Raw genomic sequence first — 115,343 nt, 5'->3', positions numbered from 1 at the left:
CCCGGCCCTGGCCTCCGTACCGCGCACCGCCACCCGCCACGCCGTGGCCGTCCCGGCGGGCGCCGACCCGTCGGGCAGCGGCCCGGCGGGCGCGGTCGAGGACGCGCTGGAGGAGCTGCGGCGGCTGGCCCGTACGGACGGGGTGCACTCGACGGCCCTCGGCATCGACCCGCGCGGCTGGGAGCTGCTGCACTTCACCCTCTGGGCAGACACCGCCCCGCCCGGCACCCCCGGCGACCGCTACCAAGTGCTCCACCTCTCCGCGCCCGACCTGGCCCGGCTCCCCCGCGGGCGCCAGTGGTGAGCGCGGCCGGACAGGCCCGAGAGGCACGACAGGCCATGGGAGAGACCACGGGGCAGACCGTCCCGCAGACCGCCGCGCCGACCGCCGTACGGAGCGCCGCGCAGACCGCCGTACGGACCGTGCTCGGCGATGTCCCCGGCGATGCGCTGGGCGTCTGCGACGCGCACGACCACCTGTTCTTCCGCAGCGCGCTGCTGCCCGGGCAGGAGCTGGCCGATGTGGCCGCGGCGGACGCGGAGCTGCGGGCCTTCCACGGGCTCGGCGGGCGGGCGGTGGTGCAGTGGACGCCCTACGGCCTCGGGCGGGCGGCCGGTGAGCTGGTCGGGCTCTCCCGGGCCACCGGCGTCCATCTGGTGGCCGCGACGGGGCTGCACCAGGCCCACCACTACGCGCCGGGCACCGTCGAAGCGGTGCTCGACGGGCTCGCCGAGCTCTTCGTCGACGAGCTGACGCGCGGCATCGGCGGCACGGGGCCGCGCGCCGGGCTGATCAAGGTCGCGGGCGGCTTCCACGGCCTCGACGCCCACGCCCGCCGCACCATGGCCGCGGCCGCCCAGGCCCACCATCGCACCGGCGCGCCCATCGCCGTGCACCTGGAGCTGGGGACGGCCGCCCTGGACGTCCTGGACCTGCTGTGCGACGAGCACGGGGTGGCGCCGCAGCGCGTGATCCTCGGCCACCTGAACCGCTCGCCCGACTCGGTCGTGCACCAACAGGCGGCCCGGGCCGGGGCGTTCCTCGCCTTCGACGGGCCCTCCCGCGCCAACCACGCCACGGACTGGCGGCTGCCCGACGCGCTGGTCGCGCTCGTCGACGCCGGGCACGCCGACCAGCTGCTGCTGGGCGGCGATACGACCACGGCCGCGGCCCGGTCGGTGAACGGCGGCCCGGGCATGCCGTATCTGCTCCGCCGGCTGCGCCCACGGCTCGAACTCGCCGTGGGTGCCGATGTGGTGCACCGGATCCTCACCGCCAACCCGGCCCGCGCCCTGGCCACGGTCTGGCGCGCGGACTGACGTACGGGCCGGCTGTACGGACCCGGCACTTGGACCGAGGGCGGGCCCGGGGTCGGCCGTATCGCACCGCCCCGGGTCACGCAGCGCCAAGCGCCTCCAGCGGGTCGTCGAGCACCGCCTGCCAGGCCAACTCCGCCGCGCCGACCAGGCTGTTGTGGTCCAGGGTGCACGGCAGGACGGGTACGCCCCCGCTGCGCCCCCACAGGCTGCGCTCGGCGACGACCGCCCGCAGCCGCTCCGGGTCGGCCTCCAGGAGCTCGCGGTGCAGCCCGCCGAGGATGATGCGGTCGGGGTTGAGGATGTTGACGAGCCCGGCGAGGCCGAGGCCGAGCCGGTCGATGAGCAGGTCGGCGGCAGCCCGCACGGACGGGTCGGCGTACTCCTCGCGGAGCAGGTCGCGCGCCTGCTGGAGAAGCGACACCTCGGGTCCCGGGTCGCGTCCGGCCGCGACGAGGAAGGCCAGCGGGTCGGCCTCGATGTCCAGACAGCCGCGGCTGCCGCAGTGGCAGGGCGGTCCCTCCGGGTTGACGGTCAGATGGCCGACCTCGAGGGCCAGGCCCGCGCTGCCGGTGTGCAGCCGCCCGTCGAGGACCAGCGCCCCGCCGACGCCGCGGTGGCCGGTGGCGACGCAGAGCAGGTGCTGGGCGCCGCCGCCCGCGCCGTGGCGGTGCTCGGCCAGGGCCGCGAGGTTGACGTCGTTGCCGGCGAGGCCGGCCAGGGGCGCCCCGGACGGGCCGCGGACGCCCGCCGCGGCGAGGCTCCGGGTGAACAGCTCGCGTACGGGCGCGCCCGCGGGCCAGGCGATATGCAGCGGGTTGAGGGCGGTGCCCTCCGGTTCTGCCACCGCGGAGGGGACCGCGAGCCCGGCGCCCACGCAGCGGCGGCCGCTCGCGCGAAGCAGCCGGGCCCCGGCCTCGACGACCGCGTCGATGACATGTGCCGGATCGGCGGGCACGGTCATACAGCCGGGGTCGGTGGCCACGATCCGGCCGCCGAGCCCGACCAGAGCCGCGCGGAAGCCGTCGGCGTGCACCTGGGCGGCGAGGGCCACCGGGCCGTGGGGGGCGATCGCGAGGCGGTGCGAGGGGCGGCCCTGCGCCCCGGCGGCCCCCAGCGGGCGGGAGTCGACCTGGATCAGGCCGAGCGCTTCGAGTTCGGCGGCGACGGCGCCCGCGGTCGCTCTGGTCACGCCGAGTTCGGTCGTGAGCACCGCCCGCGTGGGTGCTCGGCCGGTGTGTACGAGCTCCAGCGCCGGGCCGAGAGCGCTTCGGCCCCGCTCGAGCCTTGTCCGTGTCTGGGTCACGCCCCTATTCTCACTTTGTGCCGACACGAAACAAAACATGGACGGTCATTCCGGGGAGGCGGCGCCCCGCCGTGGCCGACCGTTCGCTCGCTCAACTGCGCACCGCCATCACCGCGTTCTTCGCCCTCGACGGATTCATATTCGCTGGTTGGGTGGTCCGGATTCCCGCGATCAAGGACCGGACCGGCGCGTCGGAAGGTGCCCTCGGGCTCGCCCTGCTCGGCGTTTCGGCGGGCGCGGTGGCCACCATGATGATCACCGGCCGGCTCTGCCGCCGCTTCGGCAGCCACGCCACGACGGTGGCCTTGGCCGTCCTGTTCTCGCTCAGCGTCGCGCTGCCGCCGCTGACCGGCTCCGCGCTCGCCCTCGGGCTGGTCCTGCTGGTCTTCGGGGCCGGGTTCGGCGGGCTCAACGTCGCCATGAACAGCGCGGCCGTCGATCTCATCGCCGCGCTGCGCCGCCCCGTCATGCCCAGCTTCCACGCCGCGTTCAGCCTGGGCGGGATGGCAGGGGCGGCCCTGGGTGGGCTGATAGCGGGGCGGCTGAGCCCCACCACCCACCTGTCGCTCCTCGCCGCGTGCGGGCTGCTGCTCGCGGCGGTCGCGGGCCGGGCTCTGATCCGCCTCCCGGTCCCCCTCCCCGTACCGGCGCCGCTTGAGGAAGGCGCGGGGGGCGCGACACCGGATGGGCGGGCGCCCGGAGCCGGTTCCCGGAGCGCGGCGCGCCGGCTGGTCGCCGTCTTCGGGCTGATCGCGCTGTGCACGGCGTACGGCGAGGGGGCGATGGCCGACTGGGCCGCGCTCCATCTGGACCAGGACCTGGACGCGTCCCCGGGGGTCGCCGCGGCGGGCTACTCGGTCTTCGCCCTGATGATGGCCGTCGGCAGGCTGAGCGGCACCGCGCTCCTCGAACGGCTCGGCCAGACCCGCACGCTGGTCGCGGGCGGCACCACGGCCGCGGCCGGCATGCTGCTCGGCGCGCTCGCTCCCACCGTCTGGCTCGCGCTCCTCGGCTTCGCCGTCACCGGTCTCGGCCTGGCCAATCTCTTCCCGGTCGCCATCGCGCGGGCGGGCGCCCTGACCGGGCCGAGCGGGGTCGCCGCGGCGTCCACCTTCGGCTACGGCGGGATGCTGCTCGGCCCGCCGGCCATCGGTTTCCTGGCCGACGGGCTCTCCCTGCCGACCGCCCTGACCACGGTCGCCCTGCTGGCGGCGGTGGCGGCAGCCGTGGCGTACGGTGCGCGCCGGGCAGGTCAGCCCGCCGACGAGCCGGCGTGAGCCCAAGTCCACTGCCCGGGCACGGGATGTCCGATCAAGACTGGCAGAATTCCGCCATGGATACTGCCGAGTTGATCGACGCTCTGGACCGGGATAGCCGGCTGCTGGCTGACGCCGCGCAGCAGGCCGGGCCGGACGCGCAGGTGCCCACGTGCCCCGATTGGCGGGTACGGGACCTGCTGGCACACGTCGGGATGGTGCACCGCTGGGTGACCCGCATCCTCACCGAGGGGCTGACCGAAAGGGTGCGGCCCCAGCCCGGCCAGGAGCCCGAGGACGCGGATCTGACGCCTTGGTTCCGCGACGGCCACGGCGCGCTGGTCAAGGCGCTGAACGAGGCCGACCCCGAGGGGCGGTACTTCACCATCCTGCCCACCTCGGACTCGCCGCTCGCGTTCTGGGCGCGGCGGCAGGCACACGAGACGGCGATCCACCGGGTCGACGCGGAGTCGGCGGCGGGCAAGGACCTCTCCCCCGTCACCCCGGCCTTCGCGGCCGACGGCCTCGGCGAGCTGCTGACCGGGTTCCACGCCACCGAGCGGAGCAAGGTGCGGACGGAGACGCCGCGCACCCTGCGGCTGCGGGCCACGGACGCCGAGGTCGTCTGGACGGTGCGGCTGACCGACGCCCCTCCGCGCGCCGAGGTCGGCGATGCCGGAGAGGCCGACTGCGAGCTGTCCGGTTCGGCCGAGGAGCTGTATCTGACGCTGTGGAACCGCCTGCCGATGACGCGGCTGCGGGCCACGGGCGACACATCGCTGGCCGAACTGTGGCGGGAGCGCTCGGGCTTCTGAGACGGGCGGGACGTACGCCGGGCTTTCCGGTGTACGCCCCGTCTCCTCTCCCACCGCCGTTCTTCGCCGTTGTTCGCCGTATCTTCGCCGCGCCGGCACCGGACGTACGCCGCAGACGTCTTGACCGCCGGCAAGACCCTAAGCTGAAGGGATGAGAGGCATGAACGCCATGAGCGGTCCGCGCACCCAGGCCGACCGTGACGCCGTCACCGTGGAGATCATGTTCGCGGTCGTCACCGGCGCCCTGCTGGCGGCCCTGCTGTTCTTCGTCTGCGCGAGCCCGGCCCTCTTCGGCGACCTGGGCCGAGCGGCGGAGAAGACCTGGCTGACCGGCGCCGCCATCATGGCCACCGTCGGGTTCGCCGCCCGGGTCCTCCAGGTTCTGTGGTGGCTGCCGCACAAGCGGCACCGCTGACGTTCTCCCCCGGTAGGCAAGAAGTCCTGAGGCAAGAGGTCCGTAGGCAAGAGGTCCTGGTATGACGCATTGGCGGTGCGCGGGGCTGCGCTGGGGGCGGTCGGGCCCCGCGCTGGCCTGGCATCACCCCGCCCACGGCGACCGCACCTCCCCGCTCTCACCCGGCCGCCCGCTGGGCTTCACCGTTGTGAGCGACGCACACGCGGCCGCCGGGCCGCAGACGGCGGCGATGGGCGCGCCTGCGCCGCGTGGGCGGAGAAGCGAACGAGAAGGCTCGTCGCCCGGCCGCTGGTGCGTCGGCGTGCGGAGGGGCGCCCGGCACACGCCGTGCCCGGCGGGCGACGAGGTGTCCGCGTCCGCCGTCTCCGCCCAGTGCCCGGACTGCGCCCGGCTGGACCGCTCGTACTCGGTGGCCGCCGACACCCGCACCGACGACCCGCGCCCGTACGACGTCTATCTCGCCTGGTTCGGCCCGGATCTGATCAAGGTCGGGATCACCGCGGCCGAACGCGAGGGGGCCCGGCTGCTCGAACAGGCCGCCCTCTCCTACACCTTGCTCGGGCGCGGCCCGCTGATGGCCGCCCGCCGGGCGGAGGCCGTGCTGGGCGCCGCGCTCGGGGTTCCTGACCGCTTCCCGTACGCCGCCAAGCGCGCCGCCCGCGAGGCCCCACCGCCCCAGCGGGAGCGCGCGGCAGCGCTCGCCGCGCTGCACGCGCGGGCGTGCGCCCTGGGCGGGCTCCCGGAATCCCTCGCCCGCTGTCCGTGTGCGCCCGTCCACCATGACGCCGTTTTCCACCTGGACCGTGTGCGACCGGTGCACGGCGTCATCCGGCTCGCCCCCGGCCGTACGGTGGCGGGCCAGGTGGAGGCCGTGGCCGGGCCGGATGTCCACCTGACCGACTCGGCGGACCGCGCCCTGCTGCTCGACACCCGGCAGCTGGCGGGCTGGCCGCTGGCCGCGGCCCGCGCGGACGCCGCCACCACGGCGGAGGTGGCCGCGCCGGTGCGGGAGGCGGCGAAGCCGGAGGGGCTGTTCTGACCGGGCGGCGCGGGGCGGTCCCGGTGGCCCGGGGGCGCCCCCGGCTACCGCTGGGAGGTGCCCCCGCCAGCCGTAGCTGGGGGAAAACCGAGCCGGAAATCAGTCAGCCGAGCCAGCCCGGGCGTACCAGGCCCGACTCGTAGGCGAGGACGACGAGTTGGGCGCGGTCGCGCGCGCCCAGCTTGATCATCGTGCGGCTGACATGGGTCTTGGCGGTGAGCGGGCTGACGACCAGCCGCCGGGCGATCTCCTCGTTCGAAAGACCGATGCCCACCAGCGCCATCACCTCCCGCTCGCGCTCGGTCAGCTCCGCGAGCACGGCGGCGGGCGCCGGCTCCTTCGACCGGGCGGCGAACTCGGCGATGAGCCGGCGCGTGACGCCGGGCGAGAGCAGCGCGTCGCCCGCGACGACCGCCCGTACGGCGCGCAGCAGCTCCTCGGGCTCGGTGTCCTTGACCAGAAAGCCGGAGGCGCCCGAGCGGATCGCCTCGAAGACGTACTCGTCGAGCTCGAAGGTGGTCAGCATGACCACCTTCACCTCGGCGAGCGCGGGGTCCTCGGTGATCCGGCGGGTGGCGGCGAGGCCGTCGAGCTGCGGCATGCGGATGTCCATCAGGACCACGTCCGGGCGCACCTCACGGACCTGCGCCACCGCCCGCTCGCCGTCGGCGGCCTCGCCGACCACCTCGATGTCGGGCTGGGCGTCCAGCAGGGCGCGGAACCCGGCGCGGACCAGCACCTGGTCGTCGGCGAGCACTACACGGATCAGGGAGCTCAAGGGGCCTCCATGGTGGTCGCTTCGCCCGACGGTTTCTCCGACGGCGTCTCGTGCCGCGGTGTCGGGGACACCGTAGCGGCGGTGAGCGGAAGGCGGGCCCGGACCCGGAAGCCGCCGTCCGGGCGCGGCCCGGCCACCACCGTGCCGCCGAGCGCGGCGGCCCGCTCACGCATGCCGACCAGGCCGTTGCCACTGCTGCCGACGCCACTCGTCGGGCCGACGGCGGTCGCCGGACCGTCGTCGTCGATCCGCAGCTCCAGCTCGGCCGGGGCGTAGCGCAGCAGGACCCGGGCGGTGCGGGAGCCGGAGTGGCGGACGATGTTGGTCAGGGCCTCCTGGACGATACGGAAGGCGGCGAGGTCGGTGCCGGGCGGCAGCGCGGTCCGTACTCCGTCCGCCTTGACGCTCACCGCGAGGCCCATACCACGAGCCTGTTCGGTCAGCTCGTCCAGCCGGTCCAGACCGGGGGCGGGCGAGCGGGGCGCGGCCCCGGGCGCCCTGAGCGTGTCCAGGACCTGGCGGACCTCGCCCAGCGCCTCCTTGCTGGCTGCCTTGATGGTGGTCAGGGCGGTGCGGGCCTGCTCGGGGTCCTGGTCGAGGAGGGCGAGGCCGACGCCCGCCTGGACGTTGATCACCGAGATGCTGTGGGCGAGGACGTCGTGCAGCTCGCGGGCGATACGCAGCCGCTCCTCATCCGCGCGGCGCCGCTCCGCCGCCTCCCGCTCGGCCCGCTCGCGGGCCCGTTGCTCCCGCCGTACGCGAGCGAGTTCGGAGGCGGCGACGACCGCCACCACCCAGGCCACGCCGACCGCCTCCGGCCCCCAGGCGGCGGGGCCATCACCCGCGGGCGGCAGCCATCGATAGAGCCAGTGGGCGATGAGCAGATGGGCGGCCCACAGCCCCCCGAGCGCGCTCCAGGCGGCCATCCGCCGCCCGGCGGCCACGGCGGCGAAGCAGGCGACGACGAGGCTGAGGAAGACGGGGCCGTAGGGATATCCGGCGCCGAGGTAGAGCGCGGTGACGGCCGAAGTGGCGAGGACGGCGAGCTGGGGGTGTCGATGGCGTACCAGGAGCAGCGCGGGCCCGGCCACCAGCAGCGCCCGGCCGACCAGGCCGAGGTCGGCCCGCTCGAGCTGGTTCTCCGCGGCGAACTGCGTTCCGACCAGCTGGAGGAACGCGACGACCAGCGACGAGCGCCACGGCAGACGGGCGGCGGGGCCCGCGCCCCACCAGGGGCCCGCGCCCCACCACGGAGGACCCCAGGGCCGGGCGGCTGCCCGGCCGGACCTGGGGTGCCATCCCCGGGAGAATTCACGCATACCCGCAACGCTAGACCGGCCCGGGCCGCGACGGCGTCGCCCCGGGGCGGTGGCCGGGCGTACTCCCGGTGGAGTACGTGACGTGGGTGCGCGACGGCCGAGGACACCGGGCCCGGAGGTCCGGCCACCGATCAGCCGGCCACCGATCGACGCCGCGCGACACGCCGGGCTACGGCAACCGGGCGACGCTCGACCAGGGGAAACCAAATCCGGGCCACCGCCCCTGGCCTGGCCATCCGCGTGTCCCGGTGTCCTGGGACACGCGCGCTGCGGGTGCACACGCCCCGAAATCCCCACACAGTGAAAAACGTGATGTACCGGCCCCTTCCGTGACGGTTGGGGCGGGTGACCTACGGAGCCGGGCTGAGGTGCTGCGCTATGCGTGTAACCGGACTTGGGCATGCTGGACTGTTCATCGAAACCGCCGCCGGAACGGTGCTCTGCGACCCCTGGGTCAACCCGGCCTTCTTCGGCTCGTGGTTCCCGTTCCCCGACAACACCGACCTGGACTGGGACCACTACGGACGGGCCGCGGACTACCTGTATGTATCGCATCTGCACCGCGACCACTTCGACGCGGAGAACCTGCGCCGCAATGTGCGCAAGGACCTCACCGTGTTGCTCCCCGCCTTCGCCACCGACGAGTTGGAGTTCGAGCTGCGTGCGCTCGGATTCAGCGAATTCCTGCGCACCGAAAGCGGTGTCCCGGTCGAGCGCGATGGCCTGCGCATCATGATCACCGCCCTGACCGGCCCCGGCGACGGCCCCATCGGCGACTCCGCGCTGTCACTGGACGACGGGGAGACGGTGCTGCTCAACCAGAACGACGCACATCCGCTGGACATCCCCTCGATCCGGGCGTTCGGCGAGGTCGACGCGCACTTCCTGCAGTTCTCCGGGGCGATTTGGTGGCCGATGGTCTATCAACTGCCGGACACCGCGAAGCGGGAGTTCGCCGCCCGTAAGCGCGAGGGGCAGTCCGAGCGGGCCCTGCGCTATATCGACGCCGTCGAGGCCAAGCACGTGTTCCCCAACGCCGGCCCGCCCTGCTTCCTCGACGAGGACCTGTTCCAGTTCAACGGCACCGGCCGTGAGGGGACAAGCATCTTCGTCGACCAGCGGGAGTTCCTGGCGGAGCTCGCCGAGGCGCGGCCGGACACCTCGGCACACCTGCTGCTGCCGGGCACCGTCGCCGAACCGCTGCACACCGCGTGCAAGCTCACCCACCGCTACACCGCCAAGGAGATCGACCACATCTTCGAGCACAAGGAGGCATACCTGCGTGACTTCGCCCGCAGACAGCAGCCCGCGCTCGCCGCCGAGCGCGCCTCGCGCGCCCCGGCGCTGCCGCCCGAACGCCTGCTGGCCGAACTCAAGCAGTGGTGGGAACCGCTGTTGGCGCGCGCGGACCGGATCTGTGACGGGGTCGGCGGCCCGGTGCGGCTGGATGTGGACGACACCCCGATCGTGATCGACTTCCCGGCCCGCCAGGTCCGCCGCTGGGACGGTGAGCGCTGCCGCTACACGCTCTCCACCACGGGCGACCTGGTCGCCACCAACATCGCCCGGCGCGAGGTCGACTGGTCGAACAGTCTGCTGCTGTCCCTGCGCTTCAGGGCCAGCCGGATCGGGCCGTACAACGAATTCCTGTACGTGTTCTTCAAGTGTCTGTCCAGCGAGCGCATCGAGTACGTGGAGAACTACTACGACTCCGGGCACGACGACGGCCAACACGTCGAACTGGGCGACTGGCGCGTCCAGCGGCGCTGCCCGCATCTGCGCGCCGACCTCGGCCGGTTCGGACAGCTCGACGGCGACGAGCTCACCTGCACCCTGCACGGCTGGCGTTACGACCTGTCCACCGGCCGCTGTCTGACCGCCGACGGCCACGACATCCGGGCCGAGCGGACAGCACCGGCCGGCAGCTGAGGGCCCGGCTTGTGACCGGGGCGTGATTGCGGGAACCGCACCAGCCCATTCCACGTCGTTAGCGGCAGAGCACCTTGCTGTACGGTGCATATTGGTCGCAAACGCAAGACTGGGCAGGTCACGCCCCGGGGCAGGGAGACAAGGGCTGATGGGGTGGGATCTGACCCCCGACTGGTTGGACGACGCGGTCGAGTCGGGCACTGAGGCCGTCGGGGACGGTGTGGAGTGGCTGGGCAACAAGACTGCGGAGGGTCTGGACAAGGTCGGCTGGGAGGGCGGGGCGGACTGGGTCCGTGACAAGTCCCGCTCGGCAGCGAACGCTCTGGGCGCCGATGTCGCCGAGATGCAGCTGGATGAGACCGAGGACCCGAAGAAGTTGATCTTCGGCAGTGCGGGGAAGCTGCGGTCCACGGCTACGCATCTGCGGGATTTCCAGAAGGCGTTCGACCAGGTCGGCAATGGCCTCAAGGGGCTGGACGCCTCCCACCTGAAGGGCAAGAGCGCGGACGCCTTCCGCGACAAGGTGTCCATCGAACCGAAGAAATGGTTCAAGGCCGCCGACGCCTGCGAGAAGGCCGCGGTGGCGCTGGAGGGCTTCGCGGGCACCGTGGAGTGGGCGCAGGGCCAGGCGCAAGAGGCCATCGACGCGTACAAGGCCGCCAAGAAGGCATCCGAGGAGGCGCGTTCGGCCTACAACGGGAAGGTCGAAACGTACAACGCGGCCGTGGACACGTACAACGCCGCTGTAAAGGACGGGAAGGAACCGGGGGCCAAGCCGAAGAAGCCGGGGGATTTCGCCGACCCGGGCCCCGCCAAGGCGCAGGCCGCGCAGGAGAAGCTGGACGAGGCGCGGCGGCAGCGCAACAAGGCGGAGGAGACGGCGGTCAAGGCGGTGGCGCAGGCGCGGGATGCCGCTCCGCCCAAGCCGTCGTATGCGGAGCAGGCGGCAAGTGGCCTGCAGGGCATGGCACTGGATCTGGACCACTTCGCCGGGGGTGTGGTGAAGGGGACGGCGGGACTGGTCAATTTCGCCCGTGGGCTCAATCCGCTGGACCCGTACAACATCACCCACCCCGCCGAGTACGTGACCAACCTGAACAGCACGGCGGCCGGGCTGGTGACGATGGCCAATGACCCGGTGGGGGCGGGCAAGAACATGCTCGACGCCTTCGCCAAGGATCCGTCGGAGGGGCTGGGCCGTCTGGTGCCCGAACTGGTCGGGACCAAGGGTCTTGGCGTGGCGCGGGCGGGCATGGGTGCGGCCCGGGAGGGCATGACCGCGGCGCGGTACGCCCGTGGTGGGGAGGATGCGGCGCGTGCGGCGCTGCGCAAGGAGGGGTCGCATCCGTTCGCGCGCAAGGACGCCGGGAAGACCTGCAATGGCACGGACCCGGTGGACCTGGCGACCGGGAAGATGTTCCTGCCCCAGACGGATGTGGCGCTCCCCGGCGAGCTGCCGCTGATCTTCCGCCGCCGGGCGGAATCCGGCTACGCGGCCGGGGGCTGGTTCGGTCCCTCGTGGTCGAGCACGGCCGACCAGCGGCTGGAGATCGACGCCGAGGGCGTGGTGTTCGTCAGCGAGGACGGGCTGCTGTTGTCCTATCCGCACCCGGCTCCCGGCCTGCCCACCCTTCCCGCGGCGGGTCCGCGGTGGCCGTTGGAGCGGGACGCGCACGGCGAGTACACCCTCACCGACTCTGCCACTGGCCGCGCCTGCCACTTCACCGGCCCGGAGGGCGGGGGCGACGGGGTTGCGCGGCTAGCGCAGGTCATGGACCGAAGCGGCCACATCATCACCTTCGACCACGACGGTGAGGGGGCGCCCACAGGTATCCGCCACAGCGCCGGTTATCACCTGAAGCTGACCACCGCCGGCGGCCGGATCACCGCCCTCCACCTGGCCGATGCCGCGCCCGACGGCTCGGACCAGGAGATCGTCCGCTACGGCTACACCAACGGCAACCTGACCGAGGTCATCAACTCCTCAGGGCTGCCGCTGCGGTTCGCGTACGACGACGAGCGCCGGGTCATCTCCTGGACCGACACCAACGACCGCCGCTACGACTACGTCTACGACAACCGCGACCGATGTATCGCGGAAGGCGGCGAGGCGGGCCATATATCGGTCCGTATCGACTACCACGACGCCGACCCCGCCACCGGCCACCGGGTCACGACCGTCACCACGCCCGACGGCCACACCAGCCGCTACGTCATCAACGACGCCTGCCAGGTCATCGCCCAGACCGACCCCCTGGGCCACACCACCCGCACCACCTACGACCGCCACCACCGCCCCCTCACCCACACCGACCCCCTCGGCCACACCACCACCCACACCTACGACGAAGCCGGACACCTCACCACCCTCACCCGCCCCGACGGCCTGGAAACACACACCAGCTACAACGCCCTGGGCCTCCCGGTGACCATCACCGGCCCGGACGGCACCACCTGGCACCAGACCTGGGACGAGGCGGGCCGCCGCACCAGCCTCACCGACCCCGCCGGCCACACCACCACCTACGCCTACGACGACCACGGCCACTTGATCGCCACCACTGACGCGCTAGGGCAAACCACGCGCGTGATGTGCGACCCGGCGGGCCTCCCGGTGGAGATCACCGAACCACTCGGCGCCACCACCCGCTACCAGCGGGACCCCTTCGGCCGCCCCACCACCATCACCGATCCACTCGGCCACACCACCCACCTGGAGTGGACCGTCGAAGGCAACCTCACCGCTCGCACCTACCCCGACGGCACAACCGAGTCATGGACCTACGACGGCGAGGGCAACTGCACCAGCCACACCGGCCCCACCGGCGCGACCACCACCTACGAGTACACCCAATTCGACCTGTTGGCCTCCCGCACCGACCCGGACGGGGTGCGCTACGAGTTCACCCATGACACCGCGCTACGCCTCACCCAGGTCACCAACCCCCAGGGCCTGACCTGGAGTTACGAGTACGACGTGGCGGGCCGCATGGTGTCCGAGACGGACTTCGACGGCCGCACCCTCAACTACACCCACGACGCGGTAGGACGCCTCACGGCCCGCACCAACCCCCTCGGCCAGACGGTGGCCTTCGAACGCGACGCGCTCGGCCGTACGATCCGTAAAACCACAGACGGCCAGACCACCACCTTCACCTACGACCCCGCCGGACGCCTGACCACCGCCACCGGGCCCGACACCGAGGTGACCTACCAGCGCGACCGCATGGGCCGCGTCAAATCCGAAATGGTGAACGGCCGGATCCTCACCCACACCTACGACGCCCTGGGCCGCCGCACCCGCCGCACCACCCCAACCGGCGCCACCACCACCTACACCTACGACGCGGCAGGCAACCGCACCACCCTCACCGCCTCCGGCCACACCCTCGCCTTCGACCACGACGCCACAGGCCGCGAAACCAAGCGCCACCTCGACGACACCCTCACCTTCACCCACACCTGGGACCCCCTCGGCCGACTCACCGAACAGACCCTCACCGGCCCGGCCGCGACCGACCCCGTCCACCACCGGGCTTACACCTACCGCGCCGACGGCCACCTCACCGCCATCGACGACCAGCACGCCGGGCTCCGCACCTTCGACCTCGACGCGGCGGGCCGCGTCACCACCGTCCACGCGAGGCGCTGGACCGAGAGCTATGCGTACGACGAGGCGGGCAACCAGACCCACGCCAGCTGGCCGGAGCGACACCCCGGCACCGACACCATCGGCACCCGCGCCTACACCGGCACCCGCATCACCCGCGCCGGAGACATCCGCTACGAACACGACAACGCGGGCCGCCTCACCCTCCGCCAGAAAACCCGCCTCTCCCGCAAGCCCGACACCTGGCGCTACACCTGGGACACCGAAGACCACCTGACCACCGTCACCACCCCCGACGGCACCCTCTGGCGCTACCTCTACGACCCCTTCGGCCGCCGCACCACCAAACAACGCCTCGCCGACGACGGCCACACCATCGCCGAGCAGACCGACTTCACCTGGGACGGGCCCGTCCTCGTCGAGCAGACCACCACGACGACCGGCCTTCCCCGGCCCGTCACCCTCACCTGGGAACACCAGGGCCTGCAACCGATCGCCCAGACCGAGCGCATCACCGACACCACCACCCAACGCGAGATCGACCAGCGCTTCTTCGCGATCGTCACCGACCTCGTCGGCACCCCCACCCACCTCATCGACGAAACCGGCGACATCGCCTGGAACACCCGGACCACCCTCTGGGGCACCACCACCTGGGCCGCCGAGAGCACCACCTACACACCCCTCCGCTTCCCCGGTCAGTACTACGACCCGGAAACCGGCCTCCACTACAACCACCACCGCTACTACGACCCCACCACCGCCCGCTACCTCACCCCCGACCCCCTCGGCCTCACCCCCGCCCCCAACCCCGCCACTTACGTCCACAACCCCACCACCTGGAGCGACCCCCACGGTCTGGCGCCCTGCAAGCCCTCCCTCAGGGATCGTCTGAGGTCCCTGTTCAGCAGAGACCCCGTGTCACCGCAACCGCCGGCTGCCCGACCGCCCCTGATGCTGGAGTCGCCCAACCCCGGCATCGGTGCGGTCAGCGACCTGTACGGACCGTTCCACCGGCTGGGGTCACCGACACAGACGGTCGAGGTGACGCAGCAGGTCGTCGAGTCGGGAGAGTTGTGGGGCCGCGCCTCACGCTGGGGAGGCGAGGAGATGGTGCAGGCCCACCGAGGCGCCATTCCGAACAGCGCGCCACCCGGAAGCTTCGAGTTCTACACCTCCGTCGAGCCCAAGCCGCTGAGAAACACACCGCCTGGCTATGTGGCGTGGGAGCTCGGCAGCGAATCGGGGGTGGGTAGAGTCCACCACGGTGGCGAGGACTTCGCCAGGATTCCCGTTTTCGTCACGGAGGTGCGGTAGCGTGCGGCGCATCGACGCGGAGGCATTCCAAGGGTCTCCTCAGGCGTATGTCGCCCAGCTCGATGTGACGACCGAGGGCCTGGAGTCCCGCTGGGGCCCTCATGAGCTGACTCGGGATGACCTGGGCGACTGGTTCACCTTCGCCTTCGCCCTCGACAGCGGCACGCTCGTGGCCCTGGTGCGGGAGGTCGAACACGCCCCGCACCCCGGCTACATCCTGACGGCCATCGGGGGTGAGGACCCGCGCGCCGTGCTGACGGAGTTCCTTGCCGAATCGGGGCTGAGCGCGGATCGCGTCACCCATCAAGGCTTCGGCTGAGGTCGCCTCAGGCCCCGAAGAACCCGCCAAAGGACCAAAGGGCCCGGCGTCGGCACACCGCCGACGCCGGGCCCTTTGCCATGTCCGCCTCCCTCCCCACGCCAATCCATTCACGGCAACCGGTCGCATCCCCCGGCGCAGCCGTTCGCTCCCGCTCCATTGACCCTCTCGCGAGCGCGGCCATACCGTAGAGACCGGTTGCTATAGAGACCGGTTGCTATGAGATCCCCCGAGCCGGAGGCCATGCCTTGCCCGAGCGCCCACTGGCGTTGTTCGCCATGAGTACGAAGACCCTGCCGAGCGTCTACCCGCCCGAGGTACTGGACCGGCTGCGGGCCTCCGTGGAGGTCGATCCGTCGCTGATCGCCGAGGATTTCCGGGATCCGCGGGTACGGAGCGCCCTCGGGCGGGCCGAGATCCTGCTGACCGGGTGGGGCTGCCCGTTGATCGATGCGGCGGTGCTCGACGCCGCGCCCAAGCTGCGTGCCGTGCTGCACGCCGCGGGCTCGGTCAAGGGCATCATGGCCCCCGGCTGGTGGAAGCGCGGGCTGGTCGTCTCGTCCGCCGCGGACGCCAACGCGCTGCCGGTCGCCGAGTACACCCTCGGCATGATCATCCTGGCGGGCAAGGACCTCTTCGCCGCCCGCGAGCGCTACCGCTCGCTGCGCACCTTCCCCCTCGCCGAGATCATCCCCGGCATCGGCAACTTCGGGCGGCGCGTCGGCATCGTCGGCGCCTCGCGGATCGGGCGGCGCGTCATCGAGCTGCTGCGCCCGCTGGACTTCGAGGTGTTCCTCGCCGATCCGTACGTCGGCGAGGCCGAGGCGGCCGCACTCGGCGTCCAGTTGCTGTCGCTGGACGCGCTGCTCCAGCACAGCGACATCGTCTCGATCCACGCCCCCGCGACCCCCGAGACCCACCACCTGATCGGCCGCCGTGAGCTCGCGCTGATGCCGGACGGCGCGGTGCTGATCAACACCGCGCGTGGCAGCCTGGTGGACCACGACGCGCTGACCGAGGAGGTGCGCACCGCGCGGCTCAGTGCCGTCCTCGACGTCACGGATCCGGAGCCGCTGCCTGCGGACTCCCCCCTCTTCGAATCGCCGGGCGTCTTCATCACCCCGCACCTGGCGGGGTCGCAGGGCAACGAGGTACGCCGACTGGGCCTGTCCGCGGTGGGTGAGTTGGAGCGGCTGCTGGCCGGGATGCCGCTGTCCCATCAGGTGGATCACACGGAACTGGAACGCGCCGCGTGAGCCCGGCGACCCCGGCCGGCGCCCGCCCCGCCCTGGCCGGCGCCCGCCCTGCTCACTAGCAATCGATCTCTATCCCAAATCGCACCGGACTCCGAACTACCGGTTCGTACCACCGACCATGAGCAGCGAATTTACCAGGGTCCGAAAATTTCCGCGCACGACATCTTGTCCAGCGGAACCCTCACCTCTAGCTTCCACAGAGACCGATTTCTATGGTCCGATCACCGGCTCCCCGGGAGGAATCCATGAACAGCAAGCGGGTCAGAGTGGCCACCTGTGCGGCGGTGGTGCTCTCCGTCGTCCTGACCGGCTGCGGCGGCGGTGATGGCGGCACGACCGGGAAGGCCGAGGGCCCGGTCACCATCGAGTACTGGAACTGGCTCGAGGCCAAGAACGTCGACCCGGTGGTCGCCAAGTTCAACGCGACACACAAGGACATCAAGCTCAAGTTTGTGAAGCAGGCCGACAACCCCGGCACCCAGCAGAATCTGCGCAACGCGGTAGCCGCCCAGAAACACGTCCCGTGTCTGGTCCAGAACTTCGGCGAGGCGCCGTCCCTGGCCTCCGAGGGGCTGGCCCAGGACGTGACGGAGGAGCTGACGCCGTATCTGAAGAAGGGCCTGTTCGCCGAGTCGGCGCTGCCCTCCGCGCGGGCGGTGGACAAGTACTTCGCGGTCCCGGGCGGCGCCACGCCCCCGTTCATGATGATCAACCGCAAGGTGTACGACAAGTACGGCGTCAAGACGCCCAAGACCTGGGACGATGTGATCGCCGCGGGCAAGGAGTTCAAGAAGCACGGCATCTACGTCATGAATCTGGCGGGTGAAGACCCGAGCACCCTCATCGAACTGGTGCAGCAGGCCGGGGGTTCCTGGTACAAGATCGACGGAAACAAGTGGAAGATTGACTTCCTGTCTCCTGAGTCGCTCAAGGCCGCCGATGTCATCCAGCAACTGGTCGACAACGACCTGGTGGCCCATCAGACGTATACGGACAGGCCCGCGCTCATCAACTACTTCGACTCCGGGAAGATGGTGTCCCTGCCCACCTCCACCTGGCAGTTGCAGAACTACGAGCGCGAGTACAAGAAGTCGCTGGGCGACTGGGAACCGGTGGACCGGCCGCAGTTCAAGGACGCCACCGAGTTCGTCACCCCGATGCACTCGCCGACCAGCGGTCTGATCGTGCCCAAGGGCTGCGACCACGTGAAGGAGGCGGTCGAGGCCGCGGTGTGGCTGAACACCTCGAAGGACTCGACCGACGCCTCGTACCAGAAGGACACCAAGCAGTACACCTGGCCGGGCGCGATCCCCGACCCCTCCCCGTGGGTCGACTCGGCGGTGCCGGAGAAGCTCTTCGGCCCCAGGAAGTCCGAGGCGCGCGGCGTGATCCTCAAGTCGGTCAAGGCGGGCCGGGACAACTGGGTGGCGGGCCCCAACTACACGGGCATGTTCGCCGAGCTCCAGGACCAGTGGGCGAAGGTCACCGCGAAGAAGACCACCATGAAGGCGGCGCTGGAGCATATGCAGAAGTGGACGGTCGCCGACCTCAAGCGGAAGAACATCAACGTCGATGGCTGACACGTCGATGGCCGACACGTCCAAGGCCGACACGTCGAGGGCCAAGACATCGAGGGCCGAGGCCATGGCCACGGGCCCTCGGCCCGCGCCCGGCGCGGCGGCGCCGCGGCTGCCATGGCGGCGGATGATGGCGCTGAAGGGGGCGTCCTTCACCGCCCCCTTCTTCATCGGTTTCGCCCTCTTCACCCTGGCCCCCGTCCTCCTCGCGCTGCGCGAGAGCCTCTACTCCAAGCAGAGCTCCGGGCTCGGATTCGGCGAGAAGACCGTCGAGTTCACCGGGTTCGACAACTTCGCGCGGGGCCTGGAGGACGCCCACTTCTGGGCCGCTATGCTGCGGGTGGCGCTCTTCGCCGCGGTCGCCATCCCCACCATCATGCTGCTCAGCCTGATGATGGCGCTGCTGCTCGACGCGCTGAGCCACCGCCTGGCCGCCCGCTTCCGGGTGCCGTTGCTCATCCCGTACATGATTCCGGGCATTGTCGCCATCCTGATCTGGATCTATATCTACAGCCCGGTCGTGGGTCCGCTGACGCCGTTTCTCGCCCTGTTCGGGATCGACGCAAACTTCTACAGCGGCGAGATGATCTGGATCTCGCTCGGCAATCTGCTGGCCTGGAGCGGCGTCGGCTTCAACATGCTCATCGTCTACTCGGCGCTGCAGGCCGTACCGCGCGAGATCTTCGACAGCGCCCGCGTGGACGGCGCCTCCGAGTGGCGCATCGCCTGGTCGATCAAGGTGCCGCTGGTGCGCCGGTCCCTGGTGCTGATCACGGTGCTCAGCATCATCGGCACCCTGCAGATCTTCAGTGACCCGATGCTGTTCCGGACCATGACCCCGGAGACCGTGACCCGCGACTTCACCCCGATCATGGCGATCTACGACTGGGCGTTCCAGCAGGGCGAGTTCAACTACGCCGCCGCACTGTCCATCATCCTCGCCCTGGTGGTCGGCGCCGCGTCCGCCGTCTTCTACAAACTCACCAACAAGGCCCCCGTATGACAGCGACACTCCAGCCCGCGCCCGCGCCCGCATCCGCGTCCGCCAGGCGGCGCGCCGTACGCCGCCGCACCGCGCCCGGTGCGGTCCGGCATGGCACGCGCACCAAGGTCCTGGTCATCACCGGTCTGGCGTTCTTCGTCATCTACTCGCTGGCCCCGGTGTGGTGGCTGCTGGTGGCCGCCACCAAGAGCCAGAACGATCTGTACACCTCCGACGGCCTGTGGTTCTCCCGGATCCACCTCGGGGACAACCTGCACCAGCTGTTCACCTACCAGGACGGCATCTTCATCCGGTGGATGTGGAACACCGTCTACTACGGGGTCGTCGGCACCGCCGGGATGACCCTGATCTGCGTCGCCTGCGGCTATGGGCTCGCGATGTACGAGTTCCGCGGCCGGGGGGTGCTGATGGGCTGCATCATCGGCTCGTTCCTGGTGCCCAGCGCGCTGCTCACCATCCCCTCGTTCCTCCTCTACAGCGATCTGCAGCTGATCGACACGCCCTACGCGATCATCCTGCCCGGCTTCTTCAACGCCTTCTCCGTCTATCTGGCGAAGGTGTACGCGGAGGGGGCCATCCCGCCCGAACTGCTGGAGGCCGCGCGGATCGACGGAGCGGGCGAGTACCGCATCTTCTTCCAGATCGGTGTCCGTCTGATGTCGACCGGGGCCGCCACCATCTTTCTGCTCGGCTTCGTCGCCAGCTGGAACAACTTCTTCGGACCGCTGATCTTCCTGCGCAGCCAGGAGAAGTGGACCGTGATGCTGGGCCTCTACTCCTGGCTCAAGGTCAAGATGGACACCTCCACCGATCTGACCGGCATGGTCGTCGTCGGCTCGATCGTCTCGCTGCTGCCCATGGTGATCCTGATGATCTCCTTGCAGCGCTTCTGGCGGTCGGGCATCACGCTCGGCAGCCTCAAGTGACGCCGCGCGCACCGTACGCGCATCGCCCGCCGTGAAGCGGGCGCGACACGCCGGGCCCGACCACACCGCCGTGGGGTGCCGGAGAGGGGCACGTCTACCCTGATCTGGCCGCCCTCTCGGCGGTGTGTTCGGTTATGGGCAGCGACAGGAGTGCACGATGACCACTTCCACCCCAGTGGAAGCCCCTCCGGAGGGGCCGGGTGAGAGTCGCCTGCGCGCCTGGATGCTCAAGGGCCTGTCCGATATGAGCAAAAAGCCGGGCACGCAGACCCAGGACTCCGAGGGCTCCGGGGGCTCCGAGGGCCACCGCGGTCAGCGATGGTGGCGGGTGATGTGCCTGACCGGTGTGGACTACTTCTCCACGCTCGGCTATCAGCCCGGCATCGCCGCCCTGGCCGCCGGGCTGCTGTCCCCCATCGCCACCCTGGTGCTCGTGGTCGTCACCCTGGCCGGTGCGCTGCCGGTCTACCGGCGGGTCGCGCAGGAGAGCCCGCACGGCGAGGGGTCCATCGCCATGCTGGAGCGGCTGCTGACCTTCTGGAAGGGCAAGCTGTTCGTCCTGACCCTGCTGGGGTTCGCCGCCACCGACTTCCTGATCACCATCACCCTCTCCGCGGCCGACGCCTCCACCCACCTGGTCGAGAACCCGCACTTCACCAGCACCCTGCACGGCCATGAGGTCGTCATCACACTGGGCATGGTCGCCCTCCTCGGCGCGGTCTTCCTCAAGGGCTTCACGGAGGCCATCGGGGTGGCGGTGGTCCTGGTCGGCGTCTATCTGGTGCTCAACGCGGTGGTGGTGCTGGTCGGCCTGTGGCATGTGGCCACCGCCTCCCACGTGGTCACCGACTGGTCCCAGGCGCTCACCGCCGAACACGGCAATCCGCTCGTCATGGTCGGCCTGGCGCTGGTGGTGTTCCCCAAGCTGGCGCTCGGTCTGTCCGGTTTCGAGACCGGCGTGGCCGTCATGCCTCATGTCGACGGCGGCCCCGGCGACACCGAGGAGCGGCCGGTGGGGCGGATCCGGGACACCAAGAAGCTGCTCACCACCGCCGCGGTGATCATGAGCGTCTTCCTGATCGCCAGCAGCTTCATCACCACCCTCCTCATCCCCCAGGACGAGTTCAAGGACGGCGGCCAGGCCAACGGCCGCGCGCTCGCCTTCCTGGCGCATGAGTACCTGGGCTCCGGGTTCGGCAGCGTCTACGACGCCGCGACCATCGGCATCCTGTGGTTCGCCGGCGCCTCGGCCATGGCCGGGCTGCTCAACCTCATGCCGCGCTATCTGCCCCGTTACGGCATGGCGCCGCACTGGGCCCGCGCCGTACGCCCCATGGTCATCGTCTTCATCCTGGTCGCCTTCCTGGTCACCTGGATCTTCGACGCCGATGTCGACGCCCAGGGCGGCGCCTACGCCACCGGGGTGCTGGTCCTGATGACCTCCGCCGCGATCGCCGTCACCATCGCTGCCCGGCGCGCCGGGCAGCGCGGCTGGACCATCGGCTTCGGCGTCATCTCCGCCGTCTTCGGGTACACGACCGCGGTCAATGTCGTGGAGCGGCCCGACGGTGTGAAGATCGGCGCGTGTTTCATCGCGGGCATCATGGCCGTCTCCCTGCTGTCCCGGCTGGCCCGCGCCTTCGAGCTGCGCGTCACCGAGGTGGACCTGGACCCCATGGCCGAGCGGTTCGTCCGTGACACCGCCACCCGCCGGATGCGGTTCATCGCCAATGAGCCCGACAGCCGCGACGCGGCCGAGTACCGCGACAAGATCCAGCAGATCCGGGCGGACAACGACATCCCCGTCGACGAGGACTTCGTCTTCGTCGAGGTCACCGTCCGCGACCCCTCCGACTTCGAATCCGCGCTGCGCGTCCGGGGCGAGGTGCTGCACGGGCGCTACCGGGTGCTCACCCTCGACGGCTCCAGCATCCCCAACTCGCTGGCCGCGCTGCTGCTGCATGTGCGGGACCTGACCGGGTGCCGGCCGCATATCTACTTCGAGTGGACCGAGGGCAGCCCCTTCGCCCAGTTCCTGCGGTTCTTCCTGTTCGGACAGGGCGAGGTCGCCCCGGTCACCCGCGAGGTGCTGCGCGAGGCCGAGCCCGACCGGACCCGCCGCCCCCACGTACACGTCGGCTGAGCCGTCACCGGGCCTCCGGGGTGGCCGCTCGACGTCACCTGTCACCGGCCAGCGCGGCGTTGAGCTCGACGACGTTCACCCGCTTCTCGCCGAGAAAGCCGAGGACCCGGCCCTGGACGTGTGCGGCGACGAGCCGCCGTACCGTCGTCGGCTTGAGACCGCGGGCCTTGGCGACGCGGTTGACCTGCTGATAGGCGTACGTCGGCGAGATATGCGGGTCGAGGCCGGAGCCGGACGCGGTGACGGCGTCGACCGGTACGTCCTGGGGGTCGACCTTGTCGTACGCGGCGACGGCTGCGCGCCGCCGCTCGACCGCCTTGACCAGGTCCGGGTTGTTCGGCCCCAGGTTGGACGCGCCGGAGGCCAGCGGGTCGTACCCGCCGGCGGAGGGGCGGGGCCGGAACCACTGGGGGTCGGGGCCGACGTTCTGGCCGATCAGGCTGGAGCCGACGGTCCTGCCGCGGCGTTCGATCCGCGAGCCGTCCGCCTGGTCCCGGAACGCCAGCTGCGCCACGCCGGTGACGGCGAGGGGATAGAGGATGCCGGTCACCGCGGTGAACACGAGCAGCAGCCGCAGGGCGGACAGATGGCGGCGGACCGTGCGGGGAAGGGGGCCGGGCATGGGGTTCGCCTTCTTCCTGTGTCAGGGGTCAGCGCAGTCCCGGGATGAACTGGACGATCAGGTCGATCAGCTTGATGCCGAGGAAGGGCAGGACGAGCCCGCCCAGGCCGTAGACCCGGATGTTGCGGCTCAGCAGGGACGCCGCCGAGGACGGCCGGTAGCGCACTCCGCGCAGCGCCAGCGGGATCAGCGCGACGATGATCAGTGCGTTGAAGACGATCGCCGAGGCGATGGCCGAGGTGGGGCTGTGCAACCGCATGATGTTGAGCTTGTCCAGGCCGGGGTAGACCGCGGCGAACATCGCGGGGATGATCGCGAAGTACTTCGCGACGTCGTTGGCGATCGAGAAGGTGGTCAGCGCACCACGGGTGATCAGCAGCTGTTTGCCGATCTCGACGATCTCGATCAGCTTGGTCGGGTTGGAGTCCAGGTCCACCATGTTCCCGGCCTCCTTGGCGGCCGAGGTGCCGGTGTTCATGGCCACGCCCACGTCCGCCTGGGCAAGCGCCGGGGCGTCGTTGGTCCCGTCGCCGGTCATCGCCACCAGCTTGCCGCCCGCCTGCTCCCTTCTGATGAGCGCCATCTTGTCCTCGGGCGTGGCCTCGGCGAGGAAGTCGTCGACCCCCGCCTCGTCGGCGATCGCGCGGGCGGTCAGCGGGTTGTCGCCCGTGATCATGACGGTGCGGATGCCCATACGCCGCAGCTCCTCGAACCGCTCCCGCATACCGTGTTTGACGACGTCCTTGAGGTGGATGACGCCCAGGACCCGGGCGGTCCCCTCCGTACGCTCGGCGACCACGAGCGGGGTGCCGCCCGATTCGGAGATCCGGTCCACGACGCCCTGGACCTCGTCGCCGGGCCGCCCGCCGTGTTCGTTCACCCAGGCGGTGACGGCCGCGGCGGCGCCCTTGCGGACCTGTCGGCCTTCGACGTTCACGCCGCTCATCCGGGTCTGGGCGGTGAAGGGCAGGTATTCGGCGCGGGCCAGTTCGCCCTCGTCGCGGGCGCGCAGTCCGTACCGCTCCTTGGCGAGGACGACCACCGAACGGCCCTCGGGGGTCTCGTCGGCGAGCGAGGAGAGCTGGGCCGCGTCCGCGAGGTCGTCGACGCCCGCCCCGTCGACCGGCAGGAACTCGGCGGCCTGGCGGTTGCCGAAGGTGATGGTGCCGGTCTTGTCCAGCAGCAGGGTGTTGACGTCGCCCGCGGCCTCGACGGCCCGGCCGGACATCGCGAGCACATTGCGCTGGACGAGCCGGTCCATCCCTGCGATGCCGATCGCGGACAGCAGGGCCCCGATGGTGGTCGGGATGAGCGCGACCACGAGGGCGATCAGGACGACGATGGTCTGCTCGGCGTGCGCGTAGATGGCGAACGGCTGGAGGGTGACGACCGCGAGCAGAAAGATGATCGTGAGTGAGGCGAGCAGAATGTTCAGCGCGATCTCGTTCGGTGTCTTCTGCCGCGCGGCGCCCTCCACCAGGGCGATCATCCGGTCGATGAAGGTCTCCCCCGGCTTGGAGGTGATCTTGACGACGATCCGGTCGGACAGCACCTTGGTACCGCCGGTGACCGCGGACCGGTCGCCCCCGGACTCGCGGATGACCGGGGCCGATTCGCCCGTGATCGCGGACTCGTCGACCGAGGCCACGCCCTCGACGACATCGCCGTCGCCCGGGATGGTCTGCCCCGCCTCGACGACCACATGGTCGCCCAGCCGGAGCTCGGCCGCGGGCACCGACTCCTCGCCCGCTGCATCACCCGTGGCCCCGTTGGCGGTCTTCGCACCCGGCCGCCAGTCGATGAGCCGGCGGGCGACCGTGGCGGTCTTGGTCCGCCGCAGGGTCTCCGCCTGGGCCTTGCCGCGCCCCTCGGCCACGGCCTCGGACAGGTTGGCGAAGACCGCGGTCAGCCAGAGCCATACGGTGATCACCCAGGCGAAGACGCTCGGGTTCTTGATGGCCGAGAGGGTGGTGAGGACCGCCCCGACCTCCACGACGAACATCACCGGGTTCCTGACCATGGTCCGGGGGTCGAGCTTTCCGACCGCGTCGGGCAGGGAGGTGAAGAGCTGTCGGGGGTCGAGCAGACCGCCCGAGACCCGGTGCGCCGTTGCTTCGGCGGTGGTCGAGGACATCACTGAAGACCTTCCGCGAGCGGCCCCAGGGAGAGTGCGGGGAAGTAGGTGAGGCCGACGACGATCAGGACCACGCCGGTCAGCAGCCCGACGAACTGCGGCCGGTGGGTGGGCAGCGTGCCCGCCGTGACCGGCACCGGCTGCTGCCGCGCCAGCGACCCGGCCAGCGCCAGCACGAACACCATGGGCAGATAGCGGCCGAACAGCATGACCAGGCCGAGCGCGGTGTTGTACCAGGTGGTGTTCGCGCCGAGCCCGGCGAAGGCCGAGCCGTTGTTGTTGGCGGCCGAGGTGAAGGCGTAGAGCACCTCGGAGAAGCCGTGCGGCCCATGGTTGAGCATGGCGGCACGCTCGCCCGGCAGCGCCATGGCCAGACCCGCGCCCACCAGCACGATCGCCGGTGTGGTCAGGATGTACAGGGACGCGAACTTGATCTCCCGGCTGCCGAGCTTCTTGCCCAGGTACTCGGGGGTGCGGCCGACCATCAGCCCGGCCACGAAGACCGCGATGATCGCCAGGATGAGGATTCCGTAGAGGCCGGAGCCGGTGCCGCCGGGCGCGATCTCGCCCAGCATCATGTTGAAGATGGTCATCCCGCCGCCGAACGGCGTGTAGGAGTCATGGAAGGAGTTGACCGCTCCGCAGGAGGTGAGGGTGGTGGACGCGGCGAACAGGGCCGAGGCCCAGATGCCGAAGCGCTGCTCCTTGCCCTCCATCATTCCGCCCGCCGCCTGGCCCGCCTGGCTGCTGACGCTGTGGAGCTCGTCCACGGTCACCACGGCGATCGAGGCAGCCCAGATCACGGCCATGACCGTGACGATCGCATAACCCTGGCGGTGGTCCCCGACCATCCGCCCGAAGGTGCGCGGCAGGGAGAACGAGATCACCAGCAGGAGGTAGATCTCCAGCCAGTTGGTGAAGGGGTTGGGGTTCTCGAAGGGGTGGGCGGAGTTGGCGTTGTAGAAGCCTCCGCCATTGGTGCCCAGCTCCTTGATCACCTCCTGTGAGGCGACCGGGCCTCCGATGAGGTTCTGGTGGCCCCCGGTGATGGTCCGGATCGACTCGACACCGTGGAAGTTCTGGATCACCCCGCCCGCGACCAGCACGATCGCGAAGACGAACGCGATGGGCAGCAGCACCCGCAGCACGATCCGGGTGAGGTCCACCCAGAAGTTGCCGACCTGCTCGGTCCGCTCCCGGGTGAAGCCGCGGATCAGGGCGGCGACGACGGCGATGCCCACGGCGGCGGAGACGAAGTTCTGCACCGCGAGCCCGGCCATCTGCACCACATGGCCCAGCGCCGACTCGCCCGAGTACGACTGCCAGTTGGTGTTGGTGGCGAAGGACGCCGCGGTGTTGAACGCCTGGTCCGCGGGCATCGGCCGGTTGCCGAGCGACAGCAGCAGATGGTTCTGCAGCCGCAGGAATCCGTACAGGAAGAGGACGGACACCGCGGAGAACGCGAGCACCCCGCGGAGATAGGCCGACCACCCCTGGTCGGCGTCGCCGTCCACGCCGCCGAGCCGGTAGACCAGCCGCTCGGCGGCGAGATGCCGGGAGGTGGTCAGGGTGTGGGCCAGGTGGTCGCCCAGCGGCCGGTACGACAGGGCCAGCGCGGCCACCAGCGCGAGGATCTGCAGCCAGCCCGCGAGGGTGCCGGTCACGAGAACTTCTCCGGGAAGATCAGGGCCAGCACGAGATAGCCGAGCAGAGCCACGGCCACGACGAGCCCGACGATGTTGTCGACGCTCACGGTGCCTCTCCGTTCGCCCCGCCGCGACAGCGGCTGCCCGTCACATCAGCGGCTCCGCCGCGGGCACTGTCGCCCGCGCGGCGCAGAGGTGCGGCCATCGCGGTCGTGTGCGGACCGGCGGCCGCGCGTGCGACGCTCACGGTGCTCTCTGGTTCGCCCCGCCGCGGCAGCGGCTGATGTGACTGTCGCCCGCGCGGCGACAGCAGGCGAATCCCGGTCGTGTGCCGACCGGCGGCCGCGCGTGCGACGCTCACAGTCGCCCGGCCCCTTTCGCCACCAGGCCGATGACGGCGAACACCACGACGGTGACCGCGATGAACAGCAGATCCGGCATATGGGCAGCACCCCGGCAGGTCGTGAGGGGACCGCTCCCCCGGCGGGGTGGGCGGTTGTCGGCGGTGACCGGCGCCCTCGCCAAAGCGCCGGATGCCACCGCCGACGCCCCTTGTTAGCGCGCCGGTGCCGCCAGGTCCTGGGACGTCGGCGTGTCTTGCCGCAAATCGGACCGATCGAGTGAGTGTGCCGTGACCGCGCGCCCCTCAGCCCGCGGCGGGCGGCCGGAAGCGCAGCCGACAGATGACCGCGTCGGTGTCGCGGCGCAGCGCGTGGGCGACGACGGCGCCGCGCTGGTTCTGGAGGAGCCGCTGCCACAGATGGGCGGGCTCGGTCTCGGGAATCAGGACGGTGACGCGGGTGCCGGGGTGACGCGAGGGCGGCCCGGTTGCCCAGGTGTGCCCTGGCCACGCCGTACGCCCCGCCGCCGTTCGGGAAGGCCGCGATCACCTGCCGGTACGAGGCGACCAGCACGGCCAGCAGCCCGGCGATGGCCAGGGTGACCGGCAGGGTGAAGCCGAGGCCGTGCGCTCCCGCGGCGGCCGGCACCAGGACGATGGCCTCCGGGCCGTAGGCGACGGACGCCATCGCGTCCAGTGAGAGCGCCGCCAGGCCCTGTGTCGCGGTGAGCTGGTGCCGCCCGGCCCCGGGGTCGGGCCGTACGCCTGCGTCGAGGGCCGTATCGGGGGCTCCTCGCCACCCTCGCGGGGAGCCTTGGCCGGGCCCTGGCCCCGGGAAACCGTCGACATGGTGCGTGAGACCCTCCGTGAGTCGGAGCACCCAGCTTTCGGACCCCGTCGCACATACGTGCGCTCTTTTATCGGACCCCTGGCACCCGGCGCCCGGGTTTTGACGCCTCCTTGACGGCGACACGGTGAACGGGTCCGACAAGCGGCGGCCGGGCGGTTTCCGCGAGCGCACCATGGAAGTGCGGAGCGCGTGATCGTGTCGCGCCGCCCCCACATTGGACAGGAGTCCGCCGATGGCCCGTGGACGGTTGCGGATCTACCTCGGGGCGGCCCCCGGGGTCGGCAAGACGTACGCCATGCTCCAAGAGGGCCAGCGGCTGCGCTCCCTGGGCACCGAGGTGGTCATCGGCCTGGTCGAACCGCACGGGCGGCGCCCGACCGCGGCGCTGGCGGAGGGGCTTGAGACCATCCCCCGCCACACCCTGGTCCACCGCGGGGTGTCCTTCACGGAAATGGACCTCGACGCGGTGCTGGCCCGCCGCCCGCAGGTCGCGCTGGTCGACGAGTTGGCGCACACCAATGTGCCGGGGTCGCGCAACGCCAAGCGGTGGCAGGACGTCGAGGAGCTGCTGGAGGCGGGCATAGACGTGGTCACCACGCTCAACGTCCAGCACCTGGAGTCCCTGAACGACGTCGTACGCCAGATCACCGGCGTCACCCAGCACGAGACCCTGCCGGACGAGGTGGCGCGCCGCGCCGACCAGATCGAGCTGGTGGATCTGCTGCCCGAGACGCTGCGCCGGCGGCTTGTGCACGGCGATGTCTATCCCCCGGACCGTATCGAGGCGGCCCTGACCCACTACTTCCGGGTCGGCAACCTCACCGCGCTGCGCGAGCTGGCCCTGCTGTGGCTGGCCGACCGGGTGGAGGAGGGTCTGCAGCGCTATCGCGCCGAACACGGCATCACCGCCCCGTGGGAGACCCGGGAGCGCATTCTGGTGGGCCTGACCGGCGGCTCGGAGGGCGAGACGCTGATCCGTCGCGCCGCCCGGATCACCGCCCGTACGCCCGGCAGTGAGCTGCTGGCCCTCCATGTCGTGCCCGGCGACGGGCTCGCGCGGGGCGACCAGGCCGCACTGGCCGGCCAGCGCGGCCTGGTGGAGTCGCTGGGCGGCAGCTACCACCAGATGACCGGCGAGGACATCCCCGAGGCGCTGCTGCAGTTCGCGGAGGCCGAGAACATCACCCAGGTCGTGCTCGGCGCCAGCCGGCGCGGCAGGTTCTCGTTGCTGCTGCACGCGGGTGTGGGACAGCGGACCATCCATGACTCGGGCCCCATCGACGTCCATATCGTCACCCACGAGGCGGCGGCGGGCGCCTCCGCGCCCCGGCTGCCCCGGCCCGGCCACGGCGGCACCGGACCGGTGCGGTACTGGTCCGCGCTCGTGGGAGCCGCGCTGCTGCTGCCCCTGCTGACGCTCGTGCTCACCGGGCTGCGCGCCGGTGTCGGCCTGTCCGGTGCCCTGGTGCTCTACATGCTCGCCGTCGTGCTGGCCGGGCTCGTCGGCGGACGTCTCCCCGCGCTGCTCACCGCGGTCGCGGCGGGTCTGCTCGCCGACTACTACTTCACCCCGCCGATGCACTCCTTCAAGGTCGAACGGGGCGTCGACGTCGTCGGGCTGGTCGTCTTCCTCGCCGCCGCGTGGCTGGTGGGCACGGTGGCGGGGACGGCCGCCCGCCATACGCACCAGGCCGTCCGCGCGACGTCCGAGGCCCGGGCGCTGAGCCGGATGGCGGCGGCCATGATGCGCGGGGAGCCCCTGCCGACCCTGCTGGAACAGGTTCGGGAGAACTTCTCCCTCACCGCGGTCAGCCTGCTGGAACGCGATACGGACCACGGCCCGGAACCCCGCTGGTACGTCGTCGCCAGCACCGGTGTCCGGCCACCCGAGCGACCGTACGACGCGGATGTGGAGGCGCCCATCGACGACCGTCTCACCCTGGCCGCCCGCGGCCGGGGCCTGAGCGGCGACGACCGCCGCATCCTCACCGCGTGTGCGGCGCAGATCGGCGTCGCACACACCCGGGGCGGACTCGCCCGGCGCGGCGCGGGGACGGACCTCGACGAGCAGGTACGACCGCGTGCCGGAGCGCTCTATCTGCGCCCGGTCGACCTGGACGAGGCGCTGACCGCGGCCCTCGACGACCTCGGCCCCGGCGGCCACTCCATCTCGCTGCGGCTGCCGGAACGGCTGCCCGATGTCATCGCCGACGCCGCCCTCCTCGCCCGGGTGCTGGCCACGCTGGTGGCCGACGCCCTGCGCCACAGCCCGCCCGACGCCCCGCCGACCCTCACGGCCGAGGCGCTGCCGGGCCGGCTGACGGTCCGGATCGCGGGCGACACCACCGGTGGCGCGGTGGACGGCGAGCGCGAGAGCCCGTCGCTGCGGCTGTCCCGCGACCTCACCGAGGCCATGGGCGGCACCGTGGAACACACCACCGGCGGCGGGGCGGCCTCGGTGACGATCACGCTCCCGACCGTGGCATATCACCCCGACCCCGAGGGGTGACATTAGTGTGTGCCGCACAGTATCGTGTGACGCGTGTCCGTAGAAGAACTGACCCTTGCCCAGGCTCAGGAGCTTCGCCGCGGGACGGTCGTACTGGCCTGTCTGGCGCTGCTCCGGAAGCCGAGTTACGGCTATGCGCTCCTGGAGACGCTGAACGACGCGGGGGTTACCGTCGACGGCAACACCTTGTACCCCCTGCTGCGCCGGCTGGAGAAGCAGGGCCTGCTGACCAGCGAGTGGAACACCGACGAGTCCAGGCCACGGAAGTTCTACCAGGTCAGCCCCGACGGCTCCCGGGTCCGCACCGGTCTGGTGCGCGAGTGGCAGGACCTTGTCTCCTCGATTTCACGACTTACCAAGGAGAGCGGATGAGTACGAGCGTGCTCACTGAGCGATATGTGCACGAGGTGGTCCGGCGGCTCCCGGCCGAGCAGCGGGACGATATCGCCGAGGAGCTGCGCACCACCATCGCCGACACGGTCGAGGGGCGCGGCTCGGCCGACCCGCGGGTGGCGGAGCGCGAGGTGCTGAGCGAGCTGGGCGATCCGGTCCGGTACGCCGCTCGTTATACGGAGCGGCCGCTCGCGTTGATCGGCCCCGACCTCTATCCGACGTATATCCGACTGCTCGTCACCCTGCTGTGCACGTTACTGCCGGCGGTCACCTTCGGACTCGTCGTGCTGGACGTGCTGGACGACGACAACCTCGGCTCGGCCATAGGCTCCGGCATCGGCACCTTGTTCACGCTCGGCTGCCAGATGATCGCGGTGCTCACCGTGGTGTTCGGCGTGATGGAGCGGGTCCGGCACCGCAAGGACGTGGTCGATGCCGCCACTTGGACACCCGACGACCTGCCCGAGGTCCGGCAGCCGGACAAGGGCGGCGTGGCGGCCTGCGCGGCGGCGGTGTGGTACGGGCTGCTGTTCGGGCTGATCATCTGGCAGCACACCGCCGATCCCTACCGGGTGGACGGCGCGGGCGGCGACGGCAAGCGGATCGAGGTGCTGGATCCGCAGCTGTGGTCGGGCTGGGTCTGGCCGATGCTCGCCGGGCTCGCGGGGCTTGTGGTGATCCAGCTGGCCCGGGTGGCCGCGCGCGGCTGGACCGTCCCCCTGGCCGCTGGGAACGCCGTGGCCCAGGCGATGTTCGTGCTTCCGCTGGCCTGGGTGTTCAACGAAAAGTCCGTCTTCAACCCGGACTTCCTCGATGACGCCGAGACCCTGTGGTCGTCAACGGACCAAGCCTATGCCGGTACGGCGCTGATCGTGCTCGCCCTGGGCGTGAGCGCGGTGTTCAAGAGCTTCCGCGCGGCGCGTGGGTGACACTCGCCCCGGCCAGGGATTCCCTGATCCGGTTCCGGTCGATCTTGCCGGTGGAGGTCCTGGGCAGCGGGTCCGCCACCGTCTCGATCACCCCGGGGATGGCCGCCCGCACCGTGCGCTCCGCGCAGTACTGCCGCAGGGCCAGCACCCCCACCGAGCCCGGCTCGGCGAGGCGCAGCCGGGCGTGCAGTCGGTGTCCGGCCACCGGGTCGGGGATCGCGACGACGGCGGCCTCGACGACCGCCGGGTGGTCCAGCAGGATGCCCTCGACCTGCTGGGTGCTCACCTGGAAGCCCCGGACCTTCACCATGAAGTCGGTGCGCCCGAGAATGCTCAGGGAGCCGTCCTCGTGCCGGGTGGCGATATCACCACTGTGGTAGTAGACGAGGCCGGGGACGCCGTCCGGATGCGGGCCGAACTTCTCCTCGCTCGGCACATTCGCGTAACCGGTGGTCTGGAAGGGCGTGTTGACCAGCAGCTCGCCCTGTCCGGGGCCGGTCAGCGCGCGCCCGTTCCCGCCGACGATCAGCCAGCTGACACCCGGCAGCGGGCGGCCGATCGGCAGCGGGGTGCGGACCGGGTGGGCGCGGTCCACCTCGTGGAGAAAGCTGTTGTTCGTCTCGGTGCAGCCGTAGTTGTTGTACCAGCGGGCCTTGGGGAAGACCGCGAAGAGCCCGGCCAGCACCCGTGCGGGCATGCTGTCACCGGCGAAGACGAGGTGTTCGGGCCCGGCCAGCGGCTCTTCGCCGGCCGCCGCCTCCACGAGCAGCTGGAACAGCAGCGGTACGCCCTGGATGAGCGAGACGCGGTGGTCGACCACCAGATCGCGCACATAGCCGGCCGAGGCGCCCCGCTCGGGGTCGACCAGGACGACGGTGCCGCCGTACGCCAGGGTGGTCCACACATCCAGCAGACACAGATCGAAGTTGAGCGGCGCATAGTTGAGTACGGCCGTGCCCGGCGTGATCCCGAAGGTCTCGGCACCCCACGCGGTGAACCGGGTGACCGCCCCGAACGACAGCGGGACGATCTTCGGGAGGCCGGTCGAGCCGGAGGTGGTGAGCATAAAGCCGATGGCGTCGTCAGCGACCGGTGTCGGCGGCGGCCCTCCGGCACTCCCGGACACCGTGTGCGGGTCCACCACCCGGTCGATCAGCGGACCGGCGGCCAGGCCGAGTACGACACCGCATCCCGCCTGTTCGTACAGTTCCTTCGCCGGAGTGTCGGGCAGTTCATGGGACGGCAGCAGAATGCGGCGGCCGGCCATCAGGGCGCCCAGCACCAGGGCCACCGCCTCGGGGGATTTACGCATCCGCAGGCCCACCGGGCGGGAGGCGTCCGGTGCCGCGGTCTCGACCTGGGCGCGGGCCCGGCAGGCCATGGCGTACAGCTCGGCGTAGCCGATCGCGCGGTCCTCCCAGATGAGCGCGGGCGCGGCGGGCCGGGTGGCCGCGTGCTGGGCGAACCTCGTGACGAACGTGTCCGTCATACGTGTCCCTCTCCGGCCGCCGCGCGCTCGGCCGTGGTCCGGATGGCGCCAACCGAGCGGAAGTTTCTGCTGGTCAGCTCCGTGTCGGGGACGACGATGCGATAGCGGTCCGCCAGCCATTCGGCGATCCGCAGCACACCGAGGCTGTCGATCACGGCGGTGGCCAGCAGGTCGTACTCCGCATCGAGCTCGGCCGCGTCGACGCCGGGCAGAAACCGCTCGACGACGAAGGCCGCGATGTCCTCCTCGGAGACGACGGGAGTGGCCGGCGGTGCGGTGTGGGGCTGCGCGGACATGCTGTTTCCCTCCACTGGTTCCTGACGTCCTCACACATCGATGGGCTCACACATCAATGGGCTCACACATCGATGGGCTGACACCTCGATGGGCTCACACCTCGATGAGCGTGCAGAACCAGTGCATGCCCGGCGCTGCGACACCCACCAGTGCCACGAGATCCCCCGGCGCCACCTCGCCGTCCTCGATATGGCGCCGCAGACAGATCAGCTGGTCGGCGGCGCCCATATGGCCCAGTTCGCGGGCGAGTTCGGCGTTGGTGCGCTCGATGGGGAGACCGACGGCGTCGGCGGCCTCGCGGATCGCCTGCTGGTTGTCGTTGAGGTAGATGAGCCGGGCCAGTTGGGTCCGGTCCTTGCCGGCGCGCGAGAGCGCCTGGTCGACCACGTCCGCGATCCGCCCGCTGATCTCCTTCATGAACGCCTGGAAGCGCCCGGGGTCGCGGTCGAAGTGGCGGAAGATGCCGACCATCGGGTCCGCGTGCAGATTGGCGCGGCCCGCGGGCGGTACGGGAGCGGCGGAACCGCCGAACTCGATGCGGAAGAAGTCCGCGTACTCGGGGTTGGTGAAGTGGGCGGAGGAGAGCCGGCGCAGGCGTGGGTGTCCGCGCCGCAGCACGGCGGCGACTGCCCCGTCGCTGGCGATGGCCCCGTTGAAGTCCATCCTGTTGGTGTGCGCCTCACTGGCCGCGTTGACCAGGACCACCAGTACGGTCTCGGTGTCGGCCGAGAGCGCCATCGCGCCGGCCGCGTGGTCCAGCGCCACCGACCAGGCGGCGCACACCTGCGTGCACAGCACGGTGGGGGTGCCGTATGCGCCCAACGCCCGGGCCACGGCCGCCGAGGAGTCCCAGCCCAGATACTCGGGGACATCGGAGTGGCCGACGACGATCAGGTCGATGTCGACGATGTCGAGGTCCGCGTCCGCCAGCGCCTCGCGGGCCGCCTCGGCGGCGAGGTCGGTGGCGGTGACACCGTCGGCCACCCGGTGGTAGGTCCGGTACCCCAGGGCGCCGACGGCCTCGGGGTCGGGCACATACGCACCGGCCGTCTCGGCCACACCGCGCTGTTCGCCGAAGGACGTGCCCGTCGCGACGATGCCCATCTCCACTGAAGTGGCCACGTGTTGTCCCTTCGCTCCCACGGTGGGTGTTCACCGCTTCAGGGTCGAGCCCCCGGCGTGCGGGGGAACGGGTTCGGTTTCGGACGGACGGCCGGCCGCCGCGGGCGGGGCCGGAAGTTCGGGCACCTCGGCCAGCGGGATGTCCAGAACGCTCAGTTGGCGCCGGGCGGTGTGCAGGGCGAGCGCCAGCAGGGCCATGGCCACGGCCAGGATCAGCACGGCCGCCTCCACCCCCAGGGCGTCGGCGAGGACACCGGCCGCCAGCGGGCCGATCCACTGCAGTGCCTGGAAGAAGAACTGGCTGGTCGCGGCGGTTCTGCCCAGATACGCGTCCGGAACCAGCCGGACCTCGTACGACTCGATGACGACGTTCATCGGCACCATGCTGATCATGCCGGCCATCAGGACCAGGCCGATCTGCCACGGCTCGGGCACCAGCGCCACCACGGCGAAGGAGGCCACGAACACCCAGGCGGAGAACAGCAGCACCCGCCGCGCGCCCAGGCTGCGCATCAGCCACGGTCCGGCGACGGCCCCGATGACACCGCCGACGACTGCGAGCGAGGTCGCGACGCCGACCGCGGTCGGCCCGCCACCGCGGTGCCGCACCAGCACGACGAACAGCAGGGTGAGCCCTTGCGCCACGGTGTTGAGCAGGGCTCCCCACGCGAGGGTGAACACGAGATAGTCGCTGCGTCTGATGAGCCGCAGACCGTCCCTCATGTCCTCGGCCAGGCCGGTGTGCCGCTCACCGTCGGTGTGCCGGTCCGGGCCGAGGGGGCGGCGGATGAACAGCGAGCTCAGGGTGATGAAGACGAAGGAGACGGCGTCGAAGAGGAACGGGATCCAGCGGGCCATCGAGTACAGCAGCCCGCCGAGGGGGGCGCCGACGAGTTGTACGACCATGTCGCGGCCCATGCCCTGCGCCGTCGCGGTGGCGATCTGCTCCTTGGGGACGATCCGGCGCAGCACCGGTGTCGAGACGCCGACCTTCAGCCCGGCGGCCAACCCGCTGACCAGCGCCAGCGCGTCGAGCCCCAGGACCGGCGGGTCGCCCCGGTACACCAGCAGGGCGACGGCGGCCATCGCCACCGCCTCGACCAGGGGGACCAGGCACAGGATGGCGCGGCGTGACACCCGGTCCGCGAGCGCTCCGCCCACCGCGAGGGTGCCGAGTTTGCCGAGCATATGCAGCACGGTGATGGTGCCGGCCTGGGTCGCGGACCCGGTGGCGTAGAGCATGAGCAGCGGGAAGGCGAGCGTGGAGACGCTGGTGCCCAGGGTGGACAGACCGTTTCCCGACCACCAGTACAGGTAGTCGCGGTTGCGCCAGAGCGACGGTCGCTTCCCTTGAGCGCCCTGTGTCTCCTCGGACTCCTCGGACTCCTCGGGACGTGACCGCGCCATCGACTGCGCCCCCCTGTTCCTTCGCCGTCTCGCCCGTTGGGGCTCCGGGCCCCGCGTGGATCCCGCGCAGCATGCTGGTCGATGCGCGTTGCCCCGGGCCAGGCAGTGCACCGGCAATTCACGGGGGAAATTTGCCGCTCACCGAGGGGAGCGGTCGTGTGACGAAGAAAGAATGTTTCAAGAGCGCGTAATGTCGGGATGTCCACTTCGAGCCGCATTGGCGGAGTTGTCAACTAGTGGACACCTGGCGCTTTCATGTCAAGACTACCACTCCCACTCGGCCGAGTTGTCGAGTAGGGTCCGGTTCTTGCCACACCGGCACACCTCGGTCTTCTTGCTGTTCTACGGGGACTTTGTCATTGCGTGCACATGACTTTTCGGGTTCTGGAGCATGCACAAGCGGGGAAGCAAGGGGGACTCACTCCATGGTGATTCCAAATGAATTCATGTCGTTCGACGGGACCGACATTCATCAGTTGCGCGACTTTCTGCTCAGCCAACGCCGAATCTCCGGCTGGACTCAAGAAGAGCTCTCCGAGCGCTCCGGGGTGAGCGTGCGGACGATCCGTAATCTGGAGACGGGCTCCAACACCAACCCGCGCAGAACCTCGGTGGCCCTGCTGCTCAGCGCCTTGGGCGCGGCACCCGCGGCGCCACCGGAAACGGCGCCCTGGGGCGCGGACGACATGGCGGCGCTGCCCGAACAGCGCCCGGAGGCGCACCGCGGCCGCTCGGCGGAGCCCTCGCCGTGGCACGGCCCCCGGCCGCTCGGCGATCCGTTAGTGGGCAGACAGCTCGATATGCGCCACGTTCTGGCCTCCGCCCAGCGCAGCCGGCTGGTCGTACTCACCGGTCCTGGCGGGGTGGGCAAAACACGGCTGGCCCTCGCGGCGGCGTCCCGGCTGCGTCCGCTGTTCCGCGGTGGAGTCGCGGTCGTCGAGTTGCGCGACTGCCCGCCCGAACATCTCGACCCGGCACACGCACGTGCCGAGTTGACGCGCGTCACACGGGAGTTCACCGGCGTAACCGGACATTCTCTCGCGGGCGCGCGCGGCGGCCGACGGCTGCTGGTGCTCGACGGCGCCGAACATGTCGCGCAGCAGACGGCCCGCGCCGCACGGCAGTTGCTCGACGAGCATCCCGGGCTCCATCTGCTGGTGACCTCGCGCCGCGCCCTGGCCGCCAGCGCGGCCGAGACCTGGGAGGTCGAACCGCTGCGCGTGGACGGCCCCAAGGGCCGTGACATGCCCGTGCCGAGCGCGGTGGAGCTCCTGCTGCGCCGGGTGCAGGCCGCGCTGCCGACCTTGGATCTCGCCCATCACCTCCCGCTGGTCACCACGTTGTGCCAACTCCTGGACGGGGTGCCGCTGGCCATCGAGATCGCCGCACAGCGGCTCCGATCGCTCCCGCTGACCTCTCTCCTCCAGGAAGACACGCTCTTCCATCTGCTCGGCCAGGCCGATACGGGGGGCCTGAGCGCGCATCGCACACTGTCCGACAGCGTGCGCTGGAGCTACGATCTGCTCCCCGCGCCACACCGTGAACTGCTGCACGACCTGGTCGCCCTGCCCGACGGCTTCTCGCTCGACGACGTACTGACCGCCCAACCGAGCCGCCGCCCCGAGATGGTGCGGGTGGCCCATCTGCTGGCCGAGCTGGCGGACGCCTCGCTGGTCCAGACCCACCGGGAGCGGCAGTACACCTATCGCATCCATGCCCTGGTGCGGCATGTCGTGACACAGCTGGCACGCCACTCCCAGAACACCGCCGCCTGAGCGGCGGCCGGCCCCCGCTCAGCCTTCCGCCGTTCCGGCGGCTGCCTTGACGGCAGCGGCTGCCTTGACGGCCCGGAGCGAGAAGTACTCCGGGCCGTCGAGGCAGGCGAACATCAGCTCCTCCAGCCAGGGCAGCAGGCTCTCCTCAAGGCCGGCCGTGGGGTCGAGCCGGGCGAGCAGCCGTTGCAGTACGAGGACCAGCCATCCCGTACCCCCGGCCGAGGCCCGCTCCCCCGCGAAGGAGTACAGCCAGGTGTACAGGCATGAGGCGGCCGCGTGGTGGACGCAGTGCTCCGCGGCCCGGTCCTGTCCCTCGGTCGTCGCCGCGTCCAACGACTCGGCGGCGATCCGCGTGTAGAAGGCCGCCCGGCGGGCCGACAGCGCGTCAAGGACCTTCAGCAGCGCGTCGGCCTCGGACACCGGCAGCTCGCGCTCCGCGATCAGGCGAGCCTCGGCCACCGCCGGGCCCCACCCCCGGGTGATCTCGTCCTCGGTGGCGTTGGTCAGCCGCAGCGCCCGGCCCGACGGATGCCACACCGGGGCCTCCTGGGACCAGTCGAAGAGCTGCCGCAGCACCCCGTCCTGACCGGGCGCGGGGCGGTCGGCCGCCTGGGCCACGGTGGGCAGCTGAGAGGCGATGCCATGGAGGTTGACATGGGTGGTGCCCTCGAAGACGCTCGCGATCGCGTGGTCGCGCTGGAGCTTCTGGAAGACACCGGCGGCCACGCCCTCGCGCAGATAGCCGCGGGCCCCCAGGACCCGGGCGGACTCCTGCACGACCTCCTCGCCCAGCGTCGGTACGAGGTACTTGACCACGGAGGACCACAGGCTGAGCCGGGACGGGGCGACCGACAGCGCGCGTGCCACCGGCAGCGTGGCGCACTCGGCGATCAGCAGGTCGAGATGCGCGTGCACCAAGTGCCGCCGGATGACGGGGATGCGGTAGATCTCCTGCCCGTACAGCACCCGCGAGCATGCGTGGCGCAGCGCGATCCGCAGCACCGAGTCCATGGTGCCGAGCGACAGCGCGCCGATGGCGGTGCGGGTGATCTGCAGCACCTGAAGGATCTGGGCCAGGCCCGCGCCGGGGCGGCCGAGCAGGGCGCCGGCCGGCACCTCGGTGTCCCGGAAGGTGATCCCGCTCAGATCGTGGCCGCGCAGGCCCACGGTCCGGACGAAGGGGTGGTTGTCCCAACTCCCGGCAGTGAGCTGCCGCTTGTCGACCAGCAGCAGGGACGGGCCGACGCCCTCGACGGCCGCGTAGACGCTGAGGAAACGGCCCCGGGTGGCGTTGCCCACCGGCCACTTCTCCCCGGTGAGGACATATCCGCCACCGTCCGGCGACGCCGTCGTCTCGTTGGTCCCCAGATCGCTGCCGTGGTCCGGTTCGGATACCGCGAAACACGCCAGATCCCCGTCGAGGACGCCCCGTGCCACCAGGGCCCGCTGCTCCTCGTCGCCCCACAGCCACACCGGGTTGACGCCGAGCAGCGCCGAGCCGAACATCACCGCGACGGTCAGATTGCGGCGCGAGAGCGCACGGGTCAGCAGGACCAGCTGCTCCAGGTTGCGCAGCCCGCCGCCGAAGTGCTCGGGCACCAGATACCGGCTGAACCCCCAGGACCGGACCAGGTCCACCGCGCCCGGGGGCAGCGCGCCCAGCTCCTCGTGCTCGACCGTCTCCGCGTGGCTGAACGGACCGCCGCTCGCCGCCGGGTCGCCGAGCACCCGCTCGAAGTCCGCGGCCAGCGCGTAGGAGGGGCGGTCGGACACCTCGCCGGTCATGCCGTGGGGGCGTCGGCGCCGTAGCGGGCGAAGAGGTCGGACAGCTCCTCCTCGTCGGGAAGCTGTGCCCGGCCGCTCGCCACTTCGGTGGAGACGAACTCGATCACGTCCTTGACGCGCTCCAGTTTCATGGTCTCCTCCGGGGTCAGCGCCCGGAGGCCGTACAGATCCTCCAGGTTGTAGCCGAGTTCCGCGAGTACGAGGGAGTGGAAGCCGAGATCGCCGACGAGCCGGTGGTCGAGCTCGACCTGGTCGAGTTTGCGCGGGGCGATCAGCCGGACCATGCCGCACACCACGGCGGAGACGGCTTCGGCGCCGACGGCGGCAGGAGTGTGAGTCATGTTTCCGACGGTAAGCCCAGCCTCGGGCCCCTCCCAGGCAACGGGCCCGGCAAGCACACGGCAACTCGGCGTGAGGGACACCGGCAGCGCCGACATGCCGCTCAGGAAGTTGGAGTACACATACCGCGGCCGGCCCGCGGGCTCGGCCGCCTCGACCAGCTCCCGCAAGCTCTCCAGCAGGGCCGTCAGCTCGGCGCGGGCCAGGAAGGCGCCGAGGCAGAAGTGCGAGCCGTGCGCGAACGACAGGTGTTTGTTGGGGGTGCGGGACAGGTCGAACTCGTCCGGCCGCTCGAAGACCCGCTCGTCGCGGTTGGCGGAGGCCAGCCAGGTGACCACGATGTCCCCCGCCTCGACGAACCGGTCGTCGAGGAGGACGTCCCGGGTCGCGGTCCGGCCGCTGTGCAGGGCCGGGGTGGTCCAGCGCAGCACCTCCTCGACGGCCGAGGCGGTGGCGACCCGGCCGGATTTGAGGGCCTGCCACTGGTCCTCGTGCTCCATCAGCGCCCGCAGACCGCCGACCATCGCGAAGCGGGTCGTCTCATGGCCGCCCATGATGATGCTGTAGCAGTTGAAGACGATCTCCTCGTGGGTCAGCGGCCGGCCGTCGATCTCCTTGCTCACCAGGAGGCTGACCACGTCGTCGTACGGTTTGGCGCGGCGCTGTGCGGCCAGCTCCGAGAAGTAGAGCAACAGGCCGTTCCGGGACGCCCAGGTGGCCTCCTCGGTGGGCGCGCCGTCCGCCGAGGACAGCGCGCCGGAGGTGAGGTCGATGATGTGCTGCCGCTCGGCGGCCGGGACACCGAGCAGATCACAGATGGCGGCGAGCGGGATATGCGCGGCCACATCGGCGGCGAAGTCCACCTCGCCCCGCTCCACCGCCTCCTCGACCAGCGCGTGGGTGCCGCGCCGGACGCTGTCGACCACCACCTCGAGGGAGCGCGGCGAGAACGGCTTCAGCAGGGCGCTGCGCAGCGCCTGATGCGGTCTGCCGTCGGTGACGGCGAGCATCTGCCCGGCCGCCGAATCGCCGCCCGCCAGCAGGGTGTCGAGCACATTGCCGCGTTCGGAGGTGAAGGTCTCGCTGTCGTTGAGCACCGAGACCACGTCGGCGTAGCCGCTCACCGCCCAGAACCCGGGGCCGCGCGCGGTCTCGGGCTGCCAGTGCACGGGGGCCTCGGCGCGCAGCCGACGCCACAGCGGCCCCAGGTCGTGATGGGCGTGCAGCAGGGGATCGGCCAGATCCAGCTGGTCGAGCGGTTGTGGGGCGAGAGCCCGGCGGGTGTCCATGGCGGCTTCCTTAGGCGTGGTGGCGGGACGCTGGGGCACGGGACGCTGCGGTACGGCGTATGGGGGCGCTCAGCCCAGGGGCTTGGTCGGGCCGGGGAAGAACGCGGTGGTCGCCCCCGCGGTCTCGGCCCCGTCCACCACGAACTGCTGGCCCGATACGAACGACGCCTGTGGGGAGGCCAGAAAGTGGAACATGTCCGCGATCTCCTCGGGGAGGGCGTGGCGGCGGGCCGGGATGCGCTCGTTGACCTCGTCGAGCATGGCGTCGGTGTACTCGGCGCGCTGCATGGGCGTGAGCACGGCGCCGGGCGCCACACAGGCGGTCCTGATGAGGGGGGCCAGCTCGATGGCGAAGGTCTGGCACAGCGAGGCCACCCCCGCCTTGCTGGCGTTGTAGTCCGCGTACAGCGGATAGCCACGGGAGCCGTTGACGGACGCGGTGGCGAGCAGAACGCCCTCGCCGCGGCGCAGCATATGCGGGACGGTGTGGCGCCACAGCGCGAGGACACCCATCAGATTGACGTCCAGGGTGCGCCGCGCCTCCTCCTCGGTGAGGTCGAGGATGCCGTGCCGGACGCTGATGCCGGCGTTGGCGATGACGACGTCGATCCGGCCCCGTTCGGCGTGCACCTGGTCGACCACGGCTCGGACGCCCGCCCAGTCGGCGACGTCCAGCTCGACCCAGCGGACCTGGCCCCCGCCCTCGCGGGGGCCGTCCACCGTGCCGGGGGCGGGCGGCCGGCGGTCGAGGTTGACCACGTAGTCGCCACCGCGGGCGAACCTCTCGGCGGTGGCGTGGCCGATTCCGCTGGACGCGCCGGACACGATGACGGTGCGCATGGGGTGTGGCTGCCTTTCCTCGGGAGTCGGCAGGGTGGTGTCGGGGCCGGGTTCAGACGATGACACGGGGGTGCTCCAGGGCGTATCCGCTGAGGTTGCGCCGTAGATTGCGGCTGACGGTGAGCTTCTTGAGCCAGCGGTCGGTCCCGTCGTACCGCGGGGTGAAGGCGCGGCGGCCGTGTACGGCGCGGTAGTTGTCCACGATCAGCAGCGAGCCGGGGCCCACCGCGATCTCCCGCTGGACGCGCCGCAGTTCGTCCATGAGCCGGTCCAGCGCGGCCGCCGCCTCGGTGTCCCCGGGGCCCACGCGCATGAAGGGGCGGTCGATGCGCAGATACGGATTGAGCCGGTCGCCGAAGAGCACCGCGGTGGGCACCGGCCGGTCCGTCATGGCGTACAGCCTGGGCAGCGCGGGGTGGCGGGGCGCGGACGCCTCCAGCTGCCGGATGTGTTCGGTGTCCGGCAGGATGTGGAAGCGTTCCTCGGCGAGCACCGTACGGTCGTGATCGCTCAGCCGGACGTCGCGGACGGAGGACACGACGGTCGGCACCCGGTCCCGGTTGCGCAGGCCGAACAGCAGCAGATAGTCGCAGCGGTTGGGGTGGAAGCCGTCCTCGGTGTGGAACTCCAGCAGGCTCTCGCTGCCGTAGCCGCTCTGGCGCCGCTCGTCGCCGCGGATCGGCAGGATGTTCTGGATGATGCGACCCTCCTGGAGGGTCACCCAGCCGAACGGATCGCCCAGCGCAAGACCGCACATCGCCAGCCACAGCTCCTGCGCCCTGGCCGCCCGGCCGCCGATGGCCTCGCGCCAGTGGCCGGGGGTGGGGCCGAGCCGGTCGTCGTCCACCGGGAAGCCGTGCACCACGCACGCGGCGGTGCTCTCGGTGCGGCGGTAGGAGAGGAGGAAGCCGCGCAGCCCGGCGGGCAGCAGTTCCTCGGCCGCGTGGTCGCCGTCGTAGAACTCCGGCTGGTCGGGGGCAGGTTGGGTGTCCGCGAACCGTGCCGCGACGGCCCGCAGTTCGGCGGCCTCGCGGGTGTCGAGGTGGTATTCGAGAGGGGTGTCGGGGGCACCGGGGGCCGGATCGGCCGCTCCCGGGCGGAGGGCGCGGGCAGCGGGGTACGTGCTTGTCATGTCGATGGTCCTCCACCGGGTCGTGACCGCTCGGGTCGTCCGTCGTTCGGTCCTGTGCGGCCCGCGCACCGCTGCCGGGCCGCGTGGTGGTGCCCCACGGGGCCGGCCGAGCAGGGTCCCGGCCGTATTGGCCCAGTGGTCGTGCGATGGAAGTGTCCGGCCGTCGCCGGGGGTTCAGACCGGCTCCTGCCAGTCCTCGGCGAAGGCGTCGAGTTCGTGCTGGTCCAGGGTGATCAGCGGCTCTTCCGGTTCGTCCGCGTCGGTGGCCATGCCGGTGTCCGGAGCGAGTTCCTTCACCGCGTCGGCGAGCGCGGCCACCGTCTTGTGGGTGAACACATCGCGCGGCGCCATGTCCAGACCGTCCGCATGGGCCAGGGTGACGAGCTTGACCGAGCTGATCGAGTCGCCGCCGAGGTCGAAGAAACTGTCGTCGATACCGACCCGCTCGACCTTGAGGGCCTGCGCGAACAGCGCGCACAGCCGCTCCTCGAGGGCGGTGCGGGGCGCCCGGGAGGCGGGGGTGCCGGAGAAGTCGGGCGCGGGCAGGGCCGCCCGGTCGAGCTTGCCGCTCGGCGTGACCGGCAGCCGGTCCAGGACGACGACGGCCGCGGGCACCATATGGTCCGGCAGGGCGGCGGCGACCCGGCCGCGCAGGGCCGCCGGGTCCGGCCGGGCATCGGCGGCCGGGGACACGTACGCCACCAGCCGCCGGCCGGCCGGGTCCTCGCGGGCGACCACGACCGCCTGGGCGACCGCGGGGTCGTCGGCCAGCACCGTCTCGATCTCGCCGGGCTCGATCCGGAAGCCGCGCACCTTGACCTGCTGGTCCGCCCGGCCCAGATACTCCAGGGCGCCGTGCGGCGTACGGCGCGCCAGATCGCCGGTGCGGTACATCCGCGAGCCGGCCGGGCCGTACGGGTCGGCCACGAACCGCTCCGCGGTGAGCCGGGCCCGGCCCAAGTAGCCGCGCGCCAGCCCCTCGCCCGCCAGATACAGCTCACCCGGCGCCCCCACCGGCACCGGCCGCAGCGCGCCGTCCAGCAGATAGACCCGCGCCCCCGCGACCGGGTGGCCGAGCGGCGGTCTGGTCCGGCCTGCCAGCGGGCGGCTCATCGTGGCCATGACGGTCGCCTCGGTGGGCCCGTAGGCGTTGACCATGCGGCGCCCGGACGACCAGCGTTCGACCAGTTCGGGCGGGCATGCCTCGCCGCCCACGACGAGGGTGACACCGGGCGGCAGACCGTCCTCGGGCAGCACGGCGAGCGAGGACGGCGGAAGCAGCAGCGTGGTCACGCCGTGCCGGGCCACGGTGGCCGCCAGGGCCGGGCCCGGCAGCAGTTCGCCGGCGGGCGCGACGACCGCGCTCGCCCCGGTCAGCAGGGCGGTCGTCAGCTCCCACACCGAGGCGTCGAAGCTCGGCGAGGCGAACAGCAGCACCCGCTCGTCCGCGCGCAATTGCAGACCGGTGCGCTGCTGGGCGACCAGGGCGGCGAGGCCGCGGTGGGGCACCAGCACACCCTTGGGACGGCCGGTCGACCCGGAGGTGTAGATGAGATACGCGGTGTTCTCGGGCCGTAGCGGCGCCACGCGGTCGGCGTCGGTCAGGTCCTCGCCCGACAGCCCACCGATCAACCCATCGTCGATATCGAGCAGTTGCGTGTTCGTGCCGTCCAGGCACAGGGTCCGCCCGTCGCCCGCCTCGAACATCGGCCCGGCCGCCTCGGCGGTGGTCAGGACGAGAGCGGGCCGAGCATCGGCGATGACCTGGCGCAGCCGCTCCGGCGGGTATCCGAGGTCCAGCGGCAGATAGGCGGCGCCCGCCTTGAGTACGGCGACGACGGCGAGGATGGACCGGGCCGACTTGGGGACGGCGACCGCGACGGTGTCCTCGGGGCCGATGCCCTGCGCCACCAGCGCCCGGGCCAGCCGGTTGGCCCGCGCGTTGAGGTCGGCGTAGCTGACGGCCCGCGAGCCTTCGTACACCGCGACGGCCTCAGGCTTGGCCCGGACCCGCTCCTCGAAGAGCTCGTGGAACGTCCGCGCGACAGGGTGCGACGGGCCGTCGGCGGCGGCGGCGCGGAACCGCTTGTGCTCCCCCGCCGTGAGCAGGTCGATACGGCCGAGCGGCGCCGTCGGGTCGGCCACGAAGCCGTCAAGGACCTTGCTCACCCGGGTCAGCAGGGCCTGGGAGGCCTCGGCGGTGAACAGGTCGGCGCGGTAGCTGAGTTCGAGGCTCAGGCGCTCGTCCGGCACCACGACCAGGCTGAGCGGATAGTGGGTGGCGCCGGGCACGGGCCGGTCGTCGACGGAGATCCGCAGGCCGGGGATGTGCTTCTGGACGGCTTCGCCGTCGACCGGGGTGTTCTCGAATCCGACGACGGTGTCGAAGAGTTCCCCGAGGCCCAGGGTCCGCTGCAGTTCGGCGAGGCCCAGGTGCTGGTACGGGCCCAGCTCGGCCTGTCGGCGCTGGAGGTCGGCCAGGAGCTGGACGAGTGGCTGTGCCGGGTCGAGCCGCACCCGGACCGCCACGGTGTTCATGAGCAGGCCGACGATGTCCTCGGAGCCCGGCAGCTCCGGCGGGCGTCCGGCGCAGGTCGCGCCGAACACGATGTCGTCGCGGCCCAGCAGCTGGCCGAGCGCCACCGCCCAGGCGCCCTGGACCACGGTGTTGAGGGTCAGGCCCGCGCGCCGTGCCGCGGTGGCCAGCGCGGTGGTCCGCTCGGGGTCGAGGAGTTCGGTCACCAGATGGGGCACGGTGGCGGAGGCGGCCTCGGCGTCGGGGGCGACGAGGGTCGGCTCGTCCAGGCCGGCCAGTTCTTCGGCCCAGGCCCGTGCCGCCCGCTCCGCGTCCTGGGCGGCGAGCCAGCGCAGGAAGTCGGCGAACTGCACGGGTGGCGGGTCCCCGGCGCCGCCGTCCCCGGCGCCGCCTCCTGTGGCGTAGAGGGCGAACAGGTCGCGGAAGAACAGCGGCAGCGACCAGCCGTCCAGCAGCCCGTGGTGGTACGACACCAGCAGCAGGTGGTCGTCGGCCGCGAGCCGGACCAGGGTGGCTCGCAGCAGTGGCGGCTCGGCGAGGTCGAAACGGCGCAGCCGGTCCTCGTCGATCAGCTCGGCGAGGCGGTGGCGGCGCTCGTCCTCGGCGAGCCCCGAGAGGTCGGCCTCCCGCCAGGGCACGCTCATCTCCTCGTGCACCACCTGGACCAGACGGCCGGAACTCAGCAGGGTGAAGGAGACCCGCAGCGCGCTGTGGCGGGCGACAGCTGCCCCGACGGCCTCGCGCAGGGCGTCGGACGAGAGCGGGCCGGTCAGCCGTACGGGGGCCTGGGCCGTGTACACGTCGACGCCGTCGGCGGCGAGCACCGCGTGGAAGTGCATGCCCTGCTGGAGGGGCGTCAGCGGCAGCACCTCGGCGATCCGCCGCCCGTCCTGGGCGAGTTCCGCCCGCTCGGCGTCGGAGAGCGTGACCAGCGGGCCTGCTGGCGCACGGTCCTGACCTCGCGGTTCGTCCCGTGCGCCGGTGTCCTTGGCCACTTCGGCGAGCCGGGCGATGGTCGGGTGGAGGAAGATGTCCTTGGTGGTGATGACCAGTTGGGCCCGGTGGGCGCGGGCCGCCAGCTGCATGGCGATGATGGAGTCGCCGCCGAGGTCGAAGAAGCTGTCGTCCACACCGATCCGGGGGCGGCCGAGCACATCGGCGAACACCTCGTGCAGCGCCCGCTCCCGCGCGGTGGAGGGGGCCCGGTACGCGCCCGTGGCCTGGAAGCTCGGCGCGGGCAGCGCCGCCCGGTCCACTTTGCCGTTCGGCGTGAGCGGCACGGCGTCGACCACCATCACGACCGCCGGGACCATATACGTCGGCAGCCGGCGCGCCACCGCGTCGCGCAGCGCGGCAGGGTCGGGCCGGGCGCCGGGCGAGGGGCATACGTAGCCCACGACACGCCGTACACCGGACGGGTCTGTGGACACCGCCGCCACCGCCCGCGCCACCGAGGGCTCCGCCGCCAGCGCGGCTTCGATCTCGCCCAGTTCGACGCGGTGACCGCGTATCTTGACCTGGGAGTCCGCTCGCCCGCAGTACTCCACGGCCCCGTCCGGACCGCGGCGCCCCAGGTCACCGGTGCGATACATCCGGGCGCCCGCCGGGCCGAACACATCGGCCACGAAACGCTCCGCCGTCGGGCCCGGGCGCCCCAGGTAGCCCCGGGAGACCCCGGCACCGGCGATGTACAGCTCGCCGACCACCCCGTCCGGCACCGGCCGCAGGAACGGGTCGAGCACATACACCCGGGCGTTGTCGGCGGGGTGGCCGATGGCGGGCCGGCCCTCGCCGTGCCAGAGCATCGCGTCGACGGTGCACTCGGCGGGGCCGTAGAGGTTGTAGACCGACAGACCCCGCACCGCGTGCAGTTCGGCCCACAGGTCGTCCGCGACCTCCTCGCCACCGAGCGCCAGAACACTCACCCGGTGCCGCTCCCCCGACGCCTGGAACATGCCCGCGGCCAGCATCTGGCGGGCGACGGACGGCGTGGTGTCGAGGACGTCGACCTCGGCCGCCACGGCACGGTCGACCAGCGCCAGGGCGTCCTTGCGCACGGTGTCGTCGACGATGTGCAGTTCATGTCCGGCGACCATCCACAGCAGCTGGCTGAAGGAGGCGTCGAAGCCGAGGGAGTTGGTGAGCGCCGCCCGCAGGGGCCGGCCGCCCGCCCGTGCCCGCTCCGGGTCGAAGAAGTTCGCCCGGTGGCTGTGGAACATATTGGCCAGGTTGCGGTGCTCGACGGCGACCCCCTTGGGCCGTCCGGTGGAGCCGGAGGTGTAGATCACATACGCCAGGTGGCCGGGCAGCGGCACATCGAAGCTCCCAGCGGTGTCCAGGTCCGTGGCTTCGGGCGGCGTGGCCTCGTCGACCCGCAGCGTCGCCACCCCTTGAGGTAGGGCGTGCGCGGTCTCGGCGGTGGCCAGCACGAGGGCCGGTCCGGCCTCGGCGCAGATCGCCGCGATCCGCTCCGGGGGGTGTTCGGTGTCGAGCGGCAGATATCCGGCCCCCGACTTCCACACCGCCCAGATCGCCGTCACCGCGGCCGCGGTACGGGGCAGCGCGACGCCCACCAGGCGGTCCGGGCCCGCGCCGTGGGCCACGAGCAGCCGGGCGAGCCGGGTGGCGTCGGCGTCCAGCCTCTCGAAGGTGAGGCTGGACGTGGCGTCGGTGACGGCGATCGCGTGCGGGGTCGTCCGGGCCTGCGCCTCGAACAGCTCGGGCAGGGTCTGGTCCGGGTACGCCACCGTCCGGCCGCTCGAGGTGCCCAGGATCCGCCGCCGCTCGGCGTCGGAGCACCGCGGCAGCCGCCCGGCCGGGGCCTCGGGCCGGTCGGCGATGTCCCGGATCAGGGCGCACAGGCGTCGCAGCACCTCGGCCGCCGCCTCGCCGCTGAAGGCGTCCTCGCGGTAGTTGAGTTCGAAGCGGAGCCGGGCGCCGGGGTGGACGGCCAGGCTCAGCGGATAGTGGGTGCCCTCGAAGGCGTCCTCGACGGCGTCCCGCAGCAGGGTGACGGTGAGTCCCGCCACCGAGGACCCCTGGACGGCTTCGTCGACGGGGACGTTCTCGAAGGCGACGGTGGTGTCGAAGAGTTCGGTGGCACCGACGGCGCGCTGGATATCGGCGAGCCCCAGGTACTCATGCCTGGTCAGGGCCGCCTGCTCGCGCTGGATACGGGCCAGCAGGTCCGCCACGGGCTCGGCCGGGTCGACGCGTACCCGGGCGGGCACCGTGTTCATCATCAGGCCCACCATGCGCTCGCTGCCCGGGAGCTGGGGCGGGCGTCCCGCGACGGTGTTGCCGTAGACGACGTCCCGCCGCCCGGTGAGCGCCGTCAGCAGCAGCGCCCACGCGCCCTGGACCATGGTGTTGGTGGTGAGATCGCGCGAGCGGGCCGCGTCGGTGAGCCGTGCCGTCTCGGCCTCGGCCAGTTCCGCGACGACGCGCTGCTGGCCGCGGTCGGAGGTGCCGGTGCCCGCTCCGCCGCCCACCAGCGTCGCGCCGTCGAGCCCGGACAGCGCGATCTGCCAGGCGCGCTCGGCCTCGGCGTGGTCCTGTTCGGAGAGCCAGCCGAGGTATTCGCCGAACGACGGGGCGGCCTCCAGCCGTTCGGCGGTGCCGCCGTCCCGGTAGATACGGAACAGGTCGGCGAGGACCAGGGGCAGCGACCAGCCGTCCAGCAGGATGTGGTGGTTGGTGAGCACGAGGACATGGCGGTCGGATGCCAGCCGCACCAGAGTGAAGCGCAGCAGCGGTGGCTTCGTCATCTCGAAGCGCCGGGCGCGGTCCTCGGCCAGCAGCCGGGCGAGCCGCGCCCGGCGCTCCTCGGCGCCGTGACGGGAGAGGTCGACCTCCTCCCACGGTGGCTCGACCGCGCGGGCGATGGCCTGGACGGCCTCGCCCGAGCGGCGCCGCAGAAACCCCGCGCGCAGGCTGGCGTGGCGGGTCGGCAGGGCGAGGCAGGAGCGGCGCAGCGCGTCGGTGTCGAGCGGCCCGGCCAGCTCCAGGGGGGTCTGCACGGTATAGAAGTCGACCGGCCCGGCGGGCCCTCGCTCGGCGTCCCCCTCGCCGGAGTGAGGGGTCTCCCCCTCGTCGAAGAGGGCGTGGAAGAGGATGCCCTGCTGCAACGGCGAGAGCGGCAGCACCGTTTCCAGGGATGTCTGTTTCACCGTGTTGTCTCCCACTGGGCTTCGAGCTCGTCGAGTTCTTCCGCGTCGAGGTGCAGCAGGCTCCCGGCGTCCCGCGGTGTCCCGGGTTCGGGGACGGTGTCCTGGGCCACTTCGGCGAGCCGGGCGATGGTCTTGTGGCGGAAGACGTCGTTGCTGGTGACGGCGAGCCCCGCCGCATGGGCGCGGGCCGCCAGTTGCATGGCGACGACCGAGTCGCCGCCCAGGTCGAAGAAGCTGTCGTCCACGCCGATCCGCTCCCCGCCGAGCACATCGGCGAACACCTCGTGCAGCGCCCGCTCCCGCTCGCTCGTCGGGGCGCGGTACGCGCTCGTGGCCTGGAACCGCGGGGCGGGCAGCGCCGCGTGGTCCAGCTTGCCGTTCGGCGTGAGCGGCAGGGCGTCGACCACCACCACGACCGCCGGGACCATATACGCCGGCAACCGCCGCGCCACGAACTCGCGCAACTCGCCGGGGTCGGTGTCCGCGGCGGCGACGGCGTACGCGACCAGGTGCCGGATCCCCGGCCGGTCCTCGCGGACGACCGCGACGGCCGCGAGGACCCCGGGTGCCTGTGCGAGGACGGCCTCGACCTCGCCCGGCTCGATGCGGTGGCCGCGCAGTTTGACCTGGCTGTCGGCGCGGCCGAGGTAAGCAAGATCGCCGTCCGCCGTCCACCGGGCCAGATCGCCGGTCCGGTACATCCGTGCGCCGGGCGGGCCGAACGGGTCGGCGACGAACCGCTCGGCGGTGACCTTGGGGCGGCCGAGGTAGCCGCGGGCGAGCCCGTCGCCGCTCAGATACACCTCGCCCGCGACACCGGGCGGCACCGGCCGCAGCGCGGAGTCGAGCAGCCGGATCCGGCCGCCGGGGACCGAGTGCCCCATGGGCGGGACGGTACGGCCGGACAACGCCCCGGTCTGGGTGGCGATGACGGTCGCCTCGGTGGGGCCGTACGCGTTGACCATGTGCCGCCCCGGGGACCAGCGGGCGACCAGCTCCGGCGAGCATGCCTCGGCGCCGACGACCAGATTGATGCCCCGGGGCAGGCTGTCCGGTGGCATGGCGGAGAGCGCCGAGGGAGCCAGCAGCAGACAGTCGACCCCCAGCTCGGCCACGAGGTCGGCCAGCGGCGGCCCGGGCACCAGCCGTTCGGGCGGGGCGACCACCGCGGCGGCTCCGGTGAGCAGCGCCACGCACAGCTCCCACACCGAGGCGTCGAAGCTCGGCGACGCGAACTGCAGCACCCGGGTGTCCGGGGTCAGTTGGAGTTGGTTTTGTTGGTGGCGCAGCAGGGCGGCCAGGCCCGTATGGGTGACGAGGACACCCTTGGGGCGGCCGGTCGAACCGGAGGTGTAGATGACATACGCCGGGTGGCCCGGCCGCAGCGGAGCCCGGCGGTCCCGGTCGTCGAGGTCGGTCTTGGTGTCGGCGTCGGTGTTGGTGTCGAGGTCGGTGTCGAGGTCGGTGTCGAGGTCGGTGTCGAGGTCGGTGTCGGTGTCGGCGTCGGTGTTCGGTGGTCCTGCCAACTGGCCGCTGGGGGCCTCGTCCAGATACAGCCGCGGCACGTTGGAGGCTGTTGTGATGTCGTCGGCCGCCTGAGTGGTCAGCAGGAGCAGCGGTTCGGTGTCGTCGAGCATGGCGGTGATCCGCGCCCGCGGATAGCCGAGGTCGACCGGGAGGTACGCGGCGCCCGCCTTCATCACCGCGATCACGGCCGTCAGCGCGGCGACACCGCGTGGCAGGGCGACGGCCACCAGGCGCTCGGGGCCGGCGCCGCGTGCGACCAGGGCCCTGGCGAGGCGGTTGGCGCGGGAGTTCAGCTCGGCGTAGTCGAGGGCGCCCTCGGGGGTGAGCACCGCGGGGGCGTCCGGTGTCCGGCGGACCTGCTCCTCGAACAGCTCCGGGAAGGTCCGTGGCGCGATGTCCCGCGCCGGCCCCGGCGGCCGGCCGACGGCCAGCGCCTGGGCGCGCTCGGCGGCTGTCAGGACGTCCACGCGGGCGAGCGGGAGGTCCGGCGGGGCGGCGAGGAACCGGGCGAGGAATTCGGTGAACCGGGCCTGGTGCGCGACCAGTTCGGCTGCGGTGTACCGGTCGGGGTTGGCCTCGAACTCGACGCGCGCGCCCTGCCCGTCGGGCCCGGGGTGGCAGGTGATGTTGAGGTCGGTGACCGGGCCGCCGGACAGCGCGGTGAGGCGGGCCTCGAGCCCGGTGAACGCGGTCTCGGAGCCCGCCGGCACGATGTTCACCAGCACGCCGAAAAGTTGCTCGTCGGTGCCCAGGAGCCGCAGGTCGCGGCGGAGTTCGTCGTACGGGTAGCGCTGGTGGGTGAGGAGTTCGCCGAGCCGCCGCGCGACCTGCCGGACCAGCGGGGTCCGGCCCGCCGCCGGGCTCACGGTGAGCCGCAGCGGGAGGGTGTTCGACAGCATGCCGGGCACGTTGCGCGACCGGGCGCCGGCGCGCGCGGTGACCGGGACGCCGACGGTGAGGTCCCGGGCCCCGGTCATGCCCTGCAGATAGGCGGCGACCGCCGCCAGCATCGCCACCGTCCACGGGGCGCGGGCGTCCCGCCCCGCGGCCCCCAGCGCCCGCAGTTCGGCCGCCGACAGCGCCGTCGTCACCGACAGCGCGCGCCCCGCGGCGCCGGTCGGCACCCCCGGCGCGAGCGACACGGCCTCGGGCCGCTCGGCGAAGACCCCGTTCCAGTACTCCTGGTCCGTGGCGTAGTCGTCCGACGCGCGATAGTCCGCCTCCTCCGCCAGCAGCTCCTCCAGACGGCCCAGCGGCTCGCCCGCCGGCTCCGCCCCGTCGGCCAGGGCCTCGTAGTGGGCCGCGATCCGGCGCGAGTGCAGTACGGAGCCGAAGGCGTCGGACAGGATGTGGTGGCTGCGCTGATACCAGACGTGGTGGTCGGCGCCGATCCGCATGAGGACGTGGCCCGACAGTGCGTCCTGGAACAGGTCGCGCGGGGTGGCGCGGTCGGAGTCGATCAGCGCGTGGGCCGTGGCGAGCGGATCCGGCTCGCCACTGAGGTCGATCTCCCGCCACGTCGAGCAGCCGGGTCCGACCGGCCGCTGGTACAGCCCGTCCGGCCGTTCCACCAGCTCGACGTCCCAGCTGCCGCTCTCCCCCTCCGCCCGGCGGATCGCCCGCCGCAGCAGCTCCCCGTCCACCGGCCCCCGAAGCTCCATGGCGGCCACCGTGTTGTAGGCCGGGTTGTCGGGCTGGAGGCGCTGGGCGTGGAACACGCCCCGCTGGGCGGCCGTGAGCGGAAGCAGCTCGGTGTCGCGTGAAGTCATCGGGTCGTAACCGCTCTCTCCTGCGCTCGACGGACCGCTCCGCCGGACTGCCGGACTGCCGGACTCACCAAGGGCTCGCAATCTCGGTCGATGCTGCATCGGTGGCGCGGCCGCTTTCCAGGCAATCGACCGGCAATCGCGGTTGCTGGTCGAAATGCCGCCCGGGCCCGGCCGAGTTACCGGCCGGTTGCCTGGTGGCGGCGTTGCCTCCTGGCGATGCTGTGCGGCAGCCGGGCATGCGGTCGCGCCCCGAAGGACGTACCGGCGTGGCCCGTGCACTCCTGAAAGGACGGGGACGTGACGGGGACGTTGGGAAACCCGGACCGGGGCCTGCTCGACTGGCTGGACGAGGCGTCCACCGAGCGTGGCCTGTACTACGCGAACCACGACGACGGCTGGGACTTCTGGTCCTACCGCGACCTGGGCCGGCTGGTGCTGACCACCGCCGCCGCGCTGCGGGCGGGCGGGGTCGGGCGGGGCGAGGTGGTGGCGCTGGTGCAGCGCTCGAGCCCGGGCTTCGTCGCCGGGTTCTTCGGCGCCCTGGCCGCCGGCGCGACACCGTGCGCCATCGCCCCGCCGTTCGCCTACCAGCGGGCCGACGAGTACGAGGTGCACGCCGCCCATCTGCTGCGGACCGTGCGCCCCGCGGCCGTCGTCTGCGACGACGAGTCGCTGGAGCGCCTGCGCAAGATCGCCGCCGACCTGGGCATCGACGAACCGGTGGCGTTCGACCAACTCATCGCGGACACCGAGCCGCTGGAGCGGCCACTGCCACCTCCCGAGACCGCGCTGCTCCAGTTCACCTCGGGGTCGAGCGGCTTCTCGCGCGGGGTACGGATCTCAGCGGAGGCGCTGCGCACCAACATCGGCGGGATGGGCACCTGGCTGGGCTGCGCCCCGCACCGCCCCGCGGCCAGCTGGCTGCCGGTCCACCACGACATGGGCCTGGTCGGCTTTCTGCTGAACGTCGTCGTCACCGGTTTCGACGGGTGGATGCTCCAGCCGGACGACTTCATCCGCTCACCGCTGCGCTATCTGCGCTGCCTCAGCGAGCGGCGCATCGTCATGACGGCCATGCCCAACTTCGGCCTGTCGTACATCCTGCGCCGCGTCAGGCCCGCCGATCTGGAGGGTCTGCGCTTCGATGCGCTCCGGGCCGTGATCATCGGCGCGGAGCGGGTCGACCCGCGGGTGCTGCGCGACTTCCACGCGCTGCTGGGCCCGTACGGCCTCGACCGCGGCGCGCTGGTCCCCGCGTACGGAAGCGCGGAGGCCACCCTCGCGGTGACCGGTCTGCCCCCTGGCGAGGGCTGGACGACGGGGCAGCCTGACGAGGGCAGTGGCGACGACTCGTCCCTGGCCGGGACGGCGGTGGTCGGCTGCGGCCGGCCGCTGCCGGGCCGTACGGTGACGATCGTGTCCGAGGACGGGGTACAGCTCCCCGACGGGCGGGTCGGCGAGATCGTGGTCAACGGGGTGTCGATCGCGAGCGGGTACCTCGGCGACACCGGCTCCGCCTCCGGGACCAGCCTCGGCGAGGAGGGGTTGCGCACCGGAGACGCGGGGTTTCTGCGCGACGGGCAGCTGTTCGTGATCGGCCGGCTGGGCGACGGGCTCAAGGTCAGCGGGAAGATGGTGTTCGCGGAGAGCCTGGAGACCCTGCTGCATCAGCGCGGTGTCCCCGAGCGCCGCGTCGCCGTCCTCCTCGGGGTCCGCGATGCCACGCCCACCGGGGTGGTCGTGTTCGCGGGGGTGCGGCCGGAGTGGCGGCGGATCGCCCATGAGGTGTTGTCCGAATGGCTCGGCGACGCCCAGTTGCTGTCCGTCGAGGTGCCCCAGGGCGGGATCGCGGTCACCTCCAGCGGAAAGCCCCGGCGCCGCGTCATCTGGCAGGCGGTGTGCTCCGGCACGTACGAGGCGGCCACCCGGCCGCTCGCCGCGGACTGACCCGGCGCTCCCGGCGCTCCCGGCGCTCCCGGCGCTCCCGGCGCGGACATACGGGTGCCCGGCGCGCGGTGCGCGCCGGGCAGTGGCCGGGGTCGGGGCCGTGATCAGCGGCCGGGGGCGGGGGCCGCAGGCAGTAGCCGGGGCCCGGTCAGCGGTCAGCGGCTCGTCATCGCCTCCGGGCGTACCAGGTTCTCCGCGAGCAGCAGCCCCTTCACCCGCTCCGACAACAGGCCCAGCTGCCGCAGCACATGGATCACCTGCTGGAACAGCAGCTGCCGGTAGGTGGCCATCATCGGGTTGGTGCGGGCGAAGTGCAGCCCCTTGGCCACATCGAGCTCCATCCGCTCCCACACCTCGCGGAGCATGAAACGGCGGGACATCAGCCGGATGGACTCCAGCAGGAAGTCCTCGCGCTCGCGCATTTCGGCCGAGGTGGCCTGCTCGTACATGCCGGTGAGGGAGGTGACGCCGAACGCGATGTGGCGGGCCTCGTCACTCGCCACCATCTTGGTGATCTGCCGGATCAGCGGATCGCCGAAGCCACTGCTGGCGAGCCGCAGCCCGGTGATCGCCAGGCCCTCCATGACGACCTGCATACCGAGGTAGACGATGTCCCACCGGGACTCCGAGAGCACATCGTGGAGCAGTGTCCCGAGCCCGGGGTTGACCGGGTAGACGGTGCCCAGCTTCTCGTCCATGTAGCGCGCGAATGCCTCGACATGCCGCGCCTCGTCGGCGACCTGGGAGGCGGCGTAGGTCTTGGCGTCCATGTCGGGCACGGTCTCCACCAGCCGGGCCGTGGTCACCAGCGCGCCCTGCTCGCCGTGCAGGAACTGGCTGCACATCCAGGCCTGGTACTCCCAGCGGAACTGGGTGAGCAGTTCGCGTGGCACCGGGCTGCCCTCGCCGACCACGAAGCCGGCGAGCCGCGCCCCGTTCTCCTCCGTCAGCTCGGCCCCGAACCGGACGTCGTGGTCCCAGTCGATATCGGTGGCGGCGTTCCACTGCCCGGCCTTGTTCTTCTCGTACAGGCGCCACACTCGGCTGTCGCGCTTGCCGTAGTCCCAGTTCAGGCACGACTGGGTGAGGGATTCGACCTTCATCAGGTCCGCCGTCACGGCGTCCAGGACGAAGAAGGGCGAGTCGGCTGCCTCGTCAGGAGGAGCGGTCATGGCAGTGCGATCCCCTCGGGCACAAGGGCGGACGGTCGCCACGATCCTCACCGGGCCCGACCACCACCGGCCAGGCAGGCCCGGGGGCAACTTCGCGGCAGACCGGTTGCCGGTCCCCGTGCCTGGTCCGGGCGCCGCCACCGGGCCACGATGGCCCAAGCGACCCCGAGCCGCGAGGGCCACCGCCCCGAGGAGTGCCGGGCGACGAAAGGAGCGGGATGCGAACCCATGCCGCCGTGCCACCCTCCCACTCCGCCAGCACACCGCGTGGCGTGGACACTCCGTGGATCGTCGGCCGGGTGACCGCGCCCAGCCCCCGGCTGCGGCTGTTCTGTCTGCCCCAGGCAGGTGGCAGCGCCGGATCGTTCGCCCCCTGGCGGCTCACGCCGCCCCACGGCATCGAGTTGGCGACGGTGGAGCTCCCCGGCCGTGGTGTGCGGGCCGGGGAGCCCGTACCGGACACCCTGGAGGAACTGGCCGACGCGGTGCTCGACGGCATCGCGGGCGAGTTCGACCTGCCGTACGCGCTCTTCGGCCACAGCTTCGGCGCGCTCCTGGGCTACGAGATCGCCGCCCGCGTCGGCCGGCGTGGCCTGTCCGCGCCCCGCGCGCTGCTGGTCTCCGCGTCCCGGGCGCCGCACACCCCGGTGCCGAAGCGGATCTCGGACCGGGACGACCGACAACTCCTCGCCTGGCTGGAGGGGTTCGGCGGCTTCCCGCCCGACCTCCGGGAGTATCCGTCGTATCTGCGGTACGCGCTGCGCACGGTACGGCGCGACCTCGCGCTCACCGAGGCGTACCGCAGCCCCGGGCCGGTGCCGGTGGGCTGCCCGCTGCATGTTTTCGGCGGCGCCCAGGACCCGCTGGTGGGCAGGGCCGAACTGGAGCGGTGGCGGTCGTGTGCCTCGGCCGGGTTCACCCTCCAACTGCTGCCCGGCGGGCACGACTACCTCTTCACCGGTGCTCCGGCCGTACTCGACGCCGTCACGGCGGTGCTCGGCTGACCGGTGGTGTTCTCACCGATACCGGGGCACCGACACCGTGCCCCTTCCCCAGGGAGTTGTGACGCGTGGACGAGCTGACCGGCATCACCGTGTTGGAGGCGGACGGCGAGCGGCTGGGGCCGTTTGTGCACCGGCAGGTCACGGCGATCGACGAAGCCGTCGCCGGGGCCGGGGCCGTGCTGATCCGCGGGGCCGGCGCCGAGGGCGTCGAGGATTTCCAACAGGCCCTGGACGGGCTCGGGTTCAAGCCACTGGAGTACACCGAGCGCTCCACGCCGCGCAGCGAGGTGGGCGGCGGTGTCTTCACCTCCACCGAGTACCCGGCGCGCGAGGTGATCCCGCAGCACTGCGAGTCGTCGTACGCCGGTGCCTGGCCGGGCCGGCTGGCCTTCTTCTGCGCCACCCCGGCGGCCACCGGCGGCGCCACCCCGATCACGGATGTGGCGCGGGTGCTGGAGGACATCCCGGACGAGGTGGTGCGGGCCGTCGAGGCGCGAGGGCTGCGCTATGTGCGCAACTACGGCAGCGGGGTCGGCCTCGACTGGCGCGAGGCGTTCCAGACCGACAGCCGCGCCGAGGTGGCCCGGTTCTGCGCGGCGGGCGGCCTGGAGTGGGAGTGGCTGGAGGACGACCGGCTGCGTACGGTGCGCCGGGCGCCCGCGACCGTGGCGCACCCCCGCACCGGGCGCCAGGTGTGGTTCAACCACCTGGTGCTGTTCCACCAGTCCTCGCTGCCGCAGGGGTTGCGGGGGGACCTGGTGGCGCTGTTCGGCGAGGGCGGGCTGCCCAACGACGTGTTGTTCGGCGACGGGACCCCGATCCCGGACGAGACGGTCGCCGCGGTCCGTACGGCCTTCGAGCGCCGTGCGCAGCGCTTCGACTGGCACCGCCACGACCTGCTGGTGATCGACAACATGCGCTGGTCGCACGGCCGGGAGGCGTTCACCGGGGAGCGCCGGGTGCTGGTGTCCATGTCCGACCTGATCAGCAGGGCCGATCTGGCACAGCCTGTCCTGCGCCGCTGAGCTGCGCCGCTGAGCTGTGTGGCTGAGCTGCGCCGCTGAGCTGTGTGGCTGAGCCGTGTGGCTGAGTTGCGCCGCTGAGCCGTGTGGCTGAGTTGCGCACCGGCAACGCCGCCCGCCCGCCGGGCCGTCGGCGGGCAGGGAAGCTGCCGGTCGGCTGCCTGGCCCGCGGATCGGCCGCGCGACATCATCGTCGCGCATGGCCGAAAACCATCAGCTCAGCTTCCCGCCACACCTTCCCATGACACATCTTGACACGCCTGACTTCCGGGGAACCTGACAGTGAACGAAGCGTCCCAGTCGCCGATCGAGTCCGTGCTGCCCCTCACTCCGCTGCAGGAGGGCATGCTCTTCCACGCTCTGTACGACTCCGAGGCTGCGGACGTCTACACCATCCAGGCCCCCCTCGAACTGCTCGGAGACGTCTCGGCGAAGGCGCTGCGCGCGGCCTGCGCCGCCACCCTCGCCCGCCACGCCGTGCTGCGCGCCGGTTTCCGCCAGCGGGGGAACGGGCAGGCGGTGCAGCTGATCCGGCGGACCGTGCGGACACCGTGGACCGAGCTCGACCTCTCCGCGGACCCCGAGTCCGTACGCCGGAAGAAGCTGCTGGCCTTCCTCGAGGAGGAGCGGTCGCGCCGCTTCGACATGACGGCCCCGCCGCTGATGCGGTTCGCGCTCGTCCGGCTGGCCGAGAGCCAGTACGTGTTCGTTCTCACGTACCATCACATCCTGCTCGACGGCTGGTCACTGCCGCTGGTGCTGGAGGATCTGTTCACCTTCTACCACCGGAAAACACAGGCGGCGGAGGGGGACGACGGCGCTGGCGAGGCGGGGCTTCGGCCGGTCACGCCGTTCTCCGACTTCCTGCGGTGGCTCTCCCGGCAGGACCGCCCGGCTGCCGAGGAGGCGTGGCGGTCGGCCCTCCAGGGGCTGTCCGAGCCGACGCTCGTCGCCGCCGGCGCGCCCGTGGCGGGCGACGGGGAGATGCCCGGCCTGACCCTCGTCACGCTTCCCGAGGACGCCACCGAGGCGCTGACAGCCACCGCTCGGAAACATGGGCTGACCCTCAACACGGTGGTGCAGGGCGTCTGGTCACTGCTGCTGTCCCTGCTGACCGGGCGGGACGACGTGGTGTTCGGCCAGACCGTGCACGGCCGCCCGCCGCAGCTGCCCGGCGCCGACTCGGTGGTGGGCCTGCTGATGAACGCGCTACCGGTCCGGGTACGGATCGACCCGGCGGAGCCGATGGCCGACCTGTTCGCCCGGGTCCAGGACGAGCAGTTCGCGCTGGCTCCGCATCAGCACCTCGGGCTGACCGAGGTACGGCGGCTGTCCGGCCTTGACACGCTGTACGACACCTCGACCGGCTTCGGCGACGCGCCCTTCGACTGGGCGTCCGTACGGGACACCGTGCCGGGCCTGCGAATCGCCCCACTCACCGAAGACTCCGCCGACGCCCCGGACGGGACGGACGCTCAGGCCGGTGGTCAGCAGGAGATCACCGGCGCCACCCACTACCCGCTGAGCGTGGTCGCCATCCCCGGCCCCCGGCTGAGCCTGCACATCAGCTACCGCCGGTGTCTGTTCGACGACGCCCGCCTGGAGCTGATCCGTACCCGGCTGCGGCTGCTGCTGGACGCCTTCGTCCACTCCCCCGCCACCCCCGTCGCACACCTCCCCCTCCTGACCGACCGGGAGCGCGAGCAGGTGCTGGGCGCGTGGGCCCACCGCTCGGAGGCGCCGTCGCCCGAGGCGTACGGAGACGATCGGGCGACGCTCCCCCAGCGCTTCGAGGCCCAGGCGAGCCGCACCCCCGACGCCCCGGCCGTGGCCGACCCGGTGAACACCCTCAGCTACCGCCAGCTCGACGAGGCCGCCAACCGGCTGGCCCGGCTCCTGCTGCGGCGCGGGGTACGGCCGGGAGACCTCGTCGCCGTGGCGCTGCCGCGCGGTGTCGATCTGATCGTGGCGCTGCTGGGGGCCCTGAAGGCGGGGGCCGGATATCTACCGGTCGACCCCGGGTATCCGCCGGAGCGCGTGTCGTTCATGCTCGCCGACGCCGCCCCGTCCGCCGTCGTCTGCGCGGACACCGGCCATCCGGCGCCAGGCCCTGTCCGGGCGGTCCCGCTCGGCGACCCCGCCGTGCGCGCTGAGCTGGCGGAGCTGCCGGGACACGGGGTGGACGACGCCGAACGCGGTGCGCCGATCCGCCCCGCCGACTGCGCGTACGTCATCTACACCTCGGGGTCGACCGGCCGCCCCAAGGGGGTGGCGGTGGAACACCGTACGGTCGACAACTACCTGGCCTTCGCCCGCGCCGCCTACCCGGGCCTGGCCACACAGGCGCTGGTGCACTCGCCGCCGTCCTTCGACCTCACCGTCACCGGTATCTTCGGCCCGCTGACCTCGGGCGGCCTGGTGCGCGTGGTCGATCTGGACGACTTCGACGCCCCGCCCGGGGCCGAGGGCGACGGGCCCGCGTTCGTCAAGGCCACGCCCAGCCATCTGCCGGTGCTGGTCGCCTCCGACGCGTGGTACTCGCCGAGCAGCGAACTCATCATCGGCGGCGAGCAGTTGACGGGGGAGGCGCTGGCCGCGTGGCGGGCCCGCCACCCACAGGTGACGGTCGTGAACGAGTACGGCCCCACCGAGGCGACCGTGGGCTGTGTGGAACACCGCCTGGAGCCCGGGGACCCGCTGCCGCACGGTGCGGTGCCGATCGGCCGTCCCGTCCCCGGCGCCCGGATCTATGTCCTGGACCCGTGGCTGCGCCCGGTCCCGGCGGGTGTCCCCGGCGAGCTGTACATCGGTGGCGAGGTGCTGGCCCGCGGCTATGTCGGGCGGCCGGGGCTCACCGCGGGCCGCTTCGTCGCCGACCCCTTCGGCGCGCCCGGCGGCCGGATGTACCGGACCGGAGACATCGCCTGGTGGCGGCCCGACGGCACCGTGGTCTACGGCGGCCGGGCCGACGACCAGGTCAAGGTCCGTGGCTACCGGATCGAACTGGGCGAGATCGAGGCCGTGGTCGGCAGCGACCCCGCCGTCGCCCACGTGGCCGCGGCTGTGCGGGAGGACCGCCCCGGTGCGCCGCGCCTGGTGGCGTACGTCGTGGCGGCGCCCGGACGCGACACCGAACTGGCCACACTGGCCGAACGGATCGCGGCCAAGCTGCCCGCGTACATGCTCCCCTCGGCCTTCGTCACCCTGCCCGCGCTGCCGCTGAGCCCCAACGGCAAGGTCGACCGCGCGGCGCTGCCCGAGCCGGACCCGGCGGAGCCGACAACACCGCCACGACAGGAGGCCGGGGAGACCGGGCAGACCGGGCAGACCGGGCAGACCGGGCAGACCGGGCAGACCGGGGGGACCCGACCGGATCCGGAGGCTGAGGCGAGGGCAGGGGCTGAGCAAGACGCCGTGGCCACGCTCACCGGGCTCTTCGCGCAGGTCCTCGGCGCGGACAAGGTCAGGGCCTCGGATGACTTCTTCTCCCTCGGCGGCGATTCCATCACCGTGATCCAACTGGTGGCGCGGGCGCGCGAGGCGGGGCTGCGGTTCACCCCCAAGCAGGTCTTCACCCATCGCACGGCCGACGCCCTGGCCTCGTTCCTGCGGCAGGAGGCGCGGCCGGCCCCGGCCCCGGCCGCCGGCTCCCCCTCCCCCGACGAGGTGTCCGCCACCGTCCCCGCCACGCCGATCACTCGGTGGCTGCTGGAACACGGCGGCGCGATCGACGCCTTCCACCAGTCGACGCTGCTGCGCGTGGCGCCCGGGCTCGGCACGGACCGGCTGGCCACCGCCGTACGAGCCGTGGCAGAGCGGCACCAGGCGCTGCGCGCCCGCCTGCGCGACGACGGCTCCCTCGCGCCGGCCCCGGTGGACGCACGCGGGCTGCGCGCGGCGGTCCGGCGAGTCGATGTCTCCGGGCTGGCCGCGGGCGACCTCCGCCGCCGGATCTCGGACTGCGCCGGTGAGGACGCCGACGCCCTCGCCCCGCGCGACGGCGTGATGCTGCGGGCCACCTGGTTCGACGGCGGCGCGAGCCGACCGGGGCGGCTGCTCGTCACCGTCCATCACCTGGCCGTCGACGCGGTCTCGTGGCACATCCTGCTGACCGATCTGTACACCGCCTGGCGGAGCCGTACGGCGGCCGATGCCGCCTCGGTGGCGGACCCGGTGCCCGTGCCGCTGCGGGAGTGGAGTCACCGGCTGTACGCCGCGGCGAAGGCAGACACCGTGCTGGACGAACTCCCCCTGTGGCGCAGGATCCTGCGCACGGGCGGGATCGTGCTCGCCGACGCCCGGCTCTCGCCGTCCCGGGACATCCACGCCACGGCCGGGGAACTCACCCTCACCCTCCCCGAGGACCTGACCGCACCGCTGCTCACCACCGTGCCCGCCGCCCTGTTCAGCGACACCATGGAGGTGCTGCTCACCGGCCTGGCGCTCGCCGTCGCCGCCTGGCGGCGCCCCGGTGCCGACGCCCGCACCGGGGTTCTGGTGGATGTGGAGGGGCACGGCCGTGAACCCATCGGCGAGGACATCGATCTGTCGGGCACCGTCGGCTGGCTCACCTCCCTCTATCCGGTGCGGCTCGACGCCGGGTTCGGCGACTGGGACCCGGACGGCGATCCGGTGTCCGCACGCCTCGGCGAGGCCGTACGCCGGGTCACGGACCAGGTCCGGGAGATCCCCCGGCGGGGCATCGGCTTCGGCCTGCTGCGCCATCTGAACCGGGAAACGGCCGAAGAGCTGGCTGCCTACCCGGCCCCGCAGCTCGGGTTCAACTACCTGGGCCGACAGGACGGTTCCGCCGACGGGGACTGGAGTGTGGCGCCCGAGTCGGACGCGTTGCCGAGCGGAGCCGATCCGCGGATGCCGATGGCGCATGTCGTCGAGGTGAACGCGGCGGTCGAGGACGGCCCGGCGGGGCCACGGCTGGCCGCCCACTGGCTGTGGGCCCCTCGTCTGCTGACCGAGGGCGACGTCGGTGAGCTGGCCCGCCTCTGGTTCGCCGCGCTGCGCGCCCTGGTGGCGTACGGAACGAGCGCGGAGGCCCCCAAGCCCGCGCCCGCACTCCCTATGGACGCCGGGCCCGTGCTCCCGGTGGACGCCGGGGACGAGGCGGAGCTGTCCCGGCTCGGCGCCCGGATCGGCATGCCGGTCGCCGAGTTGCTGCCGCTCACCCCGACGCAGGAGGGGCTGCTCTTCCACGCCCGGTACGACAGTGGGGACCTGGACGTCTACAACGTGCAGATCATCTTGGAGGTGGGGGGCAGGCTCGACGCCGAGCGGTTCCGGGGCGCGTGTGACGCGCTGCTGCGCCGCCACCCGATGCTGCGCGCGGCCTTTCTCCAGCGGCGGTCGGGGGAACCGGTGCAGGCCATCCCGGAACAGGTCCGGATGCCCTGGTACACCCACGACCTGACCGGCCTCGACGCGCGGGAGCGGGACGCGCGACTGGAGGCGCTGCTGGAAGCCGACCGGCGGCAACGCTTCGATGTGGCCCGGCCCCCGTTGGCCCGCTGCACCCTGATCACGCTCGCCGAGGACCGGCAGACGCTGGCCTTGAGCATGCACCATCTGCTGGTGGACGGCTGGACCACCTCGCTGCTGCTGCGCGATCTGCTCGCGCTCTTCGACCATGGCGAGGACACCGGTCTGCCGACCCCCGGACACTACCCCGACTATCTGCGGTGGCTGGCCGCGCAGGACCGCGAGGAGGCGCACGCCGCCTGGAGCGGTGCGTTGGCGGGCCTGGCAGACCCCACCCTGGTCTGCCCGGACCAGGACACCGCGCGGATCCGCGTCCTGCCGGAGCGCATCGCCGTCGAGTTGTCCGAACCGGACACCGCCGCGCTGCTCGACGCGTCGCGCCGAGCCGGTGTCACGCTCAACACGCTGCTGCGCGCCGCGTGGGCGCTGTGTCTGCACCGGCGGACCGGACACCGGGACATCGTCTTCGGAGCCACGGTGTCGGGGAGAGTGGCCGAGCTCCCGAAGGTCGAGGAGATGGTGGGGCTGTTCGTCAACACCGTGCCGGTAAGGGTGCGCCTGGACGCGGCCGAGCCGGTGGCCGAGCTGCTGGCACGGCTGCAGGACGAGCACGCCGAACTCCTCCCGTACCACCACCTCGCCCTGGCGGACATCCAGCGGGCGGCGGGCCTCGGCACCCTGTTCGACACCTGCGTCGTCTTCGAGAACTTCCCGACCGCCGAGGCCCTGCCCAGCCCGGAGGACGGTCTGCGGCTGACGGATGTGGCCGGGCACGACGCCTACCACTACCCCCTCAAGCTGATGGTCGCGCCCGGCCGGCGGCTGCTCCTCGAGGTCAGCTACCGCCCCGACCTGTTCGACGCCGAGGACGGCCGACAGGTGGTGGCGCGGCTGCGGGAACTCCTGACCGACCTGCCGGCGGCCCTGACGGCCCCGACCGGACACCTACTCACCGATGTCACTGATGTCACTGATGTCACCACACCGGCCGTCGAACCCGCGGTGCGGCGGCTGTGCGAGCTGATCGCCGAGGTGCTGGGACGCAGGTCCGTCGGGGCGGACGACGATGTGTTCGCCCTCGGCTGCGACTCGCTGACCGCGCTGCGCCTGGCGGGCCGGATCGAAGCGGAGCTGGGTCGGACCGTCGATGTCGCGACCGTGTTCCGCTGCCGCACCGCGCGGTCCCTCGGCGACGCACTCTGACCACGTCTTACGGAACAGGCAGGTGGACCCGCATATGCGATATTCGGCGGTCGTCAATTCATGGAACGAATGGGACCCGCTCCAGGAGATCGTGGTCGGCTCCGCCGACAACGCCTGCTTCGAGCCGACGGAGCCGGGCAGCCGCCCCGCGATACGCGACGCCCCCGGCACACCGTTCCCCACCGGGCCGAAATCCCAGGAAGCCATCGAGCGGGCCAACGAGGAACTGGCCGGTCTGACGGCCCTGTTGGAGTCCCAGGGCATCACCGTGCGCCGCCCGGAGCAGCATGACTTCTCGGCCCCCGTCCGCACCCCCGGCTTCGAGGTCGAGAACCAGTACTGCGCGGTCTGCCCGCGCGATGTGATGATCACGATGGGCAACGAGATCATCGAGGCCACCATGTCGCGCCGGGCCCGGTACTTCGAGTACGAGCCCTATCGCAAGCTGGTGTACGAGTACTGGAACGCCGATCCGCGCGTCGAGTGGACGACCGCGCCCAAGCCGTCGATGCGCGACGGGATGTACCGCGAGGAGTTCTGGGAGTGGCCGCTGGAGCAGCGGCATGCCCGGATGCATTCCTTCGAGTTCTGCGTGGGCCAGGACGAGGTGGTCTTCGACGCCGCCGATATGAGCCGACTGGGGCGCGACATCCTGGTCCAGGAGTCCATGACCACCAATCGGGCGGGCATCCGCTGGCTGAGGCGGCATCTGGAGCCGCGCGGCTTCCGGGTCCACACGGTCCACTTCCCGTTGGACTTCTTCCCCTCGCACATCGACTGCACCTTTGTGCCGCTGCGCCCGGGCCTGGTCCTCACCAACCCCGAGCGGCCGCTGCGCGAAGGCGAGGAGAAGATGTTCCTCGCGAACGACTGGGAGTTGGTCGACGCCCCGCAACCCGTCCTGGGCAATGACGAGATGCCCAAGTACTGCCAGTCCTCCAAGTGGCTTTCGATGAACGTGCTCAGCATGTCGCCGACCAAGGTGATCTGTGAGGAGCGGGAGAAGCCGCTCCAGGACCTGCTCGCCAAGCTCGACTTCGAGGTGTTCACCGTGCCGTTCCGCCACGTTTTCGAGTACGGGGGCTCGCTGCACTGCGCCACCTGGGATGTGCGCCGCGAGGGCACCTGCGAGGACTACTTCCCCGCCCTCCGCTACGAGCCCCTGGTCTGACCCACGGCTGGAACACGACCTGGAACACGAGGCACGAAAAACCGGGTGCCCCGCCCGCGCCGGGTTCCCTACACTCGCCACGAACCGCGCGCCACCACCGCATGAGGGCGCGCACCGTGACGTATGAGGGGAGTCGGCCGTGTGTGACCACACCGCTGGTACCCCTGTTGTCGTTTTCCCGTCACAGTACGAGGTGATCCTGGTGTCTTCGGGCGCCCGGTGCCGGCTGCGCGGCCGGCTCCGGATGCCCGTGACGAACGTATGACGGCTCCCTGGGAGTTCCGCCTGGCCTGACCACAGGCCGTACCGTCCGGGAATCGCGCCGCCCTTTTCTGGATCACCCTGAAAGGCCCTGGGCCGTGCGTACCGACTTCAACCGCCACCGCCATCCCGCCACCGCGCTTGCTCACCCGCTTGCCGCGGTCCGCAACCTGGGCATCCTCGCCCATGTGGACGCGGGCAAGACCACCGTCACCGAGCGGATCCTGTACCTCACCGGGACCACCCACAAGCGTGGCGAGGTCCACGACGGCACCACCGTCACCGACTTCGACTCCCAGGAGCGCGACCGTGGCATCACCATCTTCGCGGCCGCGGTGAGCTGCGCCTGGGACGGCCACCGGATCAATCTCATCGACACCCCCGGCCACGTCGACTTCTCGGACGAGGTGGAACGCTCGCTGCGGGTGCTCGACGGGGCGATCGCGGTGTTCGACGCCGTCGCGGGGGTCGAACCGCAGAGCGAGTCGGTGTGGCGGCAGTGTGACCGGCACGGCGTACCGCGGATCGCCTTCGTGAACAAGATGGACCGTGCCGGTGCCGATCTGGACACGGCGGTCGAGTCGATCCGGGAGCGGCTGCATCCGGCGCCGCTGGTCGTCCAGTTGCCGATCGGCACGGAGGACGGTTTCACCGGGGTGGTGGATCTGCTGCGGATGCGCGCGCTGGTGTGGCCCGACGGCCACGGCCCGTACGAGGAGGGCCCGGTGCCGGACGCCCTGCGGGAGGAGGCGCTGCGGCGGCGCCGGCTGCTGGAGGAGGCGGTGGCGGAGCTCCACCCGGGCGCGCTGGAGGAGTTCTGCGCGGACTCGGTCGTCTCCACACCGACCCTGGCCGCGGCGCTGCGCGAGCTGACCCGCGGCGGCGAGGGTGTGGTGGTGCTCTGCGGCTCGGCCTACCGCAACCGCGGTATCGAGCCGCTGCTGGACGCCGCCGTGGCGTATCTGCCCTCGCCACTGGACGTACCGGCGGTGCGCGGCACCCGGGACGAGGCGGTGGAGGAGCGGGCCGCCGACCCCAACGGGCCGTTCGCGGCACTGGTGTTCAAGGTGGCGGCGACCGCCACCGGGCGGCTGACGTATCTGCGGGTGTATTCGGGGACGGTCGACAAGGGAGAGGCGGTGTTGGACGTGGGCGCGCGGCGCACCGAGCGGATCGGCCGCATTCTGCGGGTCCAGGCCGACCGGCACTCGGAGGTGGACCGGGCGGTGGCCGGGGACATCGTCGCGGTGGTCGGGCCGAAGGCCGCCCGCGCCGGGGCCACGCTGTGCGCGCCGTCGGCTCCGCTGCTCCTCGAACCGCCCACGGTCGCCGACCCGGTGGTCTCGGTGGCGGTCGAGGCCCGCGGGCGGGCCGACGCCGACCGGCTGGCCACGGCGTTGGCGCGGCTGGTGGAGGAGGATCCCTCGCTCACGGTCAGGACCGACTCCGAGACCGGGCAGACGGTGCTGTCGGGGATGGGCGAGCTCCATCTGGAGGTGGCGGTGGAGAAGCTGCGCCGGGCCCAGGGTCTTGACGTGGCCGTCGGACAACCGCGGGTGGCCTACCGGGAGACCGTCGTCCGCGGGGTGTCCGGGCTGGTGTACCGGCATGTCAAACAGGACGGTGGCGCCGGGCAGTTCGCCCATGTCGTGCTCGACACGGAGCCGCTGGAGGTCGCGCCCGACGCCGCACCGGCCGCCGGGGGCACGGCCTTCGCCTTCCGCTCGACCGTCGTCGGCGGGCGGGTGCCGCAGGAGTACGTACGGGCGGTCGAGGCCGGCTGCCGGGACGCCCTGGCCGAGGGGCCGCTCGGCGGCCACCCGGTGACCGGCGTACGGGTCACCCTGACCGACGGGGCCACGCATTCCAAGGACTCCTCGGAGATGGCGTTCCGTACGGCCGGGCGGCTCGCGCTGCAAGCGGCGCTGCGCGCCGGTGCGATGGTGCTCCTGGAGCCGGTGGCCGAGGTCACGGTCACGGTGCCGGAGGACGCGGTGGGCGCGGTGCTCGGCGATCTGGCGGCGCGGCGCGGCCGGGTCTCGGGCACGGTCGCGCGGACGGGCACGGCGGTCATCACGGCGACCGTGCCGCTGGCCGAGCTGTTCGGCTACGCGACCAGGCTGCGCAGCCGGACCCAGGGCCGGGGCACCTTCACCACCCGGCCCGCGGGTTACGCCCCGGCGCCGGACGCGGCGACCGCCGGGACACCGCCCCGGTAGCCCGTCGGCGGCCCCGCCCCTGATCCGGGCGGGGCCGTCCCGCCCCGGGCCCGCGCCCGCGCGGCGCGGGCCCGGCCGGGGGCGCGAGCAGTACCGTCGGCAGCTCCCGACCCGGTCGGCCCCAGGGTCAGGTCCGGCAGGTGACCTTCATCTGGGCGGCGGCGTGATGGGCCAGGTTCCAGCCGGCCGACCAGTCGTCACCGCGGTCGAGCAGCTTGATGCCGATCTTGCCCTGCTTCACCGCGAAGCTGCCCGCGTTCACCCACTGGGCGCGGTGGCCGGCCTGGTTGATGGTGAAGGAGTCGTACTTCGTGGTCCGGTCGAACGGGTCGGTGAGGACGTGGTACGTGGTGGGGTGGCCGGCGACATCGCGGTCGTTGGGGCCCTTGGGGACGTACACCGACAGCTGGCAGCTCTTGGCCGAGGTGCCCGGCTCCCACCACCACATCACCCGGCTGTGGGCGTCCTTGGCCGGGTCGCCGGACATCGGCACGGAGGCGAACACGCCGTTGCAGCCGTGGCCCACATAGCCGCCACCGCCGAGGGAGTACCAGCCGCCGTCGCCGTCGGTGAAGCGGTTCTGCTCGTAGTAGCCGCCCTTCGGCGGGGTCGGGCAGCTCGGCCCGGCGTAGTCGGTGTAGATCACCTTGCCGCCCGCCGACTTGGGCGCTCCGCCACCGCCCCCGCCGCCGCTCGTGGCCGGGGTGTCGGCGCCGCCACTCTTCGACCCGCCGGAACCGGCGCCGCCGCCGGAGGAGGAGGACGGCGCCCCCGTGTCGTTGCCGCCGCCACCGCCGCCACCACTGCCGCTGCCGCCGCCGCTGCCACTGCCACCGCCGGAGCCGCCCCCGCCGTTGGCCCCGCCCGGGGCGCCCTTGTCGCCGGTGGAGGGTGCCTCGCCGCCGTCCTTGGCCCCGCCGTCCGGCTTTTGGGAGGAGGAGGTGCCCTTGGCCTTGTCCGCGGCCTTGTGCTGCGCGGCGACGGTCTCGGCCGTGGCAGTGTTGTCGTCGGCTTCGAATCGCAGCTGGGACACGCCCGTGGAGACCAGCACCACCGCGCCGACCGCGAGACCGGCGGTCACCGGCAGCCCGACCACCGTGGACCACACCCGGCGGCCCGGCGCCAGACCGCGCAGCGGCACCCGGGTCCGCCGGGCGAAGGTGTCCGCGAACCCACGCTGTGCCGTCCGCTCCCTGCCCTGTGTGTTGCCCTGTTCCTCGCCGCTCGGCTCGGACACCGCGGCCTCCTTCTGAGAGCTTTTTTTCGTCGATCGGGGTGTTGCCGCGCTCACCGCGGTGGCTCCGGCAGCTCGGGCACATCGAGTTCCGAGAGCGTCATCAGCTCGCTCTCCGAGGGGGTTTCGATCTCCGACACCCGGTAGGCCTGCCGCTCCGTCATGGCCTGGAACACCTGCCGGGCGGAGCGGCCGTTGCCGAACCGGCCGTCCCTGGGCAGCAGTTCGAAGTAGCCGGTGAGGGAGGCGCGGGCGGCGTCGGTCAGATCGTACTGGTGCGAGGTGGCGTGCCGCTCCACGATGCGCAGCAGCTCCTCGGTGTCGTAGTCCTCGAACATCAGCGTGCGGTTGAACCGGGAGGACAGACCGGGGTTGGAGTCGATGAAGTGCTCCATCTCGTTCGGATAGCCCGCCACGATGACCACCACGGAGTCCCGGTGGTCCTCCATCAGCTTGACCAGGGTGGCGATGGCCTCCTGCGCGAAGTCGTTGCCGCCCCCGCCCTGGGCCGGGGCCAGCGAGTACGCCTCGTCGATGAACAGCACCCCGCCCATGGCCTCCTGGAACACCCGCTGGGTCTTGGGGCCGGTGTGGCCGACGTACTCGCCCACCAGCGAAGAGCGGTCGGCCTCCACCAGATGGCCGCGCTCCAGCAGCCCCACGGCGGCCAGGATCCGGCCGTACAGCCGGGCTACGGTGGTCTTGCCGGTGCCCGGGTTGCCCGCGAACACCAGATGGCGGCTCAGCGGCGGGGCCGCGAGCCCGGCGCTCTCCCGGCGCTGGACCGTACGCATCAGCTTGACCAGCGACGCGACGTCCTGCTTGACCCGGGCCAGGCCGACCAGCCGGTCGAGTTCGCCCAGCAGTTCCTCAAGGGTCTCCTCCGAGGCGGGTGACTCCGCCGACCCTTCGGACCTGGAGGCCCCCTCGGCCCCGGAGGACTGCCCGGCCCCGGATGCGTGCCCGGCTCCGGGCCCCGCCGGCTTCGGTCCCGGTACGCCCCCGGCGGTCTCCGGTCCGGGCCATCGCGCGGACTTCACCCGGATCGAGACGCAGTCCACCACCTCCGGCCGGGCCCCGGGCTCGGCGCTCAGATCCTCCGCGGCGTCCCGGACCCGGATCCGGCGCAGCGTGGGCGCCGCCCGGTCGGCCAGGTGCACCGCCGGGAAGCCGGGCCGGACGATGTCCAGGTCCTCGAAGACCCCGGCGGCGCCCCCGTCCAGGATCAGGCCGTTCTTACCTGGCCTGACGATCCGTACGCCGGTCACGCTTGGCGCGGCCTCGCCCGCCACGACCAGTCCTGAGCCGGTGGCCTCGCGAATCTCGGTGTCGGTGACGCGCGGGGTGGCGCCCGTGGTGAACACCAGACCCGCGGTGCCAGGCCGCAGGATCCGGCCGCCGGACACCTCGGCGTCGCCGCGACCGAGGGTGATCCCGGCCCGCTCGGCGTCGGTCACCTCGCAGTCGGTGAGCCGCAGCGCGCCGTCCGCCCCGGCCGTGACGCCCGCGAGGCAGCGGGTCACGGCGAGCCCGGACGCCTCGGCGCGCGCGGCCCCTGCCAGGTCGAGGCCCGACATGCCGCAGTCGGCGAGGCGGGCGTCGCTCAGCGTCACGGTGGCCTCGTCGACGGCGTGCACCCCGTGTTCGGGGGTGGCGCCCACCCGCACCCGGGTGAGCGCGGTCGTTGTCCGCTCGCCGAGGTGGACCGCGCTGTAGCGGCAGCCGGTCAGCTCGGTGTCGGTGAGGTCGACGGCCGCGGTGCCGGTGGCCAGCAGCCCGTTGGCAGCCGACTCCCGTACGGTCACCTCGCTCGCGGTCAGCGCGGCGGAGCCGTGGGCGACCAGCGCCGTGGCCCCGGTGCGTACGACCGCGACGGCGGCCAGCCGCACCCGGGCGCCGTCGCCCGCCGCCACGCCGGAGCCCGCGCAGTCGCGCAGCACGGACGCGGTGACCTGGAGCTGCGCGGGGCCGGTGACACCGATCGCGTCGGCCGCCGGGCCGGTCAGCTCACAGCCGCGCAGCACAACCCCGCCCGTCGCGTCGGCGGAGTCGGGGGTTTCGGGCTCCGGCAGCGGTGAACTGCCGAGCGCGCGGACCGCCTCACCCCCGGTGTCCCGGATCCGGCAGTCCGTCAGCAGCGCGGCGGCCCGGTCCTCGGTGAGCAGTCCGCTGCGGCCCGGGCGGTCGACCAGGCACCCGCGCAACACCGCGCGGGCGTCCTCGCGCACCCGTATGCCCGAGCCCGCCGCGGCCCGGATCTCGGTGTGCACCAGCTCCACGCGGGTGGTGCCGCCGACCACCAGTCCCGTGCCGTCGATGTCCGCCAGCAGACAGCCGGTGAGGTGGACGGCGCCGGTGGTACGGAGCAGCACCCCGGCCAGCGCGGCCCCGGACAGCACGGCGTCGGCCATCCGCAGTGCGGCATCGCCGCGCACCTCCAGCCGCCCGTACCGCACCCCGCCGCCCGTCCAGTCGGTGGCGCCGCCCGCGAGCAGGGCGGCGGGCTGGTCAGCGGCCGCGCCGCGCACGGTCACCCCGCGCAGCGTCGGCCGAGCGCCGGGCAGTACCTCCAGGGCGGGCCGGCCGGGCGCGGGCGCGACGAGCGTCACGGCGGCGCCCGGCGGCGGGCCGTCGGGCGCGGGCGTGTCGCCGGCGTCCGGGTCCGCCGCGACCAGCGTCACCTGGCCGGCGATGCGCACGGTCTCCTCGTAACGGCCGGGGGCGATACGGATCTCGTCGCCGTCCGCCGCGTCCCGCAGCGCCGCGGCGATGGTCCCGTAGGGCTGGTGCCCATGCGCCGAGACCAGGCGCACCGGGGCGTCGAGGCCGATGGACGTCATGCGCTACCTCCGAACGAGCCGGGCGGCCGGGGGTTTCCGGGGCCTGGGTGCTGAAGCCGGTCCAGGTTCCTCTGGGCCTCCTGGAGCCTGGCCAAGGCCTCTTGCTCCGCGGCGAGGGCGCGTTCGAGCTCGCTCGGCCCGGAACTTCCCCCGGCCGCCCGGCCGGGGCGCGCCTCGACAGTCTGGCGCCACTCGGTCGCCCGGCGCAGAGCCGTCTGGGCGCCCGCGACGGCCTGGTGGGCGGCGGTCAGTACGGCCGGGTCCACTGGCGGCGGGAGCTGCGGAAGTTGCGGGAGTTGCGGAACGGGCGGGGCGGGCTGCGCGGGGGCGCGGGTGGCCCGCGCCTTGCCCTTGCCTTTCCCCTTGCCCGTGGACGCGGGGTCGGTGGAGCCGTCCTGGGCCGGGCGGGGGCGCTTGGCCGGCCCGGGCGCGTCGACGGACCCGTCCGCGCCGCGCGGGCGCTTGCCCTTCGGGGTGGGTGCGTTCCCGCCGTCCTGCCCGCCCCCGGCACCGCGCCGGCCGCCCCCGCGCTTCGGGGGCGGCTGGTCGGGGACGTGCGCCGACCAGCCGCTGCCGTCGGGGCCGGAGCGCCAGGTGAGCTCGAGGGTCGATCGGCGGTTTTTGGCCGCGACCCCGACGGCCTCGACCGTGAAGGTGGTCCCGTCCCCGGCGGTGACCCGGATGTCCCTGCCGAGCGCCGCCGCGTACTGGGTCAGCAGGACGCCCCGGGCCGGGTCGTGGGCGAGGGCGCCTCCTGCGGCGCGGAACGTCGCGAAATCGGCCGTCGGCGGGTGCAGCCTGCCGTCCACCAGCCGGGGAAAGAACGCCTTGACATCAATGCCGATGCCGGCGGCGTTGATCTGGTCCAGCATCCGGCCGAGCGAGTTGGCGCCGCCCTGCCGCAGGTCCTGGAAGACGCGCCCGACCAGGTTGCGCATCATCTCGAGCGGCTGCAACGAGGGGTCCCCGGTGGCCCGGGCCGCCTGCTGAAGGGCGTGGAAGAAGGTGCCGGGGGGCGTGGGGAGCTGTCCGCGCGCCAGGTGTTCACGGTTGAAGTAGGCCAGGTGGCGGGCGAGATAGCCCTCGTCGTGGCTGAGCGCGAGGGACTGCGCGGCAAGCCGCATCTGCTCGGGATCGATGCCCGCGAACAGCCGCTGCCCGTCGCCGGGCACCCGGGCGGACACCGCGAGACCCACCCGGTTCTTGCCCACGATGCCCAGGCTGTCGTCCAGCGCCGCCGACAGGTCGGCGGCGAGCCGGGAGCTGGGCAGTTCGCCGGGCGGGTGGTGGACCGGCCACAGGGGGTCGTTCCAATTGCCCTGCCTGATGGTCTGTTTGAAGGAGTCGCGAACCGGCTTCAGCTCGATGCCCTCGCGGGCGGCCTGGCTGTTCTGGCCCGCGCCGAGCTCGTCGCGGCTGAACAGCCGGTCGAGGGGGTTCTTGAGACCGGCGTGGTCCTGCGGCAGCTTGCCCTCGTCGTACCAGGTCTTCATCAGCCGGGACAGGTCGGTCTCGGTGGACGCCTCCCGGAACCTGGTCAGATACGGCACGCCCCGGTGCGGCAGGGTGTTGTTCGCGGCGTGCGTCTCGCGCAGGGTGCGCAGCTCATCGAGCGCCCGCTGCCCGATGTTCCCCGAGGGGATGCGCAGCGACTGGTCGAGCTCCCAGGCGTTCAGCCGGTTGAGCCGTTCGCTCAGCTCGCCGAACTCGGCGCCGCCGAGACCGAACCGCACCCGGATCAGATCGTCGGTGAGCAGGGTCGCGGCGGCGTCCACGAAGAGGTTGGGTTCGGGGCCGTACGCCAGCTGCGGGTGGAGGCCGCTGAGCCGGTCGCGGATCCGCATGTCCTGCTCGATCCGGCGGATGAATTCCAGCCTCATGTCCTCCAGCGGGGGCCTGGGGTTCTTCCGCTCCTTCAGCGTCAGGTTCTCGAGCCTGGCCCGGGTGTCGTCGATCAGCCGGTCGGCGCTGCCGACGGGCGGGAGCTCGGGAGCCCGGTAGCCGCCCGCCATCATCAGCGGCCGCAGCGGGTTGCCCACCTCGTATCCGTCCTCCACGACCTTCAGCGCGCCCTCCCAGTACTCGAAGACGTGCTGGCCGCCGGGGACCAGGTGGGGGTAGTTGTCGAAGTCCATGATCGCGTGGTACGGGTGCAGATTGTCGGCCATCATCGAGCGGACCATGTGGCGGGTGGCCTGGCTGTCGAGGGTGAGGTTGCGCGCCGTCCCGTAGATGAAGTGGCCGGCCGGGTACGGGCCGAGCGGCGTGGCCACCAGGGCCAGCGGATGTCCGAAGGTGGTCTGGCCGAGGGCGTCCGCGATGGCCTGGCGAATCAAGGGCAGTTGGGCGTGGGAGCCGTTGACCCCGATCACCACGCCGATCCGGCCGTCGAAGCCGTTGAGTTGGTGGGTGAGGGCGTTCAGGAAGCCCTGAAGGCCGTCGCCGAGCTGGTCGAACCGGACGATCGCGGTGACCACGAAGCCGAGCCCCCGCGGCTGGGTCTCGATGGCGCGGACCCAGGTCATGTAGTCCGCGCCCGTCATGCCCGCGTGGCCGCCGTTCGTCAGCTGCATGAAGGCGTCGTTCACCATGGTGTGCGCCGGGGTGGCGCCGCCCGGCACGGTGCCGGGCGGCGGCCAGACGTGGGAGCCGCCGGTCGGGGCGGTGACCACCTGGCCGGCCGGGGGCGGGTCCACGTCCATCGCGCCCGGCTCGGGGGTCTGGTCCGGCGCGGTGCCGCGTGGGGTGCCCGGGGCCGTGGCGTCGGAGATGTCGTCCATGACATCGTCCATGCCGTCGTAGGCGTCGTCCGCAGTTTGGGTCTCCGGGGACGGCGGCGGCGTGTCGGCCATGGAGGCGTCGGACGGGGAGGGCGAGTGCCGGGAGCCGCCCGGCAGTCCGCCCCGCTCGTGGAACATCTGGACGGTGATGGCCTGCATTTGCCGGCGCGTGCCGCGCGGGTCGATGCCCAGCCCGTCCAGCCGGGACTCGGCCGCGTCGACGCGCGCGCGGACCGCGCCCAGCTCGTCCAGCGCGCTGAGCTGTGCGGCGGACGGCCCCCGGGAGCCGCCCTGCCCCGGCGGGGGCGTGGTCAGCTCCACCTGCCGCTCGGCCCTGCCGAGATCGGACAGGGCGCGCTCGTACGACGCCCATGCGTTGAGCCGCGTGGCGGCCTCGGAGCCGCTGGTGCCGCCCATGATGAGCTGGTGGGTCTCCCGGATCCGCTGGTTGATGGCGGCCATGGGGGACAGCCCGCCGAACCGGCCCTTGCCCGGGGGCGGCGAGGCGTACGGCGGCGGCATATCGGCCGTCGCCTCCCGGAACGGCGGGGGCGGCTGCACGGCCGTCTCGCCCGTCTTGGCGAGCTCGGTGTGCGGTGCGGTGGTCTCGGGCGGGCGGCCGGGGTGTGCGACGAGGTCGAGCGCGTCGCCCGCCCCCTTGGCGCCCCCGCTCCCGGCGGCGTCGAGCGGGCCGCGCGCGGACACTCCGCCGGCCGACGGCACCGAACGCGCGCCGGTGCCGCCCGCCGACGACGCAGATACCGAATAGGGCGGTGGTGGCGCGGCGCGCTCGCCGCGCAGCAGATCCATGGCCAGGTCATGCGCCGCCGCGGCGGACAGCGGCTCCGGGGCGCGGACAACGCCACCCGGCGGCGGCACGGCCGCACCGGCGCCCGTACCGGCCGCGCCGCCGCGCCCGGGGGCGCCCGGGGGCGCGGAGGCCGCGGCCGCGTGTGCGGGCGCGGGTGTGCCCGGGGCGGCGTGGACGCCCGTGTCCGCGTGGGCCGCCGCGCCTGGGCCGTGCGCCCCGGAGCCCACCGGCGCGGCATGCCCGCCCGCGACCGCCGGGGCACCCGGCGCGTGGCCGCCGACAACGCCCGGCGGCGGTGCGGCGACGACACCCGCGGGCGGGGAAACAGCCGCCGCGCCCCCATGCGCCACATTCGCCGGGGCCCCCGGCGCGGCGCCACCGACGACCCCCACAGCCGGGGGCGCCGCCGCTCCGGCGGGCACCGGGGCGGTGCCCGCGACCGTGTGCGCGTCGACGGTCCGGGGGGCCGCGTCGCCGATCCGCAGGGTGATGCCGTCGCCCCGGATGGCGGTGACGGCGACATCCCCGTGGGCGAGGGCGTTCAGCTCAGGAAAGGTCAGATCGTTCAGCGCCTCGGCGTGTCCCACCGCGCCGCGGGCCATGGTGACCCCGTCGGACACCCCGCCGACCGAGGCGACGCCGGGGACGGACTCCTGGCCGGTGTGGGACACCGCGGACGGGGTGTGGGCATCGCGCAGCAGGTCGATGGCGGTGTTGCCGGGCAGCAGCAGATTGTTGTCCAGCCGCACCTGGCCTGCGGCGAAGTCCATCTGATGGAGCGTCTGGAGGACCTGGCCGCCGGGCGCCGCGTGGGCGGCCGGGACGACCAGGCCGCCCGGGCTGGTGGTCATCCCGTGGGGCAGCGGCGCGGTGGTCAGGCCGTGGGACGCGCCGAGCCCCTGTGGCGTCAGGGCGCCCAGGTTGACGGTGGGCAGCTCGGTCAGCGGGGTCAGCGGTACGGCTCCCAATGTGCCCGTACCGAGGCCGCCGAGGTGGAGGCCGCCCCCCGGCAGAAACGCGCCGGGCGGCCGGATGAGCCCGGTGGGCGTCAGGGCGCCGGGGCCGGTCTGCACCGGGGGGATGCCGCGCAGGGCCGCGTCCGTACGTCCCGCGTTGGCCAGCAGGGCGTGCAACTCGGGCTGTGCGATGCCCAGGACGCGCTCGCCGAAGGCGAGCCGGGCGGCGCCGCCGATACCGAGGACGCTGAGCTCGGTGAAGTTCAGCGGGAGGAGGGTGGCGGCGCCGAGCCGGGCGAGGCGTTGCAGATTGGCCAGTGAGTAGGCGCCGGCCTTGGCCCAGGCGCCGGTCGAGGAGGCGGTGACGCGCGCCCAGTCGCTGCCGATCGCGCCGATCGCGCTGTTCCAGCCGCCCTTCAGGGCGTTGCCGAAGCCCTTGCCCAGCGCGATGACGTCGATCTTGACCAGCGGGGCGAGATGGGCGCCGATCACCATCGGAGCCACGACGATCTTGGGTAGGCCGGTGAGCGAGGAGAAGTGGCTGATCTGGCCGAAAAGGCCGCGTCCCGCGCCGGTCAGGCCGCCCACGACGCCCTTGAGGCCGTTGCCGAGGCCCTTGATGATGGCGCCGACGTTGATGGCTTTGGTGGTGGGGAAGAGCACGCCGAGGAAGGCCAGGCCGAGTTCGAGCCCGCTGGCCTTGCCCTGGCTGAAGTCCACGATGGTCTTGATGAGCAGGACGGCGTTCATGCCCCAGGCGATGATGCCGAGGATGCCGCCGGTGAAGACCGCGATCACCGAGATGATGATCGTCAGCCACTGGAACGCCTCCCAGAACAGATCGCAGTCGCTGACCGGCTGGACCATCAGCTCGCCCGCGTCATGGAGTTGCCGGCGCAGCTCGCCCGCGGCGTTGGACACGTCGGTGCGGGCGTCCTCGGCGCGCTGGGTGAGCGGCTGCCGCTGCGGATCGTCCTCGGGCAGCCCCTGGGCGGTGGAGAGCGCCTGGTCGGCCTCGCCCTGAGCGGTCTCGACGGCGGTCGCGTAGACGCGAATGGCGTTTTCGGCCTTGCGGAAGGACTCCTCGACATGCCCGACGAAGTTGTACAGATGGCTGTCCACCATCTCGCGCAGCCGGTCGGCGGTGACGCCGATGAACCGCTGTCCGTCGCCCGCGGTGGTCTGCAGTTCGCGCAGCCCGGTGTTGATGACCCCGGCGGAGGTCGCCAGGTCGCGCATGGTGTCGGCGATGGTGTTCAGCATGGCGGGGTCACCCGGGACCGGGTCACCGCTGAGACCGAGCGCGCTCCAGTCGCCGGGACGGGTCGGCACGCTGCTCCTCCCCCTTGACGGTCAGCTGTGGCACAGGCGCTTCACCGGTGGGCACCTACACTTGGGTAACGCACCGACGAGCGAGAACGGTTCATCGGAATGAACGGTACGTCAGACATGGTTGATTCCTGAACCGGACCACACTTTTGGGCCGTTGGTCACGGTAGGGCAGTATGAGCCCGCAGCGAGCCGACCCAGGGGGGGACCGTGCCTGACATCGTCGTCGATTACGAGCTGCTCAACCAGGTCGCGCAGAAGGCCAGCAGCCTCAAGGAGCAGGTCAAGCAGGCCCGGGAGAGCAATCAGAACTACACCACCGAGCAGGTGGGCGGGGGCGTCTCCTATGCCATCCAGGCGTACTACGAGGTCTGGAAGGGCTCCTTCAAGCGCTCCGAGGAGAAGCTGGAGCAGCTTCACAACCTGTACGAGGGCGTCGCGCGGGGCTGGGCGGACTGGGACTTCCGGCTGGCCGGGGAGGCCAGCAAACAGGAGGCGTCGCTGGCCGCGGATCTCTATCGCACGCAGAAGGAGATCTGGGACGACTGGCAGGAGGCGGTCGCCAAGGGGTACGTCGACCCGAACGATCCGCATGCGCCGAAGCCGCCGGGCGAGCGCGAGAGCCAGTGGACGACCACCGACGGCCATGGCAACACCACCACCACGACCTATGAGTACGGCCCGGACGGCAAGCCCACCAAAATCACCACCACCATCACCACCAGCAGCGGGCTGACCTCCACCGACACCACCAACTACCACCCCGACGGCACGTACGACTCGACCGCCACCGATGTCTACGGCAACGTCACCACCACCACCGGCAACTCGCAGACCACCGAATCGGGGGACCACAAGAACACCACGGACACCTTCACCAGCACCACCAAGACCCCGGACGGCAAACAGTCCACCACCACCGGGACCACCACCTCGGACTACAACTCCACCACCGGCCACCGGGACTCCACCACGACCTACACCACCACGGGGCCCGACGACGACGGCAAGGAACAGACCGTGCACGGCACGACCACGTCCTCGCTCGATGTGAACGGCCATGAGGTGATCGAGACGATCGAGGTCCACGAGGACGGCAGCGGCACCCGCACGGTGGAGACGGACGGCCGCAAGGAGGAGTGGACCAGCGACCACGCTGACCAGAACTCCGGCTGGGTCCCGAAAGAAGACGACTAGACAAGGCAGGAAACCACACCATGCCCGCAGGCAACATCAACCTCGACTACGCCGAGATCATGCGCGTCTCCGGGGTCATGAACCAGGCCGTCAACGACATCAACCCGCATCTGCTGTCCACCAAGACCTCGGTGGAGGGGCTGCTGGACAACGGCCTGTTCATGCAGCAGAGCAGCCCGGCGATGAAGGCCGCCTACGAGAAGCTGACGGCCTCGCTGCAGCAGGCGGTGGAGAGCATCAACAGCTTCGCCACCCAGTTCACCAAGATCAAGGAGTCCGTCGAGCAGATGGACAAGGACATCGCCGCCAGCACCAACAACGGCTGACCCGGCGCCCACCGGGCTCCCGCTTCACTGCGGAGCGGGAGCCCGGGTCGGTCAGGGCCCGGTCAGCCCATGCCGTCCGACCGCAGCACCGTCTCCGGGACCAGCACCGACACCAGCGCCCCGGTGACCGGGTCGACGGTCAGCCCGCGCCCCGGCACCGGCCGCCCGCGCAGCAGGTCGTACGGGACCCGCACGCCCAGCAGATCGCCCTCGCCGGGCGACTGCGGGGACAGCAACAGCCCCTTGCGGACCCGGCGGACCTGGCCGAGCCAGCCGATGCCCGCGGAGGTGAGGGTTTCGGCGGTGGCCGCCACCGCGAGCCCTTGGCCGCGGTCCCGGCCGGTGGAGGCGATCTCCCGCAGCACCGAGTCGGCGGACGGCATCTGGGCCAGCAGATCAGCGTCGTCCACCAGCACCACCGCGGGGCCCGCCTCGGCCTCCAGCGCCTGCCGCACCTCGTCCGCGCCCGGGTCGGGCGTCTCGATGACATGGGCCCGCGGATGCCTGCCCAGGCCCCGCAGCGGCGATTCGCGCGGGGTGAGCGCGACCACCCGGGCCCCGCCCGCGAGCAGCGACACCGCGAGGCTCGCCAGCGCCGTGGAGCGGCCCGCGCCGGGCGGCCCGCTGATCATGAACGACGGGGCGTCCGCCGCGAAGTCCACCCCGACCGGGCCGAGGTCGTCGCCGCCCACCCCGAGCAGCCCCCACAGCGGGCGGCGCAAACCGGCGGGCACCTTCTCGTAGGCGTCGGTGAACGTCACCCGCTTCGGCAGGCTCGCCACCTTCACCGGGCGCAGCGCGGCGGGCACCTCGAGGTCGCGGCGGGCGGCCTCGGCGCCGATCCGCCGCAGTGCCTCCGCCTGGTCGCGTCCGGCGCCCGCCGCGCTCAACATGGCGACCTGCACCTCGGTGGCGCTGCCGCCGCGCCAGCCGCGCCCCTGCGGTACGACGGCCGGGATCTGCTTGGACGGGATCTGCGCCAGCATGTACTCGCTGCGGTCGGTCAGCCGCAGCAGCAGCCGCTCGTCGTTCAGCGACGCCACCTTGCCGGACAGCAGGGCGCGTTCGGAGGTGGCGATCACATGCAGGCCCATCGGGGCACCCTCGCGAATGAGCGCGGTGAGCTCCTGCACCGGCCGTCCGCCGTCGTGGTCGCCGAGCAGCGCGGTCAGCGAGTCCCAGCCGTCGATGAGCAGCACCGTGTGGGCGGGGCGCTCGGCGGGCGGCAGGACGGAGCGCAGTTCGGCCAGGTTGGCCGCGCCGTGCGAGGTGAGCAGTTCCTGTCGGCGCCCCATCTCGGCGATGAGCCGCGCCAGCAGCCGGTTCAGCCGTTCCAGGTCGGCCCGGGGCACCACCGCGCCGCAGTGCGGCAGATCGGTCAACGCCGTCAGCGCGCCGCCGGCCGCGTCGATGCCGTAGAGGTGGACGTCGGCGCAGGAGTGACGGCGGGCCAGCGCGCCCGCGATGGTCCGCAGCGCCTGGGAGCGGCCCGAGCGCGGCGTGCCGATGATGTAGAGGTGCCCGAAGCGGGAGAGGTCCAGCTCCAGCGGCTCCTGGCGCTGGGCGCCCGGCAGGTCGGCCAGTGCCCAGGGCACCGGCGCGAGCCCGCCGCCCGGCTGGTCGGGCCGGTCCGGAAGCTCCTCCAGGGTGATCGTCTGCGGCAGTGGGGGCAGCCAGGGGCTGGGCTGCGGCGCGATGGTGAGCGAGGCCGCGGCCTCCCGTACGGACTCCACGAGCGCCGTCAGATCGGTGGGCACCTCATCGGCGTCCAGCAGCGGCAGTTCGTCCTCGGCCTCGTGCGCGGGGCCCGGCTCCACCGCCGTACGGCCCAGCAGCGACCAGGTCAGTTCGGCGGCCCAGACCGTCGCTTCGGGCGCCTCGGCCGGGGCGGGCCCGGGGGCCTCGTCCAGCCGCGGGGCGCCCACAAAGGCCGTCTGGAACGGCAGCACCGAGCGGTGGCCGGTCCTGGCCAGGGCCCGGCCCGGGGTGGCGCCGGAGATCGTCACCGCGTCGTTCACCTCCAGTACGTCCTGGCTGTCCATCGCGTCGGTGACGCGCAGCGCGATCCTCAGATTGGTGTTGGCCCGGATGTCGGCGGTGATCACGCCGGCGGGCCGCTGCGTGGCCAGCAGCAGATGCAGGCCCAGGGAGCGGCCGCGCTGGGCGATGCCGACAAGACCGGGGATGAACTCCTGGACGTCGCGCGCCAGCGTCGCGAACTCGTCGATGACCAGCAGCAGCCGGGGCAGCGGGGGCAGCGCCGGATCGCGCCGCCGCATCGCCCGGTACTCGGCGTGGTCCTTCGCCCCGGCCTCCGCCAGCGCCCGCTCGCGGCGGACCAGTTCGGCGGTCAGCGAGGCCAGCGCCCGCTCCACCAGATGGCTGTCGAGGTCGGTGACCATGCCGAGCACATGCGGCAGCCGTACGCAGTCCTTGAAGGCGCTGCCGCCCTTGTAGTCGATGAGCACGAACGTCATCTCATCCGGCCGGTTGACCGCCGCGAGCGACGCCACGAGGGTCTGCAGCAGCTCCGACTTACCGGCGCCCGTGGTGCCCGCGATCAGCCCGTGTGGGCCGTCCTTGACCAGGTCGAAGGTGACCGGTCCGGTGTAGCCGACGCCCAGCAGCGCCCCGGTGGACGCGGGCCGCTTGCCCCAGCGGCGGACCAGCTCCTCGGCCCTCGGCGGCTCCAGGTCCAGCAGCCCGAGCAGCCGCACCTGGTCCGGCAGCCCGTCCGAGCCGTCGGGTGTGACGTCCCGTACGGCCGCCAGCGAGCGGGCGATCCGCTCGCCCCACTCGGTGTCCACCTGGTCGGGGCGGATACCGGTCACATCGGCGCTGCCGGTACGGCGCACCGTCAGCTCACGCGCGCCCACCGCGCAGACCGTGACGCACTCCTCGGGGAGCATGCGCTCCTCCTGATCCAGGCAGATCAGGAACACCCGCACCGACGGGCCCTCCTTGAGCACCTGGACCACACCGGGCACATCGCGCAGCCGCCGCGCCCCGTCGAGCACCACCACCAGATCCGGCTCGCTCAGCAGGGCACCGCTCATCGCGGAGTCCCGGGCGCGCATCCTCGACCGGATGGCCGCGACCAGTTCGGAGACCCGGTTGGCGACGGTCTCCGGGTCGTTGCCGACCGTCACCGACGGGCCGCCGGAGCGCGCCGCCGCCACCCCGCCACGGCCCGGGCGGGCATGCGGCAGCCACCGCACCCACTCCCAGGCGGACGCCCCCGCCATGTCCGTCAGCACGGTCACCCGTACGTCCCGCGGGCTGTGCAGAACCGCCGCCTGCGCCACCGCCCAACGGGCCAGTGCCCGGGCCGCTTCCCGCTCCCCCGCTATACCGACCACGCCGTCGGCGGTCAGGTCCACCTGGACCGGCATGTCCGGGATCCGCCAGTTCACCGAGCGGTGGTTGTCCTCGCGGGAGCTGTCGTCGATGGTCAGCAGCGAGGACTGGGCGACCGTCCCCACTCGCAGCGCCAGGTGGTCCGGGTGGCCGCGCCGCCGCTCCCACAGCCTGGCCCCGGGACCGACCGCCCACAGCCCGATGGTGGCCGGATCGGGCCCCGCGTCGACCCTCAGCCGCCGCTCGCGGTCGACCTTCTCCCGTACGTCGGCCTCCAGTGAGGCGCGGCGCGCACGGTAACTCGCCACGCCGGCCAGGTATTCGCGCTTGCCGCTGCGACGGGTGGTCACATAGTTCGCGATGGCCAGGAAGGGGCTGAAGACCGCGAACATGAGGTAGAAGTACGACCCGAGGAACGTCACCATGGCGATGCCGAGGAACATCGGCGCCACCACCACCAGCACCGGGATCGACCGCCGCGACGGCGGAGTTGGCGGCGCGGGCAGCACAAACCGCTCCGGGGTCAGCGGCGGGATGATCCTCGGCGGCCGGTTGAAGTCCAGAAACGCGCCGTCGGCCGACACCGTCACCGCCGCGTCGGCCTCGGTGGGCTCCGCGACCCGCAGCAGGTACTCCCCGAAGACCAACTCGCCGTCCAGCGGCCACTCGGTCCAGCCACGCGGCACCGGCTCATGCCGGTCGGCGTCCGGATCCGGCAGCGGGGGAGGCGGCGCGGGCGGCAGCGGGGCCGCGTCGGCGCGCGGCCGCTCCGGGGGCGGCTGGGGCACCGACAGCGCCACGCCGGCGCCCGCCTGACCGGTGTTCAGCAGCACACCGCCGTCGGGGCGGACTGTCACCCGGATCCCCGCGGGCGGTACGTCACGGCCCTCCAGCCGCACCGCGCTGCCGGGCTCCGGGCCCACCGTGTACGTACCGGGCCGCAGCAGCCATACCCGGCCCGCGCCGCGCCCGCCCACGAGCTGCAGCTCGACCTGGGGGCCGCGCGGCAGCCGCTCGCCGTCGGCGGACCGCGAAGGCGGCGGCAACTCCTCGCGCCCGGGCCCGTACGCACCCCCGTCCCCGGGTGCCGGGGCACCGAGCCCCAGCCGGGCCCCGTCCCGCACCCCGGCCGCCGCCAGCGGCAGCTCGGCGGGCAGCGGCAGGTCCCCGAGGAACAGCTCGGCGCCCTGGGGGCCCGTGGCATGACCCATCTCGGCCAGACGGACGGCGACTGCCCGGGCGGTGGTGGTACCGCTCACATCGAGCATCACGTCGCTCTCGGCAACGCTCACAAAAAGTCTCACGGCTGCGAAGAAGTCCGTTCGTTTGTCGTGCCGGATGCGGCGGAGATGCCGCCGGACCGCGACGGCGGCACGGCGGGAGCGGGTTCGGCGAGATCGCCGTCGTCCCCGGAGTCTTCGGGGCTGGCCGGGTCCGTCTCGGCATTCTCGGGCGGAGCGGCTGTTTCGGCCTTCCCGGCCATCTCTTCTGTGGCTTCTTCTGCGGCGCGGCCACTGGACGGAGCCGCAGAGAAGGGCGGAGACGGGGCGGGGGCCGGTTCCGGAGCCGGGGCCGACGCGGGGCTCGGGGCCGGGGCCGACGCGGGGGCGGGCTCCGCGAAGTCCGCGTCGAAATCAGCTGCGTAATCGGCCGTGAAGTTCGCTTCGGCGTAGGCCGGTTGGGCCGGGACCACCGCGTCCCGCGGCCCCTCGGCACGCGCGTCCTGCGGCGGCGCGGCCTCGGTACGGGGCCCGGGCACCGCGTCGGCCGGCACCGTGGCCCGCGCGGCCGGGCCCGGGCGCAGGACGGCGGTCCCGGCGGGCGGCTGCCGGCGGTCGCGGCGGATGGTGCGGGCGATGGCCCGGGGCAGGGCGGCGGACTCCAGGTCGAGGTGGAGGCCGGGGGCCAGGAGCCGGCCGCCGGGCTCGGCGTGGAATGTCCAGGAGGCGCCGGGGACACGGCCGCCGACGAGGGCCCGGAGGCGGCCCGCGGCGCAGAGTTCGGAGATCCGGGCGGCCTGCTCCGGGGTCGGGGACCAGCACACGACGACCGGTGTCAGCGAGGACTCGGCGCACACGCCGTCGGACAGGGGGTCGGGTTGGGCGTCGAGGAGGGTGTCGAGGTCGGGGCCGGCGTGGCGGGGGTGTACACCGCGGGCCACCTGGACCGGCGGGCCGTCCGGCAGGTGGTCGATCTGGGCGGCCAGGGCGTGGAGCACACCGCGCGACGCGTGGGGGTCGCCCTCGACCGCGAGGGCGGCGGGGCCGCGCATCCAGTCCACGAGGACGGCACCGGGCTGCCGTCGGTCGACGCCGACGGCCAGCAGCATGCGCTCCGGACCATCGGACGGGTCGACGGAGGCGGCCGGGGCCGACCAGGACCACTCCCCCGGTTCGGCGGTGGCCTTCTGCCAGGGCCCGGCGGGGGGCAGCGGATCGCGCCCGGCCACGACGACGCGGACCTGGTCGCGGGCCGGGCTCAGCTGCACCGCCAGGGCGTAACAGCCTTCATCGGTGGTGGAGTCGGCGTGGTCGAGGGCGGCGAGCGCCGTGCCGGGTGCGGCGGGGTCGGCGAGATAGCCGGAGAGGATCCGGGCCCATCGGCGGTGGCGGCTGAAGACGCGGAAGGGCTCGGCGAACGCCCGTCGCGTCATCCGCACTTCCCAGACGATACGGCGGCAGGTCGGCCGCAGGCCGCCCTGGGATCTGATCAACCGCGCTATCAGCCAGACCAGCAGGGTCAAAGCGGCGAGGAAGCCGAGGAGGATCAACCAGGAGGCGCGATCGGGCATGCCGAGAGCGAGCCGTGTGTACACCGGAACCTCACGCTGGGGGACGAGTCGGGGGGAACGAACGCGGATGGCACGTAACCGCTCCCACCATACGGCGCGTCAGGCGGACTTCACTGTTCCGCCTCCGCGAGAACGCGCGCGACGAGTGGGCTGTCGAGCTGACGAGCGACGGCGACCAGATGGCGGCGCTCGGCCTGCGGTGGTACGTCGATGCCCGGCAGCCGCTCACAGGGCATGCGCGGGGGCCGCCCGGACCGCAGGGCTTCCAGAGCTCCCCTGATGCCCGCCGCTGCGGCCAGCGCGTCGTGTTCCGGCGCGTCGCGGTCCGGTGGGCCGAGGCCGTGTTCGTCGGTGAGGCGCCGCGCCGCGTTCACGATGTGCTGGGAGGTCCAGGGGCGCAGTGCGAGCTGTCCGTCGCGGATTTCATGCGCCCGGCGCAGGGTGTGGAACTCCCAGGCGGAGCCGGAGGGCGGACTGTGGAGGATGACTCCGGGGTCGGCCTGGGTGACGGTGGTCCACAGCGTCTCCAGGGCGTAGAAGTCACGTCGGCGCTGTCGCCGGGTGCGCAGAGCGGCACGGGTCCATCCGGTGGCCGTGATCACCCCGCCGAGGGAGGACAGCGCGGGGCCTACATCGGAGGACAGGACGTCCAGCGCGTGGGTACCGAGCACCACGCCGAAAATCGCGATGAGTTTGCATACGCCATAACTGCCGATGAATGTGCAGCCGATGACCAGGAGGCGCAGACTGCCGCGCAGGATCGGATCGTGAACATCCTTCAAACGTTGGCAGCACACGTACACCATCGACCACAGCGCCCATCCGAAGGCCGCCTGATACACCAGCAGAAAGGCGAACACGGGCGGGCGGGCGGCGAAGGCGGTGTCGAAGGTCAGGGGCTTTTCGCCGGTGGGCAGGTCGGCGGAGAGGAACAGCAACCACATGACGGCGACGGCGGCGGCATAGCGCGGCAGGACCCGGCGCAGGGCGCCGCGCATACCGATCCCCCGAGGTGACCGACCGCCTTTGCCGGCGGCGAGCCGCCGTGGTGACCACAGCAGCGCCAGCGCGCGGAGGCAGCCGAAACACACGATGACCTGGGTGTAGACGACGAGGGTCGCGAGATTCGAGATTCCGCTGGTCTCCCCGAGCCACCGGTAGACCGCCGGGGTGGCGGCGGTGAAGGCGGCGCCGCCGGCCAGGGCCCCCACGGCCATCAGCAGCAGGGCGGGGATCCGTTCGGCGGCCCAGGCCAGTGCCTTGTACCCGGCCAGCCCGTACATGACGGCGCTCACGGTGGTGTAGGCGAGGGTGTGAACGTCACCCGCCTCAGACATGGCGTCCCTCGCGGTGTACCAGGGACGGTGCGAGCCGGGCGGCCGGGCCGACCTCGGGCGCGAGGTTCAGCTGCTGGTACAGCAGCGTGCCGATGGTCTCGGCCTCGTGCTCGGTGGGGTCGTCGTAGTGGGAGCGCCCTAACACCCGGCGCACCACGGCGGGGTCGATGGCGTCGTACCGGGGGAGGTGGCCGAGCAGCAGATGCGCGAGTTCATGGCAGACGACCAGCAGTTGATGGGCGCGGCTGGTGTGCATGGGGTAGTAGATGCGGTCGTGCGTCAGGTACTGCTCGTACCGTCCGGTCGGCTCGCCGGGTGCCACGTCCTGCTCGATCAGTCGCAGCGCCCGCTGGAAACGAGCCTCGTAGGCGGCGTGCAGCTCGGCGAGGGTCGGATGCGGCGGTAGTTCCAGGTCCTTCAACAAGGCCCGTACCCTGCGCCGTTCGGACCGGATGCCCACGCTGTCGTCCCTTCCTTCGGCGCGCTGTCAGGAAGCCGGTCCCTGCGGAGATTTCGGGCGGACCCGGTTCACCGTGGCTGTCCCTCGCGGCTCTTGTGCTGACGGGCGACGCGGCGCAGCTGATCCACCAGGGTGCAGACGGTCTCGCGCATGTCGTGGGGCAGTACAGCCACGCCCTCGGCGATCTGACGCACCTGGTCGTCGTCGAGCAGCCCGGCGTTCGCCGGTGTCGGACCGCTGACGAGCAGGGTCGAGCCGCCGGCGGCGCGGTTCAGTTGGCCGATGGGCTCGCCACGCCGCTCTTGTTCGATGGCCCGCAGGTGCCGCTCGACATCGCGTGCGTAGGGGTCCTCGTCGGGGGAGAAGAAGTACTCCACGCGCACCCCGAACAAGGTGGCCAGCGCGACCGCCCGGTCGGCCCGGGGGACGGAGCGGCCGTTGCGCAGATTGCTGATCTGGCTCACGGACATCCCGACGGCTTCCGCGATCTCCCGCTCCGTGTACGGCCTGCCCAAGTCGGCGGGGTAGATGACCTCTTGCACGCGCTGGAAGCGTCGCGCGAAGCACTCTGCCGCGTCATGACGTCCTGACATCCGTGGACGCTCTCCGGGGTTGTGCTGGGGGGGCGACATAACCGTGGATCCTAAGCGAACCGTAAGGGGACCACTGCCACTTCATCCGCGCCGGATCCAAAAAACTGCGACCGACCGGCCCTGGATTGCCCGATATGGGGAAGATGTGTCCGAGGTCGGCTGAATTAGTTGACAGTGTCGACGGACGTATTACAGGATCTCCTCGCTCGCAACACACCCTTGGTTCAGCACAACTCCTGATCAAGTAGACCCGTTTTTTCGGTAAAGGAGTTTCCTTGACGCCGGACGAGCTCTTCCGCGGCCCGCGCCAAGAGAATTCACTGACAAGAAGCGTACGTTCCGGGAGTCCCGCGTCCATTAATGGCCGACCGTCGCACAGCCGGGCCCGGAAAAGCGGACAGCCACAGCAGACAGGGGGAATGGCATGCGTGTCAGGACGGTTGACGGTCACCTCCTGATCGGAGACCCCCGATCGCCGCTGAGGGTGCTCTTCTTCCACTACGCGGGCGCGACCGCGCTGTCCATGCTTCCGCTGGCGCGGGCCCTGCCGCCGGGCTGTGCCGCGGTCGCGTTCGAGCTGGACGGCCGGGGCGAGCTGACCGACGCTCCCCCGGTGCGCAGCTTCGACGACGCGGTCAAGCGGCTCCTCCCGGCGTTCCGCAGCTGGGTCGACCGGCCCGCCGTGGTGGTGGGGCACGGCCTCGGCGCCCTCCTCGCCCACGCCCTGGTCTCGGCGCTGCCCGGCGAACGGCGGGGCCACGTCAGGGATGTCGTGCTGTCGGGGGCCCGGTCCCCGGCGACGACCGCGCGGCTGGCGGCGCATCCACGCGCCCCGTTCCTGACCAGGACCCGGGAAGAACTCGTCACGGAGCTGCGGCGCCACAGCGGCTGCCCCGCGGAGCTGTTCGACTATCCGCATATGCTCGACGTCGCGGTCACGATGCTCGGCCAGGACCTGCATCTCCTGGATACGTACCGCGAACCGCCCGCCATGCCGGCGGGTGGCGGCACGGACTACCACGTGTGGTTCGGCCGTGACGACGAGAGCCTGTCCCCCGCGGAGCTGGAGCGGTGGCGACTGAGCACACCGTCCTCGCCCCAGCCGCGGGACTTCGCCGGCGGCCATGTCTTCCTGTGCCAGGAGCGGCCGCCCACAGTCGCCCTGCGCGAGCTGGTGAGCGGCCGGCTGGCCGCCGTCAACGGGGAGCCCCCGTCACCGCGGTCCGGCGCCGCTTGAAGGCGTCAGCGAGGAATTTAAAGCAACTGCTTGACTCAGGCCGCGCGGATGCGATTGCCTGGCCATGTGGCCGAGGAGGGTGGTGATCATGGCCGGCAGAACGGCAAGGGCGGAACAGGTCAGCGCGACGAGGGAGCTGATCCTGACCGCGGCGGAGCGGCTGTTCGCCGAACGCGGGGTGTACGCGGTGTCCAACCGCCAGGTCAGCGAGGCCGCGGGACAGGGGAACAACGCCGCGGTCGGCTATCACTTCGGCACCAAGGCCGACCTGGTGCGCGCCATCGCGCGTAAGCACTCCGAACAGGTCGAGCGGATCCGCACCCGGCTGCTGGCCGAGATCGGCGACTCCGACGACATCCGCGACTGGGTGGCCTGCCTGGTGCGACCGATCCCCGAGCATCTGTCGGCCCTGGGCAGCCCGACTTGGTACGCGCGGTTCTGCGCTCAGGTGATGACCGATCCCGCACTCCACGACATCATCGTCGAGGAGTCCCTGTCCTCCGGGTCGCTTCCGCGGGTCGTCGAAGGGGTGAATCGGCGCCTGCCCGATCTGCCCGCCGATGTCCTCGCCGAGCGCGGCGCCATGGCGCGCGAGCTCATCCTGCACATCTGCGCCGAGCGGGAGCGCGCCCTCGCCGAGAACACCCCGACGCCCCGCGCCACATGGCACGACACCGCCACCGGGCTGATCGACGCGATCGTCGGGATGTGGCTGGCCCCGGTCACGCGCCCGGGGAGTTGAGGAGCGAGGACCTGGTCCTCGTATCCGGGGCGCAACCCTCGCCGTGATGTACCGCGACCAGGGGATCCGGACCAACGCCATCGCGCCCGGCGACGCCGCGACCGCCGTCCGGGGCGACGCCCGGGCGGGCGCCCACGGGCCGACCGTGATCGGGGCCCACGCCGGCAACATCGGCCGGGTAGCCGCCACCGAGGAGCAGGCCGCCGCCATCGCCTTCCTCGCCTCCGACGCCTCCGGGAACGTCAACGGCGCCGTCCTGCCCGTCGACAACGGCTGGCCCGCCGTCTGATCGAGCCCAACTCCCCCGCACCCCACATTGGTTGACTTTTCACCCCCGCGCCATCTGTCGCCACTGACGTTGTCGGGAGAGGATCAGCAGGCTGACTGGTGCATGCCAAAGCTGACCGGCCTGCCCCCACCCCCCGGTCCTTCAGGAGGACGCAGTGAACAGAAGGTCGCGCATCCGCAAGGTCCCGCTCATCCTCGGCAGCGCCGTCGCGCTGGTCATCGCCTTTCCGAGCAGCGCGCTCGCCGACCCCCCGAAGGCACTGCCCGGCAACGCGGACGGAATGGAGCAGACGTTCCAGCCGGCCTTCGACTACGACACGGACGGCTGCTACCCGACCCCCGCCATCGGACCCGACGGGACCCTCAACGGCGGCCTCAACCCGTCCGGGAACCCCAACGGACAGTGCCATGACCAGTCCGACCTCGACAACACCAACGGATACGCGCGCTACAAGTGCAACAACGGCTGGTGCGCGATCATTTACGGCCTCTACTTCGAGAAGGACCAGGCCACGATCGGCGGGCACCGCCACGACTGGGAACACGTCGTGGTGTGGGTGCAGAACAACCAGGCGCAGTACGTCTCCACCTCCGCCCACGGCAACTTCCAGATCCACAGCCGTGACCAGATCCCGTGGGACGGAACGCACCCGAAGGTCGTCTACCACAAGGACGGCCTGAGCACCCACGCCTTCCGCGCCGCGAGTTCGGGCGACGAGCCGCCGGAGAACCACTACCACACCTGGCAGTTCCCCACCCTGGTCGGCTGGAACGGCTACCCCGCGGGGATCCGCGACAAGCTGAGCCAGGCCGACTTCGGCAGCGCCGTCTTCGGCCTCAAGGACGGCAACTTCAACAGCCATCTCGCGAAGGCCAAGCCGTCCGGGATTCCGTTCGACCCCAACGCCTGACGGACGGGGCCGGGGGCGGCACGGGCCGCCGTACCGCCCCCGGCAGCATGGAACGGACCCGGATCACCCGAAGCATTGACGCACTCTCAGCAGATCTCTACCTTTTAGTCAACCTCTCGAACTTCGTTCGAAACCTCGAACAAGTCTCCCTGGAATGAGCCCGGACGGCCACGGTGGACACTTGGGTGACGGCCGGGCTGTTCGGCCGGGCCGAGGGCCAGGCCGAGGTGCGCACCGCGCGCGAGGCCTCGTACACGCCCTGACCTGCGGGGCGTATGCCGCCGAGGCTCCGCCCCGCTATTTTCTGTGGTGACACGACTTTCTGTGGTGACCCGACTTCCCGCGCCGACACGGCTTTCTGTGTCGGCACGCCGCCGGGCACGGCCACGCCCACGCCTGGCGGTCGCTGAGGAATCCCAGGCCGATACCGAGCAGCCAGAAGTCCTTCGCGAGGGGGACGCCTTCGTCAGTGGGCAGCGGGCTGCCCTTCTGATGGGTGCCGGGGGTGCGCAGATAGAACCCGACCAGCCCGGTGGCGAAAGCGGTCAGCCCGGCCCCGGCCAGGGCGGTGGGCACCAGGGGCGACAGGAGCGCCGCGCCCAGAGCGACCTCGGTGGAGGCCAGCAGTCTGGTGAACTGGTGGGGCGACATCCGGTTGAATACGGGATAGGCGCCGGCGGCCATGCCGTGGAGCCCCTGCTCGGTCTGCTCGTCGGCGCGGAGCTTGCGCAGACCGGAGTTCAGCATGAACGCTCCGGTCGTGAGCCGAGGAGCGATGTGGTGGGGTCTCATCACGGGGTACATGGCCTTCATCCCTTCGCCGGAAAGCGGGTAACCGTCGGGTAACCCTGCTCACGAGGGGTATGCAGTTCCCCGCTCAGCCACAGCCACCGCCCCCGGCAGAGAGGCCCATGTCCCATGCGTATCGCCCTGAGCCAGCTCACCACCGGCCCGGAGCCCCGGCGGAACCTGGCCGCCCTGCGCGAGCAGGCACACCGCGCGGCGGAGGCCGGCGCCCGTCTCGTGGTGTTCCCCGAAGCGGCGATGGCCTGCTTCGGTACGCGGCTCGGCCCGCTCGCCGAGCCGCTGGACGGACCGTGGGCCACCGAGGTGCGGCAGCTCGCCAAGGACGCCGGTCTGGTGGTCGTGGCCGGCATGTTCACCCCGGCGCCCGACGGCCGGGTGACCAACACCCTGCTGGTCACCGGCCCGGGCGTCGAGACGTCGTACGACAAGATCCATCTGTATGACGCCTTCGGCTTCACCGAGTCCAGGACCGTGGCCCCGGGCTCCAAGGTGGTGACCTTCGACCTCGGCGGCCTCCGGATCGGCCTGGCCACCTGCTACGACGTACGCTTCCCCGAGCTGTTCCGGGCCCACGCCGACGCCGGCGCACATCTCTCCCTGCTGCCCGCCTCCTGGGGCGCGGGGCCCGGCAAACGCGAGCAGTGGGAGCTGCTGATCCGGGCGCGGGCGCTGGACGCCACCGTCTGGCTGGCCGCCGCGGGCCAGGCCGACCCCGCGGCCACCGGCCTCGCACCCGCGACCTCCGCCCCCACCGGTATCGGGCACAGCGCCCTCATCGGCCCCGACGGCACCGTACGGGAGCGGCTGGGGGCGGGCCCGGGGCTTCTGGTGGGGGATGTGGACCCCGACGAGGTCGCCGCGGTGCGGCGCTCGGTGTCCGTCCTGGCCAACCGCAGGCTGGACGGCTCATGAGTGCGTGGCGACCGGGCCGCGACAACGCGCCTGCGCCCCCTCACCAGCGGGATCTCAGGCGTCGTACGAGCTCCGCGGCGGCCTTCTCACCGCCCCGTGGCGCCTGTGGCCACTCATCGACCCGCGTCCACCAGAACTCCCGGGGCGTGCCGGGGTAGCGCGGCAGGAGATGCAGGTGCAGATGGGACACGCGGTCACCGATCACGGCCGCGTACACATGCTCGGCGCCCGCGACCTCCCGCAGCGCACGCGCGGACCTGGCGTTCCAGCGCCCCATGCGCTCGGCCTCCTCGTCCGTGAGGTCGGCGAGCCCGGCCGCGTGCCGACGCAGCTCCACGAGGAGGTGTCCCAGATAGGCCTCTGCCGACTGCCCCGGAGCCCGTGGGGACACGTGTGAGACCACCACCAGCTCGTCCTCGTGTACCGGCCCTCCCGGCATCAGCGTGATATCGCGGTGCTTCCGGCACACGAAGCAGTCCACAGGGCACGCTCCTCAGGCGTCTCGGTCGCTCTCTGCGGCTTCGTCATTGTCGCCCTCCTCGACTCGGGGCCGGTCAGCCAAGGCCCGGCACCACCATGGCCAGCCAGGCCACGGCCGGAACCACCGCCACCACCACGCCCCCGTACATCATCAGCTGGCGGAAGAACCGGTCCCGGTCGACATCGGGGGCGGCCGCGAGCACCAGGGCGCCGTTGGTGGAGAAGGGGCTGACGTCGACGACGGTGGCCGAGACCGAGAGGGCGGCCACCATGCCGACCGCGCCGATGTCGCCTTTGGCGAGGAAGGGGACGGCGAGGGGGATCAGCGCTCCCATGATGCCGACGGACGAGGCGAAGGCGGAGATGAGGGCGCCGATGTAGCACAGCAGGAGGGCCGCGAGGAGGGGGACGCCGATGTCGCTGACGGCCCGGCCCGCGTAGTCGATGGTGCCCATCTCCTGGAGCACGCCGACGTAGGTGAGCACACCGCAGATCAGCAGTACCGTCGGCCACGAGATCTCGTTGGCCGCCCTCTTGCCGTCCTTGGGCCAGAACAGGCTCAGCAGCGCGGCGAGCGTGATCGCGGCGAGGCCCGCGTCGAGGTCGAAGGCGAGCACGGCGACGACGAGGGCGACCAGGGCGAGGAGGGTCGCCACCCGGTCGGGGGTCAGGCCGATCGCCGACTCCTCGACGGGCGAACCGGCAGGCGCCTGGCCACCCCCGTCGTCCAGTGCGGACTCGGCAGCGGCAGCGCCCGGACCGGCCGACCGGGGTGCGGTGGCCGCGTGGCGCGGCAGCTTCAGGCCGCCGCAGACGACGAAGACGACGGCGGCGATGACCAGGTTGACCACCAGACTGGCCAGGAAGAGCGTGATCTCGTTGCCCGGCAGCTTCTCCCGTTCCACGATGCCGTTCACGATCGAGCCGTAGATGCTGATCGGCGAGAAGCCACCGCCCTGGGCGCCGTGTACCACCATGGCCCCCATCAGCAGCGGGCTGATGTCGTACCGTGCGGCGAAGCTCAGCGCGATGGGGGCGACGATGGCCACGGCGGCCGGGCTCACCGCGCCGATCGCGGTGAGCACACCGGTGATCGCGAACATCACCCAGGGGATCAGCGCCACCCGCCCGCCCACGAGTCTGACGGCGGCATGGACCAGCCACTCCGTGGTGCCGTTGGCCCGGGCGAGGGCGAACAGATACGTCACACCCACGAGGACGACGAACAGGTCCCCGGGAAAGCCCGCGAAGATGCCGTCGGCGTCAAGGTCGGCGACCAGCTCTCCCACACCGAACGCGGCGGCGAAGGACAGGGCACCCATGTTGACGGAGCGGGTGGTGGCCAGCACGAAGACCGCCACCAGCACGATGATCGAGATGAGTTCGGGGGACAACCAGGGCTCCCGTCGCCAAGTGATCAGTGGCTGAATCACGGTGGGCCCCACGGTGCGTCAGAGTCAATAGATCGGCAAGCCCTTGCTCGCCTCGCATGGGCCCGGCCCCTGGCCGGGCGAACGCGTAAGCGCTCAGGCCGGGTTCACCCAGCCGCCCCGCTCGGCGGACCGGGCCATGGCGTCCAGCGCGGCGGCGCTGCGGACGGCGTCGTCCAGGGTGGCTCCGTACGCCGTGCCCTCGGCGATGGAGCGCAGGAAGTGGTACGCCTCGATGACCTTGAGGTCGTCGTAGCCCATGCTGTTGGCCGAGCCCGGCTGGAAGGCGGCGTACTCGCCGTGTCCGGGGCCGACGTACACGGTGCTGACGGGCTGGTCCTGATAGGCGGTGCCACGGCTGACGCCGAGCTCGCCCATGCGGCGGAAGTCCCAGAAGACCGCGCCCTTGGTGCCGTGGATCTCGAAGCCGTAGTTGTTCTGCTCGCCGACCGAGACCCGGCACGCCTCCAGCACACCCCGCGCACCGGAGGCGAAACGCAGCAGGCAGGAGACGTAGTCCTCGTTCTCCACCGGGCCCAACTCGCCGCCGGCGGAGCGGGTGTGGCCGGCGGTGGCGTCGGTGGGGCGGGCTCGCTCGCGTACGAAGACCGCCGTGTCGGCGGCCAGCGACTCGATCTCGCCGAGCAGAAAGCGCGCCAGGTCCACGCCGTGCGAGGCCAGGTCGCCGAGCACTCCGCTGCCGCCGCGCTCGCGCTCGTACCGCCAGGTGAGGGCGGATTCGGGGTGGGCGGCGTAGTCGCTGAACAGCCGGATGCGGACATGGGTGACGGCGCCGATCTCCCCGGCGGCGATCAGCTCTCGGGCGGCGGCGACGGCGGGCGCGTTGCGGTAGTTGAAGCCGACGGTGCCCTGGACACCGGCCTTGGCCACGGCGCCGGCGACCGCTCGGGCGTCCTCGGCGGTCAGGCCGACCGGCTTCTCGATCCAGATGTGCTTGCCCGCTTCGGCCATGGCGGTGCCGATCTCACGGTGCAGGAAGTTGGGGGCGGCGATGCTCACGGCCTGGACCCGGGGGTCGGCGGCCACCTCCCGCCAGTTACGGGCCGCGGTGGCGAAGCCGTACCGCTCGGCGGCCTCGTCGGCGCGGCCGGGCACCTCGTCGGCGACGGCGATCAGTTCGGGCCGCACGGACAGCTGGGGGAAGTGGTGCGGCACGCGGGCGTACGCCTGGGTGTGCACCCGTCCCATCCAGCCGAATCCCACGACGGCGACGCCGAGCGTACTCACCATGACTGCTCTCCCATGACTGCCCCGCTCAGGACTGTGGCCTGCGCAGGACTCCGGCCTGCTTGGGACCGCATCAGATTTGGACCGGTCCACAACGTTCCCGGCCCACCCTGAGGGCCGTCTCCGCAGCTGTCAATCCCTTTGACAACCCGGCGCGCCCTATGGAACGGTCCAGTGCATGAGACCACCGACGATCCGCGATGTCGCCGAACGGGCCGGAGTGTCGAAATCGCTGGTCTCCCTCGTACTGCGCGGCTCCGACCAGGTGCGCCCGGAGAAGCGGCAGGCCGTCCTGGCCGCCGTCGAAGAGCTCGGCTACCGGCCCAACGCCGCCGCGCGCAGCCTCAGCGAGCGGCGCACCCGCACCGTCGGGGTACTTCTGAACGACATGCGCAACCCCTGGTTCGTGGAGCTGCTGGACGGCCTCAACTCCCGGCTGCACGACTCCGGTCTGCGCATGCTGCTGGCCGACGGCCACCTCAACCGGCGGCTCGGCGAAGACCTCACCCGCACCTTCACGGATCTGCGGGTCGACGGTCTGATCGCCGTAGGCACGCTGCCGGCCCCCGAGGCGCTGCGCACCGCGGCCGGGCAGGTGCCCACCGTGGTGGCGGGCGCTCGTGAGCCCGTACTGCCCGGGGTGGACATCGTGGCGGGCGACGACGAGCACGGCGCCCGGCTGGCCACCGAACACCTCATCGGCCTCGGCCACCGGCGCATCGCGCATATCGCGGGGCAGGGGGCGGTCGGCGAGCTGCGCCGCCGTGGCTTCGAGGCGGCGATGCGCGAGCACGGACTGGGCGCGACGGCGGCCGTGGAGCAGGGCGACCTGACCGAGGAGGGCGGCTATCGGGCCACGGTCCGGCTGCTCGGCGCCCGCGAACGGCCCACCGCGGTCTTCGCGTTCAACGACATAGCCGGTGTCGGCGCCCTGTCGGCCGCCGAAGAGCTCGGCCTGAGGGTGCCCCGCGACCTGTCCCTCGTCGGCTACGACAACACCTATCTCGCGCGGCTGCGCCATCTGTGGCTCACCACCGTGGACAACGCGAGCCATGAGGTCGGCCGCCGCGCCGCACACTGTCTGCTCGACCGGATCGCCGACCCCGCCCGCCCCGGCGAGACCGTCCTGACCGCCCCGGCCCTCGAAGTCCGCGGCACGACGGCGCGGTGCCCCGGCCCGCCCGACCGCCTCTAGCGGCCGGCCATCTACTGGGCCATCTACTGGGGCGCCTGCTGGGGTGCCTGCTGGGGTGTGGCATCCGCCCTGGCCCGGCCCGCGATGCTGAGCGCGTTGGCCACCACGACGGCTCCCACTCCGGCCCATTCGATCCACCCCAGGCGCTGCCCGAGGACGATCCATCCGACCACGGCGGCGAGGACGGGGTTGACGCTCATGAAGAGCCCGAAGGCCGGTGCCGGTACGCGGCGCAGGGTGAACAGGTCAGCGAGGTACGGCACGGCCGAGGAGAGGACCCCGGCCGCGACGGCGCAGCCGACAGCCGACGCGGTCGGCTGCTGCCTGATGGCGAGGACGATCCCGACGGGCAGGAACATCAGGGCGGAGAGCGTGGCGGCGGTCGCCGATCCCTGCGCGCCGGGGATCCGTCGGCCGACGGTGCGGTTGAGCAGGATGTAGGACGCCCAGCAGACGGCGGCCAGCAGGCCCAGGCCCATCCCGAAGTAGTCGGCGGAGGGCCGTGGGCGCATCAGGGTGATGACGCCCGCCGCGGCCAGCACCGCCCAGCAGGCGTCGGCGCGGCGGCGTGAGGCGGCCAGGGCGATGGCGAGCGGGCCGAGGAACTCCAGGGTCACCGCGAGACCGAGGCCGATCCGGTCGATGGCGCTGTAGAGGGAGAGGTTCATGGTCCCGAACACCAGGGCCAGCAGCAGCACCGGCCACCACTGCCGCCAGGTGAAACTGCGCGGCCGGGGGCGGCCGACGGCGATCAGGACGATGGCGGCGACGTATTGGCGTACCGCGACGACGCCGAGGGGGCCGAGCACGGGGAAGGCGAAGGACCCGGTGGCGGCGCCGATCTGGTTGGACAGGCCGCTGCCGATCATGGTGGCCACCCCGGCCAGGCGTCCTCCCCCGGGCCCCAGGGCGGAGGCGGTCGGGACGGCCCGGTGGGCGGGGGCTGCCGCGCGTACGGATGCTGTTCGCATGTCCCGATCGTGCGGCGCCCGTTCTCTTGCGCAAAATGCATCGACGGCGGGATCTATACGCTTGAGTCATGGATATCGAGCTGCGTCAGTTGCGCTGTCTCGTGGCGATCGTCGACGAGGGCAGTTTCACCGATGCCGCCATCGCGCTCGGTGTCTCCCAGGCGGCCGTGTCCCGCACGCTGGCCTCGCTCGAGCGGGCGCTCGGGGTGCGGCTGCTGCTGCGTACCTCCCGTGAGGTGACGCCGACGGGCACTGGTCTGCGCGTGGTGGCGCACGCCCGGCGGGTGCTCGGCGAGGTGGACGGTCTGCTCCGGGAGGCGGCCTCGGGCCACCGGCGGCTGCGGATCGGTTACGCCTGGTCGGCGGTGGGCCGCCATACGCTGGCGTTTCAGCGCCGTTGGGCCCAGACGGTCCCCGAGACGGAGCTGCAGCTGATCCGCGTCAACTCCGCCACCGCGGGGCTGGCCGAGGGTGTCTGCGATCTGGCCGTCGTCCGCAGGCCGCTGGACGACCGGCGCTTCGACTCCGCCATCGTGGGGCTCGAGCGGCGGCTGTGCGCCCTGGCCGCCGACGATCCGCTGGCCTCGCGCCGTTCGGTCAGGCTCGCCGATCTCAGCGGGCGTACCCTGCTGGTCGACCGGCGGACCGGCACCACCACCGCGGAGCTGTGGCCCTCCGGCTCCCGCCCGGCGACCGAGGAGTCACACGACATCGACGACTGGCTCATCATGATTTCCACGGGCCGGCGGGTGGGGATCACGGCGGAGTCCACCGCGCACCAGTATCCGCGGCCTGGTGTCGTCTACCGGCCGGTGCGCGACGCCGAGCCGATCGCGGTGCGGCTCGCCTGGTGGCGGGACGATCCGCATCCCGCCGCCCCGGCCGTGATCGAACTGCTCACGGCGCTCTACCGGCCGGGATGAGCCCCGGGCTCCAGCTCCGGCTCCGGTGCCGGCCCAGGCCCAGGCTCCGGTGCCGGAGCGGGCCATGGCAGGTGGCGGAGCAGCGCGTGCAGCACCGGGTTGTCGTTGTTCTCGCGCCAGACGAGGTTGAGCTCCACGGGGTTGGGGGTCTCCAGCTCAACCGGTTTGAAAACGACATCGGCATAGCGCAGCCGCGCGGCGGCCTCGGGAACCAGGGACACCCCCAGGCTGCAGTTGACCAGGGCCAGGATGCTGTGGACCTGGCTCAGATACTGGGAGAAGACGGGGGCCACATGCGCCACGCTGAAGATGCTGATGAGCAGTTCGTGGAAGTAGCGGGCGTCCGTGGGTGAGTACATCAGGAACGGCTGACCGTCGAAGTCCGCGACCTGGAGCGCTCCTTCACGCGCCGCCAGCGGGTGTTCCTTGGGCAGCGCCGCGAGCAGCCGCTCCCGTACGGCCGGGCGGGACCGCAGGTCCGGGCCGGTGACCGAGGGTCGGCCGAGTCCGAGGTCCAGCCGGTTCTGGGTGAGGGCTTCCAACTGGTCGCGGGTGACCATCTCTTGCAGCACGATCTCCGCGCGGGGCATGGCCGCGCGGGCGGTTTCCAGCAGGGTGCCGAGGGTGGAGTACGCGCTGGCCGCGGTGAAGCCGATGGCGATGCTGCCCGCTTCCCCGGTCGACACCTGGCGGACGGCGAGCGCCGCGTGTTCCGACTGGCGCAGGATACGGCGGGCCTCGGTGAGGAAGGCGCGCCCGGCGGGGGTGAGCCGCACCGATCGGTTGGTGCGGTCCAGGAGCCGGACCCGCAGGTCGTTCTCCAGGAGCTGGATCTGGCGGCTCAGTGGTGGCTGTGTCATCTTGAGCCGTTCCGCGGCCCGGGTGAAGTGCAGTTCTTCGGCCACTGCCACGAAGCTGGCCAGCTGGGCGAGTGTGAACAATGATGCTCTCCCTGTATCAACGCATACAAACTTTAAGTTAGACGGAGATCAATCGACCACCTAGCGTCAAGGGACGGCCGAGCGGACACGCCCGCCGACACCGCGACCGGCCACCTCAGGGACCGGCCGCCCCGCCCGCACTCACAGGGGACGCTAAGTGATGAGCACACCGGAAACGACGGCACATGCCGCGCAGCAGGCAGGGGAGGCGACCCTCGACAGGATCTCCTGGATCAAGCTGTCCTCGGTCACCCTTCCGCTGGCCACTCCGATCAGCGACGCGAAGGTCTTCACCGGGCGGCAGAAGCCGATGACCGAGGTGGCCTTCCTCTTCGTCGAGCTGGCCACCGAGGGGGGACATCAGGGCATCGGTTTCAGCTACTCCAAGCGGGCCGGCGGCCCCGGCCAGTTCGCACACGCCAAGGAGATCGCCCCCACCCTGCTGGGCGAGGACCCCAGCGATATCGCCAAGCTCTGGACGAAGCTGGTGTGGGCGGGCGCCTCCGTCGGGCGCAGCGGGCTGTCCACCCAGGCGGTGGCGGCCTTCGACATCGCCCTGTGGGATCTGAAGGCCAAGCGGGCCGGTCTGCCCCTGGCCAAGCTGCTGGGCGCCCACCGCGACTCCGTACGCTGCTACAACACCTCCGGCGGTTTTCTGCACACGCCCACCGAGCAGCTGCTGGAGAACGCCTCCCGCTCGGTGGCCGAGGGCATCGGCGGCATCAAGCTCAAGGTCGGCCACCCCGACGGCAAGGTGGATCTGAGCCGGGTGACCGCCGTACGGGAGCATCTGGGCGACGAGGTGCCGCTCATGGTGGACGCCAACCAGCAGTGGGACCGGCCCACCGCCCAGCGCATGGGGCGCGCCCTCGAGGAGTTCGGCCTGGTCTGGATCGAGGAGCCGCTGGACGCCTATGACGCCCGCGGCCACGCCGCCCTCGCGGCCTCGCTGGACACTCCGGTGGCCACCGGGGAGATGCTGGCCAGCGTCGCCGAACACTGGGAGCTGATCCGCCACGAGGCCGCGGACATCATCCAGCCCGACGCGCCGCGTATCGGCGGTATCACCCAGTTCCTCAAGCTGGCCACCCTCGCCGAACACCACCACCTCCAGCTCGCCCCGCACTTCGCGATGGAGATCCACCTCCACCTCGCCGCCGCCTACCCGTACGAGCCGTGGGTGGAGCACTTCGACTGGCTGGAGCCACTGTTCAACGAGCGGTTGCGGATCAGTGGCGGCCGTATGCATGTGTCCTCCCGGCCGGGCCTCGGTATCACCCTCAGCGAGCAGGCCCGGGCCTGGACACAGGCGGACTACGAGCTCGGTACGCGTCCCTGAACGTACCGCTCCGCGGAAATCGGGTCGCACACCCATTGACCTGTTGGGTGAGCCACCCTAACCTCCATTCCCATAGCTAGATTCATGTATGTGGAGAACAGTTCATGACTATGAACACGGCGGTCCAGGATGTCGCGCAGCGACTGCGTGACGGCATGGCGCGTGGTGTGCTGTCCTTCCCCCTCACCAGCTTCGGTGACGACGGCAGCCTCGATCTGGACGCCTACCGTGAGTATCTGACCGCTCAGCTGGACACCGCCCCCGGCGCGGTGTTTCCCGCGTGCGGCACCGGGGAGTTCACCGCCCTGGACGAGGACGAGTACCGCCAGGTGATCACCACCGCGGTGGAGGTGGCCGACGGCCGTATGCCGGTGGTCGCCGGCATCGGCTACGGCTACGCGCAGGCGCTGCGCTTCGCCCGGATCGCGGAGGAGGCCGGCGCCGACGCAGCTCTGGTGCTCCCCCACTACCTGGTCAAGGCCCCGCAGGCCGGCCTGGTGGAGCAGTTGCGGCGGATCGCCGCCGGGACCGGACTGCCGCTCATCGCCTACCAGCGCGACCACGTGGCGTTCACCATCGACGGCCTGCGGCAGATCGCGGAGATCCCCACCGTCATCGGCCTGAAGGACGGACACAGCGACCTGGACCGGCTCCAGCGGCTGACCCTCAACGCCCCCGACGACCTCCTGTTCTTCAACGGGGCCGCCACCGCCGAGATGCAGGCACGCGCATACGCCACCGTCGGCGTGCCCGCGTACTCCTCCGCCGTCCACGCCTTCGCACCCGAGATCGCGGGCGCGTTCTTCGACGCGTTCCAGGCCGGCGACGACGAGACCGTGGACACGCTGCTGCGTGACTTCTACGTCCCGCTGGTCGAACTGCGGGACCGGGTGCCGGGCTACGCCGTATCGCTGGTGAAGGCCGCCGCCCGGCTGCGCGGCAAACCGGTCGGCCCGGTGCGCGCCCCGCTCATCGACCCCGGCCCCGAAGACCTGGCCGACCTCGAGAAGCTCCTGGAGACCGGTCTGAGCCTCGTGGCCGCCGACCGCTGACCGGGACGACAGAACACTGATGGGATCCGGGCGGCCCCGTACGCCGCCCGGCCCAGCCTTCCGCCGCGTCCCCCGCGACGAGGGCCCGACCGGCACGGCTGCCGGCCATGACCGGGCCATCCCCCACACCCCCTCCGTCCGATCCGCATACGCGATCTGCTTACGCGAGCCGCATACGCGATCTGTATACGTCCCACGGATCGGAAGCCATCCTCCTGAGCGCAGTTCAAAGGGGAACTGACCCATGCCTCTTGTCGTAGTAGGAATCAGCGTCCTGGCGCTGCTCTTCCTGATGACCAAGGTGAAGCTGAACGGCTTCATCTCCCTCCTCCTCGTGGCCGTCGCCGTGGCGCTGGTCCGAGGCGTCCCGATGGAGAAGATCCCGGACGTCCTCGGCGAGGGTGTCGGAGGGCAGATCGGCGACACCCTGATCGTCGTCGGGCTCGGCGCCATGCTCGGCCGCGTCATGGGAGACTCCGGCGCCGCCCAGCGAATATCCGGCAAACTCATCGACACCTTCGGCCTGCGCCGGGTCCAGATAGCCATGGTGGTCACGGCCATGCTGCTGGGCGTGACGATGTTCTACGAGGTCGCCTTCGTGATCATCGTGCCGGTGGCGTTCACCATCGTCCGGGTGACGGGCAAGAACCTGCTGTGGGTCGGCCTCCCGATGTCGATCGCGCTGTCCACCATGCACAGCTTCCTGCCGCCCCACCCCGGCCCCACCGCCGTCGCCGCCACCTTCCACGCCTCCGTCGGGCTGACCCTCTTCTACGGCCTGTTCTTCGCCATCCCCTTCGGAGCGCTCATCGCGCTGGTGTGGCCGCGCCTCCCGTTCGTCAGGAAGATGAACCCCACCATGCCCAAGGGCCTGGTCTCCGAGCGCACCTTCACCGAGGAGGAGATGCCCAGCATGGGCTGGTCCCTCTCGGTGGCGCTGGTCCCGGTGGTGCTGATCGCGTTCGCCGCCGTGTACGACATGGCGGTGTCCGAGTCCAACCCCGCCCGGCCCTTCATCACCTTCATCGGCTCGGCGCCGGTCGCCCTGCTGCTGACGCTGCTCCTGGCCATCTGGGCGTTCGGCCCGCGCATCGGCCGGTCGCTCTCCGAGGTCAGCGCGTCCTGCAACTCCGCGGCCCAGGCGATGGCCATGATCCTCCTGGTGATCGGCGCGGGCGGCGCCTTCAAGGGCGTCCTCGTCGAGGGCGGGATCTCCGACTACATCAAGGACGTCACCGAAGGCTGGGACATCTCGCCGATCATCCTGGCGTGGCTGATCGCCGTCATCCTCCGTATCGCCCTCGGATCGGCGACGGTCGCGGTCGTCACCGCCGCCGGTGTGGTGGAGCCGCTGGTCGCGGGCAGTGGAGTCCACCCCGAGATGATGGTGCTCGCCGTCTCCTGCGGGTCCATCGCCTTCAGCCACGTCAACGACCCCGGCTTCTGGATGTTCAAGGAGTACTTCAACCTCTCCGTCATCGACGCCATCAAGGCGCGCACCACTTACACCACCACTCTCGCGGTCCTCGGACTCGGTGGCGTCCTCGCCGTCGAGGCCTGCCTCGACGCACTGGGCGTCTAGCTACCGCCACCGCCACCGCTCGATCACCCACGCGCTCGCTCCGACGCCGGTTCCCCTCCGGTGCCGGAGCGAGCGCGTGTTGGCGTGTCATACCGAGTTGTCTGTCACCGCCTCGGTGTCACAGCTCGTCGGCATCTATTCGTCGGTATCTATTCCTCGGTATCTATTCCTCGGCATCTATGACGGACGCCTCGTCGTCGGAGAGCCGCAGCGCCGCCGCGGCCACGTTCTCCACGAGGTGGTCCGGGTTCCCGGTGCCGGGGATGGCCAGCACATGCGGCCCCTGCCGCAACGTCCACGCCAGCCGCACCTGCGCGGGAGTCACCTGGTGTGCGCGGGCGGCGGCGAGCACCGCCTCGCCGTCGGTCGCGCTCGCGCCGGAATCGCGCCCGGCGCCGGCGATCGCGTAGAACGGCACATAGGCGATGCCCTGCTCACCACAGGCCCGCAGAAAATCCCGCTCTTCGGCCGGCGCGCCGACGCCATAGGCATTCTGCACACAGACCACCGGCGCGATGGCCTGAGCCTCGGCCAGCTGCTCGGGCGTGACATTGGACAGACCGAGGTGGCGGATGAGCCCGGCGTCCCGGAGGGCGGCCAGCGCACCGAAGTGTTCCGCGATGGAGCCGGACCTGCGGCTCGGCGGAACACGCAGATTCACCACATCCAGGTGATCACGGCCCAGTTGGCGCAGATTCTCCTCGACCTGACCGCGCAACTGGTCCGGCGTGGCCCACCACCACGCGCCCGACGGGTCCCTGGCCGGCCAGACCTTCGTGGCGATGACGAGATCGTCCGGGTAGGGCGCCAGCGCCCGGTTGATCAGCTCGTTGGCGGACCGCAGCGACGAGAAGTAGAACGCCGCCGTGTCGACGTGGTTGACGCCGAGCTCGATCGCCCGCCGCAGCACCCTGATCGACCGGTCGCGGTCACTCGGAGTGCCGAGGTCGAAGGCGGCGCTGCCGGTCAGCCGCATCGCCCCGAATCCAAGGCGGTTGACGGTCAGATCACCGAGTTTCCACGTGCCCGCGGCCGCGGCGGTGGGTGTCTCTTCGGTCGTGCTCGGCTCTTCGGTCATGCTCGGCCTCACGTGGTCGTCCCCTCGATGGTGTGGTTTTCAGGCATGAAAAAAGCCTCCTCGGCGGAGGCGGTTCCGCGGCGAGAAGGCTCAACAACTGCTGAGTAGGATACCGCATGGGCGACAGGTGGGGCAGCGGAGGGGAATGCTGATGGCCCGATGGCGACCGCTGCCTGGTGAACTTCCGCCCCAGGCACGGCGGCTGGCCGAAGAGCTACGACTGCACAAGGACCGCTCACGGCTGAGCCTGAACTCGCTCGCGGCCAAGACCGCGTACAGCAGCTCGTCGTGGCACCGCTATCTCAACGGGCGGGCGCTGCCGCCGTGGGAGGCCGTCGACGCGCTCGGCCGGCTCACCCGGGCGGACCGGGGGCTGCTGCGCGTGCTGTGGGAGTCGGCCTCGGACGCCTGGGCGGCGGAACAGAGCCCGAAGGAGTCCGAAGATCCGAAGGCGGCGGAAGAGCCGGAGGCAGAAGAAGCGGCGGAGGCGGCACCTCGCGGGGTGGGAAGCGCTGCCGGTCGCGCCTGGTTGCCCGGCCGGGTGCGGCGCCTGTCCCGCCGGACGGTCGTCGGCGCCGTTGTGGCGGGGTGCGGTCTGCTCGCCGTACTGCTCCTCCTGCTCCTCGTACGCCCCTGGAGCGGCGACACCCGCCCGCGCAGCACGCCACCGGGAGCGCCCGAGGGCTCACCCGCCTGGCCCTGGGACCTGCGCGCCTCGGGGTCGGCTTCCGCGGACGGGCGTTGCGCGGGCCGCTCATGCCAGGGCCGGGATCCGTACCGGGAGGGGTGCGACCGCGACAGCGTCACGGTCCATGCGCTGAGCGCGGACGGCCGGACCCTGCGCCTGCGGTACAGCCCGGTGTGCCGGGCGGTATGGGCGGAAGTGGATCCGGCGGGCGGCACCGAAGAGCTGCTGGCCGCCGCCGCGGGGGCCGCTACGCAGACCGCGGCCCGGGGCGCGACCCGCACCGCGATGGTGGCGGCCGACCAGCACCGGGCACGGGCCTGTGTGGTGGTGGCGGGGCGGCAGCTCGGCGTGACCGAGCACGACAGCTGGATCGGCCCGGTCAGTGGCGGCACTGGACGAGGGTGACCGCGTCCCTCCGCAGGGCATGGAATCGGCCGCCGTCGTACACCTCGTACACGCCGCCGCCCGACCGACGCAGCGGCAGGTTCCGCTCCTCGCCCTGATACGCCGTCCACGGCGGGATCCGGGTGAGGCGCCGGCCGGCGAAGCCGAAGGTCGCGGGGCCCACGATGCCGTCCGCGTCCAGGCCGTGATTGCTCTGCCACACCCGGGTCGCCCCGGCGGTCGCCGCGTCGTACGTACAGCTGACACCGGACCGGGGCAGATAGCCGTCCGCCCACAGCACCCCCTGCCACATCCCCACCAGATCGCTGCGTGGCCCCCGCCCCACGGCGAGCTGCGGCTCGTCCCGCCAGTCGTCGGCGAGCGCCCCCTGCCCGTCCACATACGAGTCCACATACGAGGGCGGGGGCGATGTGCCGCCGGGAGCCGCGCCCAGCGCCAGCACGGCCGACATCGCCAACACCGTGACCGTCCTCGACGCGACGGCGCCGCGCGCCATGCTCATTCCTCCCCTGAACGGCCTGAGGCCCTGACAGTTGGCGGAAAAACGGCTGCTGTCCGACCCGCTGAAACCAGAGTGGCGTAAAGAGGAGTATGCATCACGCGGAAACCAAGGCTGGGATGTGGCCATGGCCAACTGGAAATCGCTGCCGCAGGACCTCGATCCGGATGTCCGCAACCTCGTCGAGCAACTGCGCCAGTACAAGGACCGCAGCGGGCTGAGCCTGGCCGCTCTCGCGGAGCGCACCTTGCACAGCAAATCCTCCTGGGAGCGGTATCTCAACGGCAAGGCGCTGCCCCCGCGGCAGGCCGTGGAGTCGCTGGGCCGCGCCGTGGGAGCCGATTCGGCCCGGCTGGCCGCGCTGTGGGAGCTGGCCGAACGGGCCTGGAGCGGCCGCGAGGCACCGGGACAGGGATCGCCCGCGGACTCCCCCACGTCCACGGACTCCGCCGCCCCCACTGCCCCTTCCTCGCACGCGAAGGACGTCGCACCGCCCGCCGGACGCACAGCGCGGGGCAAGCTTCTCCTGACCGCGGCAGCGGTGGTGACCGTCCTGGCGCTGGGCGCTGCCGCGGTCGTGTGGTGGGGACCGGACGATTCCACCGGACCACACACCGTCGCGCACTCGGCCTCCCCCTCGGCGGCCGGGCAGCTTTACACGCACTGCTTCCAGGAGAGTTGCGCCGGCAAGAGCCCCAAGGAGACGGGCTGCGCAGGAGACGCCTGGACCGCGGCCATGACCAGGGTCCACGGCGTGTATGTGGAGTTACGGTACAGCGACTCCTGCAAGGCGGCGTGGTCCCGCATCAGTTGGGGACACCCGGGTGACATCGCGAAGGTGGTGGCGGCCGAACACGCCTCGTACCAGGACAAGGTCCACTACGACACCGACATCTACAGCCCCATGGTCGCCTCCGCCACTCCGTCGGGCGCCAGGGCGTGCACCGTCCTCACCTCGGGCGCACACGGCTGCACCAAACCAGGGGGCTCGACCCATCTCACCGAGGCCCCCGACCCCACCCTCTCCCCCAGCGCCGGCAACCGCTGAGTTCAGCTGTCCCGAGCCCCGTACGCCATGGGTGCCAGGCGCCTTCGGTACTCCGCCGGGGGCAGTCCGTACGCGCGCTTGAACGCCCGCGCGAACACCGCCGCGTCCCGGAACCCCCATCGCGCCATGATCCGGCCTACGCTCTCGGCGGCGCGGCCGGGGCTGAGCAGATCGGTCCGACAGTGTTCCAGCCGCCGCTCCCGGATATAGCCCCGGACGGTCCGCTTGTCCTGCTGGAAGATCTGGTGCACATAGCGCAGGGAGATGTGATGGGCCCTGGCGATACCGGCCGGGTCCAGATCGGGATCTGTCAGTCGCACATCGATATACGTCTTGATCTCGTCCAGCAGGGCCGCCTGCCGCGATATCGACCGCCCACGGTCCCCCAAGTCGGCCACGCCGCTGAGGAGGGCGACCGTGAGGTCGACCACCGCCGAGCCCAGCCATGTCGCCTGCCACTCCTCCACCTCCGCCGCCTGGGCGGCGAGGCCCATGAGGAGGCCGGCCAACAGCGCCCCCGCACCGCCCGCCGACTCCAGGGGCCGGGCCGCCGGGGAGCGCACCACTCGCGCCGGTACCGGTAACGCCCTGCGCGGCAGACACACCACCAGCGCCTGAGCCGATGGCGCGCCGCGGACCGTCAGGGGCGTCGCGGCGTCCGGCGGGGCCCACAGGGCCAGAGCCCCCGGGGCCAGGCGGACCGCGTCGTGGCCGCCGCCCAGCGTGAGCGGCCCGCCCGAGGCCAGCACCACCTGCCACACCTCCGCCGTCCCCCAACCGGCGCGACCCCACGATGCGCCGTCTCTCGCGGATCTCGCCGACAGCCCGGCGGAGCGCGGCATCAGCAGGCGCACCGGGCCGAGGTCCAACTCGGTCGGCTGGTGTGGCGGGTCTTGTGTGGTGCCGCACATGGTGATGGGTGCTGTCCTTCCGCTCCGTCCCCTTGCTCCGACCGAGCTTGGGGACGGGTCCCGGCGACGGCCACCGTTGCGGGACAGCTGAGCTGAAAGAGGGACGGCCACCCCTGTGACCTGCGGGGACAGCAGGCAGCAAGACAATCCCGCGGGACGCGGAGCGGGAACCCGCTCATCGGCTGCCGCTGAGCCCCGCGATCCGGGCCAGCCCGCGGTGGGATGCGATCAGGACGTCCCGATCGTAGGTGCTGGTCGTGACCATGATCTCCTGGGCGCCGGTCTCCTTGATCACGGTCTCCAGCTCATCGGCCACCTGCTCCTCGGTGCCATGGATATGGCCGCGCAGGTGCGACTCGTAGAGGTCCCGCTCCTTCGGGCTCATGGTCCGCCGCTCGATCTCCTCGGCCGGGGCGAGCGGCGGGAACGTGCCGTGGGTGCTCGAGTACGCGATGGCCCACGCCTCGGGGATCAGCAGTCGGCGCGCCAGCTCGGGGGTTTCGGCGACGGCGACCGTGCCGGCGGCGATGACGTACGGTTCGTCGGCCCATGCGGAAGGGCGGAAGGCGCCGCGGTAGCGCTCGATCGCACGCAGCAGCTTCTCGCGGCCCCTGAGGTCTCCGATCACCAGCGGAAGCCCGGCCTCGGCGGCGATCGCCGCGCCCTCGCCGGTGGCCAGGACGTACGGCGGCACGCGCAGCCCTTCGGCGGGGCGGGCATGGACGCGGGTCGGCGAGGTGCCCTCGAACCAGCCAAGGAGCTCGGCCAGTTGCCCCGCAAAGTCGTCGGCGTCGTCCTTGTCCCGGCCCAGCGCTCTGCGCACGCCGTTGGTGAAGCCGACCGAGCGGCCCAGGCCCATGTCGATCCGCCCGGGGAAGAGGGACTCAAGGACGCCGAACTGCTCGGCGACCACGAGCGGTTGGTGGTTCGGCAGCATCACCCCGCCGGTGCCGACCCGGATCGTATGCGTGGCGGCGGCGATCGCCGCGGCCAGCACGGTCGGCGCCGAGCCCGCGACACCGGGCACGCCGTGGTGCTCGGCGACCCAGATCCGGTGGTAGCCGAGCCGTTCCACCTCCTGGGCCAGGCGCACGGTGTCGCGCAGCGCCTGCGGACCGCCGAATCCCTCCCGGATCCGCGAGCGGTCGAGGATCGAGAAGCGGGTCGAGGCGATCACAGAGCTCACACAGGGTTCAACGCCTGGCGGACCCCGGCATTCCCACCGCGCCGAGGCCCGGCGCCGACCACGCCATCAGCCGCGCCATCAGCCGGAGGACGGGTACTCGATCTCGATTCCGTATTGACGCAGCACGGAGATCACATCGTCCAGCTCTTCGTCGCCGATGGCGCGCCGCGAGCTCTCGAAGTCGCGCCACACCAGCCGGAAAGGCGATTCCCGGCGGGCACCGCTGTTGATGAGGCAGTCGTCGAGTGCGCTGGGATTGGAGCCGAAATAGCCGCCCGGCCCATTGACCGCCTCGCCCAGCTCGCAGTAAAAGCCCGCGATATCGGCGAGGTCCGCTCCCGCGATTTCGCACGTGGTCGTATCCCCATAGCGTTTGGCCTGGTGGCCCGTGCGGAACCAGGCCGTTTGGACCACGTGAAGCCAGCTGTCATGTGCTTCAGGAAGAAGCCTCTTCCACATTCCGGATTCCGCCGGAGGACTCTGTGCCCAGGTCTGCCAGATCTCCCCCGCATACGGATAGGGGGAACCGAATCCGAAGAAGGACAGGGCCAGATCGGTGCCGCCCGGGACGCTCACGCTGTCCCTGAAGTCCGTCACCTCGACCCTGCCGATGTAGTAGCCGCCGATCTCGCGCCCTCGGACGTCCCTCACCTGCAATTCGACGTCCTCGAAGAGCACGGGGACCCGCTCCGGCCGCAGTGACGATCCGACCGCGGTGATGATCTCCGACTCGCCGATCGACGGCTCGACGAAGAAGCCTCGGACATCGGTCGCGGTCAGAATCTCCCGCTCCGTCTCGTCCTCGACGAATCGGTACATCGCATCGCACCGAGTCACGCGATCGTCCCCTTCGACGCCCGACTTCCCCTCGCCGTGACCGCTCACTCCGCACCCCCGTGTCCGCGGCCCGGACCGCCTCCGCATCAGACCAGGCAAAAGACCAACGACCATGATCGCACAAGCACGTCATGCCCCAATGACCCCACTCCGTCCGCGTCCACGGCGGAGCCCGTATCCGACCCACCCTACGTGCCACCCCTCGCATCCGGGCGGCTCAACAGGTGGTGATCCGCGCCGCGCCACCGGAACACCGATACTGCGCGCTTGCAACTAAACGCGTATGCAATTACCGTGATCGCTCGTCACCCGGTGCGGCCCCGCGACCGCACACCACCCCGGGCCAGCACCCCGGGCCACCCCGGGCCGCTGTTTCCGCGGCACCGGCATGGACACCCGAAACTCAACGTCTCTTGGTTCGCGTACCGCATCCCTTTGGAGGAGCACCGTGCTGATCGATCTCTCCGGCAAAACCGCCCTCGTCACCGGGTCGACCCAGGGCATCGGCTTCGCCATCGCCGACGGACTGGCGCGGGCGGGCGCCCGTGTCGCCGTCAACGGACGCCGGGAGGAGTCCGTGGCCGCCGCCATCGCGAAACTGGAGGGGGTGGCGGACGGAGGTGGCACCTTTGTCCCCGCCCCGGGCGACATCACCACCGAAGAGGGCGCCCAGCAGGTCACCACGGCCGTCCCGGACGTCGACATCCTCATCAACAACCTGGGCATCTTCGGCGCCGTTCCGGCGCTGGAGATCAGCGACGACGAATGGCGCCGCTATTTCGAAGTCAACGTGCTGGCCGCCGTACGGATGATCCGCGCCTATCTGCCCGCGATGAAAAGCCGGTCCTGGGGCCGGATCATGAACGTCGCCAGCGACTCCGCCGTCGTCATCCCCGCCGAGATGATCCACTACGGCATGTCGAAGACCGCTCTGCTCGCGGTGACCCGCGGCTTCGCCAAGGATGCCGCGGGTTCCGGGGTGACCGTCAACTCGCTGATCGCCGGGCCGACACACACCGGCGGCGTCGAGGAGTTCGTGTACGAACTGGTGGACTCCAGCCTGCCCTGGGACGAGGCGCAGCGGGAGTTCATGGCCAAGCACCGGCCCCAGTCGCTGCTCCAGAGGCTGATCGAGCCGGAGGAGATCGCCAATATGGCCGTCTACCTCAGCTCTCCCTTCGCGTCGGCCACCACGGGCGGGGCCGTGCGCGTCGACGGCGGCTACGTCGACTCCATCCTCCCGTAGACCTCGCGCAGCGGAGACCCTGAGGGAGCGTGGCGTCAACGGTCCTGGAGCTCGTCGATATGGGCCGGGCCGCCCGTGGTGATCGACCGGATGGCGGCGAGGGCCATGGACAGCGCGGCGCGGGCGTCCTCGCCGGTGACGGAGGGGGTGCCCGCCGTGCGCACGCACTCGGTGAAGTCGGCGAGTTCGGCGACGTAGGCGTCGCGGAAGAGGTCCTGGTCGTAGCCGACACAGTCGGCGGCGATGCCGTCCGGGCCGTAGGCCGTCAGATGGCTGCGGCGGAGCTCGCCCATGGTGAGCATGCCGGCCGAGCCGAAGACCTCGCCACGGACGTCATAGCCGTATACGGCCTGGAAGTTGGCCTCGGCGGTGGCGAGCGCGCCGTTGTCGAAGCGGATGGTGACGAGGGCTGTGTCGAGCAGACCGCGGTCCTTGAAATCGGGGTGTATTAGGGCGTCGGCCATGGCGAAGACCTCGACCGGCTCGGCGCCGGGGTTGAGGAAGCGCAGGGTGTCGAAGTCGTGGATAAGGGTCTCCAGGAAGATCGTCCACGGCGGGATGGGCGCCGGGTCAGCCAGCTTCGGGTCGCGGGTGAGCGAGCGCAGCAGCTGCGGGGTGCCGATGGCGCCGGCGGCGATCTTGTCGTGGGCGGCGCGAAAACCCGTGTCGTAGCGGCGGTTGAAGCCCACCTGGAGGGGGACGCCCGCGTCGGCGGCGGCCGCGATGGCGCGGTCCGCGTCGGCCAGGCTGACCGCCATGGGCTTCTCGCAGTAGACGGCCTTGCCCTGCCGGGCCGCGGCCTCGACGAGGTCGGCGTGGGTGCGCGCCGGGGTGGCGATGACCACCGCCTCGATGCCTGGGTCGGCGAACAGCTCCCCGATCTCGGTGTACGCCGTGGGGCAGCCGAGCCGGTCGCCGAGCCGCCGCGCGGCGCCCGGGGCCGGGTCGGCGATGGCGGCGAGCCGTACGCCGGGAAGGCGGTGGGCGAGGGTTTCGGCGTGGAAGGAGCCCATCCGTCCGGCGCCGACGAGGCCGACGGGGAGGGGGTTTCGCGTGGTCATGCGGGTCCTACTTTCTTGCTGTGGGCCTGAACTGGTCGTTCGTGCTCCGTAGGTCCGTAGGTCCGTAGGAGGCGTGATACCCGTAAGGGGCGTGATGTCCTTAGGCAGGTGTTCGTAGAGGGGTGTTCGCAGGGGGTGCGGTCAGAGGCTGAAGGCGGAGCGGAACCGCTCCAGGGCGAGGCCGCTGTCGCCGGAGGCCCATGCCTCCATGGCGACCGTGCCGTCGTAGCCGAGGGCCGCGAGGGTGTGTGCGACGGCCGGGTAGTTGATCTCCCCGGTGCCGGGCTCACAGCGGCCGGGTACGTCGGCCACCTGGATCTCGCCGATCAGGCCCCGGCCATGGGCCCCGCGGATCAGCTCGATCAGGTTTCCCTCGCCGATCTGGGCGTGGTAGAGGTCCAGGTTCATCCGCAGACCGGGCCGGTCCACGGCGGCGACCAGGGCCAGGGTGTCGGCGGCCGTCGCGAACGGCACACCAGGGTGGTCGACGGCGGTGTTGAGGTTTTCCAGGGTGAAGGTGACCCCGGTGCGCTCGCCCAGCTCGGCGAGGCGGGTGAGGGTGCGGTGGGCGGCGATCCACATCTCCCCGGTGGCCTCCCCCGCCACCGGCACCACCGGCAGACCGTCGCCGTCCAGGCCGGTGCCGTGCAGATTCAGCCGGGGGCAGCCGAGCCGTTCGGCCACCTTGACCGACTCCTCGGCGGTACGCAGAAGTTCGGCCGCCCCGTCCTCGTCCGTGAGGCTGCCGCACACATAGCCGGTCATCGAGGAGAACACCGCGCCGCTGCGCTCAAGGGCGGTCAGATCGTGGCGGGTCCAGTCCCAGATCTCGACCTGGAAGCCGGCGTCGTGGATGCGCCGCACCCGCTCCTGGATGGGCAGATCCCGGAAGACCATCTCGGCACAGACCGCCAATGTGTACATCGCTGCTCGACCTCTCCGCGATCCGTTCGACGAGACCTCTGACCAGAACCGACTAGAACGTTCTAGTCGCGGGCAGCAGTACGCCACTCGGCCCGGCACCCTGTCAAGAGGTGGCCACACAGCTGACTAGAACGTTATAGAAGTCGTGGAGCCGCGGCATTCGCGGTGGCGTCCCGCTCGGCTACGATCGACGGCCGGACGACGAAACATCGACTCCAGGGAGACCAGTGGTGCCACCGACGCCGGCCGTCCCCCAGGGGAAACGCCCCACCCTCGCCGATGTCGCGGCCCGGGCAGGCGTGTCGACGGCGCTGGTCTCCATCGTGATGCGCGACGCGAAGGGCGCCGGGGCCGCCACCCGCGAGCGGGTCCTCGATGCCGCGCGGGAGATCGGCTACCGGCCCGATGCCCGGGCGCGGCTGCTGCGCAGCCACCGGTCGCATCTCCTCGGGGTGCAGTTCGGCCTCCAGCACCCGTTCCACTCCGATCTGCTGGAGGGAATCTACGCGGTGGCCGAGCCGGCCGGGTACCAGATCGCGCTGAGCGCCGTATCCGCCGGCCGCGGCGAGCAGCGCGCCACCGACACCCTGCTGGCCGACCGCTGCGAGGCCCTGATCCTGCTCGGCCCGCAGGCCCCCACCGCGCGGCTGGCGGAGCTCGCCGGGCAACTGCCGG

At 71.9% G+C, this 115,343-nt stretch carries 79 protein-coding genes and 2 pseudogenes (2 of these 81 cut by a window edge); 40 read left to right on the top strand and 41 right to left on the bottom strand.

Annotated elements, in window-relative coordinates; all coding sequences use genetic code 11:
* On the top strand, positions 1-304 hold the 3' portion of the coding sequence (locus tag ACH4U7_RS41800) for a DUF4865 family protein (RefSeq protein WP_398533020.1). The gene continues 299 nt to the left of window position 1, outside the view; the window shows 304 of its 603 coding nt (coding positions 300-603); the start codon falls outside the window, past its left edge; it ends in the stop codon at positions 302-304.
* 35 nt (positions 305-339) lie between these two features.
* On the top strand, positions 340-1,320 hold the full coding sequence (locus ACH4U7_RS41795) for a phosphotriesterase (RefSeq protein WP_398533019.1): 981 nt from the start codon (positions 340-342) through the stop codon (positions 1,318-1,320).
* Between the two features lie 76 nt (positions 1,321-1,396).
* Here the strand turns inward: ACH4U7_RS41795 and ACH4U7_RS41790 are convergent, their stop codons facing one another.
* Positions 1,397-2,623, bottom strand: a complete 1,227-nt coding sequence (locus tag ACH4U7_RS41790) for an ROK family protein (protein WP_385629627.1) — start codon at positions 2,621-2,623, stop codon at positions 1,397-1,399.
* A gap of 17 nt (positions 2,624-2,640) precedes the next feature.
* Here ACH4U7_RS41790 and ACH4U7_RS41785 point away from each other — a divergent pair, with 17 nt between their 5' ends.
* The 4 genes from ACH4U7_RS41785 (at position 2,641) to ACH4U7_RS41770 (ending at position 6,148) form a co-directional block, all read left to right on the top strand.
* Entirely contained in the window at positions 2,641-3,900 is a 1,260-nt protein-coding gene (locus ACH4U7_RS41785) for an MFS transporter (RefSeq protein ID WP_398533018.1), read from the top strand.
* A gap of 56 nt (positions 3,901-3,956) precedes the next feature.
* Positions 3,957-4,694, top strand: coding sequence for a maleylpyruvate isomerase family mycothiol-dependent enzyme (locus ACH4U7_RS41780; RefSeq protein ID WP_398533017.1), 738 nt, complete (start codon positions 3,957-3,959; stop codon positions 4,692-4,694).
* A gap of 151 nt (positions 4,695-4,845) precedes the next feature.
* Positions 4,846-5,109 carry a DUF6332 family protein gene (locus ACH4U7_RS41775; RefSeq protein WP_398533016.1) on the top strand — a complete coding sequence of 88 codons (264 nt, stop codon included), beginning with the start codon at positions 4,846-4,848 and terminating at the stop codon, positions 5,107-5,109.
* Between the two features lie 61 nt (positions 5,110-5,170).
* A complete protein-coding gene (locus tag ACH4U7_RS41770; RefSeq protein WP_398533015.1) occupies positions 5,171-6,148 on the top strand; it encodes a DUF2797 domain-containing protein in 978 nt (325 codons plus the stop codon).
* Between the two features lie 103 nt (positions 6,149-6,251).
* On the opposite strand, the gene ACH4U7_RS41765 is transcribed toward ACH4U7_RS41770, so the two are convergent.
* Positions 6,252-6,917, bottom strand: coding sequence for a response regulator (locus ACH4U7_RS41765; RefSeq protein ID WP_398533042.1), 666 nt, complete (start codon positions 6,915-6,917; stop codon positions 6,252-6,254).
* 5 nt (positions 6,918-6,922) lie between these two features.
* Positions 6,923-8,245, bottom strand: a complete 1,323-nt coding sequence (locus tag ACH4U7_RS41760) for a sensor histidine kinase (RefSeq protein WP_398533014.1) — start codon at positions 8,243-8,245, stop codon at positions 6,923-6,925.
* A gap of 378 nt (positions 8,246-8,623) precedes the next feature.
* On the opposite strand from ACH4U7_RS41760, the gene ACH4U7_RS41755 reads away from it, so the two are divergent.
* The 8 genes from ACH4U7_RS41755 to ACH4U7_RS41720 all read left to right on the top strand — a co-directional run bounded on the left by ACH4U7_RS41755 (position 8,624) and on the right by ACH4U7_RS41720 (position 22,325).
* Positions 8,624-10,174, top strand: coding sequence for a Rieske 2Fe-2S domain-containing protein (locus ACH4U7_RS41755; protein WP_398533013.1), 1,551 nt, complete (start codon positions 8,624-8,626; stop codon positions 10,172-10,174).
* A 148-nt stretch (positions 10,175-10,322) separates the two neighbouring features.
* Complete coding sequence (locus ACH4U7_RS41750) at positions 10,323-15,101, top strand: putative T7SS-secreted protein (RefSeq protein WP_398533012.1); 4,779 nt, start codon at positions 10,323-10,325, stop codon at positions 15,099-15,101.
* Position 15,102: 1 nt separating this feature from the next.
* The gene (locus ACH4U7_RS41745; RefSeq protein ID WP_398533011.1) at positions 15,103-15,420 is read left to right on the top strand and encodes a hypothetical protein; all 318 of its coding nucleotides are present in this window, start codon (positions 15,103-15,105) and stop codon (positions 15,418-15,420) included.
* Positions 15,421-15,668: 248 nt separating this feature from the next.
* Positions 15,669-16,676, top strand: a complete 1,008-nt coding sequence (locus tag ACH4U7_RS41740; RefSeq protein WP_398533010.1) for a hydroxyacid dehydrogenase — start codon at positions 15,669-15,671, stop codon at positions 16,674-16,676.
* A 245-nt stretch (positions 16,677-16,921) separates the two neighbouring features.
* Positions 16,922-18,256 (top strand): ABC transporter substrate-binding protein, encoded by a 1,335-nt coding sequence (locus ACH4U7_RS41735; protein WP_398533009.1) that lies wholly within the window; start codon positions 16,922-16,924, stop codon positions 18,254-18,256.
* Positions 18,249-19,256 (top strand): carbohydrate ABC transporter permease, encoded by a 1,008-nt coding sequence (locus ACH4U7_RS41730; RefSeq protein WP_398533008.1) that lies wholly within the window; start codon positions 18,249-18,251, stop codon positions 19,254-19,256. Before ACH4U7_RS41735 ends, ACH4U7_RS41730 begins: the two co-directional genes overlap by 8 nt.
* Positions 19,253-20,182 (top strand): carbohydrate ABC transporter permease, encoded by a 930-nt coding sequence (locus ACH4U7_RS41725; RefSeq protein WP_398533007.1) that lies wholly within the window; start codon positions 19,253-19,255, stop codon positions 20,180-20,182. Before ACH4U7_RS41730 ends, ACH4U7_RS41725 begins: the two co-directional genes overlap by 4 nt.
* Positions 20,183-20,339: 157 nt before the next feature.
* Complete coding sequence (locus ACH4U7_RS41720; protein ID WP_398533006.1) at positions 20,340-22,325, top strand: amino acid transporter; 1,986 nt, start codon at positions 20,340-20,342, stop codon at positions 22,323-22,325.
* Positions 22,326-22,359: 34 nt separating this feature from the next.
* On the opposite strand, the gene kdpC is transcribed toward ACH4U7_RS41720, so the two are convergent.
* From kdpC to ACH4U7_RS41690, 6 genes and pseudogenes are all read right to left on the bottom strand, one after another.
* A complete protein-coding gene (kdpC, locus tag ACH4U7_RS41715) occupies positions 22,360-22,947 on the bottom strand; it encodes a potassium-transporting ATPase subunit KdpC (RefSeq protein ID WP_398533005.1) in 588 nt (195 codons plus the stop codon).
* 28 nt (positions 22,948-22,975) lie between these two features.
* Entirely contained in the window at positions 22,976-25,081 is a 2,106-nt protein-coding gene (gene kdpB / locus ACH4U7_RS41710; RefSeq protein ID WP_398533004.1) for a potassium-transporting ATPase subunit KdpB, read from the bottom strand.
* Entirely contained in the window at positions 25,081-26,745 is a 1,665-nt protein-coding gene (kdpA, locus tag ACH4U7_RS41705) for a potassium-transporting ATPase subunit KdpA (protein ID WP_398533003.1), read from the bottom strand. Before kdpA ends, kdpB begins: the two co-directional genes overlap by 1 nt.
* Positions 26,742-26,834 (bottom strand): K(+)-transporting ATPase subunit F, encoded by a 93-nt coding sequence (gene kdpF / locus ACH4U7_RS41700; protein WP_398533002.1) that lies wholly within the window; start codon positions 26,832-26,834, stop codon positions 26,742-26,744. The genes kdpA and kdpF overlap by 4 nt, the downstream gene beginning before the upstream one ends.
* 250 nt (positions 26,835-27,084) lie before the next feature.
* Positions 27,085-27,267: a hypothetical protein gene (locus ACH4U7_RS41695; protein ID WP_398533047.1), complete on the bottom strand. Its 183-nt coding sequence runs from the start codon at positions 27,265-27,267 to the stop codon at positions 27,085-27,087.
* Positions 27,268-27,536: 269 nt separating this feature from the next.
* Positions 27,537-27,947: pseudogene (locus tag ACH4U7_RS41690) on the bottom strand (hypothetical protein); the annotation flags it as partial.
* A 202-nt stretch (positions 27,948-28,149) separates the two neighbouring features.
* Here ACH4U7_RS41690 and ACH4U7_RS41685 point away from each other — a divergent pair.
* The 3 genes from ACH4U7_RS41685 to ACH4U7_RS41675 are packed head-to-tail and all read left to right on the top strand — an operon-like array spanning position 28,150 to position 31,748.
* Positions 28,150-30,426, top strand: a complete 2,277-nt coding sequence (locus ACH4U7_RS41685) for a DUF4118 domain-containing protein (protein WP_398533001.1) — start codon at positions 28,150-28,152, stop codon at positions 30,424-30,426.
* 33 nt (positions 30,427-30,459) lie between these two features.
* Positions 30,460-30,798 carry a PadR family transcriptional regulator gene (locus ACH4U7_RS41680; protein WP_043488197.1) on the top strand — a complete coding sequence of 113 codons (339 nt, stop codon included), beginning with the start codon at positions 30,460-30,462 and terminating at the stop codon, positions 30,796-30,798.
* Entirely contained in the window at positions 30,795-31,748 is a 954-nt protein-coding gene (locus tag ACH4U7_RS41675; protein WP_398533000.1) for an HAAS signaling domain-containing protein, read from the top strand. Before ACH4U7_RS41680 ends, ACH4U7_RS41675 begins: the two co-directional genes overlap by 4 nt.
* On the opposite strand, the gene ACH4U7_RS41670 is transcribed toward ACH4U7_RS41675, so the two are convergent.
* The 4 genes from ACH4U7_RS41670 to ACH4U7_RS41655 all read right to left on the bottom strand — a co-directional run bounded on the left by ACH4U7_RS41670 (position 31,720) and on the right by ACH4U7_RS41655 (position 36,063).
* Entirely contained in the window at positions 31,720-33,237 is a 1,518-nt protein-coding gene (locus ACH4U7_RS41670) for a class I adenylate-forming enzyme family protein (RefSeq protein ID WP_398532999.1), read from the bottom strand. The genes ACH4U7_RS41675 and ACH4U7_RS41670 overlap by 29 nt on opposite strands.
* Positions 33,234-33,533, bottom strand: coding sequence for an acyl carrier protein (locus ACH4U7_RS41665; RefSeq protein WP_398532998.1), 300 nt, complete (start codon positions 33,531-33,533; stop codon positions 33,234-33,236). Before ACH4U7_RS41665 ends, ACH4U7_RS41670 begins: the two co-directional genes overlap by 4 nt.
* Positions 33,534-33,627: 94 nt before the next feature.
* A complete protein-coding gene (locus tag ACH4U7_RS41660) occupies positions 33,628-34,656 on the bottom strand; it encodes a 3-oxoacyl-[acyl-carrier-protein] synthase III C-terminal domain-containing protein (RefSeq protein WP_398532997.1) in 1,029 nt (342 codons plus the stop codon).
* Positions 34,657-34,686: 30 nt separating this feature from the next.
* Positions 34,687-36,063, bottom strand: coding sequence for an MFS transporter (locus tag ACH4U7_RS41655; protein ID WP_398532996.1), 1,377 nt, complete (start codon positions 36,061-36,063; stop codon positions 34,687-34,689).
* A 425-nt stretch (positions 36,064-36,488) separates the two neighbouring features.
* Between ACH4U7_RS41655 and ACH4U7_RS41650 the strand changes: the two genes are divergently transcribed.
* Positions 36,489-37,838 (top strand): helix-turn-helix domain-containing protein, encoded by a 1,350-nt coding sequence (locus ACH4U7_RS41650; protein WP_398532995.1) that lies wholly within the window; start codon positions 36,489-36,491, stop codon positions 37,836-37,838.
* 18 nt (positions 37,839-37,856) lie between these two features.
* Here ACH4U7_RS41650 and ACH4U7_RS41645 read toward each other — a convergent pair whose 3' ends face one another.
* The 6 genes from ACH4U7_RS41645 to ACH4U7_RS41620 all read right to left on the bottom strand — a co-directional run bounded on the left by ACH4U7_RS41645 (position 37,857) and on the right by ACH4U7_RS41620 (position 53,224).
* The gene (locus ACH4U7_RS41645; RefSeq protein ID WP_398532994.1) at positions 37,857-39,623 is read right to left on the bottom strand and encodes an acyl-CoA dehydrogenase family protein; all 1,767 of its coding nucleotides are present in this window, start codon (positions 39,621-39,623) and stop codon (positions 37,857-37,859) included.
* Complete coding sequence (locus ACH4U7_RS41640) at positions 39,620-41,251, bottom strand: cytochrome P450 (RefSeq protein WP_398532993.1); 1,632 nt, start codon at positions 41,249-41,251, stop codon at positions 39,620-39,622. The genes ACH4U7_RS41645 and ACH4U7_RS41640 overlap by 4 nt, the downstream gene beginning before the upstream one ends.
* Before the next feature lie 69 nt (positions 41,252-41,320).
* Positions 41,321-42,157, bottom strand: coding sequence for an SDR family NAD(P)-dependent oxidoreductase (locus ACH4U7_RS41635; protein WP_398532992.1), 837 nt, complete (start codon positions 42,155-42,157; stop codon positions 41,321-41,323).
* Positions 42,144-43,223: a guanitoxin biosynthesis L-enduracididine beta-hydroxylase GntD gene (gntD, locus tag ACH4U7_RS41630; protein WP_398532991.1), complete on the bottom strand. Its 1,080-nt coding sequence runs from the start codon at positions 43,221-43,223 to the stop codon at positions 42,144-42,146. Before gntD ends, ACH4U7_RS41635 begins: the two co-directional genes overlap by 14 nt.
* A gap of 174 nt (positions 43,224-43,397) precedes the next feature.
* Entirely contained in the window at positions 43,398-49,928 is a 6,531-nt protein-coding gene (locus ACH4U7_RS41625) for an amino acid adenylation domain-containing protein (protein ID WP_398532990.1), read from the bottom strand.
* The gene (locus ACH4U7_RS41620) at positions 49,925-53,224 is read right to left on the bottom strand and encodes an amino acid adenylation domain-containing protein (RefSeq protein ID WP_398532989.1); all 3,300 of its coding nucleotides are present in this window, start codon (positions 53,222-53,224) and stop codon (positions 49,925-49,927) included. Before ACH4U7_RS41620 ends, ACH4U7_RS41625 begins: the two co-directional genes overlap by 4 nt.
* Positions 53,225-53,521: 297 nt before the next feature.
* On the opposite strand from ACH4U7_RS41620, the gene ACH4U7_RS41615 reads away from it, so the two are divergent.
* On the top strand, positions 53,522-55,171 hold the full coding sequence (locus ACH4U7_RS41615; protein ID WP_398532988.1) for an AMP-binding protein: 1,650 nt from the start codon (positions 53,522-53,524) through the stop codon (positions 55,169-55,171).
* A 155-nt stretch (positions 55,172-55,326) separates the two neighbouring features.
* Here the strand turns inward: ACH4U7_RS41615 and ACH4U7_RS41610 are convergent, their stop codons facing one another.
* Positions 55,327-56,343, bottom strand: coding sequence for a ferritin-like domain-containing protein (locus ACH4U7_RS41610; protein ID WP_398532987.1), 1,017 nt, complete (start codon positions 56,341-56,343; stop codon positions 55,327-55,329).
* Between the two features lie 218 nt (positions 56,344-56,561).
* Between ACH4U7_RS41610 and ACH4U7_RS41605 the strand changes: the two genes are divergently transcribed.
* The 5 genes from ACH4U7_RS41605 to fusA all read left to right on the top strand — a co-directional run bounded on the left by ACH4U7_RS41605 (position 56,562) and on the right by fusA (position 68,716).
* A complete protein-coding gene (locus ACH4U7_RS41605) occupies positions 56,562-57,347 on the top strand; it encodes a thioesterase II family protein (protein ID WP_398532986.1) in 786 nt (261 codons plus the stop codon).
* Positions 57,348-57,412: 65 nt separating this feature from the next.
* Positions 57,413-58,372 carry a TauD/TfdA family dioxygenase gene (locus ACH4U7_RS41600; RefSeq protein WP_398532985.1) on the top strand — a complete coding sequence of 320 codons (960 nt, stop codon included), beginning with the start codon at positions 57,413-57,415 and terminating at the stop codon, positions 58,370-58,372.
* Positions 58,373-58,651: 279 nt separating this feature from the next.
* Positions 58,652-65,065, top strand: coding sequence for an amino acid adenylation domain-containing protein (locus ACH4U7_RS41595; RefSeq protein WP_398532984.1), 6,414 nt, complete (start codon positions 58,652-58,654; stop codon positions 65,063-65,065).
* Positions 65,066-65,099: 34 nt separating this feature from the next.
* Positions 65,100-66,236 (top strand): glycine amidinotransferase, encoded by a 1,137-nt coding sequence (locus ACH4U7_RS41590; RefSeq protein WP_398532983.1) that lies wholly within the window; start codon positions 65,100-65,102, stop codon positions 66,234-66,236.
* Between the two features lie 359 nt (positions 66,237-66,595).
* Positions 66,596-68,716, top strand: a complete 2,121-nt coding sequence (gene fusA / locus ACH4U7_RS41585) for an elongation factor G (RefSeq protein WP_398532982.1) — start codon at positions 66,596-66,598, stop codon at positions 68,714-68,716.
* A gap of 127 nt (positions 68,717-68,843) precedes the next feature.
* Here the strand turns inward: fusA and ACH4U7_RS41580 are convergent, their stop codons facing one another.
* Genes ACH4U7_RS41580 through ACH4U7_RS41570 form a run of 3 tightly spaced genes read right to left on the bottom strand, consistent with a single transcriptional unit; the run spans position 68,844 to position 78,669 of the window.
* On the bottom strand, positions 68,844-69,953 hold the full coding sequence (locus ACH4U7_RS41580; RefSeq protein WP_398532981.1) for a hypothetical protein: 1,110 nt from the start codon (positions 69,951-69,953) through the stop codon (positions 68,844-68,846).
* A gap of 50 nt (positions 69,954-70,003) precedes the next feature.
* A complete protein-coding gene (locus ACH4U7_RS41575; RefSeq protein ID WP_398532980.1) occupies positions 70,004-72,790 on the bottom strand; it encodes a right-handed parallel beta-helix repeat-containing protein in 2,787 nt (928 codons plus the stop codon).
* Positions 72,787-78,669, bottom strand: a complete 5,883-nt coding sequence (locus ACH4U7_RS41570) for a putative T7SS-secreted protein (RefSeq protein WP_398532979.1) — start codon at positions 78,667-78,669, stop codon at positions 72,787-72,789. Before ACH4U7_RS41570 ends, ACH4U7_RS41575 begins: the two co-directional genes overlap by 4 nt.
* Before the next feature lie 207 nt (positions 78,670-78,876).
* On the opposite strand from ACH4U7_RS41570, the gene ACH4U7_RS41565 reads away from it, so the two are divergent.
* A complete protein-coding gene (locus ACH4U7_RS41565; protein ID WP_398532978.1) occupies positions 78,877-79,863 on the top strand; it encodes a hypothetical protein in 987 nt (328 codons plus the stop codon).
* Positions 79,864-79,883: 20 nt separating this feature from the next.
* Entirely contained in the window at positions 79,884-80,189 is a 306-nt protein-coding gene (locus ACH4U7_RS41560) for a hypothetical protein (RefSeq protein ID WP_014181807.1), read from the top strand.
* A gap of 62 nt (positions 80,190-80,251) precedes the next feature.
* On the opposite strand, the gene ACH4U7_RS41555 is transcribed toward ACH4U7_RS41560, so the two are convergent.
* The 5 genes from ACH4U7_RS41555 to ACH4U7_RS41535 all read right to left on the bottom strand — a co-directional run bounded on the left by ACH4U7_RS41555 (position 80,252) and on the right by ACH4U7_RS41535 (position 88,727).
* The gene (locus ACH4U7_RS41555) at positions 80,252-84,838 is read right to left on the bottom strand and encodes an FtsK/SpoIIIE domain-containing protein (protein ID WP_398532977.1); all 4,587 of its coding nucleotides are present in this window, start codon (positions 84,836-84,838) and stop codon (positions 80,252-80,254) included.
* Between the two features lie 8 nt (positions 84,839-84,846).
* Entirely contained in the window at positions 84,847-86,337 is a 1,491-nt protein-coding gene (locus tag ACH4U7_RS41550; RefSeq protein WP_398532976.1) for a hypothetical protein, read from the bottom strand.
* A 110-nt stretch (positions 86,338-86,447) separates the two neighbouring features.
* Complete coding sequence (locus tag ACH4U7_RS41545) at positions 86,448-87,674, bottom strand: MAB_1171c family putative transporter (RefSeq protein ID WP_398532975.1); 1,227 nt, start codon at positions 87,672-87,674, stop codon at positions 86,448-86,450.
* Positions 87,667-88,134, bottom strand: coding sequence for a hypothetical protein (locus ACH4U7_RS41540; RefSeq protein ID WP_398532974.1), 468 nt, complete (start codon positions 88,132-88,134; stop codon positions 87,667-87,669). Before ACH4U7_RS41540 ends, ACH4U7_RS41545 begins: the two co-directional genes overlap by 8 nt.
* Positions 88,135-88,202: 68 nt before the next feature.
* The gene (locus ACH4U7_RS41535) at positions 88,203-88,727 is read right to left on the bottom strand and encodes a helix-turn-helix domain-containing protein (RefSeq protein ID WP_398532973.1); all 525 of its coding nucleotides are present in this window, start codon (positions 88,725-88,727) and stop codon (positions 88,203-88,205) included.
* Between the two features lie 424 nt (positions 88,728-89,151).
* On the opposite strand from ACH4U7_RS41535, the gene ACH4U7_RS41530 reads away from it, so the two are divergent.
* The 4 genes and pseudogenes from ACH4U7_RS41530 (at position 89,152) to ACH4U7_RS41515 (ending at position 91,905) form a co-directional block, all read left to right on the top strand.
* Positions 89,152-89,964, top strand: a complete 813-nt coding sequence (locus tag ACH4U7_RS41530) for a thioesterase II family protein (protein WP_398532972.1) — start codon at positions 89,152-89,154, stop codon at positions 89,962-89,964.
* A gap of 88 nt (positions 89,965-90,052) precedes the next feature.
* Positions 90,053-90,706, top strand: a complete 654-nt coding sequence (locus ACH4U7_RS41525; protein WP_398532971.1) for a TetR/AcrR family transcriptional regulator — start codon at positions 90,053-90,055, stop codon at positions 90,704-90,706.
* 34 nt (positions 90,707-90,740) lie between these two features.
* A pseudogene (locus tag ACH4U7_RS41520) lies at positions 90,741-90,995 on the top strand (SDR family oxidoreductase); the annotation flags it as partial.
* A gap of 154 nt (positions 90,996-91,149) precedes the next feature.
* Complete coding sequence (locus ACH4U7_RS41515; protein WP_398532970.1) at positions 91,150-91,905, top strand: NPP1 family protein; 756 nt, start codon at positions 91,150-91,152, stop codon at positions 91,903-91,905.
* Between the two features lie 297 nt (positions 91,906-92,202).
* Here the strand turns inward: ACH4U7_RS41515 and ACH4U7_RS41510 are convergent, their stop codons facing one another.
* Positions 92,203-92,709 carry a hypothetical protein gene (locus tag ACH4U7_RS41510; RefSeq protein ID WP_398532969.1) on the bottom strand — a complete coding sequence of 169 codons (507 nt, stop codon included), beginning with the start codon at positions 92,707-92,709 and terminating at the stop codon, positions 92,203-92,205.
* A gap of 114 nt (positions 92,710-92,823) precedes the next feature.
* Between ACH4U7_RS41510 and ACH4U7_RS41505 the strand changes: the two genes are divergently transcribed.
* Complete coding sequence (locus ACH4U7_RS41505; protein ID WP_398532968.1) at positions 92,824-93,624, top strand: carbon-nitrogen hydrolase family protein; 801 nt, start codon at positions 92,824-92,826, stop codon at positions 93,622-93,624.
* 40 nt (positions 93,625-93,664) lie between these two features.
* Here the strand turns inward: ACH4U7_RS41505 and ACH4U7_RS41500 are convergent, their stop codons facing one another.
* From ACH4U7_RS41500 to ACH4U7_RS41490, 3 genes are all read right to left on the bottom strand, one after another.
* Positions 93,665-94,105, bottom strand: coding sequence for an HIT family protein (locus ACH4U7_RS41500; protein WP_398532967.1), 441 nt, complete (start codon positions 94,103-94,105; stop codon positions 93,665-93,667).
* Between the two features lie 73 nt (positions 94,106-94,178).
* Positions 94,179-95,498 carry an SLC13 family permease gene (locus ACH4U7_RS41495; RefSeq protein ID WP_398532966.1) on the bottom strand — a complete coding sequence of 440 codons (1,320 nt, stop codon included), beginning with the start codon at positions 95,496-95,498 and terminating at the stop codon, positions 94,179-94,181.
* A 132-nt stretch (positions 95,499-95,630) separates the two neighbouring features.
* Positions 95,631-96,785 (bottom strand): Gfo/Idh/MocA family protein, encoded by a 1,155-nt coding sequence (locus tag ACH4U7_RS41490; RefSeq protein ID WP_398532965.1) that lies wholly within the window; start codon positions 96,783-96,785, stop codon positions 95,631-95,633.
* Positions 96,786-96,960: 175 nt separating this feature from the next.
* Here ACH4U7_RS41490 and ACH4U7_RS41485 point away from each other — a divergent pair, with 175 nt between their 5' ends.
* On the top strand, positions 96,961-97,977 hold the full coding sequence (locus ACH4U7_RS41485; protein WP_398532964.1) for a LacI family DNA-binding transcriptional regulator: 1,017 nt from the start codon (positions 96,961-96,963) through the stop codon (positions 97,975-97,977).
* 23 nt (positions 97,978-98,000) lie between these two features.
* Here ACH4U7_RS41485 and ACH4U7_RS41480 read toward each other — a convergent pair whose 3' ends face one another.
* The gene (locus tag ACH4U7_RS41480) at positions 98,001-98,948 is read right to left on the bottom strand and encodes an EamA family transporter (RefSeq protein ID WP_398532963.1); all 948 of its coding nucleotides are present in this window, start codon (positions 98,946-98,948) and stop codon (positions 98,001-98,003) included.
* A 68-nt stretch (positions 98,949-99,016) separates the two neighbouring features.
* Between ACH4U7_RS41480 and ACH4U7_RS41475 the strand changes: the two genes are divergently transcribed.
* Positions 99,017-99,871 (top strand): LysR family transcriptional regulator, encoded by an 855-nt coding sequence (locus tag ACH4U7_RS41475; RefSeq protein ID WP_398532962.1) that lies wholly within the window; start codon positions 99,017-99,019, stop codon positions 99,869-99,871.
* Here ACH4U7_RS41475 and ACH4U7_RS41470 read toward each other — a convergent pair.
* Entirely contained in the window at positions 99,856-100,812 is a 957-nt protein-coding gene (locus tag ACH4U7_RS41470; RefSeq protein ID WP_398532961.1) for a LysR substrate-binding domain-containing protein, read from the bottom strand. The two genes, ACH4U7_RS41475 and ACH4U7_RS41470, sit on opposite strands and share 16 nt — an antisense overlap.
* A 160-nt stretch (positions 100,813-100,972) precedes the next feature.
* Here ACH4U7_RS41470 and ACH4U7_RS41465 point away from each other — a divergent pair, with 160 nt between their 5' ends.
* The 3 genes from ACH4U7_RS41465 (at position 100,973) to ACH4U7_RS41455 (ending at position 104,785) form a co-directional block, all read left to right on the top strand.
* Positions 100,973-102,151, top strand: a complete 1,179-nt coding sequence (locus ACH4U7_RS41465) for a mandelate racemase/muconate lactonizing enzyme family protein (RefSeq protein WP_398532960.1) — start codon at positions 100,973-100,975, stop codon at positions 102,149-102,151.
* A 110-nt stretch (positions 102,152-102,261) separates the two neighbouring features.
* On the top strand, positions 102,262-103,203 hold the full coding sequence (locus ACH4U7_RS41460) for a 5-dehydro-4-deoxyglucarate dehydratase (protein ID WP_398533041.1): 942 nt from the start codon (positions 102,262-102,264) through the stop codon (positions 103,201-103,203).
* Positions 103,204-103,447: 244 nt separating this feature from the next.
* Positions 103,448-104,785, top strand: a complete 1,338-nt coding sequence (locus ACH4U7_RS41455; RefSeq protein ID WP_398532959.1) for a gluconate:H+ symporter — start codon at positions 103,448-103,450, stop codon at positions 104,783-104,785.
* 163 nt (positions 104,786-104,948) lie between these two features.
* Here ACH4U7_RS41455 and ACH4U7_RS41450 read toward each other — a convergent pair whose 3' ends face one another.
* Entirely contained in the window at positions 104,949-105,863 is a 915-nt protein-coding gene (locus ACH4U7_RS41450) for an oxidoreductase (RefSeq protein ID WP_398532958.1), read from the bottom strand.
* Positions 105,864-106,014: 151 nt separating this feature from the next.
* Between ACH4U7_RS41450 and ACH4U7_RS41445 the strand changes: the two genes are divergently transcribed.
* Entirely contained in the window at positions 106,015-106,956 is a 942-nt protein-coding gene (locus tag ACH4U7_RS41445) for a DUF2690 domain-containing protein (RefSeq protein ID WP_398532957.1), read from the top strand.
* On the opposite strand, the gene ACH4U7_RS41440 is transcribed toward ACH4U7_RS41445, so the two are convergent.
* Positions 106,931-107,452 carry a peptidoglycan-binding protein gene (locus ACH4U7_RS41440; RefSeq protein ID WP_398532956.1) on the bottom strand — a complete coding sequence of 174 codons (522 nt, stop codon included), beginning with the start codon at positions 107,450-107,452 and terminating at the stop codon, positions 106,931-106,933. The genes ACH4U7_RS41445 and ACH4U7_RS41440 overlap by 26 nt on opposite strands.
* Positions 107,453-107,582: 130 nt before the next feature.
* Between ACH4U7_RS41440 and ACH4U7_RS41435 the strand changes: the two genes are divergently transcribed.
* Positions 107,583-108,503: a DUF2690 domain-containing protein gene (locus ACH4U7_RS41435; RefSeq protein ID WP_398532955.1), complete on the top strand. Its 921-nt coding sequence runs from the start codon at positions 107,583-107,585 to the stop codon at positions 108,501-108,503.
* A 2-nt stretch (positions 108,504-108,505) separates the two neighbouring features.
* Here the strand turns inward: ACH4U7_RS41435 and ACH4U7_RS41430 are convergent, their stop codons facing one another.
* From ACH4U7_RS41430 to ACH4U7_RS41420, 3 genes are all read right to left on the bottom strand, one after another.
* The gene (locus tag ACH4U7_RS41430; RefSeq protein ID WP_398532954.1) at positions 108,506-109,414 is read right to left on the bottom strand and encodes a helix-turn-helix domain-containing protein; all 909 of its coding nucleotides are present in this window, start codon (positions 109,412-109,414) and stop codon (positions 108,506-108,508) included.
* A 175-nt stretch (positions 109,415-109,589) separates the two neighbouring features.
* Positions 109,590-110,600, bottom strand: a complete 1,011-nt coding sequence (locus ACH4U7_RS41425; protein WP_398532953.1) for an LLM class flavin-dependent oxidoreductase — start codon at positions 110,598-110,600, stop codon at positions 109,590-109,592.
* A gap of 78 nt (positions 110,601-110,678) precedes the next feature.
* Positions 110,679-111,437: a barstar family protein gene (locus ACH4U7_RS41420; RefSeq protein WP_398532952.1), complete on the bottom strand. Its 759-nt coding sequence runs from the start codon at positions 111,435-111,437 to the stop codon at positions 110,679-110,681.
* Between the two features lie 448 nt (positions 111,438-111,885).
* Between ACH4U7_RS41420 and ACH4U7_RS41415 the strand changes: the two genes are divergently transcribed.
* Positions 111,886-112,683 carry an SDR family NAD(P)-dependent oxidoreductase gene (locus ACH4U7_RS41415; protein ID WP_398532951.1) on the top strand — a complete coding sequence of 266 codons (798 nt, stop codon included), beginning with the start codon at positions 111,886-111,888 and terminating at the stop codon, positions 112,681-112,683.
* Positions 112,684-112,718: 35 nt separating this feature from the next.
* Here the strand turns inward: ACH4U7_RS41415 and ACH4U7_RS41410 are convergent, their stop codons facing one another.
* Together ACH4U7_RS41410 and ACH4U7_RS41405 are read right to left on the bottom strand one after the other, a co-directional pair.
* Entirely contained in the window at positions 112,719-113,744 is a 1,026-nt protein-coding gene (locus ACH4U7_RS41410; RefSeq protein ID WP_398532950.1) for a Gfo/Idh/MocA family oxidoreductase, read from the bottom strand.
* A 141-nt stretch (positions 113,745-113,885) separates the two neighbouring features.
* Positions 113,886-114,668 (bottom strand): TIM barrel protein, encoded by a 783-nt coding sequence (locus tag ACH4U7_RS41405; protein WP_398532949.1) that lies wholly within the window; start codon positions 114,666-114,668, stop codon positions 113,886-113,888.
* 230 nt (positions 114,669-114,898) lie between these two features.
* Between ACH4U7_RS41405 and ACH4U7_RS41400 the strand changes: the two genes are divergently transcribed.
* A protein-coding gene (locus ACH4U7_RS41400; RefSeq protein WP_398532948.1) for a LacI family DNA-binding transcriptional regulator crosses the window boundary here: on the top strand, positions 114,899-115,343 show its beginning. The gene runs 722 nt beyond the window's last position; only the first 445 of its 1,167 coding nucleotides appear in the window; it begins with the start codon at positions 114,899-114,901; the stop codon falls past the right edge of the window.

The organism is Streptomyces sp. NPDC020845 (assembly GCF_044334165.1).
In the GTDB taxonomy this organism is placed as follows: domain Bacteria; phylum Actinomycetota; class Actinomycetes; order Streptomycetales; family Streptomycetaceae; genus Streptomyces.
The sequence above is the reverse complement of the archived record's forward strand: the minus strand, read 5'-3'. Positions and strand labels throughout refer to the sequence as shown.

Coding starts and splice junctions, on each gene's coding strand:
- ACH4U7_RS41750 (WP_398533012.1), top strand. CDS start 10,323: ATGGGGTGGGATCTGACCCCCGACTGGTTGGACGACGCGGTCGAGTCG.
- ACH4U7_RS41755 (WP_398533013.1), top strand. CDS start 8,624: ATGCGTGTAACCGGACTTGGGCATGCTGGACTGTTCATCGAAACCGCC.
- ACH4U7_RS41590 (WP_398532983.1), top strand. CDS start 65,100: ATGCGATATTCGGCGGTCGTCAATTCATGGAACGAATGGGACCCGCTC.
- ACH4U7_RS41435 (WP_398532955.1), top strand. CDS start 107,583: ATGGCCAACTGGAAATCGCTGCCGCAGGACCTCGATCCGGATGTCCGC.
- ACH4U7_RS41605 (WP_398532986.1), top strand. CDS start 56,562: ATGCGAACCCATGCCGCCGTGCCACCCTCCCACTCCGCCAGCACACCG.
- ACH4U7_RS41560 (WP_014181807.1), top strand. CDS start 79,884: ATGCCCGCAGGCAACATCAACCTCGACTACGCCGAGATCATGCGCGTC.
- ACH4U7_RS41725 (WP_398533007.1), top strand. CDS start 19,253: ATGACAGCGACACTCCAGCCCGCGCCCGCGCCCGCATCCGCGTCCGCC.
- ACH4U7_RS41640 (WP_398532993.1), bottom strand. CDS start 41,251: ATGGACACCCGCCGGGCTCTCGCCCCACAACCGCTCGACCAGCTGGAT.
- ACH4U7_RS41575 (WP_398532980.1), bottom strand. CDS start 72,790: ATGACGTCCATCGGCCTCGACGCCCCGGTGCGCCTGGTCTCGGCGCAT.
- ACH4U7_RS41735 (WP_398533009.1), top strand. CDS start 16,922: ATGAACAGCAAGCGGGTCAGAGTGGCCACCTGTGCGGCGGTGGTGCTC.
- kdpC (WP_398533005.1), bottom strand. CDS start 22,947: ATGCCCGGCCCCCTTCCCCGCACGGTCCGCCGCCATCTGTCCGCCCTG.
- ACH4U7_RS41675 (WP_398533000.1), top strand. CDS start 30,795: ATGAGTACGAGCGTGCTCACTGAGCGATATGTGCACGAGGTGGTCCGG.
- gntD (WP_398532991.1), bottom strand. CDS start 43,223: ATGACAAGCACGTACCCCGCTGCCCGCGCCCTCCGCCCGGGAGCGGCC.
- ACH4U7_RS41665 (WP_398532998.1), bottom strand. CDS start 33,533: ATGTCCGCGCAGCCCCACACCGCACCGCCGGCCACTCCCGTCGTCTCC.
- ACH4U7_RS41610 (WP_398532987.1), bottom strand. CDS start 56,343: ATGACCGCTCCTCCTGACGAGGCAGCCGACTCGCCCTTCTTCGTCCTG.
- ACH4U7_RS41770 (WP_398533015.1), top strand. CDS start 5,171: ATGACGCATTGGCGGTGCGCGGGGCTGCGCTGGGGGCGGTCGGGCCCC.
- ACH4U7_RS41550 (WP_398532976.1), bottom strand. CDS start 86,337: ATGCCCGATCGCGCCTCCTGGTTGATCCTCCTCGGCTTCCTCGCCGCT.
- ACH4U7_RS41455 (WP_398532959.1), top strand. CDS start 103,448: ATGCCTCTTGTCGTAGTAGGAATCAGCGTCCTGGCGCTGCTCTTCCTG.
- ACH4U7_RS41535 (WP_398532973.1), bottom strand. CDS start 88,727: ATGTCAGGACGTCATGACGCGGCAGAGTGCTTCGCGCGACGCTTCCAG.
- ACH4U7_RS41685 (WP_398533001.1), top strand. CDS start 28,150: ATGGCCCGTGGACGGTTGCGGATCTACCTCGGGGCGGCCCCCGGGGTC.
- ACH4U7_RS41510 (WP_398532969.1), bottom strand. CDS start 92,709: ATGTACCCCGTGATGAGACCCCACCACATCGCTCCTCGGCTCACGACC.
- kdpB (WP_398533004.1), bottom strand. CDS start 25,081: ATGTCCTCGACCACCGCCGAAGCAACGGCGCACCGGGTCTCGGGCGGT.
- ACH4U7_RS41405 (WP_398532949.1), bottom strand. CDS start 114,668: ATGTACACATTGGCGGTCTGTGCCGAGATGGTCTTCCGGGATCTGCCC.
- ACH4U7_RS41670 (WP_398532999.1), bottom strand. CDS start 33,237: ATGACGGACACGTTCGTCACGAGGTTCGCCCAGCACGCGGCCACCCGG.
- ACH4U7_RS41730 (WP_398533008.1), top strand. CDS start 18,249: ATGGCTGACACGTCGATGGCCGACACGTCCAAGGCCGACACGTCGAGG.
- ACH4U7_RS41760 (WP_398533014.1), bottom strand. CDS start 8,245: ATGCGTGAATTCTCCCGGGGATGGCACCCCAGGTCCGGCCGGGCAGCC.
- ACH4U7_RS41430 (WP_398532954.1), bottom strand. CDS start 109,414: ATGTGCGGCACCACACAAGACCCGCCACACCAGCCGACCGAGTTGGAC.
- ACH4U7_RS41655 (WP_398532996.1), bottom strand. CDS start 36,063: ATGGCGCGGTCACGTCCCGAGGAGTCCGAGGAGTCCGAGGAGACACAG.
- ACH4U7_RS41445 (WP_398532957.1), top strand. CDS start 106,015: ATGGCCCGATGGCGACCGCTGCCTGGTGAACTTCCGCCCCAGGCACGG.
- ACH4U7_RS41775 (WP_398533016.1), top strand. CDS start 4,846: ATGAGAGGCATGAACGCCATGAGCGGTCCGCGCACCCAGGCCGACCGT.
- ACH4U7_RS41505 (WP_398532968.1), top strand. CDS start 92,824: ATGCGTATCGCCCTGAGCCAGCTCACCACCGGCCCGGAGCCCCGGCGG.
- ACH4U7_RS41645 (WP_398532994.1), bottom strand. CDS start 39,623: ATGACCGGCGAGGTGTCCGACCGCCCCTCCTACGCGCTGGCCGCGGAC.
- ACH4U7_RS41545 (WP_398532975.1), bottom strand. CDS start 87,674: ATGTCTGAGGCGGGTGACGTTCACACCCTCGCCTACACCACCGTGAGC.
- ACH4U7_RS41795 (WP_398533019.1), top strand. CDS start 340: ATGGGAGAGACCACGGGGCAGACCGTCCCGCAGACCGCCGCGCCGACC.
- ACH4U7_RS41650 (WP_398532995.1), top strand. CDS start 36,489: ATGGTGATTCCAAATGAATTCATGTCGTTCGACGGGACCGACATTCAT.
- ACH4U7_RS41530 (WP_398532972.1), top strand. CDS start 89,152: ATGCGTGTCAGGACGGTTGACGGTCACCTCCTGATCGGAGACCCCCGA.
- ACH4U7_RS41450 (WP_398532958.1), bottom strand. CDS start 105,863: ATGACCGAAGAGCCGAGCACGACCGAAGAGACACCCACCGCCGCGGCC.
- ACH4U7_RS41720 (WP_398533006.1), top strand. CDS start 20,340: ATGACCACTTCCACCCCAGTGGAAGCCCCTCCGGAGGGGCCGGGTGAG.
- ACH4U7_RS41440 (WP_398532956.1), bottom strand. CDS start 107,452: ATGGCGCGCGGCGCCGTCGCGTCGAGGACGGTCACGGTGTTGGCGATG.
- ACH4U7_RS41460 (WP_398533041.1), top strand. CDS start 102,262: ATGAACACGGCGGTCCAGGATGTCGCGCAGCGACTGCGTGACGGCATG.
- ACH4U7_RS41475 (WP_398532962.1), top strand. CDS start 99,017: ATGGATATCGAGCTGCGTCAGTTGCGCTGTCTCGTGGCGATCGTCGAC.
- ACH4U7_RS41410 (WP_398532950.1), bottom strand. CDS start 113,744: ATGACCACGCGAAACCCCCTCCCCGTCGGCCTCGTCGGCGCCGGACGG.
- ACH4U7_RS41480 (WP_398532963.1), bottom strand. CDS start 98,948: ATGCGAACAGCATCCGTACGCGCGGCAGCCCCCGCCCACCGGGCCGTC.
- ACH4U7_RS41620 (WP_398532989.1), bottom strand. CDS start 53,224: ATGACTTCACGCGACACCGAGCTGCTTCCGCTCACGGCCGCCCAGCGG.
- ACH4U7_RS41525 (WP_398532971.1), top strand. CDS start 90,053: ATGGCCGGCAGAACGGCAAGGGCGGAACAGGTCAGCGCGACGAGGGAG.
- ACH4U7_RS41490 (WP_398532965.1), bottom strand. CDS start 96,785: ATGGTGAGTACGCTCGGCGTCGCCGTCGTGGGATTCGGCTGGATGGGA.
- ACH4U7_RS41465 (WP_398532960.1), top strand. CDS start 100,973: ATGAGCACACCGGAAACGACGGCACATGCCGCGCAGCAGGCAGGGGAG.
- ACH4U7_RS41780 (WP_398533017.1), top strand. CDS start 3,957: ATGGATACTGCCGAGTTGATCGACGCTCTGGACCGGGATAGCCGGCTG.
- ACH4U7_RS41485 (WP_398532964.1), top strand. CDS start 96,961: ATGAGACCACCGACGATCCGCGATGTCGCCGAACGGGCCGGAGTGTCG.